The sequence below is a fragment of the Streptomyces sp. NPDC002276 genome, assembly GCF_053891435.1.
Genome location: NZ_JBSFCQ010000015.1, coordinates 55588 through 167808, shown reverse-complemented (window position 1 = coordinate 167808; position 112221 = coordinate 55588). Strand labels below are relative to the sequence as shown.

Here is a 112221-nt window from a genome sequence, read left to right as displayed (position 1 = left end):
GGGAGCCGGTCCCCCGCCCGAACTCGACGTTCGAGGTCAGCACCCGGAACTCGGCGATCGCGGGCCCGGTCGGCTCACCGCTCTTGCCGTACGGCTCGATGAACCAGGCCAGCAGTCCGAGCAGCGCCACTCCCCACACCAGTCCCAGTCGCCAGCGGGAGAGCAGGGAGAGGAGAAGTCCGAGGCCGACGGGGGCCAGCAACCACGGGAAGAAGGCGAGGAGTTGGGGGACGGGCGTGATCGCGTCGGTGTCGGCCGTACGGCAGCCGACGACCACGCTCACGGCGGTGAACAGCAGGCCCGCGCACCAGAACGTGAAGTGCCGGCCCCGGTGGCGTTCCGGTACGAAGTCGGCGGCGGTCCACTCGGAGGTCACGGTGCCCACGTGATGACCTTCCGCCGGTGGACGCAGATGCCGGATGCCCGAATCATCCCACGTGGGCCGGGAACTCCCCCGGGAATCAGGATTTCAGGAGTCAGGAGTCAGGAGTCAGGAGTCAGGAGTCAGGGATCAGGAGTCAGTGACTCCTGATCCCTGATCCCTGATCAGGCCTGGACCCGGGTCGGCTGCTGCGCCCCCTCCGCCGCGGGTGCTCGCCGGCGTCGTACGAACTCCCGTGCCGGGCGGGCGTATCGGGTGAGCCAGGCCGTCGCGGCGACCGTCAGGCCGAGGCCGAGGAGCAGCCAGGCGACTGTGCGCAGGGTCGAGGTGAGGGCGTCGTAGATCGCGCCGCCCGCGGCCTGGGAGACCTCGGCGGGGAGGTCGGAGACCGTGAGTTGGCGGCCGATCGCGAGGGCGAGGCCGAGCAGCGCGCCGCCGAGGGCCGTGCCGAGCGCGGTCGCGGTGATCGCGCGGCGGCGGCGCACGGCGACGGCGATGCCGGTGACCGCGAAGACGGCGGCGGTGACGGGGAGCCAGAAGCCGGCGACCTCAAGCACGTGGAACTCCCTTCGGAGCGGGCCCAGTTCACCGGCCGGGAGGACCGCGACCTCGGTGTGCTGGACGGGGATGCGGTCCGCCAACGGCACGTGTTCGTGGGTGAGTCGGTGCTTGACGTGGGCGGCGACCGGGGCGAGGTCGACGGTGACGGCGCCGCTGCCCTCCTCGTCGCGCAGGGCGTGCAGCACGGCGTCGTGGGTGGCCCGGTTGCTCTCGTCCCAGGCCAGCCGGAAGGCCTCGGTCTTGGTGAAGGAGCGCACCGCGTCGTGCACGAAGGGGGCCATCGTGCCGCGCATCCCGCCCACCGTGCCGCGCATCCCGTCCACATGGATCCCGCGCATGATGCCCGCGCCGACCGTGTCCGCGACGACATCCCGTACGGCCGGGTCGGCCGCGAGGGGCGCCATCGCGGTGACGTAGCGGCCGGAGTCCGTCAGCCCGTACGCCGCCCAGGCCGCCAGCGCGCCGAAGGGCGTCAGGAAGCAGGAGAGGGCGACGAGTACGGCCGACAGGGCGCTCCGGAGTCGTGGGGGCACCTCCCCAGGACACGGGCGGGGCGTGCGGGGCGCGAGCCGGGTGCCGGTAATTGCCTGCATTCGGGTGCGATGTCAAGCCGAACGGGTGCCCTGGCCTCGGAACCCTTGGCGGAACTGGCCGTTCCGCTCTCGGGTGGAGGGTTGACCCGAACGGGTGTTTCCTGGAACCGGGGAGAAGGAGGCCGAACATGCGCACCACTCCGGCCCTGCGGACTCTGGCCGCGGCCCTGCTCACCGGTGGCACCCTCGCCGTCGCGGCGGCGGGCACCACCGCGACGGCAGCACCGACCACGTACGCCGAAGGACATGGCGGTGGTGGCGGTGGCGGCAGTCCGATCTGGGGCACGATCGTCTCCCGCACGGATCTGAACGTGCGGCAGTCACCCACCACGCACTCACCCGCCGTCGACACGCTCTCACCGGGCAGCCAGGACCGCGTCCAATGCGTGGTCAGGGGACAGAACGTCAACGGGAACTCCGACTGGTACTGGCTCGTCGGCGCACAGGGCTGGGCCAGCGCCTCGTTCGTCGACACCGGCGGCCAGTGGGTGCCGTCCTGCTCGGACCCGTGTCCGGGCTGGAAGGACGGCAGCGACTCGAACGGGAACAACTCCAACTGGAACAACGACCCCAACTGGAGCGACAACTCCAACTCGTGGAGCACCTCGGCCTCCGGGTCGTGGAGCGTCTCGGGCTCGTGGAGCTGGAGCGCCTCCGGGTCGTCGAGCGGCGGCGGCATCTGGAACTGGGCGCCGTAGAACTCGTAGAAGTGGTGGGCCCCGGCGCCGAGTTGGTGCCGGGGCCCACTGCTGTGCGGGGTCAGCGGATGCGGTTGCCCTCTCCGTCCTCACGCGTGTAGTAGCGGTAGAAGAAGACCAGGAACACGCCCGCCGTGGTGGCGAGACCGATCGCCGCGGACCGCAGCACGCTCTCGCCGGTCTGGCTGTAGAGGAAGCCGAGCGCGGCGCCCGCGAAGCCGGACTTCACCAGCGAGTGCAGTTCGCGCTTGAGCAGCGGGGCGAACCGGGCCACCGCCAGGCACAGCACGATGAACGCCAGCGCCGTCACGAAGCCGAACAGGATGTTCCAGCCCGTGATGGGGCCGCCGCCGCGACGGTTGGCCGCCGCCCAGTAGCCGTAGACGAGTCCCAGGACGACCGGGATCGCGACCTTCGCCACGCGGTGGACGCGGGCGTCGAAGATGTCGGGCAGCCCGCTCGGGGCGGTGAATCCGCCGGAGCCGGGTGTGGGTGCCGCATGAGCCATGAGAGCACTCCTCTCTCTCGCCCCCGTCTACCAATGCACACCCCGGGGGAGGCGGTGGCAAGTCGGGGTGCGGGCACGGTTGCCCCATGTTTCGCTGGGGCGCATGAAGCTCGTACTCTTCGGCGCCACCGGCATGGTCGGCAGCCGGATCGCCACCGAGGCCTCGGCCCGCGGCCACCAGGTGCTGGCGGTCAGCCGTTCCGGCCAGTCGCCGGTCCCCGGGGTCACCGCGACGGCGGCCGACGCGGCGGACGCGGCGAAGGTCGCGGAACTGGCGCGCGGCGCCGACGCCGTCGCCTCGGCCTGTGTGCCGCCCCGGGACGGGAGCGACCCGCGCGGGCCGTTCCTCGCCCTCAACGAGGGGCTCGTCGCGGGTGTCCGCGCGGCCGGGGTCGGGCGGCTCCTCGTCGTCGGCGGCGCCGGCGGCCTGGAGGTCGCCCCCGGCCAGGCCCTCAGCGACCAGCCCGGCTTCCCCGAGGCCTACCTCCCCGAAGCCCACGCCCACCGCGCCGCGCTCGCCTACTACCGCACCCTCGACGACCCCGACTGGACCTACGTCTCCCCCGCCGCCGAGATCGCCCCCGGCAAACGCACCGGCCGGTTCCGCGTCGGCGGCGACGCGTTCATGACCGACGACCAGGGCCGCAGCTTCGTCAGCGCCGAGGACTACGCCGTCGCCTTCGTCGACGAACTCGAACAGCACGCCCACCCGCGTACCCGGATCTCGGTCGCGTACTGACGGCCGTGAGCGGCCGCGGACTCATACCGGTGCGCTCCGGCTCCGGTTCCGGCTCCGACGCTGGTTCCGGCTCCGATTCCGGCTCCGGTGACAGCGATGCCCTACGGCGGCAGCAGCTGCTGCGCGTACGCGGGCGCAGCGTCGCCTGGGTGCCGCCGCTGCTGGTACTGATCACCATCCTGCTGGTCGACTGGTACACGGGCGGCGAGTTCCGGACCGTCTCCTGGATCGTGCTCGTGCCCGGTATCGCCGCGGCGATCTGCGGGGTGTGGGGCACGGCCGTCTTCGCGCTCCTCGGCGTGGCCACCTACGCGCTCGCCGACCACGCCTGGCCGCGCCAGTACCAGACCGGCCTGCCCGACTTCATCCTCGTCGGCGTCGGCGGCGCCCTCGCCGTGCTCGCCTGCGTGGTCCGGGTCCGCGGCGAACGCCGCATGCTGCACATGCGGGACGTCGCCGAGACCACCCGCCGCACCCTGCTGCGCCCGCTGCCGCCCGGCTTCGGCGGCCTCGACCACGCGGCCGTCTACCTCGCCGCGGACGCCGTCGCCCGCGTCGGCGGCGACTTCTACGACATCCAGCCCGGCCTGCACGGCACCCGCGCCCTCGTCGGCGACGTCCAGGGCAAGGGCCTCGGCGCGGTGGAGGCGGCGGCCGCGCTGCTCGGCACGTTCCGCGAGGCCGGCTACCACGAGACGGACCTCGCGACCGTCGCCGCCCGCCTTGAGGTCCGGATGCTGCGCCACGGCCGGCACCTCGCCGCCCTCGGCCGCGAGGACGTCGACCGCTTCGCCACGGCCGTCCTGCTCAGCTTCCCCGCCGGCGACCCGGGCACGGTCGAGGTCGTCAACTTCGGGCACGAACCCCCGCTGGTGGTCGGCCCGTTCGGCGTACGGTCGCTGCCGCCCGGACACGGACTCCCGCTGGGTCTTGGCGAGTTGGCGGGCATGGAGGGCCCACCGCCGACCCTCCGCATCACCCTCGCCCCCGGCGAGACCCTCCTCATCGTCACCGACGGAGTCACCGAGGCACGCGACAGCGCGGGCGCGTTCTACCCCCTCAAGGACGACGTCACCGAGGGCGTCCACCTCGACCCGGGCACCGCCGACCCGCACCGCCTGGTCGCCCACGTCCGCGACGGCACCCTGCGCCACTGCGGCGGCCGGCTCGCCGACGACACCACGATCTTCGCGGTACGGCGGTCCTGAGAACGCCGGTTGTGACATCACCCTTTGCAGCAGCAGAGGTTGGGCAGGCTACGGTGCTGCGGTACGAAGTGATCGACGGTTCGGGGAGGGCACATGCCAGGAACGGTGCTGCTGCTCGCGGCCTCGCCGGTCGGCAAGGGGCGCCTGGTGGACGCGGCGTCCGTGCTCCCGGTGCTCGCGGCCGTCGCCCCGGCCGTGCTGTCCGGCACGGAGACGGCCAACGTCGTCGAACTCGCCGACCCGTTGGAGCCGCAGGCGGTACTCACCCGGCTCCGGGCCGCCGCGACCGCCCCCGGACCGCTGACGATGTTCATCACCGGGCAGCTCCAACTCGACCGCAAACAGCACCTTCCGCACCTGGCGCTGGCGCGTACGACTCCGTCGACGGTCCGCTATACGGCGCTCCCGTGGGCCTGGATCCGCGAGGAACTGCGCCTGCGCGCACCCGGCACGACAACCCTCCTCCTCGACCTCCACGCCGACGCGGAGACCTGGCAGTGGTTGCGCGCCCACCCGCTCGACTCGGGCCGCACGCACGCGGTTTACGGTCGCATCGCACCGCCGCCGCCCCGGCGGGGGGTGGCTGCGCCGACGTACATGAAGGCGGTGGCGACGGTGTTGCGGAGCGGGCACCGGCCGCCGGTGGAGGAGTTGCACCAGCTGGCGGTGGGTCGGCTGGGCGCGGAAGGCTATGCGGACGTGCTGCTTGCCTCACTGGGGGTTGCTGCTGGCGTCCCTGGGGGCTCCGCCCCCAGACCCCCGTCGGCCCTGAAGGGGCCTCGTCCTCAAACTCCCCCAGAGGGGGGACCCCCAGACGGGCTGGAAAATGAACGGAGTTGGGAGGGTGCCCGGCGTCACAAGAGTGATGCGGGCCCGAGCCAAGAAGAGGACGCAGCCCCAAGCCAGGACCAGGACAGCGACCCCCACACCGCCATCTCCTCCGCCGTCCAAGCCGGTCGTCACCCCGACGCCGACGCCCTCGCCGCCGAGCACGAGCAGGCCGCCGTACGGGCGCACGGGCGGGGGTCCGAGCAGGCCTTGCACTGGACGGAAGTGCGGGCCGATCTCGCGATGTTGGCCGGGGACCCGGTGGGCAGTTGCCGGGCCTGGCTCGCGGTGGCGTCCGCGCGGCTGGCGGTGGGACAGTCACCCGGTGTGCCCGCCGTCGAGGCGGCGGTCGACCGCGCCCATCACCAGTGGGGACAGATTCACGACCCCGCACTCGCCCGTGAACTCGGCCTCGCGCTGGCCGAGTTGAGAGGCCGGGTGCCGGGTCGCCGCGCGGGCGCCTTGGACCACGTACGGAAGCAGCTCCTCCAACTCCAGCCGTAGGGCTAGCCCTTGGCCAACTCCACCCGCAGAGCCGTCATTTGCATGTCCAGCGCGAACTCGAAGCGCTCGTCGAAGGTACCGGCGACGATGTGCGCGGAGGCTGCGCGCAGCGCCGGGAACGAGTCGTCGTCGAAGGCCAGGACCGGGTCGGCCGCGTCGGCGGACTGGGCCTGCTGCTCCTGTGTGATGCCCAGGATCAGATAGAACAGGGTCCAGTTGGCCCAGGCCGCCGTTCGGGGCGGGAAACCCGCGTCCAGGAGAGTCTGGATCATCGTGTCGGCCAGCCGGTACGTATTGGTCTCCGTGGTCGAGAGGCCTGAGAGCAGGCGTGCTCCGTCGCGATGGGCCAGGAGAGCTGCCCGGCACCAGCGGGCGAGGGCGCGGACGCGGTCGTCCCACCGCGGCGGGAGGGTGTCGACGTCCAGTCCCGCGAGGATGGCGTCGGACATGAGGACGAGCAGCCGTTGCTTGTTGTCCGCGTGCCATCGGACGGTGTTGTGCTGCACGCCCAGCCTGTCCGCGACGGCGCGCATGGTCACCTTGTCCAGGCCCTGCTCGTCGAGCACGTCGAGCGCCGCGTCGACGACCGCCGCACGGCTGATGCCCATAACGCCCATTCTCCGTGACTCCGTGAGCCCGTGAGCCCGTGAGTCCCTGACCTCTCTTGTCCGGTGGTCAATATACAAACGGACTCTCTTGTCCACTGGATAAGAGCGGGCTACTGTGCAGTGACCAAGAGATGAGGAGTGGGTTGTGTTCCTGGATCCCGAGTTTCTTCCGGTCTACGAGTCGCTGCCGGAGATGGACGTGTTCGCCGATGTGCGGGGCGCCCGCCTGGCCCTGGCCGCGGCCAGCGGTGACGGCAAGTCGGACGGCGAGGTGAACGTCGAGGACCGTGAGGTCCTCGTGGCGGGCCACGCGCTGAGCCTGCGGGTCTACACCCCCGCCGCCTCCAGGAGCGCCGCTCCGCTCCCCGTGGCGGTCTGGCTCCACGGCGGCGGATTCGTCCTCGGCGGGCCCAACGCGGAGGACGCCACCTGCCGACGGCTCACCGCGGAGCTGGGGATCGCCGTCGTCGCCCCGGACTACCGGCTCGCCCCCGAGCATCCCTACCCCGCCGCGTTCGACGACTGCTACGCCGCGCTGCGCTGGGTCGTCGACGAGGCGGACGCGCTGGGAGTCGACGTAGAGCGGGTCGCGCTGGGCGGGCACTCCGCGGGCGCCGCCCTGGTGGCGGCCGTGGCCCTCGCCGCCCGGGACCGGCAAGGGCCGCGTATCAGGTACCTCCACCTCGGCTACCCGGTCCTGGACGACCGCCTGGAGACCGAGTCGGCCCGGGCCGTCACCGATCCGAGGCTCTTCAACCGGCAAGGGGCGGCGGCAGGTTGGGAGCTCTACCTCCAGGGGAGCGATCCGGAGGCCGGTTACGCCGTGCCGGGCCGGGCGAAGGACCTGAGGGACCTGCCGCCTGCCTACATCCTGGTCGACGGGGTCGATCCGGTACGGGACGAGGCGCTGGAGTTCGCCGCCCGGCTGAGCGCGGCCGGAAACTCCGTCGAACTCCACCTCGTGCCGGGCGTACCGCACATGTTCGACGTCCTGGCCCCTGACATCCGCGCGAGCCGACGGGCCGTGGCGGCCTGGACGACCGCGTTCGCCCACGGCGTCGGAGCGACCAGTGACCATGACCAGTAACCAGCAGGTCGTCATCGCGGGAGCGGGCCCGGTCGGGCTCTGGCTGGCCGCGGAGCTGCGGCTCGCCGGTGTCACGGTCACCGTCCTGGAGCCGCGCCTGGAGCGCGATCCGAACTCCAAGGCGCTCACCGTCCACCCCCGTACCGTCGAGCTGCTGGCCTCCCGCGGTCTGGAGGACCCCTTCCTCGCAGAGGGCCTGCACATTCCCAGCGGGCACTTCGCGGTCCTCGACAGCAGGCTCGACTTCGGCCTGCTGGAGACCGACTTCCCCTTCACCCTGGCGCTGCTCCAGAGCCGTACCGAGGAATTGTTCGAGATCCAGGCCCGGGCGGCCGGTGCGGACATCCGGCGCGGTCACCGCGTCACCGGTCTGACCGAGAACCCCGACTCGGTCACCGTGCACATCGAGGGCCCCGACGGGTCGTACGACGAGGAAGCGCTGTACGTGGCCGGTTGCGACGGCACGCGCAGCACGGTCCGTACGAGCGCCCATATCCCTTACCCGGGCGAGGACTTCACCGTGCTGGGCTTCCTCGGCGACGTCGTCCTGGACGAGCCCCCGGCGGGCGTGGCGTTCAGTAAGACCGGCATCGACGGCCTCGTCATGATCGTCCAGCTGCCGGGCGGCCTGCACCGCGTCGTGGGCGGTGTGCCCGCGGACGTCCGCACCGACTGGCCCGGCGACCTCACCCTGGAGGAACTGCGGGCGAACGTCCGGCAGGTCACGGGCACCGACTTCGGCATGCACTCGCCGACCTGGCTCTCCCGCTACGGCAACACCAGCCGCCAGGCGGAGCGTTACGTCAAGGGCCGGGTGGTCCTCGCCGGTGACGCCGCCCACCAGCACATGCCCGCGGGCGGGGTGGGGCTCAACGTCGGCGTCCAGGACGCCACCAACCTCGGCTGGAAACTCGCCGCCACCATCCAGGGCCGGGCACCGGCCGGTCTGCTCGACACGTACCACGACGAGCGCCACCCGGTCGGCGCCGACCTGCTGGAGCACACCAGCGCCCAGACGGCCCTGATCTCCGCGTTCAGCACGGACGGCCAGCGCCTGCGTTCACTGCTCACCAAACTCGTCGACGAGCAGCCGTCGTTGAACCGGACCCTGGCCGAGCGCCTGTCCGGACTGCACGTCGCCTACGACGCCCCCACCGCCGACGCGCACCCGCTCACCGGCCGCCGAGCGCCCAACCTCGCCTTCACCGACGGCGGCGACACCGTGTTCGCCCTGCTCCGGACCGGCCACCACGTCCTGCTGGACCTGCGTGGCGGCCCGGGCGCGCCCCTCGCCACCGCCGAGGACGGCCACCTCGTCACCCGCACCGGCACGCTCACCGGGGAGCACGCTCCCTGGGCCGACGTCACCGCCGCGCTGATCCGCCCCGACGGACATGTGGCCTGGGCGACCGAGGAGGACGACCCCGCACAGCTCGCGACCGTCACCCGCGAGGCCCTCGACAGGGCCGCCCTCACCCACCCCTAGCGCCCCAACTCACCCTCTCCACAACGCCCTTGGGAGTACACATGTCCGCGGAAATGATCAACCCCCCGACCCTCGCCCCGCCCGTCATGAACCTCTACACGCAGGTCGTCGCCGCGACCGGCACCCGGTTCGTGGCCATCGCCGGGCAGGTCGCCATCGACAGCGAGGGGCGACTCGTCGGCCCCGGCGACTTCGAGGCCCAGGCCGAACAGGTCTTCCGCAACCTCCGGGCCGCGCTCGAAGCGGCCGGTGCCACCCCGGCGGACCTGGTCAAGATGACGATCCACGTCGTGGGCCACCGCCCCGAGATGATCGACACGGTCTTCACGGCAGGCAGCAGGGCCTTCGACGGCGAGTGGCCGCTGCCCGCCAGCACCTACCTCGGCGTCGAGGCACTCGGCCTGCCGGAATGGCTCATCGAGGTCGACGGCTACGCGGTCATCGCCTGAGACGGCACCTGACACGACATCTGACACGACATCTGACACGAGACCTGACGCGGCATCTGACACGGCACCCGACAAGGCATCTAACGCACCGTCAGAATCTCCAACGCCCCCGACACCAGCGTCCGTACACCCGGCACGACCGTCACCAGATCGGGCGCGAAGTTCGGGCTGTGGTTGCTGGGGACGGCGTGGAACTTCTCCATCAGGTCGGTGCCGGGGGCCGCGTCCCAGGTGGCCGCCGGGGTGCTCGTCACGAACCAGTAGGAGTACGGCACCCCGTCCGGGACGAGGTTGGGGAAGTCCTCGCTGCCCGTGGCCGGACCGGGGTCGAAGACCGTGCCCGCGCCGAGGACCTCGGTGTGCACGGCGGCGATGCGGCGGTCGGTGTCCGCGTCGTTGACCATCGTGGGGAGGCTGGTCCCGATGGTCACCTCGGGCTCGCGCGGGCAGCCCGCGGCGACGCACTCGCCGGACGCGATACGGCGGATCGCGGCGATCATCCGGTCCCGCACGTCGGCGGACTGGGTGCGCAGGTTGAGGGAGATCCGGGCGCTGGTCGGGATGATGTTGTGCCGGGTGCCCGCCTCGATGCGGCCCACGGTCAGGACGGCGGAGTCGCGGGCGGCGATCTCGCGGGACACGACCGTCTGGAGCCGGGTGACCAGGTAGGCGGCCGTGACGACCGGGTCGACCGTCGCCTCCGGGCGGGAGCCGTGGCCGCCGAGCCCGTGGATCTCGATGTCGATGTCCGTGGAGGCCGACATGATCAGGCCGGGCACGTGCGGGTAGAACCCGGCGGGACCCGGTGCCGCGTGCTGGGCGAGCGCGACGTCCGGACGCGGGACGCGCTCGTACAGGCCGTCGGCGACCATCGCCGCCGCGCCCCCGCCCGTCTCCTCGGCGGGCTGCCCCACCAGGACCAGCGTCCCCGACCAGGTGTCCCGCCCGGCGGCCAGCGCCTCGGCGGCGCCCGTCAGCCAGGTCACGTGCAGGTCGTGCCCGCAGGCGTGCATCACACCGTCCGCGGTGGAGGCGTACGGCAGTCCCGTCTCCTCCCGCACCGGCAGCGCGTCCATGTCGGCGCGCAGCAGCACGGTCGGTCCTTCGCCGTTGCGCAGCACCGCGGCGACGCCGGTGCCGCCGATGCCCTCGACGGTGTCGTAGCCCGCCTTGGTGAGGCGTTCGGTGAGCTTGGCGGCGGTGCGGTGCTCGCGGCCGGAGAGCTCCGGGTGGCGGTGCAGGTCCCGGTAGAAGTCCTCCAGGTCGGGGACCGGGAGGTCGGCGGTGAGGTCCAGTGCGGTGCGCGCGGCGGGGGAAGAGGTCACGGGGGCAGCGTATGCGGGTCGTATGTGCGTGCGGGAGCCCCGGCGGGACAGGGGGGATGTCCCGCCGGGGCGGCAATGGGCGGGCGTCGTCGGCTACTTGGTGCCCAGCTTGATCGCCGGGCTCCTGGTCGAACCGGTACCCACCGCGCCACCGGCTCCGGCCGGGTGCCCGTCGGCACGGTGACCGAGGCCGGCGCGTCCGCGCACGTCCTCGGGGCCACCGTCGGGGACCGCGCGCTGCGGCTGTGGAACACGGTCACCGGCCGTCAGGTCGCCGTCCTCCAGGACACCGGGACGCAGTCCGCGTCCTTCAGCCCGGACGGCGGCACGGTGTTCGCGGGCAGGGGCCGAGGTCTGCGCGAGGACGGGGAACCCGGAGCTGACGCGGGCGCAGTGGCGGACGTACGTGCCGGACGCGCCGTACCGCCGTATCTGCCGAAGTCACCCATACGGACCAGCCCACGCGGCCACGGTTCCTTCGCGCTGCTCCACTTGGTGGTGACAGGGGGCTGGTAGTACCCACCGAAGGAAGTGCCGCTCATGGCTGTCCCTGAATCCACCCTCGCGATCAACTTCACCCAGGGGCTGAACGACGCCTGGTCGAAGGTCGCGCAGTTCGTGCCGAAACTCGTCGGTTTCCTGGTCATCCTGGCCATCGGCTGGTTCGTGTCGAAGATGATCGCCCGTGTCCTGGACCGGGTGCTGCGGCGCGTCGGCTCGGAGAAGCTCTCCGAACGGGCCGGTACGGCACGGATGTTGCGGGACTCCAAGTACGACATGACCGGCATCGTCTGCAAGATCGTGTACTACGCGCTGATGCTGATCACCCTCCAGCTCGCGCTGGGCGTCTTCGGCTCCAACCCGGTCAGCACGATGATCAACGGCATCGTCGCCTGGCTGCCGCGCGGCATCGTCGCGGTGGTCCTGATCGTCGTGGCGATGGCCATCGCGAACGCGGTGCGCGGGATCGTCGGCAGCGCGCTGTCGTCGATGTCGTACGGCAGGATGCTCGCGACCATCGTGTGGGCCTGCATCGTGGCGCTGGGCGTGATCGCCGCGCTCGGCCAGGCGGGCATCGCGACGACGGTCACCCAGCCCGTGCTGTACGCGGCTCTCGGGACCGTCGCCGGAATCCTGATCGTCGGTGTCGGCGGCGGCATGATCGCCCCGATGCGGCAGCGCATGGAGCGCATGCTGATGGCGGCGGAGCGCGAGACGACCAACGCGAAGGGCAGCCTCACGGCGTACCAGGCGGGCCGCGCGGACGCGATGGGCAACCAGCCGGCGCGGGAACGCACGGACACGGGAATGGGGACGGACCCGCGCCAGGAAATGTGACGGTCGCCGGTGTTCGTGCAGGTGAGGTGGGTGATCCGGAGTTGATTCGCCCCTTGGGCGGGACTGTCGGATCAACTCCCCGGCGATGACGATCGGAGGCGTCGCCACCCGTGGCGGGTGGTGACGCCGACCGACGTATCGACGAGGAGAACGACCATGAAGGTGTTCCGGCGAGGCCGCCCCAGGCCGGCTCTGCCGGCGCCCGCTCCCGCCCTGGCGCTCATCCCCTTCTCCACGGGGACCGCCAGGTCGAGACCGGTGGTCTGCCGTTCTACCCGCGCACGGACGTGACGCTTGTGCCCGAGTGGGATGCCGGCAGGCGGTCCGCCGCCTTGGCCGGGCTTGCCGCTGCCGCGCCGATCAGGGCGGCTACGGCGATGACGGCGGCGCAGAATCCTCTGACGTAACGCGCGGACATACCAACCTCGCAACGACAGTGACGGCGACGGCAACAGCGAAGAGTTAAGCACGCTTAATGCGTGCCTAACTTAAGGGGTTGGAGTGCGCAACGGGAAGGGCTTCAGGGGGAGTTGAGCCAACGGAAACCTGTTTTCAGTCACCCCGGCGCTGCTCCGGAAGCAGCCCGTGCCGGTGTACCAGCCAGCTGATGGCCGTCAGCCTGCACACCGCGTAGTCGTGCCCGACCGGCTCCCGCCAGTCCAGCTCCGCGAGCGCGTCCAGAAAACCGAGCGCGTAGTCGGTGAGATCGGCGGAGTCCGGGGGCGGTGGTGTCAGACCGGGGCCGCCCGCCGACAGGCGTTCCCGCAGCTCGGCGACGTGCTGGTCCACCGCGGCCGTGAAGGCAGGCTCGAAGGCGAACTCCGCGAAGCGGGGCCCGTAAGCGCTGCTGATCTTGACCAAAGGGGACATTTCTCCACCGTACGGCAGGCGGGGCGGGCGGAGTTACGTGATTCCGGTCACCGGGTCGCGACGCAGTGGTTACGCTCGGCGACAGGCCGTAACTACTCGGAGGTGGCTGGCACATGGTCCACGTTCGTCAACTCGACCCGAGCGCATCCCCGTTGGACTACTTCGGCTACGAGGCGCGGCGCCTGCGCGAGGCGGCCGGCATGACGCTGGAGCAGCTCGGCAAGGTGATCTACTGCACGGGCTCCCTGATCGGCCAGGTCGAGACGGCGTCGAAGGTCCCGAGCCGGACCTTCGCGGAGGCCCTCGACGCGGCGTTCATGACGGACGGGTTCTTCAGCCGCCTGCTCAAACTGGTCCTGCGGAGCCAGTTGCCGAAGTGGTTCCAGCCGTACGCCGAGATGGAGGCGAAGGCGGCCTTCATCTCCACGTACCAGTGCCAGTTGGTGCACGGCCTCCTCCAGACACCGGAGTACGCGGCGGCGCTGATCACCGTCGACGAGCCGGACCGGGTCGAGGAGCTGGTCGCGGCGCGGATGGAACGGCAGCGCATCCTGGAGCGGAAGCGGCCCCCCGCGGTGTGGGTCGTCCTCGACGAGTCCGTGCTGCTCCGGATGGTCGGCGACCACGAGATCATGCACAGGCAGCTCGCCCGTCTGGTGAGCTACCGGCACAGCCCCTGGGTGAACATCCAGGTGCTGCCGCTCTCCGTGGGCGCGCACACCGGAATGATGGGTTCCTTCACGCTCCTGCGCTTCGACGACGACCCGGACATCTACTACTCCGAGGGCTACGACCAGGGACATATGACCGCCAGCCCGGACACCATCAGGGACCGTTCCGTCAAATACGCTCGCCTCCAGGCGGGGGCCCTCTCGGTGCAGGACTCCGCCGACCTGATCGCGCGCGTGATGGAGACGTTATGGAGACCGGGCGACGGACGACGTGGCGCAAGTCCAGTTACAGCGGCACCAATGGCGGTGAATGCGTGGAGGTCGCCGACCGCACCCGCCGCATCGCGATCCGTGACTCGAAGCACCCCGGCGGAGCCGTCCTGACCGTCTCCCGCCGCCGCTTCGAGGAGTTCGTCAACTCACTCTCCACGTAACTGAGTTACCGGCCAGTCTGTAACTCGGCTTACTGGCATGATTAATGCATGGTGAGACGGGACGACCCGGAAGTCATCGGGCGCAGGGTCCAGCAGTTGCGACACGAACGCGGGCTCACCCAGCGGCAGTTGGCCGAGCCCGCCTACACACCGGCATACATCTCCACCCTTGAGGCCGGCCGGGTCCGCCCCTCCGACGACGCGCTGCGCCACCTCGCGGAACGGCTCGGCGTCGCCTACGACGAACTGGCCACCGGCCGCCCCGCCCACCTCGCCACCGAGCTTCGCCTACGGCTGACCGGCGCCCAACGCACCCTGGCGACCGGGGAGTCGGAGGAGGCGGCGGAGCAGTACGCCGAACTCCTCGCGGAGGCGGAGTCGCACGGGCTGGTCGACGAGGAGGCCATCGCACTGCTCGGACTCGGCGAGTGCGGCCTCGACACCGGCGACCTGACCGCCGCCCGCATGTACTTCGAGCGAGCGGAGCAACGCCTCGCCGACGAACCCCTCCCGGCCCGCGTCCCCGCCCTCCGCGGCCGTGCCGTGGCGCACTACCTCACCGGTGAACTCCGTTACGCCGTCTACCTGTTGGAGTCCACGCTCGACGAGCTGAACCGCGGCGGCCTGCACGACCCCGACGCGCTCCTGCTGCTCTACGCGAGCGCGATAGGGCCGTACATGGACATGGGCGCGCACGCGAGGGCGGCCCAGGCGGCCGAGTTGGCGCTCGCGCTCGCCCCGCAGGTCGCGGACCCGGCGCTGCTGGCCCGCATGCACCGCTCGGTGGCGCGCACGCTGATCGCGGAGGGCAAGGTCGCGGAGGCTGACGCCTCGCTCGCGAAGGCCGCCGATCTGTACCGCCAGCTCCAGTTCCGGACCGAACTCGCCAACTGCCACTGGATGCGCGGCTACGTCTACGCCCAGGACGGCGAACTGGAGCGCGCCGAGGTCGAGTTGAGGCAGGCGCTGGCCATGCTGACTGCGAAGCGCGCGGCGCTGTACAGCAGTCAGGTCGCCGTCGAACTGGCGGACGTCCTGCACAAGCGCGGCAAGTCCGACGAGGCCGCCACCCTCCTCCACGACGTCCTCAGCGACCTCAGCTCCGAACGCGGCGCCCTGCACTCCGCCGCCGCCCACCGCCTCCTCGGTATCATCGCCGAGGACGCCCGCGACACGGAGGCGGCCGAGGAACACTACGTCCGCGCCCTCAGCCTCCTGGAGCGCGCGGGCGCGGCCGGCGACCTGGCCGACCTGTGCCGGATGCTCGGCGATCTGCTCCGCCGTACCGGCCGGGTGGAGGCGGCGCTCGACGCCTACCGCACGGGCCTCGGGCACCGTACGGCCCCCGGAACCACGACCCTCGGCCCGGCCCCCGCACAGCCTCCTCTTTGACAAATCGGGGATACCGCACAGCGCCGAGGGCTACCGTGCCCCGTACGAGTACGAGTCGTAATCGTGCGAAACGGGATGAGACAGGCGCGTGCAGAACGAACGGACCGTGGTCGACGGCCTGCGCCTGGCCGTACGCGCCATGGTCTACGCGGTACTCGGCGGCGCGGCACTGATCGCGATCGCCACGGTCGTGTCGGTCCTCGGCCCGATGCTGGCGATCGACCTCCACACCCCACCCGTGGCGGCCTGGTGGACGGTCTTCACGGCGGTAGCCGTCCAAGGCGTCCCCTTCTTGCTCCTGGGCACGGTGGTGTCGGCGGCGATCGGCGCGTTCGTACCGGAGCGGGTGTTCACCCGACTCCTCCCCCGCAACCAGGCGCTGGCCGTCCCGATCGCGGGCGCGGCAGGAGTCGTACTCCCGGGCTGCGAGTGCGCGTCGGTCCCGGTGGCGAGCAGCCTGATGAGACGGGGGGTAGCCCCCGCCGCGGCCCTGGCCTTCCTGCTGTCCGCTCCCGCGATCAACCCGGTTGTCCTGGTGGCCACTTCGATCGCGTTCCCGGGCCAGCCGAAGATGGTGCTGGGCCGCCTGGTCGCGTCCCTGGCGACGGCGGTGGTGATGGGCTGGCTGTGGGCGCGCTTCGGCAGGGAGGAGTGGCTACGACTCCCGAGCCGCACGCGGTCCGCCGAGCACTCGACGGTAGGCGTGAAGGCATTCATCGCGGGCCTCCAGCACGACTTCCTCCATGCCGGCGGCTTCCTGGTCCTGGGCGCGGCAGCGGCGGCGACCTTCAACATCGCCGTACCGCGCTCGATCCTGGACATCTTCACGGGCTCGTCCTGGCTGTCGCTGCTCCTGCTGGCCTTCCTGGCGGTGGTGCTGTGCGTGTGCAGCGAGGCGGACGCGTTCGTGGCGGCCTCGCTGAGCGGCTTCTCACCGGCGGCGAAGTTGGCGTTCATGGTGGTGGGCCCGATGGTCGACCTGAAGCTGATCGCGCTTCAGGCGGGCACGTTCGGCCGCTCCTTCGCCCTCCGCTTCTCCTCGACGACATGGCTGGTCGCCGTGACGAGCAGCACGCTGGTGGGCTGGTGGCTGCTGTGAGGCGCTACGGCTCGGCGGTCCTCCTCCTGCTGACGGGCGGGGCGGTGCTGCGGATCTCCCTCTTCAGCGACCTGTATCTGCGGTATGTGCAGGCGGCGTTGCGGCCGTATCTGGTGATCTCCGGTTCGCTGCTGATGGTGTTGGGGGCGGTGGCGGCGGTACGGGGGATGACCCACCGGGACCACGAGGAGGAACACGAGGAGGAAGCGGAGGACGGGCACTCCCACTCCCACGGCCCCCGCATCGCCTGGCTCCTCACCCTCCCCGCCCTGGCGCTGCTCCTCTTCCCGCCCCCCGCGCTGGGCTCGTACAGCGCGGGCCGCGAGCAGGCACAGCTGGCGGCACAGGGAGTGGGCACCTTCCCCGCGCTGCCCGCCGCGAAGGTGCTGGACATCTCGGTGGCCCAGTACAGCTCACGGGCGATCTACGACACCGGTCACTCCCTCAAGGGCCGCACGGTCCGTATGACGGGCTTCGTCACCCACGGTTCGAACGGCGCCTGGTACGTCACCCGCCTCGTCGTCACCTGCTGCGCGGCCGACGCGACGACCAGCAAGGTCGAGATCAGGGGCAGCGAGTCCGACGACGCGCCCCAGACCGACACCTGGGTCACGGTCACCGGCACCTGGCTCCCCAAGGGCAAACTCGGCACGGACGGGGCGTGGCCCCCGCTCCTCGACGCGACGACCGTCACGCAGGTGAAGGAGCCGGCGGATCCGTACGAGAAGCGTTGAGGCCGTTCCGGAGATACGGGTGATTGCGGAGCGTTAAGGTGCTGGTGATGCGCAGGGTGTGGGGCGTGTCACTCATCGCTACGAAACAGGGGTCGCGGGGGCAGCTCGCGCGGCCGTGCATCTGGGGGGCCTCATGCACGAGATGGTCAAGGGCGGGAACGTCGGTCTCGCGTCGCTGAGCGAGGACATCGGCTCGGTGCTGATGAGCCTGAGCTGGGGAAGTCCGACGGGAGAGGGCGACGCGGACGTATCCGTACTGCTGCTGACCGGGGACGGCAAGGTGCGCAGCGACGGGGACTTCTACTTCTACAACAACCCCGTCGCCGCCGACGGAAGTGTGCAGCTGCTCGGCAAGTCACCTACGGCGGACGGCAGCGAGGACCGGATCACGTTCGACCTGACCGCGATTCCGGCCGGCGTCGAGCAGATCGTGGTGGCGGCGAGCCGTTACGAGAGCGCCCGTTTCTCCGAACTCCAGGATCTGCGGCTGACGTTGGCCGACGGTTCCGGCGAGAGCCTGCTGCGCTTCACGATCGAGGATCCCGGCGAGGTCAGCGCGCTGCTCTTCGGCGAGTTCTACCGGCGGGGCGGCGACTGGAAGTTCCGTGCGATCGGACAGGGCTACGAGTCCGGACTCGCCGGTGTGGCAACGGACTTCGGCGTCGACATCGACGACGACGCGGAGGCGGACGCGGACGCGGAGAACCAGTCCGGCGGTGACACCGACACCGAGGTTCCTGCGGTGGAAGCCGTCGCCGCGATTCCCGCGCAGCCGCCGAGTCCCGCGGTCGAGTCGGTTCCCGAGAGCCCCGAGAGCCCCGAGGCCACTGCCGCGACCCGGCCCGCCCGTCCCCGTACCGCCAAGAAGAAGGTCACCCTGCCGAAGGTGGCCAAGAAGTCCCTCGCCGAGAACGACTCCTGGCGGGGTGCCCGGCTCTTCCCGGCCTCCGCGCTCAAGAGCGATCACGAGCGGGAGACCCGGGCGACCTCCGTGCTGCTGTCGGTGATGGCTCAAGTGCCCGAGTTCGGGCGGCGGTTGACGGCTGCCTTCGGTGCCCCGGTCGGCCGGATGGAGACGTTCACCGAGGTCACGCTGCCCAACGGCGAGTCCCCTCGGCGGCCCGACGGGGTGATCCGGGTCGAGCGGGCGGGCAAGCTGTGGACCGCGCTCGTCGAGACGAAGACGAACGGCAACCCCCTCAAGCCGGACCAGGTGCAGGCCTACGCGGACATAGCGGCCCGGCGCGGATACGAGGCCGTCATCACGCTCTCCAACGACGTCGAGCTGGAGGGCAGTCCCCTGGTGGAGGTCAAGCTCGACGGGCGGCGCAAGAACAAGGTGGCGCTCTGGCATCTGTCCTGGGCCGAAGTCGCCCACCAGGCACAGATGTTGATCCGGCACGAGGGCGTCGGCAACGCGGCGCACGCCTGGCTGCTCCAGGAACTGCTCCACTACCTCCAGCACGAGAACTCCGGCTGTCACGGCTTCCAGAACATGGGCCGTTCCTGGGTCCCGGTGCGCAACGCGATCGACGCCGAGACCCTGTGCCAGGGCGACCCGCGAGCGGTGGAGGTCGTGGAAAGCTGGGAACGGCTGGTGCGGCAGGTGTGCCTGCGGCTGGGCGGCGAACTCGGCGAGAAGGTGCTGCCCGTGCAGCGCGCCAGACGCGGCACCGATCCGGCCTCCCGGCGCGCCGCCCTCGCAGACCGCCTCTGCGTCGACGGCAGACTCGACGCCGAGCTTCGTATCGAGGGCACGCCCGGTGTCCTGGCCCTCTGCGCGGACCTGCGTACCGGCAAGCTGCGGACGTCCATCGAGATCGCCGCCCCCGACCAGGGCTACCCCCTCAGCTGGGCCAAGCGGCTGGTCCGCAGGCTCGCCGAGGCACCGGCCGATCTCCACGTCGAGGCCGTACTGGAGGGGCAGGCGGGTGGTCCGCGAGGCACGCTGGAACGCCTGCGACCCGAACCGGCCGACATCCTCCCCAAGAACGGCGCCCAGATCACCGGCTTCCGCCTGTCCCTCTTCAGAGGCATGGGCAACACCCGGGGCACCGCCGAATCGGGCTTCATCCGCAGCGTCGACGAGTCCGTGGACCGGTTCCACGCGAGTGTGGTGGTCCACCTGGACGGCGGCCGTCCGGCACGGTCGCGGAGGCCCGTCGAAGCCTGAAAGCCCCTCCGTCGCGCCCCGGTCGGTCGTATGGTGCGGGGATGGGTGACAGGTCGGCGAGTATCGAAGTCCCTGATGTGGTCGGGATGACGGGGCGGGAAGCGCACGTTCTCTGCCGTGATCTGGGGCTGTTCCTGGGCTACTACAACATGGATCAGCAGTTGCCTCTGAACATGGTGATCGCCTATCAAGAGCCCCCGTCCGGAACCATGGCCGCGCCTGCCGCGGCGGTCAGGATCTGGACGAGGTTGGATCCGTTGCCCGACGATCGGCGGTTGCGGTAGGCGGGAGCCGTGGGCTCCTAGATCTGCACCCGGCCCTGTCGCTGTACGTCCGTCAGCCGTTGCGCACCGATCTCCAGTGCTCGGCTCATCGCGTCCGGGGGTACGTTCGCCAGCCCGCCGTTCGTGAGGGTGATGGTGTCGTCGCCGATGCGGACGGCGGCGGTGTCCAGGGTGAGGGTGGACTGGTCGCCCTCCGGGGTGGTGCCGGTGAGGGTGACGTGGAGGCCCCCGCGGGCGTCGCCGACGTTCGGGAGGGTGGCCTCCGTGACGGTCACCGTCTGGGGGCCTGAGCGGGTGGTCGCCGCCGTGAACTGGGCGCACTTCTGCGGGAGTGTCTTCAGCCAGGCCAGGGTGCGGTCCACGTCGGCGGAGCGGAACGCGGCCACCTGGTAGTGGAGTTGGGCGTCGTCGTCGGTGTCGTCGAGGCCGATCGTCGCCTCGGCGGTGGCGGGGGTGCCGAGGAGTTCGTCGGCGTAGAGCGCGTCCAGGAGGCGCTGGCAGTCGGGGTCGGCGGTCTTCGCCTTGAGGAGGGTGTCGCGCCAGGTCGCCGTGCCCTGGGTCGGGGTCCAGGGGGCGCCCAGGTCCGTGTCCGCGATCAGTGCGGTCTGTGCCTGCGCCTGGGTGAGGACGGGGGCCGCCGCCGGGGACGCGTGCGCCGCGGGGGTTCGTACGGCCGAGGGGGAGGGCGCGCTCGTCACCTTGTGCAGGGCGGCCTCGTTCGCGCAGCCCGCGACCGTGAGCAGGGTGCCCGCCGACAGCGCCGAGGCGAGGAGGAGGACACGGGCCGGGGAACGGGTCATCGAGGGTCCCTCCTGGGGCGGACGCGTGACGCGGATGCGTGGCGCGATGCGTGCGCGGATACGTGGCGCGAGTGTCGGCGCGTGCTCCCACGGCACCATCGCCCGCGCCCGCCCACCAGCGCGCCGGGCCGTCCGGGTGACTGCCGGCCTCGTCGAGGGCCATCGGGAAACCAATACCGGCCATTCGGTTCCTCATTGGCCGCCCGTCCGCGCCCCGCCTACTGTCGAAGGCACCTCATCGACCACCACCCAGGAGACCCCCCATGTCGAAGATCCTCTTCGTGCTGACCGGCGCCGACCACCTCACCCTGGCCGACGGCACCCCGCACCCCACCGGCTACTGGGCCGAGGAGGCCGTCACCCCGTTCGAGGCGTTCAAGGCGGCCGGTCACGAGGTCGTCGTCGCGACGCCCGGCGGTGTCGTACCGCCCGTGGACCGGGGCAGCCTCGCCGCCGACTTCAACGGCGGCCAGGAGAACGCCGACCGCGTCGCCACCGTGCTCGCGTCGAGCCCCGAGTTCCAGCACCCGGTCAAACTGACCGAGGTCGACCTCGCCGACTACGCCGCCGTGTACTACCCCGGCGGCCACGGCCCGATGGAGGACCTCGCCGTCGACGCCGACTCCGGCCGGCTCCTCACCCTGGCCCTCGCCTCCGGCAAGCCGCTCGGCGTGGTCTGCCACGGCCCGGCCGCGCTCCTCCCGGCCGTCAAGGAGGACGGCACCAACGCCTTCGCCGGCCGCCGCCTCACCGGCTTCACCAACGCCGAGGAGACCCAGGGCGGCCTCGCCGACAAGGTGAAGTGGCTGCTCCAGGACCGCCTGGTGGAGCTCGGCGCGGACTTCCGGCAGGGCGAGCCGTGGGCGCCGTACGTCGTGGTCGACGGCAACCTCGTCACCGGCCAGAACCCGGCGTCCTCCGCACCGGTCGCGGACGAACTGCTCAAGCAGCTGGCGGGCTGAGACCGCCCGCCCCACCGCACGGGGGAACGGCCGAGCGAAGAGAACAGGCCAGCGGCACATGCCAGCCGCACTAAACAAATTCCGTGCATGCTCCATCCGAAGTGGTGAACACCCCAGCTCAGCGGGGTGATACGCCCCGGTCGTCCCCCATGCTGACGTCGTCTCCCCCGTCCCCTCACGAAGGAGCACGACCATGTCCGAGACGACCGAAGAACCCAACGTCGGCAACTTCACCCTCGGCGATCCGCTGTCCGTCGAACCCACCGCGCCCGTCGAGGTACCGGAGCACGAGGAATGGCTCCTGCCGGGCGGCTTCGCCTGGGTGTTCCTCGGCGAGCGCAACAGCGCTCTCACCCGGCCCGTCATCCTGGCCGACGGCTTCAACCTCGGCCGTAGCAGGCTCGATTGGCTCTACCAGGGGTTGGAGGGCGGCGAGTTCCCGTTCGTCTCCGAGCTGCGCCGGCGCGGCCGGGACGTGATCCTGCTCGGCTACGACGAGCGCAGCGCGTCCATCCTGGAGAACGCGCAGACGGCCATGGCCGCCATCATGCGGGCCTCCGCGGAGCAGCTCGGCAGCACCCGCCTGGCCGTCGGCGGCTTCAGCATGGGCGGCATCGTCACCCGTTACGCGCTCGCCAAGATGGAGACGCAGCGGATGGACCACCGCACCGGCCTGTACTTCTCCTACGACAGCCCCCACCGCGGCGCCTCCATCCCGGTCGGCGTGCAGGCGTTCTCGCACTTCATCCCGTTCCCGAACGACTTCGCGAAGCAGATGGACAGCCCGGCCGCGCGCCAGATGCTGTGGCGGCACTACGACAAGGAGACCGGCAAGATCGGGGTCGCCCCCGAACGCACGGAGTTCCTGGCCGAGTTGGAGCGGGTCGGCACATGGCCGTCCATCCCGAGGCTGATCGGTGTCGCCAACGGCCGTGCCGACGGCGTCGGTCTGCCCGACGTGCCGCCCGGCGAGGTCGCGCTGCGCATCGACCGCATCTACCCGGGCACCACCTTCTACACCCAGGCCCAGGGCGACGACGTCACCGCCGCCTACCTCAACCGGCGCTTCCCCAAAGCCGAGAAGACCATCACGACCAGCGGCTTCCCGGAACTGGACGGCGCGCCCGGCGGCACCCTGCACACGTACAAGATCCTCGCCGACGCGATGAAGAAGCTCGGCGGCAAGACCGACCTGCGGCACGAGCAGGTGTGCTTCGTGCCCTCGGTCAGCGCGGTCGCGGTCCGTGACATCGAGAAGCAGGACGACCTGTACGCGAACATCAACGAACTCGATCCGGATCAGGGCGAGTTGCACGAGTTCCTCTGCTCGTACGAGACCACCGCGCACACGGCCATCACCCCGGAGCTGTGCACCTGGCTGCTGGAGCGGCTCCCCGACTGACAAATCCCGTCGCGCGGGCCGTCCTACGGCTGCTACGGTCCGCCGCATGAAGCGCGCCCGTCTCTTTGTGACGACGACGCCGGAGAGTGTCCCGGCGCGCTGACTGCTGACCCAAGTCGAAGCCCCGGGGCGAGTGCCCCGGGGCTTTGTCGCGTGGTGCTCGCCTCCTGATGCGTATGGGGAGTTCACCATGTACGACCACCGACGTCTCGGCCGCGAGCTGGGCCTCTTCGACACCGACCCGCTGATGGGTGCGGGACTGCCGTACTGGCTGCCGGACGGTGCCGTCGTCCGGCATCAACTGGAGGAGTATGTGCGGGAGTTGGAGTGCGCAGCCGGGTATCGGCACGTGTACTCGCCCGTTCTCGGCAAGCGTGAGCTGTACGAGATCTCCGGGCACTGGTCCCACTACAGCGACGACATGTTCCCGCCGATGCGGCTGGGCGCCGAGGAGGTCGTGTTGCGGCCGAGTCTCTGTCCGCATCACGCGCTCATCTACCGTTCCCGTTCCCACAGCTACCGTGAACTGCCGCTCCGTATCGCCGAGTTGGGCGGCATGTACCGTTCCGAACTCTCCGGTGTCCTCGGCGGACTGACCCGCGTCCGCGCCATCCAGCTCAACGACGCGCATATCTTCTGCACCCTCGACCAGGCCGTCGAGGAGGCCCGCGCAGCCCTCGCCCTCATCGCCCGCGCCTACGCCGACCTCGGCATCCGAGCCTCCCGCCACCGGCTGTCGCTGCCCGGGGACGGCGTCTCCGGCGGGGGCGGCAAGTACGTTGCGGATCCGGCCCTTTGGCGCCGGGCGACCGCGATGCTGCGGGAAGTTCTCGAAGCATCCGGGGTGGCCTACGACTCCGCCGAGGGCGAGGCAGCCTTCTACGGCCCGAAGATCGACGTCCAGATCGAGGACGCGGCCGGCCGCGAGGCCACCCTCTCCACCGTCCAGATCGACTTCCACCAGCCCGCACGCTTCGACCTGCGCTACATCGGCGCCGACGGCGCGAAACACCGGCCGGTCATGGTGCACCGCAGTGTCATCGGGAGCGTGGAACGGGCGGTGGCGCAGCTGGTGGAGCAGCACGGCGGAGCGTTCCCGGCGTGGCTTGCGCCGGTGCAACTGGTCGTCCTCCCGGTGTCGGAGGCGCGGGAGCAGCAGGCGTACGACCTCGTGGAGCGGGCCCGCGCCCTCGGACTGCGTGCCGAGGTCGCCGCCGAGGGCAGCCTCGGTGCCCGGATCCGGGCGGCGCGGCTGGTCCCGTACCAGGCGGTGATCGGCGAACGGGAGGCCGCCGCGGGCCTGGTCGCCGTACGGCTGCGGGACGGCCGCCGGGTCGACCCGCTGCCCGCCGCCGACCTGCTGCACCGCGTCACCGCGCGGGTCGGGGCACGCGGCACCGAACTGTGGGCGGATGCGTAAGGTCGCAACCGAACAGCACCCTTGCGTCGAGAGGACCCTGTCGTGACCGGTCAGCCCATCCCCGTGATCATCGACTGCGACACGGGGGTCGACGACGCCCTGGCGCTGCTGTTCGCCGTCCGGCACCCGGGCCTGGACCTGCGCGCGGTGACCTGCGTGGCCGGGAACACGGACGTCGACCAGGTCGTACGGAACACCCTGATCGTCCTGGACCACGCCGGGGCCGGTGACATCCCGGTCGCGCGCGGCGCCGCCCGGCCGCTGATCGAACCGGCCCGGTCGGCCGCGCACGTCCACGGCCAGGACGGCATGGGCGACCTGGGGCTCCCGGCCTCGGCGCGCACGCCCGTCGACGTGGACGCGGTGACGCTGCTGCGCCGCGAGATCCTCGCGTCCCCGCGCCCGGTCACCCTCATCCCCACCGCCCCGCTGACGAACATCGCGCTGCTGCTGCGCACGTTCCCCGAGGTGACGGCCAACATCGAACGGATCGTGTTCATGGGCGGCGCGGTGGCGGTCGGGAACGCCACGCCCGTCGCGGAGTTCAACGTGTGGCACGACCCGGAGGCGGCGGCGATCCTGCTCACGGCCGGGGTGCCGATCACGATGTACGGCCTGGACGTGTTCGAGCGCGTCCAGGTCCCGGCCGCGGATGTCCAGCGCCTGCGCGAGAGCACGGAACCCCGCCTGAAGCTGGCGGGCGACCTGCTGGCCCACCGCGACCCGGCCGCCTCCGGCGACCCCACCCCCACCGGCGGCCTCGGCGACGCGGGCGCGGTCTGCGCGGTCGCCGACCCGGCCGGCCTCACCACCCGCCTCCTCCCGGTCGAGGTCTCCCTCGCCCCCGGCCCGTCCCGAGGCCAGACCATCGTCGACCGACGCCCACGCCACGGCGAGTCCGAAATCCACGACGGAGCCCGCGAACAGGCCCTGGTGGACGTGGGGTTGGACGTGGATGTGGAGCGGTACGTGAAGCTGTGGCTGGAGACGGTCGAGGGGTAGTGGGTGGGTTAGGGATATAGTCCTTAGGGGTGTATCCCTAACTCTTTGGCTTACTCCGGGCGCTCGTCGAGCAGTGCGGGGGCTTCTACCGCTTCCAGGTGGAGGAGAGCGGTATGCGGCTGCTCCTGTGCGGTTCGGCGATGTCCGTCATGGGAGGGCTGCTCGCCGGCACCGCGCAGCGGCGTCGGCTTCAGCGACGCCCTCCGCGCCGAGGCGGAAAGGGGTGGCGTGCTGCTGATCGGCCTCGACGAGTTGTACGGCCGCGCGATGCCGACGGCGCTACTGCCCTGAACGAACGATCCCCGCCGCTCACAACCCTGAGGCTGTCGTGAACGGCGGGGTGTCCGCAGAAATGGTCTCCGCAGAGATACGGCGATACGGCTACGAGTGCGAAGCCCGTCGACGTCGCGTCGCCACCACGATCGCCGCGCCGCCCGCCAGCAGGGCCGCCGCGCCGCCGACGATCGCGCCGGTGTTGCCGCCGCCACCGGTCTCGGCGAGGTCGCCGCCGCCACCGTTGGGCGAGGGTGCCGCAGGGGGAACGGTCGACTCGGACTCGGCCGGGGTCGGAGTGGAGGACTCCGGAGTCGACTCGGAGGCGCTCGGGGTCGGGGTCGGGGTCGAGGACTCCGAGGCGGGCGGGGTGGACTCCGGGGCCGACGGGGGGACCGAGGCCGGGGCCGAGGGGGACGGGGGCTGGGACTCGGTGCTCGTGCAGTCCTTGGTGCCGCCGTTCCAGGCCGCGATCAGCTTGTCCTTGATGACCGTGTGGTCGGGGCCCTTGGGCAGGTCGCCGTGGACGAAGCCGTCGCCGGCGGCGGGATTGCCGTCGAACTTGACCGCGCCGCGGTAGAGGTCGATCTGCGCGAAGCAGCCCTCGTCCGGCACCGCGATGTCGAGGGAGTCGGTCTGGCCCTTCTTCACGGTGACCGTGTCGAAGTCGACGAAGACCTGCTGGCCGGAGGTGGCGAAGGTCGGGCCGTGCGCGGTGTACGAGGCGAGCGAGGCGGTGCAAGTGGCGGCGTCGCCCGCGGTGCGGACCTTGATGTGGACCTTGCCGTCGTCGGTGGGCTTCAGGTTCTGGTCGTCGACCTTGACGGACGGGAAGAAGCTGGTGCCGTCCAGCGAGAACTGGCAGCCCTCGGTCTCGGTGACCGTGCCCGCGCCGGAACCGGGCTTGTAGTGGCCGCCCGACTCCCAGCCGTCACCGCCGCCGCCGTGCCCCCCGGTGGCCCAGGCGCCGGACGCGGCGGCTACGGAGGCCGCGGCGAGGGCGAGGGAGGCGGCGCCCGTCCCCAACAGGCGGCGCACGGTGACACGACTGGCTATGGACATACTGATCCCATCTGGCGTGTACAGGGTGTGGAGGGTGTGGATCAACGCGAGAAACACTGGGCTCATTGGTCACATGCGCCACAGCGTGTGCACATCGTGGGTCCACCGGAAGATGACTGTCAACTTGCCTTGGTGTAGAGGGAATTCATAAGGAGACCACGTGTCCGACCTGTCCTCCCGTGACCCGAACTGGTGGCGTCAGGCCGTTGTGTACCAGGTGTATCCGCGCAGTTTCGCCGATGCCGACGGTGACGGACTCGGGGACCTGAGGGGCATCACCGAGCGGCTCACCCACCTCGCCGCCCTGGGCGTCGACGCCCTCTGGCTCAGCCCCTTCTACCCGTCCGAACTCGCCGACGGCGGCTACGACGTCGCCGACTACCGCGACGTGGACCCGCGCCTCGGCACCCTCGACGACTTCGACGCGATGGTCACCGAGGCGCACCGGCTGGGCCTGAAGGTCATGGTCGACATCGTGCCCAACCACACCTCGCACCTGCACAGTTGGTTCCAGGAGGCGCTGGCGGCCGGTCCCGGTTCCGCCGCCCGCGACCGGTACGTGTTCCGGGACGGGCGAGGCGAGAACGGCCAACTCCCGCCCACCGACTGGCCGTCCGTCTTCGGTGGCAGCGCATGGCGCCAACTGCCGGACGGAAAGTGGTACTTGCACCTCTTCACCCCCGAACAGCCCGACCTCAACTGGGACAACGAGGAGGTGCGGGCCGACTTCCGCACCACGCTCCGCTTCTGGTCCGACCGGGGCGTCGACGGCTTCCGCGTCGATGTGGCCCACGCGCTGGTGAAGGACCTCGGCGAGCCGCTGCGGGACGTCGGCCCGGTCGCGGCGTCCGCCGAGAACGTCCTCGACTCCCTCCCGCCCGGCAGCCACCCCTACTACGACCGCGACGAGGTCCACGAGATCTACCGCGACTGGCGCCGCAGCGTCTTCGACACCTACACCCCGCCCCGCATGGCGGTCGCCGAGGCCTGGGTCCCGGCCGCCCGCCGCGCCCTCTACGCCCGCCCCGACGAACTCGGCCAGGCCTTCAACTTCGAGTACCTGGAGGCCGGTTGGGACGCGGACGAACTGCGCGAGGTGATCACCGGCTCGCTCGCCACGGCCCGCGCGGCAGGCGCGTCGGCCACCTGGGTGCTGTCCAACCACGACGTCGTACGCCACGCCTCGCGCCTGATGCTGCCGAGGGGCACCGACCCGAACACCTGGCTGCTCTCCGACGGCCGCACCCCGCGCGTCGATACGGCGGCAGGCCTGCGCCGCGCCCGCGCCGCGACCCTGCTGATGCTGGCGCTGCCCGGTTCGTCGTACGTCTACCAGGGCGAGGAACTCGGACTCCCCGAGGTCGCCGACCTGCCCGTCGAGGTCCTCCAGGACCCCATCTGGGAACAACAGGGCCACACCCACAAGGGCCGCGACGGCTGCCGGGTACCCCTCCCGTGGACCACGACCGGTCCGTCGTACGGCTTCGGGTCCGGACCCGCGTGGCTGCCGCAGCCGGCGAGCTTCGCGTCGTACGCCGTCGAGGCGCAGGACGGGAGCGAGGGCTCGACGCTGGAGCTCTACCGCAGGGCGTTGCGGCTGCGCCGCAAGCTGCTGGAGGGGGAGTCGCTGAGCTGGGCCCCGGACAGTCCGCCCGGAGTGCTGCACTTCACGCGCTCCTCGGGCTGGCGGTGTGTCACCAACCTGTCGGACGGGCCGGTCGCCCTGCCGCCGGGAGAGGTGCTGCTGAGCAGCGAACCGGCGGCAGGGGGCGGTGAGTTGGGTCCTGACACGACCGTGTGGCTGGGGGCGTAGCGCGCTCTGTGGTGCGCTCTGTGGCTGTGGTGCACTCACCCCACGGTCGGGGTCTGGCTGGTGCTGGGTGAGGCTTCGCCCGGCAGGAGCGGCGGCTGGGTGGTGCTGTTCACGGGCGGGGTGAGGACGACCTCCGGCGCGCCCGCGGCCGGGGGCGGCGGGGTCAGGTCCACGGCCGGCAGCTTCGGCGGGGTCGTCTCCTGGAAGAGGACCTGGCTGAAGTTGACCAGGCCGGTGTCCTCCATGACCGTGATGTGGTCCAGGACCGTCGCGTTGGCCTGGTTGGCCAGGATCCGCACCAGGGTGTTCTCGGTCGTCCCGCGGATCTTCGCGATGGTGGCGAAGATCGAACCGTGCGTGACCCGCAGGATGTTGGCGAAGTCCGTGTCGAACTGCTTGCCGCTGTCCGCGGTCAGGGTGTTGATGAACCCCTGCTGCTGCGGGCTGGGCAGGTTCGGGATCGTGATGTTGAGCATAGGGGCGATCTTGCGGACGCTGGAGTCCAGCGCTGCGTGCCCGTCGATGAGGTGCTTGCTCGCCGTGATGACCGCCGGGCTCGCCCCCTTCTTCAGTCCCATCTGGCCGACGGGGTACTCCCACAGCCCTGCCGCGCGCACCTTGACCACGAAGTCGCGGTCGGCCTCGGTCAGCGGCCCCCACTGCGTGTTGGCGATCACACGTGAGGGCGAGCTGGAGACCGTGGTCACGCCCAGCATTGCCGGATAGGCAAGGGCGACGAGAGTCAGGCTGAGGGCACCGCCCACCACCATGGTTCCCGTCGCGTTCCGCGAAAAGCGCACCGTACCTCCTGTGTCGTGGACCGCCCGTCGGCGGTACGGACAGTGGGGAGTACGGATCGGGGAAGCGTTCGAAGTCTTTGGTTTTGGTAAAGCCCGAGTGGGGCGCGTCACAAGTGGCGGGTGATGCCTCCGGTTCGGCGCCCCGATTTCGGGTGGGTTGGGGCTAGTTGAACTGACCGGGCTGGTAGTCGCCGGCCGGCATCGTGAGCATGACGTTCATGCGGTTGAAGCTGTTGATGAGGGCGATCAGGGAGACGAGGGCCATGAGCTGCTCGTCGTCGTAGTGCTTCGCGGCGTTCGCCCACACCTCGTCGCTCACCCCGCCGGCCGTGTCCGCGATCCGGGTGCCCTCCTCCGAGAGCTCCAGCGCGGCGCGCTCCGCGTCGGTGAACACGGTGGCCTCGCGCCACGCCGCGACGAGGTTCAGCCGTACCGAGGTCTCGCCGGCGGCCGCGGCGTCCTTGGTGTGCATGTCGGTGCAGAACCCGCACCCGTTGATCTGACTCGCCCGGATCTTCACCAGCTCCTGCGTGGCGGCGGGCAGCGGCGAGTCCTCAATGACCTTGCCCGCCGCGATGAAGTGCTTCAGGGCCTTGCCGGCGATCGGGCTGGTGAAGGCGTTGAGTCGGGCACCCATGGTGGGCTCCTCTGCGTTTCGTTGTATCGCTGCCGTTGCTTGTACAGGACTGACGAAACGGGCGGCGGGAATGTGACAACGCGCGAAGAAAAGCGGTGGAGCGGCGCCGCTGTCCGCCCCTACCGTGCTGCGGGACCGAGTCGTCTGGGCAAGGACGTGCCGTTGTACACCGTGTGAGACCTCCCGAGTGCTGAATCGTCGCGCGTCGCGCTGTTGCGCCGCGCTCCTTTTTGCTGCGGACTTCTCACTGGAAACGGTGTACTTCTGTGCTCGAAAACTGGGTGGTCATGCCCACCTGCCTGCCGCTCGTCCGCCGTCGCTGTCATGCGTGCGGGGGCGGACACTTCCGGGCGAGCGGCAAGTTCCGCGTCAACGCCCACCACAAGCTGCTGGATGTCTGGCTTCTGGTGCTCTGCACGGGATGCGGTGACACGGCGAAACTGACGGTGATGGAACGGGCGAACGTACGGTCCATACGCCCCGAACTGCTGGCCCGACTGCACGCCAACGATGCTGTTCTGGCGTCGGAGTTGCTCCAGGACCCGGTCGTGCAGCGCCGTAACCGCATCGCCCTCGACTGGTCCGGCGCGTGGCGTCTCGACACCGGCGCCGGATCGGAGCCCCTGAACCGCGAGGTGATCGACATAGCGGTCCGCTTCGCGGCCCGGATCCCGGTCCGACCGGTACGGCTGATAGCGGAGGGCTGCGCTTTGCGACGGGCCGAGGTCGAGGCCCTGATCACGGAGGGGAGGCTGGTGTCGACGGCCCGCCTGAACACGAGGCTCTCCGACAACTTCACCTTCACCCTGAAGCGCTGACGCGCCCGCGCGGGGTGAGGGTGTCTGCGTTGCGTATCGCTTGGAGGAGGTGAGAGACGGGGGTGGGGGTGGTGGTGAGGACGGTGGTGGGGGTGTCGCTCTCGCGGAGGTGGATTGTGGTGGGGGTTGCGGCGAGTTCGACGCAGTCGTTGCCTTCACCGCCGCCGGAGAAGGATGACTTCTGCCAGTTCAGGGCGTGATTCATGGTGTGCCTCGCAGCTCCTTCGTCAGGGGCATGGGGTGAGGGAGCCCGTGTGTATCGCTTGGAGGAGGTGGGAGACGGGGGCGGGGGTGGTGGTGAGTGTGGTGGTGGGGGTGTCGGATTCGCGGAGGTGGATGGTGGTGGGGGTTGCGGCGAGTTCGACGCACTCGTTGCCCTCGGCCCCTCCCGAGAAGGACGACTTCTGCCAGCCGACTTCCACGCAGTCGTCTCCGTCGCCGCCGCCCGAGAAGGATGACTTCTGCCAGATGATCTCGGTGGCCATAGGTCGGTTCACAGCTCCTTCGTCATACGGTGGATGTAGTCCCGTGTCTTGACCGGGTCCAGCGCTGCCGCCTCCACCTTACGAAAAAGCGTTCGGTACCGGATGAGTTGGGACTCGCCGTGCAGGAACGGGCCGCCCTGGGGCGCGTCCCGCTTGGCTGTGTCCAGTTGGGGCACGGGTCCTCCCGCGTACACCATCGAAGTGTTGGCCCCGGCAAAGCCGTCCACATCAAAGGGAATCACCCGGACTGTGATGTGCGGGCGCTCCGACTGCCGCAGGATCTCGTCCAGTTGGCCCCGCGCTGCGTGTCTGTCGGCAACCTTCGTGCGCAGCACCCATTCGTGGATGACAGCCTCGTACTCGACCGTGCTGTCGTCCTCGACGGCCACGCGCCTGCGCATACGGTGCTCGACCCGTGGTTCCAGCTCGCTCTGCGGCAATTCAGGGACCATGTACGAGAAGACGGCCCGGGCGTATTCCTCGGTCTGCAACAGACCAGGCACATGTGCCGTGGAGATCACCCGCAGATACTTCGCGTGATGCTCCAGTTCCGACAGGTCTAGGAAGCCGGGAGGCAGGACTCCGCGGTACTCCTCCCACCAGCCACGCGTACGGTCGGTCGCCATGGCCACGAGCGCGTCGATCAACTCCTCATCCGCACAGGCGTAGAGCGCCCCGAGCCGCCGCACCCGCTCCTCACTGACGCCTGAGAGCCCTGCCTCGATCTGACTCATCTGGGCCGAGGTCGACGTGAGCAGTCCCGCCGCCTCCCGGGCCGACATGCCCGCCAGGTCTCGCAACTTGCGCAGTTCGACCCCGAGCCGTACCTGACGAGCTGTCGGCTGGTTCCTCGGCGCCATCCCGATCGTCCCTTCAACGGCAGTGGTCGCAACCCCTGTTGGGGACCTCGTTCGGGTGTCAGCGTACGCGAACAGCTTGCGCTAGGAGAAATTTCTCCTCTACCGTCAGTGATGCGCCGCACACCCTGCGGAACCCCGGGGCACCGGAAGCGCACCGCTCCGTCCTGCCATGGCGGCTGCGGCTCTGCCACCGTCCCCGGACCTCAACTCCCCACCTCACGCACGGAGTTCACGCATGCCCGAAACCGAAGGTCCCGCTGCCTGGGAGTACTCCCTCCACATCCCCAACGACCCTCGCTCCGTGACGGTCTGCCGCCGTACTCTCCGCCTTGTCCTGACGATGCACGGGCTGATCGGTCTGGTCGACACCGCCGAGCTTCTGGCGACGGAACTGGTGGGCAACGCCGTACGGCATACGGACGGTCCCGCCGCGCTGCGTGTGTCCTGGGCTCCGGACATCCTCCGTATCGGGGCTTGGGACGCGAACCCCGAACCACCGCATCCCCCGCGTGAGTTGACCGCGATCGCCGATCTGGAGGACGGGCGCGGGCTCGCCCTTGTCGCCGCCTGCGCGAAGCAGTGGGGTTGGCAGCCGCTGTCCAGGGACGGGCGCCGGGGCAAGTACGTCTGGTGCGAACTGGGTGGTGCGGCCTGAACGTTCCTTCGCCCCTCGAAAGAGTGAACGTCTCTGAATCGGCCGGACAGTTCGGTCCTTGATCCATCTAGGTTGCGCACATGGTCACATCAGCTCACGAGGGCATGCACCGGATCTTCCAGGAGCGGCCTGAGATCCTCGCGCCCGTTTTCACGGTGCTGGGCATCGAGTTATCCGAGAAGGCGGCGGTGTACGCGATCACCACCGACGCGACGGAGACACGGCCGATGGCTCGCCACATCGATACGGCACTGCGGATCTGCCCGTCGGACGGCGAGGACTTCCTGCTCGCCGTCGAGGCGCAGGAACGGCGGGACGGCAGGAAGGAGCAGAGCTGGGCGTACTACGTCGCGTATCTCCAGTCGAAGTACAAGCTGCCCGTGCTGCTGCTCGTGGTCTGCCGCGACCGGGCCACGGCCAAGTGGGCGGCCGGTCCGTTCGACTGCGGTACGCGTGGCTGGACGGTCCAGCGCACGTGTCCGCTCGTCGTCGGGCCGGACAACCTCCCGATGATCAAGGACGTGCGGAGCGCGGCGAAGAATCCCGCGATGGCCGCGTTCTCCGCCCTGACACACGCCAACAACCCCGAATGCGACGCCATACTGGACGCACTGGACCACGCCCTCGGTGGCATGGACTCCGACGCCTCCGACTACATCTACCAATTTCTCGACGTCACTCTGGGGGACACCCCCGCCGGAGACAAATGGAGGAGCCTCATGGGTTTCGTCAACTACTTCCCTGGCCGTGGCCACCTCATGGAGAGGGCCTACCTCGAAGGTCAGGCCGAGGGCGAAGCCAAGGGGCAGGCCGAAGATCGCGCCGCATTGATCCTGCGTCTCCTGGAGAAGCGCGGAATCCTCGTCTCCCGGGACGTACAGGACCGCATCACGTCCTGCACCGACCTCGACACACTCACCCTTTGGTTCGACCGAGCCTTGACGGTCGAGCGTGCGGAGGAACTGTTCGACGAAGAGGCGGACGGCCAGGAGTAGGTCAACGGCCTCCCGTTGACGGAATGTTGACCGGTGGATGGCACAGCGTTGGTGAACCCCCGCTATACGTTCGGGCCCATGCCACCACTCCCCCCACACCCCCAGCGGGCCCGTCAGGCGCCCCTCCCCGTGCTGCCGTATCGCAAGCCCACCAAGGGCCGTGACTACTGGGTGCTGAACGACGTCCTTCCGGATGTCGACGCTGTACGGGAGCGGTGTCTCGCCAAGGACGACTGGGTGAAGGGGTATCCGTACACCTCGGAGACCTGGCCGGGGTTGCGCACCATGCCGGGGTTGGAGCCCTCCGAGTTGGGGCGGGTCGAGCGGCTGGTCAAACAGGCCACCGGGGCCAAGGAGTTGTGGGTGCAGAAGGCGCCCGGCGGCGGGACGCTCAACCACAACTGCATCCAGGTCGTGGGGGAGGGCGAGAGCGAACCCCGGCCCCACACCGACTCGCGGTCGCTGTGCCGGTATGCCGCCGTGCTGTATCTCAATCCCTCCGTGCCGAAGGACTGCGGCACCAGTTTCTTCCGGCAGCATCTGCCGGGTGGGCGGCTCGGCGGCAACGTCGTGCAGGCTCCGCACAACAACCTCGTCGAGGCGTTGGGTACGCGGTTCGTGGCGCCCGACGCCTTTGAAGAGGACGTACGCGTGCCGCACCGGTACAACAGTCTGCTGCTTTACCACGCCAACCTCGTGCACAGCGCGACCGGTTACCACGGCAGCACGCTGGAGGAGAAGCGGATGACCGCCGTCTTCTTCTGGATGGCCTGACCCGACCAACCCCCTCTCCCCCCGGCACCCTCTCCCAAAAAGTGTGACACCTCCACCAGAGGTGTCACACTTTTTCTGAGACCCACCCCCCAGCAGCCGTTCACCCGAACGGCGTGGCACTGCTCGCGGAACCGGGGCGTTGGGGATGCGCTGGCAGGGTGACGGAACTCGACCGACTGCGGGCGCGGGTTGCTGTGCTGGAGGCGGAGCGGGCGCGGGGGCCTCGGCACCGGGTGCGTTCGCTGGTCGCCGTTCTGCTCGTTGTCGTCGGGTGTGTGCTCGCTCCGCTCGGGGTCGTGGCCGCGTGGACGGCGGACACGGTGGGCGATACGGAGCGTTATGTGCGGACGGTGGCGCCGCTCGCCTCCCATCCGGACATCCAGGACGCCGTCGCGGACCGGGTGACGACCGCGGTCATGGGGCATCTCGACCTCACCACGCTGCTCTCCGGCGCCGCCCCGGCCGAACGCCCGCTGCTGGAAAAGGCGTTGGGGGCGCTCGGCGGTTCCCTGGAAGACGCGGTCCGCGCCTTCGTCCACGACAAGGCGCGGGCCGTCGCCGCCTCCGACGCCTTCGCCAGGATCTGGAAGGACGCGAACCGGCGTGTCCACAGCACTGTGGACAAAGCCCTGACCGGCAGCGGCGGCGGTGCCGTACGGCTCGACGGTGGCGCGGTGACGCTCGACGTCGGTCCGGTCGTGGATCAGGTGAAGCAACGGCTGGTCGACGACGGGATGACGGTCGCCGCGAAGATCCCCGAGCTCCACACCTCGATCACGCTCGTCAGGAACGACGACCTCGACTCCTACCGCAAGTACTTTCGGCTGCTCCAACTCGCCGGTACCTGGCTGCCGTTGGTGGCCCTGCTCCTGGTCGCGGCCGGTGTGCTGCTGGCGGGGCGGCGGCGCAGGGCGCTGGTCACCGGCGCGCTGGGCGTGGCCGCCGCGACCGCTCTCCTCGGCATCGCGCTGCGGATCGCCCGCGCCCTGTATCTGGACGCCCTCCCGGCCGGGGTGTCGCAGCCCGCCGCCGCGGCGGTGTACGACGCGCTGACCCGGTTCCTGAGCACGACGGTCCGGATGGTCGTGGCGGTGGGGGTGGTGGTCGCGCTCGGAGCCTGGCTGACGGGGCCCGGTCGGCGGGCGGGTCTCGTACGGCGGCTGTGGACGTCCGGGATCGGGGCGGTGCGGGCCACGGCCGACGGGGCGGGGTTGCGTACGGGGCCGGTGGGGCCGTTCGTCCGCCGGTACCGGTCGTGGATCGGCCGGCTCCTGGTGGGCGCGGCCCTGCTGGCCTATCTGCTCTGGTCGCACCCGACGGGGTGGGTGGTGGTGGGGCTGGCGTTCGCGCTGCTCTTCGCGCTGGCGGTGGTGGAGTTCCTGGCGGCGGACGACGATCCGGGGCCGAGGCCGGGGCTCACCCGGACGGCGTAACCCCCCTGGTGGAGGGCGTCCCTCGGCCGGATGGTCGAAGCACCACACACCACCACACCACAGAGAGGTGGGGCATCGCCATGACGCAGCAGCCGCACTCGACCCAGCAGCCGCACTCGACGTCCACCGGCGGCGAGGAGAAGCCCCCGGTCTGGAACGACGCCGGCCAGCAGACCGGTCAGGCCCCCGGCGCCCGCGGCTACGGCCCACCCCCCTCCGGCGGCGGGCTCGCGGTCGGAGGTGCCGTCTTCGCCGGTGTCCTGATGCTGATGAACGGCGTGATCGCCATCCTCCAGGGCATCTCCGCGCTCGCCAAGGACGACGTCTACACCCGCGTCGGCGACTACGTGTACAGCATCAACCTCACCGGCTGGGGCGTGATCCTCCTCTGTCTGGGCGCGGTGGGCGCGGTCACCGGCTGGGGCATCCTCAGGGGCATGAGCTGGGCCCGCGTCTGCGGCATCGTCCTCGCGAGCCTCAGCGCGATCCTCCAGTTCATGTTCCTGCCGTACGCCCCGATCTGGTCGGTCATCATGATCGCGGTCGATGTCTTCGTCATCTGGGCACTGGCCGTCTACGACCCGAAGGCTTCCGGGGCGCGCCAGTAAGGACGACGAACGGCGACGAACAGCGACTAACAGCTGGACCGGCGAGTGGGCGGGTCAGACGTGTCGGACGGGTCAGACGTGTCCGATGCCGCCCCCGCCGAAGGAACCGCTCCTTCCCGGCACCCAGCGCTGCCGGTTCTGGTCCTTTCCCGTTCTGCTTCCGGAGTGATGGAGCTGGTACGGCATCAGCCGTTCCTTCTCCTCCGAGGCGACGGGCATCTCGTCGGGTTCCCGCATCTCGCGCATCTCGTGGACGGCGCCGCCGACGGGTAGGTGGGGCTGCTCCTCGGGGAGCGGCCGCGGAAGTTCCTGGTCCCGGACCTTCATACCGAAATGTATGGCCCAGACCAGCGCGCCTGCGATCAGCAGGCCACCGAGAAAGGCTGCGGTCACGTCGAGGGTGTTGTGCGAAGACGCAGCCAGCAGTTCGTACGCTGCCGTGCTCATACTCCGAGTATCACTCTTTGGGAGTGAATGTGGCGATCCGCGTGAGATAAGCGGTGACCTCGGCGGGGTCCCTCGTGAGTAGCGCTATGTGGTTGTCGGGGCGGACCAGCACCAGCGCCGGATCCGTCACGCCGTACGCCCGCCGCGCATGCCCCTCGTGGTCGCGAACGTCGCGAACGTCGCGAACGTCGGTCGCCGAGTCGGAGGCTCCGCCGTCCACCGTGAACGCCTGTAGCAGACCCTCGTGCTCGACCGCCAACTTGCCCACCGCGTCCGCGACTTCGGCACCGAAACCGAGCAGCGTGAACCGCGGGTCCGCGTACACCTGGAAGAGCCGGACCGGATGCCCCGTCGCGTCCAGGCAGGGTGCGTCGGGCGCGCGGTCGCCCGGACGCAGGACGGCGGCGTCGCCCGGAGTGCGAGCGTCGGCCGGACCCGCGAGGGAACTCCACGGGTAGCCCGTGCCCATGGGCGGCGGAGCGGCGACCTCGATACCCGTGCCGGGTTCCTTGACCGCTTCGAGCACCCGGGCGTACAGGTCGGTGGAGACCCCCAGCGTCCACGCGGCCACCGGAAGACGCTCCTCCTCGTACGTGTCCAGGAGCCCGGGACCGGCCTGCCCGCTCGCCACGAGGGCCAGCTTCCAGCCCAGGTTGTAGGCGTCCTGGATACCGGTGTTCATACCGAGCCCGCCCGCGATCGGATGGACATGGGCCGCGTCCCCGGCGAGCAGGACCCGGCCGACCCGCATCCGGTCGACCATGCGGACATTGACCCGCCAGATGGACAGCCAGGTGGGGTTCGTCAGCGTCACGCCGGGCACGCGTGCGCACCGGTCGAAGATCCGCTGGAAGCTCTCCAGCGAGGGCGGCAACGGCTCGCCGTCCGCGTCGAGTTCGGGGCTCGCCTGGAGCTGGAAGGAGTCCGTACCGGGCATGGGGCACAGCGCCAGCCCGCCGCCGTCCGACGTGAACCACTGGTGCCACACGTCCCGGCCGATCCCCTCGGCCCGTACGTCCCCGACGACCATCGACTGCGTCTCCTCGGTCGTACCGTCGAAGCGCACCCCCAGTACCTTGCGCACCCGGCTGCGCCCACCGTCACAGCCCACCAGGTAGCCGGCACGGATGCGCTCCCCGTCGGCGAGGACGGCCGTGACACCGTCCGCGTCCTGCTCGAACTCGGCCACCTCCGTGCCGAGTTGGACGCCGACCCCGAACTCCGCGAGCCGGTCGCGCAGGATCTCCTCCACCTGCCACTGCCCTATGAGCACCCCCCGCTCGTACGGCGCGTCGGGCGTGGGGCGCGCGTCCGCGAACGGGTCGGTGTCGTTCACATGCTTGCCGTCGAAGTACTTGCGGAACGGCAGCCGCGTCGTCCCGGTGGCGAGCACGCGCTCGGTACCGCCCACGTCCTCCAGTACCTCCAGGGTGCGTGCCTGTAGGCCCTTGCCCCGGGACTCCCGGTGCGGGGCCGCCGCCGCGTCCACGATCCGCACCCCCGCACCGCGCCGGGCCAGCTCGATGGCGAGCGTGAGGCCGGTCGGCCCGGCGCCCACGATCAGAACGTCGTCGGTCATCGCGATCCCTCTCGTCGTCGTTGCGTCAAGGGAACACCGAACCAGCAGAAAATGCAACCAGGTCTCAGAAGATTCTCGACTTCACTCAATCTCCGGTCTCATTTGACTCTCGGTCTCATCGTCCGGTAGTGTGGCGCGCATGGACGAACTCCCCGGCCTCCGTGAGCGCAAGAAGGAACGCACCCGGAACCTCATCGCGCAGGAAGCCCTCCGTCTCTTCCGCGAGAAGGGGTTCGACGAGGTGTCGGTCGTCGAGGTCGCGGCGGCGGCCGAGGTCTCCAAGGCCACCCTGTTCCGGTACTTCCCGGCGAAGGAGGACCTGGTCCTGCACCGCTTCGCCGACCACCTCGGCGAAGCGGCCCGCGTCGTACGCGAACGCCCGCCCGCCCTGACCCCCGCGGCCGCCCTGCGCGCCCACTTCCTCGACCGCCTCGCCGCCCGCGACCCGATCACCGGCCTGAACGACCACCCCGACGTGCTCAGCTTCATGGACCTGCTCTACGGCACCCCGAGCCTCCAGACCGGCCTGGTCCAGCGCTACCGCAGCCAGGAGATCGACGCCCTCGCCGAAGCCCTGGCCCTCCCCGACCCCGACCCCGACACTGACCCCGACACCGGTGTCGCCGACGCCACCCCGCTCACCAGGCGCCTCGCCGCCACCCACCTGATCGTCGTCCAGCAGGAACTCGGCATGGCGAACTGGTGGACCATGGCCGCGGGCCGCACCGCCGACGAGGCCTACGACGACGCCGTCGCCGAGGCGGAGCGCGCGTACGGCCAGCTCATGACCGGCCTGGACACGGTGTTCCCGGCCTGAGCGGTCTGAGCGGCCGGGACCGTGGGCGCGCTCCACGGTGTAGTTGGCTACACCATGCATCCGGCACCCTGCTCTCCCGCGCCGGCCGCGCCCCGGTGCCAGCCTGGTGGACATGGGTATGACAGTGCGGCAGGCGATGCGATCGACGGTTCAACTGGCCAGAAGTGTGGCCATGACCCTCGGGACGTATCTCTTCGTCACCGCGTTGCTGATCGCGACCATGGGGACGCTGTTCGTCGTCGGCGCCTGGATGCTCCCGGAGGCGGTGCTGCTGGTGCGCCGGATCGCGGGCGCCAAGCGGCGCCAGGTCGCCGAGTGGAGCGGGCGCGACGGACGCGGCGGGCCTGGCATCCCCGAGGCCTACCTGCCGCTGGACGGGCGGCCGTTGCGGGAGCGGTTCGTCGTGGCGGTGCGCGATCCCGGTACGTTCCGGGACCTGCGGTGGATGTTCGCCCAGTACGCGTACGGGCTGCTCGGACTGCTCGCCGTCCCGCTGTGGATCGTGGGACTGCCCGTCGACGGCGTGTGGTGCGGGCTGTTGCGGCGCCGGGCGCTGGTCCTGCCGTTGCTCGGGCGGCTCGCGGATCTCGACGCGCGCTGGTCGACGGCCCTGCTGAAGCCGTCGCCGAAGGCGCTGCTCACCGAGCGGGTCGAGGAGCTGGCCCAGACCCGGGCCGGAGTGATCGCCGCGCACGAGGCCGAACTGCGGCGGATAGAAAGGGACTTGCACGACGGGACGCAGGCCCGGCTGGTGGCGCTGTCGATGCGGATCGGACTGGCGAAGCGGGCCTACGACCGGGAGGGCGGCGGTGATCCGGAGGCCGCCCGGCGGCTGCTCGCGCAGGCGCAGGACCAGGCGGAGGAGGCGCTGACGGAGTTGCGGCACGTCGTGCGCGGTATCCACCCGCCGATCCTCACCGACCGCGGGCTCGCCGGTGCCGTACAGGCGCTGGCCGCCGGCAGTGGGCTTCAAGTCGCCCTGGATGTCCAGGAGTTGGCGACCGGTCCGCGGGCCCCGGCGGCGGTCGAGGCCGCCGCGTACTTCCTGGTCGCGGAGGCGCTGACCAACGCGGTGAAGCACAGCGGCTCGGACCGTGCGGAGGTGCGGCTCGCCCGGGTGCCGCACGGGCTGACGGTGTGCGTGCGGGACGAGGGGAAGGGCGGTGCCGAGGAGGCCGGCGGCACCGGACTGCTCGGGCTGCGCCGCCGTATCGCCGCTCTCGACGGGACCGCATATGTGAGCAGCCCCGCCGGAGGACCCACGGTCGTCGCGGCGGAGCTGCCCTACACCTGGTGAACAGGCGTCGGAGAACGGTCAGTTGGAGAAGTAGAGGTACTTCCAGCCGCTGTACGTCGTCGAGTTGACGCTGTCACCGGACGAGCCGTTGATGTACGCGGCCCGGATGCGGGCCTTGATGCCGGACTGGCCGGGGGCGCCGAGGTTCACCGAGACCTTGCCGTTCGTGCCGAGGCCGAAGTACTCGGAGTCGGAGTCGTACCAGTGGCCCTCGTAGTAGACCTGAAGGTCGAGCCGCTCCTGGCGGTTCGTGTAGTAGGTCATCGTCGTGGTGACGATCGGCGCCGTGTTCTTGTGGAACCAGTAGTACGACGTCGAGCCGATCTTCGCCGTCTTGTAGTGCTTGGTGATGGCGGTGGAGATCTTGACCTTGGCGTAGGCGTTGACCTTCACCGTCTTGGACGCGTAGCGGGCGTCACCGGCGAAGACCGCGGAGACGGCGGTGTCGCGGGTCATGTCCACGGTCACGGTGAGGTTGCCGCTGGAGTTGACCTTGCCGGTCTTGATCAGCTTCTTCGGCTTGTCGGCGCCGAAGGGGTCCGCGTAGATCGCGACCGTGCGGTTCTTGTAGGTCTTGCCGAGGTGCGCGGTGAACTTCACGTCGGCGCCGTACGCGTACAGCTTGCCGTTGTTGTTGACGCTCAGGGTCGTGGCCGCGCGGGACACGGAGACCTTGTCGGAGGCGCTGACCGGTGAGTGCGTTCCGTCGCCCGCGTACGAGACCTTGTACGTGACGGTGCCGCCGGCCGGCGGGGCGTCGGTGAAGGAGTAGGTGCCGTCCGCCTTCACGGTGACGGCGGGCAGCGCCTTGCCGTTCGGGCTCTCCATGTCGGTGCGGGTGACCTGGAGTTGGACTCCGCTCGGCAGCGGGACGGTCGCGGTCAGCTTGCCCGTCACCGTCAGCTGCTTGGCCCGGGTGGCGCTCGACGGGGCGTTCACCGTCAGGGACGGGTTGTTCGTCGTCGTGTCGGTGAGGGCCTTGAGGCTGTACGAGCCCTCCGTCCCCACCAGGGCGAAGATCCGTGAGGAGTCCGGGGCCCACGCGACGGCGGCGGTCTGGGACGTGCCGGTCGAGTAGGTGCGCACCGGCAGGGTGGTGTCGGGCCGGTAGACCGAGATGCTGGCGCCGTTGACCTGCGCGACGAGTCCGTCGGCGGCGATGTCGGCCCGCTGGCCCGTGGGGTAGGCGCCGGCCGCCGTGAAGTCGCCGTTCGCGTACGTGTCCCGCTGGGTGCCGTTGAGCAGGACCTGCGCGGTGCCGGGGACCAGGTCGATGTCCCCGATGCCGCTGTTCAGCGTGTAGTCCATGAAGTGCCAGGCGAGCAGCGTCGGTTGGGCGCCGGTCACGTCGAAGACGGCCTGCGAGTCCGAGGAACTGCCGGTGTCCGCGGCGGCCAGCAGACCGGGCGCGGCCGGGTCGGCGTCGAGCAGCGCCGGGTTCCAGAGCCCGGGCCACTGATCCTTCGGGAACTGCGCGAGCGTCACCGGGTCGGTTCCGCTCGCCGGGTCCACCGCCGGGTCGACCGACCCGAGGTTGCCGTCCCACTGATCGCCGTAGCTGAACCAGACCTTGCCGCCGGCGAAGGCGACGTGCCCCGGACCCCTGTCGGTCGCGACGGCGTAACGTGCCTTGACGTCGAGCGTCGCCGCGTCGAGCGCCACGATCTCGTGACTGCCCTGCGCCGCCGCGTACAGCGTCGCGCCGTCGGCGGACAGTGCCAGATCGGAGACCCCGCTGATGCCGCTCGTCGACGCGACGGTGGCCCCGTTGTAGTCGGCGGCCACGACCAGCCCCGCCGAACGGTCCCCCACGAACACCCGGTTGAGAGCGCCGTCCACGACGAGGCCCCCGGGCGAGGCGACGTTGGCGGTGGCCGCCGAGGCCGTACCCGTCGCTACGACGCTGAGCGCCGCCGAGCCGAAAAGAACCGCGAGCGCTGTCGCGGTGGAGATGCTGCGCTTCCGCACGTGTTGTTCCCCCACATCGAAAACCGGTCAGGAGACCGGGAGTTGAGAGCGCCGCGCAACACCCGGACGTGACCGCGGATGAGAGTCGCGGTGACGCGCGGGGCGCGGCTGCTATGCGCAGCGTATGGCATGCCTGTGACAGGTGGGAAAGGGGTTATCGGGTTGCCGTGTACGCGGGGTGCTTGGGAGGCTCGCGGTCACCATGACGAGGGGGCGTTGATGAGTGATACGGCCGGACGGCGGCGGGTGTGGGTGTGGCTGGGGGTCGGTGCGCTTGTGCTCGTGGCGGTCGGTGGCGGCGGTGCCTGGCTGTACCGGGACGAGTTGTTCCATCCGTTCGGGGATCCGCGGGCCTGTGACGGGAGCGACCTGAAGCTGCCAAGGGTGATCACCGCTGGGGGCGCGACGATCCCCACCGGCGCGTCCGACGTCCACTACTACACACAGAACGGCAGCGCTGAGGTCACGTTCACGAGCGGGCTGACAAAGGACTACCTGTACCGCGCGGGCATCCTCCCGAAGGGGAAGGCCCTGTTCGACAAGAAGTACGGGACGCACGCGGACGCCGACCCCGAGATCGCGCTGCCGGCCGGGCTGTGCGGTTCGCCGCTGCGCGCCCCCGCCTGGGTGTACCACTCCACGGCTGCCGACGGCACGAGCGTCGACGTCACCGTCGAACAGTCCACGGTGTACGACGACGCGTTCCGCTTCCCGGCCAGGGCCGTGGTCAACTACACCACGCCCTGAGCCGGGCCTCCGCCGCCGGCGTACGTCAGTTCTGGTGGACGGAGTTGTGGCCCGGTCCGCCCGACAGGACGTCCGTGCCGGTGCCGCCCCACAGCGTGTCGTTGCCGGAGTTGCCGTAGAGGGTGTCCGCGCCGGCGTTGCCGTAGAGGACGTCGTTGCCCGCGCCGCCGTAGAGGTAGTCGTTCCCGGCGCCGCCGCTGATCCGGTCGTTGCCGGTGCCTCCGGTCAGGCTCTGGCCGCCCGCGCCGCCGGTGATCGTGTCGTTGCCCGCGCCGCCGTCGGCCGCTGCGCCCACGGTGGTGATCGTGTCGTTGCCGTTGCCGCCCTGGGCGATGGTGTCGACGCCGCCGTGGATGGTGTCGTTGCCGTTCTCGCCCCAGCCCACGGAGTACTTGCCGAGGGTGAGGGTGTCGTTGCCGGTGCCGCCCGAGACGTAGTTGCCGTCGACGCCGCCGTCCTCGGTGTACTTGTCGTTGCCGGCGCCCAGGTCGGTCGAGGCGAGGTAGTACGTCTGGGCCGTCTTGTTGTGGTACGTGAGGGTGTCGTTGCCGTCGCCGAGCGTCAACTGCACGGTGGGGTAAGGGTCCTGGCTGTCGAACGTGGTGACCGTGCAGGAGACCTTGGTGTGGTCCGAGGCGGTCGGGTAGGCGCAGCCGGTGCCGGGCTTGATGGTGACGACGTCGTCGATGACGTACGTGATCTTGTCGGTGCCGGTCGTGTGCGTCGCGGTGACGACCGCCTTGTTGGCCTGGCCGGCGGCGGCCGTGTACAGGACCTCGTTGCCGCCGTTGCCGAGCGCGGCGGTGGCCGGAGCGGTGGCCGCTCCCGCGGTCCCGGCGAGCAGCAGCGGGGCGGCCAGACCGGCGCCGAGGGCCAGGGTGACGAGGCGACCGAGAGAACGAGAGGGCATCGCACAACCTCCGTGAAACGTATGGGGAGTTGGCGGAATCCGAGGAGTTCGGGTTCCGCCACAGCGTCTGACGCCCGCCCTGGAGGCTTGGTTGTGCTTCCTCGCGTCCGGGTGCCGTCCCGGCGGGAAGTGTCAGCCGCCATTCAGCGCGAGTTCACGAACTGGCCCGCCCATCCACCACAACCATCGCTAGGGGAAGGCGAGTTCACCCGAAGCGGCCCGCCACGTAGTCCGCCGTCCGCTGGTCCTGCGGGGAGCCGAAGACGTCGTCGGTGGCGCCGGCCTCCACGATCCCGCCGGGGGTGCCCTGTTCGGCGAGGAAGAACGCGCACTGCTGGGAGACCCGGGCGGCCTGCTGCATGTTGTGCGTGACGATCACCACGGTGACCTGCCCGGCCAGTTCGTGGATCGTCTCCTCGACCCGGCGGGTGGAGGTCGGGTCGAGCGCCGAGCACGGCTCGTCCATGAGCAGCACCCGAGGACGTACGGCCAGGGCGCGGGCGATGCACAGCCGCTGCTGCTGGCCGCCGGACAGCGCGCCGCCGGGCTGGCGGAGCCGGTCGCGGACCTCCTTCCACAGCCCGGCCCGGGTCAGCGACTCCTCCACCAGCTCGTCCTTCTCGCGACGGTTCACCCGCGTCCCGGTCAGGCGCAGACCGGCCACCACGTTGTCGTAGATCGACATCGCGGGGAACGGGTTCGGCTTCTGGAAGACCATGCCGATACGGCGGCGGGCGTCCGTCAGCCGCCACGAGGCGTCGTAGATGTCCTCGCCCTCGAAGAGCACCTCGCCGCCGAAGGCCGCCGACGGGATCAGCTCGTGCATGCGGTTGAGGGTGCGCAGGAACGTCGACTTGCCGCAGCCGGACGGGCCGATGAGCGCGCTGACCTGGCCCGCGGGCATGGTCAACGACACCTGGCCGAGCACCTGGTGGGTACCGAACCAGGCGGAGACGGCGCGGGCTTCGAGGGTCGCGGGAGCGGCCGTCGGGTCGACGACGGGGAGGACGGCGGTGTCGGTCTCGGTCTCGGTGTCGGTCACGGTCATGTCTGGGTTCCCTCGCTTCACAGCAGGTTCGGCAGCAGTTCGGTGGTGCGCGTGGCGACCTGGAGACCCAGGACCGCGACGAGCGGGGCGAAGACGATCCACGTCTGGTGACGGCCCCAGCGGTGCCAGGCCCATACGGCCGCTACGGCGGCCAGCAGCAGCGCCTGCAACCACATCACCAGGGGCCACGGCACGCCGTCGGGACGGGCGAGGGGTTCCTCGGAGTCCGGCAGGGTGCCGGAGCGGATCACCGCGGCCGGGGTCTGGAAGGCGGTCGAGACCAGGTCGGCGTCCACGCGCAGGACGCCGGAGGGCATGAAATGCGGGCCGGTCGCGGTGACCAGGACCAGGCGGCCCTTGCCTGCGGCGAGGGCGACGGGCGACGGGTCGCCGGCCCGCCGGACGTCGGTGACCTGGTACCTCGCCGTGCCCTGACCGGTGGTCACGGTGAACGTGACCCCCTCGCGCAGCTCGGCCAGCCGCCCGAACGGGCCGCCGTAGGCCGCCGCACGGCCCATCAGCACGCTGGTGCCGGACTGTCCGGGCAGCGGGGTGTCACGGCGGTGGCCCGGGCCGTCGGTCAGGACGGTGGAGTCGGTGCCCTCCAGGACGACCTGGCTCAGACCCAGGGACGGGACGCGGATCAGGGCCACCGGGGTGCCGGGCGCGAGGAGCTTTCCCTGCTGGTCGGTCTGGGACACCGGGGCGGTGCCCAGGGCGAGTTGACCGCGCAGCTCGTCGAACGAGGCGTGCTGCGCGGAGTGTTCCTGGGCGCCGCTGAACACGAGCAGCTGCGCGGTGATCCCGAGCAGCAGGGCGGCGAGGCTCAACAGACCGCCGCGCGCGAGATGGCGGACGGCGGTGACGCTCCGCGCGCCGCGGACGCTCCGGACGAGGGCGTGCGGCACGGCCGGAGCGGGCCTGACGGGGGTGGCGACGGTCACGGCGGCCCGCCTCCTTTGCTGTCGTCGTCTGCTGTCGTCGTCGTAGGGGCCGCCGGGGAGACGGTGGAGTCTCCCCGGCCGCACGGTCAACTGGTCGTGGATCAGGTGGACTTGATGGTGAAGTTGGCGCCGGACTTGGTGTTCACCGTCGTCGAGCCCGCGTAGTAGGCGTGCAGGGTGTGCGTGCCCCGGCTCAGCCTCGGCAGGGTGATGGTCACCTTGCCGGCGCTCAGCGTGCCGGTCGCGATGATCCGGCTGCCCTCGTAGACACGGACGGTGCCGGTCGGCGTGGTGCCGGTCGCGGTGACCTTGACGGTGACCTTCGCGCGGGCCGTGTGACCGATCGAGGCGGGCGAGGTCTTGGAGACCGCCGCGTTCGCCTTGGTGACCTTCAGGGAGACGGTCGCCGAGGACGCGTTGAGCTTGGTGGCACCGGCGTAGGAGACGGTCAGGCTGTGCGTGGCGACCTTGAGGTGGTTCGACACGTTGACGGTGACCTTGCCGGAGCTGTTCAGCGTGCCGGTGCCGACGACCGTCGAGCCGTCCTTCACGGTGACCTTGCCGCTGGGGACGACACCGTGCGTGCCGGTGACGGTGACCGCGACCTTCGGGGTCGTGCCGTACGCGGTGGTGGTGGCGGCCGCCTTGGTGGTGCTCGCGTACTTGACGGCGCCGGTCCAAGTGGCCGCGGTGCCGGTGCCGTTGATGTTGTTGGCGGTGACGGTGGCGGTGTAGGTGCCGGTGGCGAGACCGGTGAAGGAGTACGACGTGGTGGAGGTCGCGACGTCCTTGCTGGCGACGACGGCGCCGTCCGCGTCGAAGAGCGTGATCCGGTAGTCGGTGACCGGCATGGCCGGGACGGTGCCGTTCGGGGTCCAGCTGAGCTTGAGGCTCGCGTCGCCGAGCGTGGACTTCAGGGCGGGCGCGTTCGGCGTGTGGATGTCGAAGGTGTCGCCCTCCTCCAGGCCGCCGAGCTTGGCGTGCTTGGTGAGGGAGATGGAGCCGTTGTAGGACTCGTTGACGAAGCCGAACTTGGCGATGACCGACTCGGCGGCGTCCGACGCCAGCTGCGCGGTGTGGCTGCCGCTGGTGACGAAGACGTCGTACAGGTCCTTGTCGTAGAAGATGCTGCTCGGGTCGATCGCCCGGCTCGGGACGACGTTGTAGACGTCACGGCCGAAGGTGGCGTTCTCGTAGTAGGCGTTGACCGGGGTCAGCTTGCCGTTCACCGTGGTGATCGGGCTGGTGGCGCCGTCGTCGTTGGGCAGCTGCACGGAGGCCAGGTGAGCGCCGGCCGCCGCCGCCGTCTTGCTGTAGTCGGGGGCGATGCCGTTGTTCTGGGCGATCCAGGAACCGACGGAGAACGGGACGAGCGCGCCGTCCTCGGTGAGGACCGAGTTGGCCTGGTTCTCCTGGACGATGGTGACGCTCGCGGCGACGTCGCCGGTGGCCACGCCGATCGCGTTCAGGAAGAACTTGCGGGTGCCGGAGCTCAGTTGCGGGATCTTCGGGTGCACGGTCTGGCCGTTCACCACGGTCAGCGCACCGGTGTAGATGTCGTGCAGCTGCTTCACGGTCAGGGTGTCCAGGGCCGAGCCCTTGACCGCGACGCCGACCGCGTCACGCGCCATCGGGATGTAGGTGAGAGCGGTGCCGGAGCTGGACGGACCGCCGGAGGAGCGGGCGAAGTCGACCTGGCCCTTGACCGAGGCACCGGAGGAGTCCAGGTCGCCGGTCAGCGACTGGCTCAGGGCGGTGCGGCCGGCGCCGGAGCCGTTCGGGCGCAGGAAGGTCGTGCCGCCGGTACGGGTGGTGATCTTCGTGCCGGTGGCGCCGGTGCCCGGCTCGATCGCGTCGTAGGACGCGATGCCCGCGCCGTTCGCCGACTTCACGCCGGTCGCGGAGTAGCTGGTGCCGTTGACGGTGTCACCGGCCAGGGCGTTGGTGACGTCCTGGGTGGTGTCGGAGCCGACGCCGACGAGCTGGCGGAAGGTCCCGGCGGGAGTGGGGTCGGCGGACGCCGGGCTCGCCAGAGCCAGCGTGCCGGACACCACGGCGGCGGCGACCATGGCCGCCGAGAGGCGCATTCTGCGCATTGCGGTTCTCCAGAAGGTGTGCGAGGTGACGTCGGGTGAAGCAGGTTGGAACTGGTGGATCTGAGAGGGTGGTGCGAGCCGTCCGCCCCGACTGCCTTTCGGGGCGGACGGCGGTTCATGGGGGAGTACTTGTGTCTCCGGGGACTGCGGTTTTTTTAGGGGCGCGGGGAACTGCGCGACCAGCCACGACGGGCCCGCAGCCGACGAACTACCGTCTGTACTGAGGCAATTGACAACCGCCCGCCGCCGGCGAAGGGCGCGCCCACCCCGGCCACAGCGCCGAGCGCCGCCCCAACAGGCACGGCATAGCGCAGCGGACTCGCGGGGTCGGCAGGCGTCGTCCCCGCCGCCGTGGTCGCGACGGCCTGGCCTCCGTCGTACGACGGCGACGCCGACGCCGACCCGCCCGGCGAGGCGCTCGCGTCGGCGCCACCGGCACCCGTACCGCCCCCGCCCGCAGCCCCACCGCTGTCCCCGGCGGAGCCAGGCGCCCCGCCACCCGAGGTGTCGGTGCCACCTCCGTCCGCGGAGCCACCCGTGGACTTCGGAGCGGTGTAGGCGATGAGCGCGTCGGCCGCCTTGCCGGCCTGGGCACGCAGCTTCACGGTGAGCGGGGCGTAGCCGTACGGCAGCTTGCCCGGATCGGCCCCCTGGGTCTGGCCCGCGCTGGAGGCGTACCGCAGCAGCGCCGCGTAGTCCTGGCGGGCGGCCTTGCTCACCTTGCCGGGCCGCACCGCCGCGTACACCAGCTCGGTCAGCGGATACGCGCCCTTCGCCGTGGCGTTCGCCGGGGTGACCTCGGGGACGCCGGAGCCGGTGGCGGTCGCTGCCGCCGCGGTCAGGGCGCCCGCGGTCGGGGCCACGTATTTGCCCGCGCTGTTCTTCAGCAGGGCGGTCTGGAGGCCGTAGCGGGCGGCGGAGGCCGCGTCCGTGATCGTGATGACGAAGCGCGAACCGACGATCTGCGGGCCGGAGTTCTTGTACGCCGGTGGGGTGGCCAGCGGGTCCCAGCTGGACTTCCACAGGGTGTCCGCGCGGCGCGCGTGTAGGGCGCCGGCGTGCATGTCCTCCACATAGGGGTGGAAGTCGATCATGCACTGCTTGTTCGTCGCGGGTGCGCCCGAGCCCGGCGGGATCGTGCACCACGGGTCGCTCTTCGGGTAGTCGTCGGTGTTCGACGGATCGAAGGCGGTGCCGATCGGGTTCAGGTCCGCGTTGGTGCTGTAGTACGGGTTGACCCGCATCCCGTCGTCGTCGGGGACACCGGCGAGGAACCGCCGGGCGTCCGGGTCGGCGAAGATCCACTGCCAGATCGCACGGGCGCTGTCGGAGTGGCCGAGCGAGGTCAGCAGGTCGGTGTCGGTGGCCGGGGTCTCGGCGACCGACAGGTAGGCGAACTCCGGGTTCAGCGCGATGAACTCCGGGTCCGTGGCGAGCCCGGACGGGTTCTTCCGCGCCCAGCCGTACCCCTTGACCGCCGTACCGCTGATGACCGAACCCCAGGTGGAGCTGCGGTAGGACTCGGTGAGCAGCTTGGCGACCAGGCGGGCGTTCAGCTTGATGGACTCGATCTTGGTGCCGTCGAGTCTCTCCTCGGACGGTGGTGCCGTGGACGAGGATCTGCGTTCGATCGTGAACCCGATGACGGCTCCGGAGAGGGCGACCGGCGCGTACGTCGTCGTGTCCGACGGCGCTGCCGAGCCCGTGTCGGCCCCGAGTCTTCGGGTGGTGAACGCGAGACCCGTCGAACCGTCCGCGATCAGCCGGGAGCGGGTGTCGGGTTCGCCGAACTCGGTGTAGCTGTACACCTTGCCGACCGAGCAGAGCTTCGCCTGCCAGCTGGTCATCGCGTCCGCCACCAACTCGCTGCCGGTGGTGGGGCGTTCGTCGGCGCCCAGGGCGCAGTTGGTGCCCACGCTGTTGAAGTCCAGCTTGATCGCGACGCGGTTCCGCCAGTTGGTGGAGGAGACCGGGGAGCCGGCGTTGACCTGGCTCTGGTCCGCGTACGGCTTGCCGTCCAGGTCCAGATGGCCCTGCGGGACGATCACCAGCCAGCAGGAACGGGGCCTGGTCACGCCGTTGGTGGTGACGGGCACGCCGCAGCCGAGGTGGGGCGCCTCGTTGGCCGTCTGGACCTCGAAGAACTCCTTGCCGGTGCCGTCGGCGCCGGTGCGCGCGAAGTCGACCTCGTTGGTGGTGTTGCGGCTGAAGAACTTGTTGTTCTGGGTGCCGGTGGTGATCGTCGTGCCGTCCACCGACTTGAAGGGGACCTCACCGGGGGCGTTCGGGTTGGCGGCGCCGTAGCGGTTGTCCTGGCCGTAGTTGGTGGGGTCGGCGCTGTAGAAGATCTGCCGGGTGTCGTCCTGGCCGTTGCCAGGCCAGCTGCTCCGGTCGGTGGTCGGGGAGGCGCCGTACTGGCACTGGGTGCGGGACGGGCCGGGGTTGGCGGGGACCGTGCCGTCGTCGTCGCCCCAGCACTGCATGATCTGTACGTAGTCGGTGTTGAAGAGGGTGCCCGCGAACATGGTGGGGGTGCCGCCCGTCCAACTCACCGTCACCGCCTGGCTGGTGAGGTGGGTCGTCTGGTCGACGGTGAACTTCATGTCCTTGAACTCGCCCCGGCCCGAGACGGTGACGCTCCCGGTGGCCGGCGCGGCTGTGGCGGGCGGGGCGGACTGTCCTACGGCGAGACCGACGAGGGCGCCGATGGCCGCGCCGGCGATGAGGCGGACCAGTAGCCTCGGCTTCGCCATCGCCTTCCGATTTCCCACCCGCACCGCCCGCGCGGCTTTCGTCGTCGGGTGCGGGTGGCCCCCGCGGGGCTCGTTCGCCGTCGGCGGGTGCGGGTGGTCCTGAGGTGTGCTCGTCATCGTGAACTCCCCTCGTCCTTGCGGTCGTTGGTGCGCGCCGTGATCAGGCGGGAGGCGATCGACGGGAGCAGCAGGAGGCCCAGGATCAGGACGGCCGTCAGCAGCATCAGGGTCTGGGTGGTGGTCCAGCCGTGCTGTGTGGAGACCGCGACCGGCTGGGCGAGGGCGATCGTGCCGTCCGCCGCCGCGGCTGCCGCCGTGCCGGTGCCGGTGCTTGTGCCGCCCGTGCCGGTTCCGCCGGAGGTCAGGGCCTGGCCGGTGTCGGGGTCGACGGAGGGTTGTGCGGAGCCTCCGGTGCCGCCGGTCGTGGTGGTGCCTGTGCCGCCCGTCGTGGTGCCGCCCGTGGTGCCGCCGGAGGTGGTGGTGCCGCCCGAACTTCCGCTGCCGTTCGACGACTTGGCTCCGCCGCTGCCCGTCGTGCAGGCCGTCGCGCCCTGCTTGTCGCAGGCCGAGGGGTAAGGGGCGGTCTCCGCCAGCTTGTTGCGGCCGTCGGTGGTGAAGGTCGGGTTGTTGCAGTTCTTGATGTTGATGTTCTGTGCCCGCACGCCCGGGATGCGTTTGATCTGGTCGAAGCCCGCCTTCACCAGGTTGATCGGGAGGGGCGAGTAGCCGAGTGAGGGCGCCTGTTGCTGGCCCTGGCACATGAAGTAGTAGGAGAAGGCGCCCAGCGTCTTGCCCTTCTCCTTCGTGAACGTGCCCTGCACCTTCAGCGGCAGGATCATGTACGAGTAGCTGGAGAGCGGGTAGTTGCGCCTGTCGGTGTCGTTGTAGACGCCGTTGAGCTGCTGGGTGAGGTAGTCGGCTGAGCTCTTGTTCGTGTTGATCTTCGCCTTGAGGAGCGAGACCGCTACGTTCTTCGGGGTCGGTTCGGTGTAGTAGCCCGCGTGGTTGAGGACCTTGGCGACCGGATAGTGCGCGTTGAGGGCGTAGGAGTAGTTGACGTAACCGATCGCGCCCTCGCCGTAGTTCTGGGCGATGTAGCCGGCCACGCCGAGGTCGCCGGACTGGGCGATCATGCCGGAGACGGTGGGGTAGTAGGAGGTCTGGCCGCAGGCGCCGGAGCGGCCGACCTTCGCGCAGTACGCGTTCCAGAGGGACTTGTGCTGGGCCGCCATCCACATCGTGAACTGGGCGGTGGAGCCGGAGCCGTCGGAGCGGACTACGGGGACGATGGTGCGGTGGGGGAGCGCGAGGCCTGGGTTGTCGGCCTTGATCACCGGGTCGTCCCAGGTCTTGACGGCCCCCGTGAAGATCTTGGTGACCACGGCGCCGGAGAGGCGGAGGTTCGTGACCCGCTTGCCGTTGACGGTCAGGTGGTACATGAACACGGTGCCGCCGGCCACGATCGGCATGTAGGCGTACGAGCCCGAGCCGGGGCGTTCCGCCGCGCTGCCGTCGGTGGGGTGGGTCTGGAACGGGATGTCCGACACCGCGAAGTCGACTGTGCCGCTGAGGAATTGGCGGCGGCCGTCGGAGGAACCGGTACCGGCGTAACTGATCCGCATGCCGTACTGGTTGACCGCGCGGCGCCATTCGTCCACGGCGTTCTCCGCCCAGGTGGAGCCGGCGCCGGCGATGGGGGTGTAGCTGTCGGCGGCGGCCGGCCCTGCGAGTGGCCCTGCCAGTAGAGCGGTGAGGGTGGTGAAGATCGCGGCGAGGACTCCCAGTGCCCGTGCGGGTCGGGGGAGGGTGGGATGGCTGGGCATCAGGTGGTCGTCTCTCCGGGCGCGGGCGGGTGGGTGGCGGCGTTTTCGTTCCCACCCGCACCACCCGTGACAGTTGCGTCGTCGGCTGCGGGTGGCCCCTGTGGGGCGGATCCGCCGTCGGCGGCCGCGGGTCGTTCGTCGTTTCCGCGCGGGCCCTCCGTGTCGGCTTCGCCGCCACTGCGTGCGGTGTGGGTGGCGGGTGCGTCGGCGGGTGCGGGTGGTGCTGGAGGGGTGGGGTCGCCGGTGGCGGCTGCGGGGGGTGCCTGTGGGGTGGGATCGCCGTCTGCGGCTGTGGGTGGTTCAGGTGTGGGGGTGGGGCTGGTTGTCGTTGATTCGGACGGCTTGTGGGGGTGGGGGTCGAACAACGACAGTCCTGGGACCCGGAGTTCGTCGAAGCGGGTCGCGTCCCGGCGGGAGGCTCGGGCTGTGCGGCGGGCCTGGCTGCGGGTTTGTTGGCCTGGGCCTCGGCCGCCGATTACTCGGGCGATTATGAACAGGACCAGGACCAGGGCCATCAGGACCGCCGCCGCTCCGAACCCTCGGGCGATCATCGCCGGTTCGGGGGAGCGTACGAAGCTGAAGACCGCGAGCGGCAGGGAGATCATCGGGCCGTGCAGCGGGTCGTAGTTCGTGGCGGCTGTGAAGCCCGCGGTGAGAAGGACCGGGGATGTCTCGCCGATGCCGCGTGCCGTGCCGAGGATGACCGCCGTTGCCAGGCCTGAGCGCGCCGTCGGCAGGACCACGTGCCAGACCGTTCGCCAGCGTGGTGCGCCGAGTGCCTCCGCCGCCTCGGTGAGCGTGCCGGGGACCAGGCGTAGGACCACGTCCGCCGCTCTGATCACGATCGGCAGCATCATCACGCTGATGGCGAAGCCCGCCGCAAGTCCCGACTTCTCCATGCCCAGTTGGAGGACCCAGACCGCGTAGACCATCAGGCCGGCCACGATGGACGGCAGTGCGGTCATCGCCTCGACGATGGTGCGGACGAAACGGGAGAACCGGCCGGGGATCTGGTTGAGGTACACCGCGCAGGCCAGTCCCAGCGGGACGGTGATCAGCAGCGCGATGGTGATCATCAGCAGCGTGCCGACCATCGCGTGGGCTATGCCGCCTACGCCGAGCGGGTCCAGCGGGCCCGCCGCCTGCATGTCCTGGTGGAAGAAGTTGAGGTACGTCAGCGCCTCGCGGCCCCGCCAGAGGGTGAAGCCGACGACCAGGGTGAGGGCGGAGAACAGCAGGCCCGCCGCTGTCCACAGCACCACCGTCATCACCCGGTCGCGTACCGCCTGGCCGTTCTCCTCCAGGCCGGTGAGTACGCCGTAGACGACGAGCGAGACCGCGTACCAGGTGACCGCGAAGCCCAACGTCCCTGAGAAGGGGGCCAGTTCGCCGAACAGGAGCACGCTCACGCACAGGCCGGACACCGCGGCGCCGGACAGTGCCAGTACCCCGGAGCGGGTGGGGCCGCCTATTCGGCGTGGTACGTCCGGGAGTTGGGTGGCAGGGGTCTCCAACTCCGGTGCCAGCACCGCTTCTTCTACGACCGTCATCTCATGCCTCGCTCTGCGCGCCGGACCGCGAGCGGGCCGCGATCGTGGAGGCGGTGAAGTTGACCGCCAGGGTGAGGAGGAACAGCGCCAGGCCCGCGGCCATCAGGGCCGACATGCCGAAGGAGGACGCGTCGCCGTAGTGCAGGGCGATGAGGGAGGAGACCGAGTTGGAGCCGGTCTGGAGGATGTGCGGCTGGATCACGAAGACCGGCGAGATGATCATGTAGACGGCGATCGTCTCGCCCATCGCCCGGCCGAGCCCCAGCATCGTGCCGCCGATCATGCCGCCCTTGCCGTAGGGCAGGACGACCGCGCGGATCATGCCCCAGCGGGTCGCGCCGAGCGCGTAGGCGCCCTCGCGTTCGCCGGCCGGTGCCTGGGCGAAGACCTCGCGCATCACCGAGCACTGGATGGGCGCCACCATCAGCGCGACGACGATCCCGGCGACGAACGCGGACGCGGTGTAGACGCTCGCGGAGGCGAGCGGGTCGCCCGGGTGGGTGCCGTCGACCTTGAACAGGGGGATCCAGCCGAACCAGTCGGACAGCCAGCGCGACAGGCCGATCACGTGCGCCTGGAGGAAGAAGAGGCCCCAGAGGCCGTAGACGACGGAGGGGACCGCTGCCATCAGGTCGACCAGGCTCACCAGGGTGCGGCGCAGGCCGCGCGGGGCCACGTCGGAGATGAAGAGGGCTGTTCCGACCGCCAGCGGTACGGAGATCGTGACCGCCACGGCCGCGATCAGCAGGGTGCCGGTGAGGACCGCCGCGATGCCGAACTTGTGGACGTCCGGCTGCCATTGGGCCGTCGTGAGGAATGACGGGCCGGTGGCGCGCAGTGCCTGCGTGGCGCGTAGGAGGAGGAACAGTCCTACGGCGGCCATGATGCCGAGGACGACGATCCCGGTGGCCGTCAACTGGTAACGGAAGATGCGGTCGCCGAGCCCGCGGGCGGCCTGTGGCCGTCTGGGCGGCGGATCGAGCACGGGTCTGTGGGGCTCCGTTCTGCCGGAGCCCTTCTGCGCGGACAGCACGTGTCCCCCACCTAGGAAACGAAACGAAACGAACGAGGCGCTTCGCGACTTCCCGGTGGATGCCGCGCGAAGTGAGTCAATGGCCGGATTCTTTCGGCGCAGAGCTTCGTATGTGGAGGATTGGTGAACGGGTCATGTCACTTTGGTGGGGCTGCCGTGGAGGGGGCGCCAACGAGAGCACTCCTGGGGCCATGACCGACGTCCACGAAGTGCGCTGCCGTGCGCGGTGCGTCCGGCACCGGTATGTCGCGAACGCCTGCGCTATGGCGGCGGGCGCGCTCGGCTCGGCCGAACGGGCCGTAGAAATGGGGGAGTTGGAGGGGGGAGTGTTCGTCTCCGCGCGACTCCTGGAGCGCGCCGACCGCAACCCGTACGGCTTCGGCGCGTCTATCGTCCTCGGTGGCGGGCAGCCCGCGGTGGCCCCGGGGTCGGGGTGGTCGGCTGCCCGCCGGATTGCGTCAGGCCTGCTTGGGGCCCGCCTGCTGGACCACCTCGAAGGTCCACAGTGTCGCGTCCGTCGCGGCGGGCTTGGGGCGCTCGGCCGGTGCGGCGCCCTCCTGGGGTGCGCCCCGGTGGGCGGCCTGGCCCATGCCGGACATCCAGTTCTGGAAGTCCTCCTCGGCGCGCCAGCGGGTGTAGACGAGGTAGGTGTCGGTGCCCTCGACGGGCCGGAGCAGCTCGAACCACTCGAAGCCGTCCGAGCCGTCCACCGTCCCGGCGCGGTTCGCGAACCGCTTCTCCAGCGTCTCGCGCTGCTCTTCGGGGACGGTGAGTACGTTGATCTTGACGATGCTCATGGGCCCATTGTCCCAGCGCCGTCACCCGACCCGGTGAACTGGCGTGTCCTCCGGGGCGGTTGTGTGCCGAACGGCGTCACCGGCCGCCCTCTTTCGGGTGATCCGTGGACGGCATAACGGGCGTAACGTTTCCTCACTTCGGCCGCTGAGCTGCGTTTTTGCTGGTGGGGAGGGCATTTTGGCTTGCGTGTTCGAGCCGTGTCACGTTCCCGGCCCGATCTTGATCCGATCTACAGTCGTGCTCGCTCGTCCAAGATCACTTACGAACGAGGCGTGTGTGACCCACCGACTGCCCAGCGCAGCCCCCCTCTTGACGCCGTCGCGGACGGCCGTGCTTGAGGGCATCGCCGGTTTCGTCCCCCCGGACGCGGTGGCGAACGACGCCCTGCCCGCCGCGTGGGGTGTCGACGACGCCTGGGTGCGCAGACGCACCGGCATCGGCGAACGGCGGCGCGCGGCACCGGGGGTGACCACCGGCGACCTCGCGCTGGAGGCGGCCGGCCGGGCACTCTCGGTCGCCGACCGGTCGCCGGCGGACGGTGGCCGATCACCGTCGGTCGCCGGCCGGCCACTGGTCGACGCCGTCATCGTCGCCACCTCCACCCCCGACCGGCCGATGCCGGCCATGGCCCCCCGACTGGCCACCCGACTCGGCCTCGGCGGAACCGCCGCCTGGGACGTGTCCGCCGCGTGCAGCGGATTCGTCTACGGCCTCGCCGCCGCCGTCGGCGCCCTGACCTCGGGGTGTGCCGACCGGGTCCTGCTGGTCGCGGCCGAGGTGTACTCGACGCTCCTCGATCCGCTGGACCGTTCCGCCGGAATCCTGTTCGGTGACGGCGCCGGGGCGGCCGTACTGCGGCGCGGCGCACCGGACGAGCCGGGCGCGGTGCTGGCCCTCGACCTCGGCAGCGACGGCTCGGGGGAAGGCCTCATCCAGGTGCCCGGTGGCGGCGCTCTGGAACGGTCCCGGCCGGGTGAATTCGGGCCGGACGACCGCTACTTCCGCATGCGGGGACACGATGTGTTCCAGCATGCGGTGACCCGTATGACGCAGTCCGCCCACACCGTGCTCAAGCGCGCGGACTGGGCGGCCGAGGACATCGACCGGTTCTGCGCCCACCAGGCCAACGCCCGGATCCTGTCCGCAGTCGGCGCCCGCATCCCCGTGCCCGACGACCGGCATGTCACCAACATCGCCCGGGTCGGCAACACCGGCGCCGCCTCCATCCCGCTGGCCCTCGCCGATGCCGCCGGGCGCGGTGAACTCCACGCCGGGCAAAGGGTGTTGCTCACCGCCTTCGGTGCCGGGCTCACCTGGGGCTCGGCGGCCCTGGTCTGGCCCGAGCTGCCGGCCCTGCCCGGGATCGACGGTGCCGACCCGGCCGTGCCGATGCCGGTCGCCTGAGACCTCGCCCGTCCGCGGGCGGCCCGCTGTCGCCCGTCCGCCGATGCCTGCTGTCCGCGTACCGCGAAATGGGCCAAGTGCCCTGATCGCGCTGCTCCGTTCACCCGCCGAAAGGAACGCCATGTCCCCCGTGCAGACCGCCGTGACCGCCGTACTCACCCAGAAGTTCGAGGTCAGCCCCGAGTACATCCGCCCGGAGGCCACCCTGGAGAGCCTCGATCTCGACTCGCTCGCGCTGGCCGAACTCGCCCTGGCGCTCCAGGAGGAGCTGGGGGTTCCGGTCGCGGAGGAGGAGGCCGCCCGGCACAGCACCGTGGGTGAGCTGGTCGCCACGCTGAACGCCAAGCGGGCATGATGAAAGCACCCTGCGCACCCGTCTCCGTCACCGGCCTGGGGCTCATCACCCCGGCCGGGGTCGGCCGCGCGGCCACCTGGGAGGGGGTCCTGAGCGGCCGTTCCACGGCGGCCACCGATCCCGAACTCAAGGGCTGCGCCGTCGACTTGTCCTGCCGCATCCCCCTCATGACCCCGGAACAGGCCCGGATCGGCGGCGGCAAGGCCTGGCGCATGGGCCGCTTCAGCCAACTGGCCGTGCTCGCCGCGCGGGAGGCGGTCGCCGACGCCGGGCTCGACCCCGCCGGGTGGGACGGCGCCCGGGTCGCCGTGGTGATCGGCTCCGGTCTTGCCGGGGCCGCCCATCTGGAGGACCAGACCCTCCGCCATCACCAGGGCGGCCCTGAGCTGGTGTCGCCCGCCCTCGTGCCCATGCTGATCTCCAACATGGCCGCCGGAGAAGTCCTGTTGGACCTCCGGGCTCATGGTCCCTCCCTGGCGACCGAGACCGCCTGCGCCTCCGGGGCCACCGCCCTGGCAACGGCACGCGCGCTGCTGCTCGCCGGGCTGTGCGACATCGCGGTGGCGGGCGGCGCGGAGGCGGCCGTCACCCCGGTGATCACCTCCGGCTTCCAGCGGATGGGCGCGCTGTCGTCCCGGGTCGGCGAACCCGGCGCCGCCTCACGGCCGTTCGCGGCGGACCGGGACGGGTTCGTGATCGCCGAGGGCGCCGCCGTCCTCGTCCTGGAACGGGAGGCGGACGCCCGCGCCCGGGGGCAGCGGCGCTACGCCCGGTTCGCGGGTGTCGGCCAGACATCTGACGCGTTCCATCCAACTGCCCCCGCACCGGGGGGAGTTCATGCAGAGGCCGCGCTGCGGGCCGCGCTCGCGGAGGCCGGGCTCGGGCCCGGAGACGTCGACCACGTCAACGCGCACGGCACCTCGACCCCGCTCAACGACCTGACCGAGGCCGAGTTGATCGAGCGGGTGCTGCCGCACCGGCCAAGTGTCACCGCCGCCAAGGGAGTTCTGGGACATGGTCTCGGCGCGTCCGGCGCGGTCGAGGCCGCGCTCACCGCCCTCACCGTGCACCGCTCCACCGTGCCGCCGATCGCCAACCTCACCCCGGACAACCTCCCCTACGACCTGGACTGCGTGACCGGCCTCCCCCGCCGCCAGCGCGTCCGGGCCGCCGTCAGCAACTCCTTCGGGTTCGGCGGGCACAACGTCGTGCTGCTCTTCACCGCCGAGCACTGACGTCCGAGGGCTGAGCACCGAGGGACTGAACGCAGGAAGGATCAATGACCGTTCACAGCACGATCGTTCACGCCACCGTCCACATCCCCGAGGGGCGGCAGAGCGTGGCCGCGGTGGAGGACCGCTTCCGGGCGGGCAGCCCCGCCGTGCCGCTGGCGCGCGGGGTGCTCCAGCGCATGTACGGGCTGGCCGAGCGCACCGTGGCCGACGACCTGGAGCAGCCCTCCGACCTGGCCGCGCACGCGGCCCGGCGCCTCTTCGACGACACCGGCACCGACCCGGCCGACATCGACCTGCTCCTCTACGCCGGCATCCTCGCCGACATGGAGGAGCCGGCCACCGCCCATGTCGTCGCCGACAAACTCGGCCTGGGCTGCCCGGTGTTCGACCTGAAGAACGCCTGCAACGGAGTCCTCAACGCCCTGGAGGTCGCCGACGCGTTCATCCGGGGCGGCCGGTACCGCCGGGTGCTGGTGACCACCGCCGAGGTCAGCACCCGGGAGAGCCGTTGGCAGGTGGACGACCCGGCCGACCTGCCGACCGCGCTGCCCAGCCTCAGCACCGGCGACATGGGCTCGGCGCTGCTGGTCGAGGCGGGCGAGCGGCCCGGCATCCTCGGCTCCCGGTTCTTCGCCAACTCCTGGGGCTGGCGGGCGGCCACCCTGCCCAACCCGTACGCCCAGCACCGCAGGCTCGGCCATCTCCGCATCGACTCCGCCCAGTTGGTGGGGTCGTTCGACGGGTTGCCCGACAAAGTACGGGGCGCGATGCGGGAGTTGGGCGTCGAGGGCGACGACCTCGACCTCGTCTGTGTGCACCAGCCGTCGGTGCCGTTCACCAAGGTCGTGTGCGAGTGGGTGGGTGTCGACCCGGGCCGCGTCCTGGCCACTTTCCCCACCCACGGCAACGTGGCGACCAACACCATCCCCCTCCAGCTGGCCGCCGCCCTCGACGCCGGACGGCTTCAACGCGGCGACCTGGTCGGCATGTTCGGCTTCGCGAGCGGGGCCAGCGCGGGAGTGGTCGTCGCCCGCTGGTGAACCACGCCGACGCCTTGTTCCTCGGCTCCATGTCTCCGTGTCTCCGTCGGAAGGTGAATCGGAAGGTGAAAGCACCATGACCACGACCCGCGTCCCCCGCATCCCTCCCCTCCCGCCCGCCGAATGGCCCCCGGTCCTGCGGTCGTTGCTCGCCGACTCGCACCGGGACGGTCCCGGCCGGGAGAACCTGTTCGGCACCCTCGCCCACCACCCCGTCCTGGCCCACGCCTGGCTCTCCCTCGCGCGCGTCCTCACCCACGAGGGCACCCTCGGCCACCGCCGACGCGAGCTGATCGTCCTGCGCGTCGCCCACCGGCTCGACGCGGCCTACGTCCACCGGCGGCACCGCACCCCGGCCGCGGACGCCGGACTGACGGCCGCGGAGATCGACGCGACGGCCGCCGACCTGGACGCGTATGCCTGGGCGGGCGAGGACCGGGCCCTGCTGGAGGCGGCCGACCTGCTCGCCGTCAACTCACCTGTTCCCGACGGACTTTGGGGCCGTCTTGCCCGAGTCCTCAGTCCCGGGCAACTCGTCGAGCTGCTGGTCCTGGCGGGCCAGACCGCCGCCATGTGCGCCACGCTCAACACCCTCCGCACCCCCTCCGACCAGCAGCCCACTCTCACCGTCCTCCTGGACCGCGAACGCTGTTGCAGCGCGGGGCAGTGCGTCGGCGCGGCGCCCGAGGTGTTCGAGCAGGACGAGGAGGAGGGGCGGGTCGCGCTGCTCGTCCCGGACCCGGACGCGCGGTTCGCGGACGAGGTGCGGTTCGCCGCCGACCTGTGCCCCAGTGGCGCCATCACCCTGGTCGACGACGAGGAGCCGGCTCTCCCATGACGACCGTCGCCTCCATCAACCTCCCCGCCCCCTACGGCAGTTGCCCCTTCTCCCCGCCGCCCGCCTACACCGCCGCCGCCCGCGAGGCCCCTGTCTCCAGGGCCGTGCTGCCGGACGGCACGGCGTGCTGGCTGGTCACCGGCTACGACGAGGTCCGGGCCGTACTGGCGGACGCCCGCTTCAGCGCCGACGCGTGCACACCGGGCTTCCCCTTCCTCTCCGCCGGGCAGCGTGAACTGGCCACCGCCAAGCCGAGTTTCATCCGCATGGACGACCCCGAGCACGCCCGGCTGCGCCGGATGGTCAGCAAGGACTTCCTGGTCAAGCGGATCGAGCAACTGCGCCCGGACATCCAGGACATCGTCGACCGGGCCGTGGACCGTATGACCGAGGGCCGCGGCTCGGCCGACCTGGTCGCGGACTTCGCGCTGCCGATCCCCTCGCTGGTCATCTGCCTGATGCTCGGGGTGCCGTACGAGGACCACGAGTTGTTCCAGTCGCTCAGCCGGACGCTGCTCGACAACCGCACCACCCGGCCGGAGGCGGAGCGGGCGCACGCCGAACTCATGGGCTATCTGGCGGAGTTGGCGGCTCGGAAGCGGAGTCGACCCGCCGACGACATCCTCAGTCGGCTCGCCGCCCGCGAGGACCTGACCGACCAGGAGACGGCGTCACTCGGCTTCCTCCTGCTGGTCACCGGGCATGAGTCCACGGCCAATATGACGGCCGTCAGTGTGCTCGCGTTGCTCCGACGCCCGGAGCAGCTGGGCCTGTTGCGGGCGGACCCGGGTCTGGTCCGAGGTGCCGTGGAGGAGCTGCTGCGCCATCTCACGATCATCCATCTGGGCCTGGGGCGCGCGGCGACCGAGACCGTGCGGGTAGGCGGGGTGACGGTCCCGGCCGGGGACGGCGTGATCTGCATGCTGTCCACGGCCAACCGGGAGCGTCAACTCTTCGGCCGGGCCGATGACTTGGATGTGACGCGGGACGCGCGCCGCCATGTCGCCTTCGGGTACGGCATCCACCAGTGCCTGGGACAGACCCTGGCCCGTGTGGAATTGCAGACCGTCCTCACGACCTTGTTCCGCCGTCTGCCCGGCCTGCGGCTCGCCGTTCCCGCCGACCGACTCGCCTACAACCAGGACAACATCGTGTACGGGCTGCGCGCGCTCCCGGTCACCTGGGCCGCCTAGAACACCCGCCCCAGGTCCTGCCGCACGATCGTCCGCATGCTGTGTTCGGCGAGCGCGGCGATCGTCATGGACGGGTTGCAGGCGCCGGTGGAGCCGGGGATGCGGGCGCCGTCCAGGACGTAGAGGCCCTGGTGGCCGAGGACACGGCCGGTGAGGTCGACGGCGTCGCCGAAGGGGACGCCTCCCAACGAGTGCCAGGTGGACGGCGCTTGGGCGTTGGTGTCGATCATGAAGCCGCCGCCCGCCGTGGCGATGTCCTGCATCTTGGCCGCGATCAGGGCCTGGAGTTCGGCGTCGGCGTCGGTCGGCCAGGTGAGGACGGCGTCGTCGGTGTCGGCGTCGTAGGCCCAGGTGCCCGCGCCGTCGACGATGCCGAAGCCGACGACGGTGAGGGCCGTCACGCCCGGCTGCTGGACGGGTGATCCGGCGTGCACGACGGTGAGCGGGATGCCGCTGTTCGGGTCGCGTCCGCCGACGCAGGCGGGGCCGCCCTGCTGGGTGCCCGCGTCACCGGACGGGTTGATCCAGGCCCAGATGCGGTCGCCGTTGTTGCCCCAGCCGGTGCCTATCGCGTCCGGCAGGTCCGGAATCAGGCCCTTGGCGCGGGACTTGACCAGGAGGCGGGTGGTGCCGGGCGAACCGGCGTTGAGGAACACGGCGTCCGCGGTGATCCGGATCTTCTCCTGGACCGCGCCCCCGGTGTCGATGCGGTCGACGGACAGCACCCACTTCTTGTTGGCGTCCAGCGCGAGGTCGCGGACGACGTGCAGCGGCGCCACCTGGACAAGGCCGGTGGACTCCGCCTGGGCGAGATAGGTGACGTCGATGGAGTGCTTGCCGCCGTTGTCGACTCCGAACGCGATGTCGCTGGTGGTGTACGTCGGGTCGTACAGCCCCGCCAACTCGCCCCGGACATAGGCCCAGTCGATGGGCAGCGGCACCTTGAAGGGGGTCAGGCCGGCTCTCGGTGCGATGTCCTGGAAGAGGCGGGAGGACTTGTAGGGGTCGGAGGCGAGGACGTCGTAGGGGACGGTGGAGATGCCCAGCATCCGCGAAACCGTGGGGTAGGCCCACAGGTTGAGGTCGTCGTAGAGGGCGGCGGCCTGTGGGATGGAGGTGGCGAAGTCCGCCTTCGTCGGCTGGAGGGTCATGCCGTGGTACATGATCGAGCCGCCGCCGACGGCCGCTCCGCACATGGCGGTCATGCCGTTTCCCACGACGGCTTCGAGCACGCCTGTGTACGGCGTCCAGGTCTTGTCGACGCCGCCGACGATGGCGTGGTCGGTGAGCCAGGCGGAGCGGTTGTCCATGTTCGCGAAGCGGCAGAACGTGGTCGAGTCCGGGCCCGTCTGCCAGCGCCGTCCGCGCTCCAGGACCAGGGTGGAGACCCCGGCCTGGGCCAGCCGTAACGCGGTGACACCGCCGCCGAAACCGGTGCCGACGACGACGGCCCGTTCGCGAAGTTCCGTGACGGCGGCGGGGGTTGAGGCCGCGGCGGCCCTGGTCTGTCCGGCGCCTGCCAGGGCGACCGCGCCGAGTGCGGTCGCGCCGAGCAGGCCGCGGCGGCTGAGGGTGGGGGTGGGGTGGGGGGAGGTGTGCTCGGGCATGGGGGGACTCCGGCAAGCCGTAGGGGAGTGCGGGTCGCGGGGAGCGTAGCGTGAATGAGCATGACACTGTCAACAGACGGAAATGTAATTCTCGTCTGGGGAAGTCGAGTTACCGCCGAAGGGTGTGGTGGTAGTGGGTGGGTCTCTCCGAAGTCCGGTGAATCCGATCACCGGCAAGTGCCCGCTCTGTACACTCCGTTACCCGTCAGGACTGTGCGTGAGGGGTGGGGCGGTGTCGGTGGTGCCAGCGGCCGGGGACAGGATCGACGGCCGGTATCTCCTGCGCGAGCCCATCGGCACGGGCGGGATGGGTGTCGTATGGCGGGCGTGGGACGAGCGGTTGCAGCGGTGGGTCGCGGTCAAGTGCGCGCGCCTGGACGACGATCGGGCCACCCGGCGGCTGATGGGCGAGGCCCGCAACGCCGGGCGGCTGCACCACCCGAACATCGTCGCCGTCTTCGACTACGTCGACGAGGGCACCGCCTGCTGGATCGTCATGGAGTACGTCCCCTCCCGCAGCCTCGCCCAACTCATGGCCGACCGTGGCCCGTTGGAGCCCGAGGAGGTCGGGTCGATCGGCTGCCAGATCGCGGACGCGCTGGTGAAGTCCCATGACGCGGGCGTGGTGCACGGCGATGTGACCCCGGAGAACATCCTCGTCACCGACGAGGGCGTGGCCAGGCTGACGGACTTCGGCATCTCGCGGGCGCTGGGCAGCGACGCCACGCAGGGCACGACCGGCACCGTGCGCGGCAAACCGCGTTATCTGGCACCGGAGTTGGCCAAGGGCGAGGCGGCAGGTGAGAAGGCGGACGTGTTCTCCCTCGGCGCCTCGCTGTTCGCGGCGGTCGAGGGGCAGTCGCCGTACGGCGAGGCCGAGCATCTGATGACGTACTTGGCGCGGGCTGTCGAAGGGCACATCGAGCCCACGCGCCGGGCCGGTCAACTGGCCGAGCCGCTCGCGGAGTTGCTGGCGGTGGAGCCCCGGGACCGGCCCGACGCGGCACGGGCCCGCAAGCTGCTGACGCGGGCCGCCCCGCCGCCCGCGCATGTCCAGGAGCGGCTGGACGACCGCCGTACCTTGTCCCTCGCGGCCTCGACGCTCCGGCTCGGCCGGCTCTCCCGCCGTACCCGGGACGTCCTCACCCTTCCGCTGCCGCGCCGGGTCCGCCGCCGCCCGCTGGCGATCACCGCGGTGGCGCTGACGGCGACGGGCGCGGTCGCGGCTGGACTCGTCCTCCTCGGCCCGTGGGGTGCAACGGGCGGGGACGGCAAGGGTGTTGGCGCCGCTGACGCGAAGGCCTCGGCCACCGCCGTGCGGGCGGGCACGCTCGGCGACGAACGGACGGCGGACCCCTGCGGTCTGCTCGACGCCGCCTCGCTCAGCCGCTTCGGGGCGACCGCCCTCGACCCCGACTACGGGGAGATCGACCGGTGCGACGTCCTGGTGCGCAACGCCGGCGGTGACGACACCGCGGACGTCCAGGTCAACCTCGACGCGGACCGGGACGACTTCGAGGGCGTCCGGTCGACCCGGCTGGTCGGCGGCCTCACGGTGGTGGCGCTCAAGCGGGACGGGGAGAGCTGCGAGCGTGCCGTGCTGCCCACGGACGGCACCCAGATCCGGGTCGTCGGGCAGCGGTTGAGCGCCTCGTCGCTGGACCCGTGTCAACTGGCCGACGCGGCCACCGATCACGTGGTCGGCGTACTGGCCGAGGGCCCGGTGCCCCGCCGTGCGGCGGCACCGGCGGCCGGGTCGCTGGCCCGGCTGGACGCCTGCACGCTCCTCGACGCCGCCGACCTCAAGCGGGTACCCGGGGTCCAAGTCACCAACCAGGACCGGGGGTTCGGTGCCTGGGACTGCGACTGGTCCAGCGACGACGGCAAGCGGGAGGTGGAGATCCAGTTCAGCCGGGACAACTCGCTGGACGCCGACGACGGACATCTCGTGAACGTCGCCGGCACCAGGAGCTACTACGTCGCCGACGAGGCCGAGGACGACAGCTGCACCGTACGGACCCCGCACCGCACCTACACGGACTCGGTCGGCGAGGACACCACCGAGCTGTTCCAGCTCACCGTGTACGCACCTGGGCCGGGCAGGCAACTGTGCGACACGGCGGCCGAGTTGGCGGGCGAGGTCGTACGGAACATCGCGAAGCGGCTGCCGGCGGGCTGAGGTCTCAGAGCTGTACGGGCATGGTCCAGCAGTTGGAGGTGGCCGGCCTGCCGGACAGGCGGTCGGTGAGCCAGGAGATCGCGTCGCCCTGGTCGGTGAGCAGGGGTGCGAAGTGGTTGAGGAGCGCGCTGCCGACACTCGGCAGGACGACGGCCTTGTACGTGACGTCGGCGCCCTTCGCGCACCAGCCGACGGCGAGTTGGCGGGCCTGGGCGTGCGGGACGAGGTTGTCGCTGACGCCGGTCGCGAGGCGGACGGGCCCCGACGGCTTCAGCGTGCCGATGCGCTGTTGGTCGACGAAGGCCTGGAACGCGGGAGTTGCCGCGATGATGCCGCTGAGGGACTGGCCGTCCGTGGTCCAACTGGTGCTCTTCGTATAGGCGTAGCCGAGCAGCGCGTCGCCCACGCACATGGTCGACAGGTCGGTGAGCGCGGCCTTTCCGGCGTCGTTGAGGTGTGCCTCGGCGAGGGGCTTCAGCTCCGGGTCGGACTGGAGGAACCCGTTGAGCGACCAGCCCAGCGCACCGGCGAGTTCGCTGCCGTCGATGGCCTTGGTGACCGAGGTCAGGTCGGCGGGCGGGGCTCCGGCGTAGGTTCCGGAGAGGGTGACGTCGGGGGCGTAGGAGGACTGGAGTTCGGCCGCTGCCGCGGTGGCTCCGCCGCCCTGGCTGTAGCCGTAGAGCCCGACCGGTGAGGCGGCGGTGACCGAGGTTCCGGCGAGCGAACGGGCGGCGCGTACGGCGTCCAGCACCGCGTGCGCCTCGTCGATCCGGTTGACGTAGGTGTGCAGCCGGTCCGTGGCGCCGAGTCCCACGTAGTCGGTGACGACGACGGCGACGCCCTCGGCGAGCAGGCGGTAGATGGAGAGATCCTCGTAACCGACCGAAACCGTCTGGCTGTTGAAGACGAGGGGGTGTTCCAGGCCCATGGACGCGGAGCACTGGTCGCCCTGTCCGACGGTGCCGGGGGCGACCGCGACGAGGGGGCGCGGGCCGCTGCCGGACCAGTCGGCGGACGGTTCGATGTAGGCGCCGGTGACGGCGACGGGCTGGCCGTTCGAGTCCGTGGACTTGTACATCAGCCGGGTCGCGGTGCCCGGGAGCGGGCCGTCGAGGCCGGGCAGGCTCAGGGCGAGGGGGAGGGGCTCGCTGCGGACGAGGGCGCCGTTCGCGGCGGGCAGGGTGGCGGGCGGGTTGTAGAACGCGGGGATCGTGACCCCTCTGGACACGACCTCGTCCGAGGCGGTGGCGGCGCTGGCCGTCGCGATGACGAGGGCCTGGGCCCCGAGGCAGGCGACGACGGTGAACGCGGCGCCGAGCAGGCGCCGTTGGCGTGCGGGCATGGCGAACCTCCTGTGGAGCGGCCGTCAGGAAGCGGCGGCGCGGTGGCGCACACACGCGTCCCACGTGTGTGCGCCGGTGCCGCCGGAAAGTGGTTCGCCTGGAACTTACCTGCGGGTAAGTTACTCGTGATACCTGTCGGTAGGTTACGTTTCGGTAATGTGACTGACTGTCAAGTCGCGGCGATCAGTTCGAGTCGGTCGGCGACGGCTTCCGGTTCGCTGACCATCAGGTCGTGGCCGGTGTCGATGTCCCACAACCGCCCGGCCGCACGCGCCGGTTCGAGGTCCGCGGGATCGCGGAAGGGCAGGGTGGACGTGCAGACGATCTGCGACTGCGGCAGCGCGCGCACCGCCGCCTCGTCGCGGAGCCGCAACGGCTGCTCGAAGCACTTCCACGGGTGGGGCGTGATCTTCGGCGCCAGCCAGGCGATGTCGTCCGGATCGGTCAACCCGTAGTGGGGCATGGGCCCTTCACCCGGGAAGTTCACCAGCTCCACCCCGTCGACGACCCTCCCCGTCGCCCGCGAGGCGGCCATCAACTCCGGTGCCACATCGGCGAGGGACTGCCCGTTCGCCGGGTTGGCCGCGTCCAGATAGACGAGATGACCGACCCGGTCGAGGGCGCGGTCGGCGGCACCGGTGATGACCATCCCGCCGTAGCTGTGCCCGACGAGAATGGCGTCGAACAGCCCCTCGTAGCGCAGGAGTTGGGTGACGTCGGTGATGTGAGTGTCGAGATCGACGCCGGGCCCGAGCAGATGCGCCCGCTCGCCGAGCCCGGTCAGTGTCGGGGCGTACACCTCATGACCGGCCGCGCGCAGGATCCGCGCGACGCGCTGATAGCACCATCCACCGTGACTGCCGCCGTGCACGAGAACGTACGTAGCCATGCGGGCCTCCCGCCCTACCCGACAACTGTCGGATAACCACCAGGTGTTGGAGAGAATACTGTTGCCGCATGCCAGCGCAACCCCCTGAACGCCACGGCCTCCCCGACCCCCGGGTCCTGCGCTCCCGCGCCGCCCTCGAAGCCGCCCTGCGCGAACTGGTCACCGAACGGGACCTGCGCCAGATATCCGTCGCCGACCTCACCAAACGCGCCGGCGTCAACCGCTCGACGTTCTACGAGCACTACGCCGACGTCCACGACCTGGCGGTGGCCGCGTGCACCGCGACGTACGACGAGTTGGTGGCCACGGAGCCGATCCCGCACAGCCAACTCGCCCCGGACGGCGGCCCGTTGCCCAACCCCCTGCCCGCTCTCTTCACCCATGTCGCCGCCCACGCCCCCCTCTACCGCGCCCTCCTCTGCGACGAGGGCAGCGCCCGCATGATCAACCACCTCCTCCACCGCATCACCCTCGCGGCCCGCACCAGCCGGGGCCTGCCCACGGAGCCCGACACCACGGACCCGGTCTCCGCGTTCCTCGCGGGCGCGATCCTGGGCACGGTCATGGACTGGCTGCGACGGGACTGCGCGGGGACGGCAGAGGAGGTCGGGGCGGCGGTCTGGCCTTGTGCGGTGGCTTGTGCGGAGGTGCTGCCGGGGGTGGCCGACCGTACGTGACCAACTCGTGGTCCTGATGGTGCGGTGGCGGAAGCCGGTCACATCGGGGCGGTGGAGGTGGCGAACTCGGCACGCACCTTCTCCCACGCCTCGTGTACGCGGAGTCCGCGCAGCGCGGCGGGCACGATCCGCCACTCGCCCGACCGGTGCTGGTACACGATGTGTTTCGCCGCGCTGCCGCCGCGGATGCTGCCGATGCTGTTGGTGCCGTATTCCATCAGGCGGCAGAACGAGTACGACGGATTCTTGTAGGCCGTCGGCCCCAGGGCGTACCGCTCCAGAGACAGGTCGGCCCAGATCTTCAGCGGGAACTGCTCCACCACCCGAAGCCGCTCCTCCTCGGCCCTGGCGGCGGCGTCGACGGCCGCCTCCCGGTCGAAGGCCGCCGCGCGATCCGCGAGACCGTCCCAGAACTCCCCCGTGTCAGCCATGCGCGCATTCTCGCGCATGCCCCGTCGGCCGGTTCCCGCATCTCCCGAACCCATGGACGGAGCCCGATGACCACGTTCGGGCCCTGTACATCAATCTGGTACATGACCTACTATTGGTACATGTCCATGAAGCGCACCAACGTCTATGCCGATCCAGAGGATCTGGCGATCATCAAGGAGGCCGCCGCGCGGCGCGGGGTGAGCGAGGCTGAGATCATCCGCCAGGGCATCCATCTTGCGGCCATGGCGAACCGGGTCTGGGACGAGCCGTTGTTCTCGCGCACCTTCGAAGGGCCGGGCCGTACGCTGCCCAAGGCGGAGGTCCGTGACACGGTCGCGGACGCGGTCCGCCGCGAGACGGACGCCGGAAGCGCCGCGTGATCATCGTCATCGCGGACACCTCCGGCCTGCTGGCGGCCCTCGACTCGACGCACCCGGAACACGGAGCGGCCAACGAGGCCATCATGGCCGCGGGCCTGCTGGTCATGTCCCCCCTTCTGCTCGCGGAACTCGACCATGTCGCCACGCGTGAACTCGGTCGCGAGGCAGCCCTCGGCGCGGTCGACGACATCCGTCGGTGGATGCGGCGCGGCCGGGTCGTCGTTCCGGAGATCACGGAGGACCATCTGGCCGCCGCGCACTCGGTCCGTCTCCGCTACCGCGCCTTGGACCTCGACCTCGCCGACGCGGTGAACGTGGCACTGGCCGCCGACTACGACACCGACGCGATCCTCACCCTCGACCGCCGCGACTTCCGTGCGGTCCGTCCGCTGGGCAGCCAGAAGGCGTTCCGCGTACTGCCGGACGACCTGCCGCTGTGACGCGGGGCTCCCGGCCGCGCCGTCCGGCGCGCGCTCATCCTCGCCGTCGACACCGCCCGTCGTGACGCCACCACGGAATACGTCCAGACCCAGATCGACGCGGGCAAGCTGCCCCACCTCGCGGACACGGGCTTCACCGAGCCGCTGTACAACGACGACCCCGAGGCGAGCGGGTGGTCGACCTACTCCGACAGCATCGGAACCCAGTGGTCCATGACCTCGCGCAGCCGTCGGCGATGGTCGGCGATCCAGTCGTCGGGCGGGACGATCGGGACCCGCACGGTGACCATGGACCCGGACTCGTCCTCCACGGCCACCTCCGGGCAGTCACGGTCGCCGGTGAGGTGGATCCAGATCGTCGGCCCGTTGTTCGTCCTCATCCACGCCACGTCCTCGCCGGCGTCGAGCCGGTCCAGCGCGGCGGCCCAGGACTCCAGCTTCGCCGCGTACAGGACCAGGTCGGTACGGCCGGACACGAAGGGCGTCCTGACGACGATCTCGGCGTCGAGCCCGGGTGTCCAACTGACGTCGTGTCTCAGCACGTTGACCGCGACGCTGTTCCCCTCGTCGTCGGCGAGGGAGATGAGTTCCCTCGGCGGGCTGTCGCCCATGGTCGCCCTTTCGTCGGCCGGTGGTCAGAGATGCCGCGTAACGCCACGTCTCAGGTCTCGGGAACCCATTCCACGGGAGGGGGCATGCGACTGTAGTGGGGTCCCCAGATGCCGTACTGGGCGAGGTGCAGGATCTCGCCGCCGACCGCGAGTTCCGCCGGTGGCGGGTTGGGGACGGAGATCCGCGGGTGGCGCCGGCCGTCGATGACGATCCTCTCCCGGTGGTCGTTCCGGATGTCCGCCCAGCTCTGGGCCCGCTCGCGGGTCCACGGGTCCCGCAGGGTCCGCGGGGCGGCCGGGTCGTGGCTGCGGCCGTTCAGGCTGCGGACGAGCCCTTCGCTGTAGACGCCCTTGACCCGGAAGTTCTCCAAGTCGTCAGCGTGCACGACCATGTTGACGTACCGGCGGCCGTTGCCCCTGTGCCGACCGACCGCGCGCCAGCGGCCCGGGCCGGGGTCCCAGATCGTGGGCGGGATCCACAGCAGGGCGCCCACCGGGAAGTGCTTCGTGCCGTACTGGATGTCGAGACCGTCCTCGCCGCGCGTGGTCTCCCGCTTCACGTTGGCCACCAGACACCAGCCCAGCAGCCCGTCCGGCGTCTCTTCCTCGATGGGTCCCGTGTCCGTCACACCGGGAATTCTCGGACACGGTACGGGACTTGAGCCAGCTGTTTTCAACGGCGCCTCCGCCGCTCACACCACCAGCCCGCACACCACCGAACCCACCCCCACCACAACCTCTGCCTCTCTCAGCGTCCCGTCCTCCCGCACCGGCAACACCGCGACCGTCCCGCTGTGTTGATTCGCCACCAGCAGTCGCCCGGGCGCCGAGGTCAGACCTCGGGGCCAGCTCCCCCCGCTGGGCACCTCGCCGAGGGGTTCGAGGGTCGTGCCCGCCAGCCGGAACGCCGCCACCGTGTCCGCGCCCCGGTTGGTGACCCAGACGTAGCGGCCACAGGGCGAAGTGACAATGCCGCCGGGCTGGTTGGGGATGTCCGCTACGGCCGTGGCCGGCACCCGGGACAGTTCGTGCAGGGTGCCGGTCTCGGCGTCGTAGCGGTGGCAGGTCACCGTGGAGGAGAGTTCGTCGGTGCTGAGGACCAGGTCGCCGCCATGGGTGAACGCGAGGTGGCGGGGGCCCGAGCCCGGGCGGAGTTGCGAGGCCGCCACCGGCTTCAACTGGCCGGTGACGAGATCCAGTTGATATGTGAACACCGTGTCCGCGCCCAGGTCCGTGGCCAGGACGTAGCGGCCCGCCGGGTCGACGAGGACCTGGTGGGCGTGGGTGCCCTCCTGGCGGCCGGCCACCGGGCCCGAACCCTTGTGCTCGACCACGTCCGTGAGGTCGGACAGTCGGCCGTCCGCGTCCAGGCGGTGTACGGCCACCGTGCCGGGCAGCGTGTCCGTGCCGTAGTTGGCGGTGAGGAGGAAGTCGCCGCCCGGGTGGCCCGTCAGGTGGCACGGGTTCGCGCCTCCGCTGGTCACGGGTGCCCCCAGTGGAGTCGGCGCCCCGCCCTCCCGCAGCGCGAACGCGCTCACCGCGCCCGGCGTCGACTCGTGTGTCGTGTAGACGACGGGGAAGGTCGGGTGCGCGGCCAGGAAGGACGCGCCGCTCGCCGCCACCGCGTCCACCACGCTCAGACCACCGTCCTGCGGGGTCAGCCGCAGCGCCGTCAGGCCGACGCCCTCACCACCCGTGTCCGGTGTGTACGAACCCGTCAGGACGTCAACGTGCCCTGCGATACCGGTATTTGTCATCGTGAGTTCAGTCCTCAGCGGAGTACGTCGTCGTGGTGGTCCAGCAGCGGGAGTTCGCCCCGGCGCGGCAGGCCCTCCCAGTCGCCCTCCGTGCCGACCGCGAACGCGCCGACCCGGGCGGCCGTGTCGAGCCGGACCGCCGCCGGTGCGCCGGCCAGCAGCTCGGCCAAGTAGCCCGCCACGAAAGCGTCCCCGGCGCCGACCGAGTCGTAGACCCGGGCGGGCAGCGCGAGTTGGCGGTGCGGGCGGCCGTCGAGGAGCGCGAAGGCTCCCTCCGCGCCCAGCTTGATCACGGCACCGGAGGGGCCCAACTCGCAGATGCCCTTGGCCAGTTCCTCGGGTTCGTGGCGGTCCGGCACCGCGAGCCGCGCCTCGTGCGGGCCCGCGAACACCAGGTCGCTGTCGTGGAGGAGGGGGAGGACCGCCTCCCGCGCCTCGTCCTCGTTCCACAGCAGGGAACGGAAGTTGATGTCGAGGGACACCGACACCCCTGCCTCGCGGGCGATGTCGACCGCCCGGCGGACCGCACGCGCCGGTCCCTCCCCCAACGCCGGTGTGATGCCGGTGATGTGGAGGACCGCCGCCCCCGCCACGACGTCCTCCGGGATGTCCTCGGGGGTCAGACGGACGCCCGCCGTCGCGGTGCGGTAGTAGCGCATCCGGTGGTGCGTGCTGGTGCGTCTCTCCTTGAGGAGCAGGGAAGTCGGGGCCGCGTCGCGTACGGCCACAGCGGTCACCCCTTCCGCCCGGAGTTCGCGCAGCACCAGCTCGCCCAGCTCGTCCTCGCTCACGCGGCCGATCCAAGTGGCCCTGCCGCCCAGGCGACTTACGCCGATCGCCACGTTGGACTCGGCGCCGGCGATGCCGAGGCGCAGGGTGGTGCCCAGGGTGAGCGGGCCGGGACCGGCGGCGGACAGGACGCCCAGGGTCTCGCCCACGGTGACGAGGTAGGGCTCGTCGTTCTCGACAACAGGCTTACGGGTGTTCATAGATGGTTCTTCTCCTCGGGCCCGGTGCCGGGCCTGACCGTCTCCAGCAGTGCGCGGGCCCGGGCCGTGAGGGCGTTCAGCGCCTCGGGGGTGGGGTCCCGGTCGGCGTCGCGCAGCAGCGGGGAGCCGACGCCGACGGCGAGTGCGCCCGCCGCCATGTACTGCCCGGCCGCTTCGAGGTCGACGCCGCCGACAGCCATGAGCGGTATGTGCGGTAGCGGGGCGCGGAGTTGGCGCAGATGGGTGGGGCCTCCGGTGCAGGCGGGGAAGAGTTTCACGGCCGCCGCGCCCGCTCGCCAGGCGGTGGTGACCTCGGTCGCCGTCCACGCTCCCGGGTAGAAGGGGACGTCCTGGTCGGCCGCGTCGTGGATGACGTCCGGTTCGACGTTCGGGGAGACCAGGAACTCGGCGCCCGCCGCGAGCGCGTCGCGGGTGTCGGCCGTGGTGAGGACCGTACCGGCGCCGACCGAGACCCCGGCGCCGAGTTCGTCCTTGATCCGGGCGATCGCGTCGAGCGCACCGGCGGTGGTGAGGGTGACCTCCAGGCAGGTGATCCCGCCGGCCGCGAGGGCACGGGCCGCGGCGGGCAGCGCGGAGGCGTCGGCCGACCTGAGGATGGCCATCACCCGGGTACTGACCAACTGAGGTGTGAGCAGGGGCCGTTCCGGAAACTGATGGTCCGTCATTTGACCGCTCCCGCCGACATGCCGGCGACCATCTGGCGCTGGAAGAAGATGAAGATGACCAGGAGGGGCAGCACACCCAGCAGCGCGGCCGGGAACAGGGTGGTCGGCTGGACGGTGTGCGGGTCGATGAAGGAGTACGCGTTCACCATGACCGTGCGCTTGCCCGGGTCCTGGAGGAAGACGAGGGGGACCAGCAGGTCGTTCCAGATCTGGAGCGCGATGAACGTCAACAAGGTGCTGGTGACCGGGCGGAGGAGAGGCAGGATGACGACGAAGAAGGTGCGCAGCGCGCCGCAGCCGTCGAGGGCCGCCGCCTCCTCCAGGTCGGCCGGGATCTGCCGGATGAAGCTGGTGTAGAAGAACACGGCGAGCGGCAGGTTGATCGCGGTGTAGATGAGGACGACGCCCGCGTAGGTGTCCAGCAGGTTCAGGTCGCGCATCAGCAGGTACAGCGGGGCGACCACGACGAACACGGGGATCGACGTGCCGAGGATGAACAGCCGGTACACCGCCGTCGACCAGCCCGCCGTGATGCGGGCCAGCGGGTAGCCCGCGAGCGCGCCGAGCACGGTGATGAGAACGCACGAAAGCCCGGTGATCAGAAGGGTGTTGAGGGTGCTGGTGCCGTAGTGGATCTGGCTGAAGGCGTTCGTGAAGTTCTTCAGGGTGAAGGAGTGCGGGATGCCCAGCGGGGAGCGCGCCACGTCCGCCGCCGTGCGCAGCGAGGTGACGATCGTGAAGACGAACGGCAGGACGAAGAGGACCGTGCCGAGGGTGAGTGCGGTGGTGCCGAGGCCGGTGGCGAGTCTGCGCGGGGTCCACGGGGCGGCGGCGCGGGGCCGGGGCGCGTCGGGCTTCCCGGCGGGGCGGCCGACTTCCGCCGCGGGGACCGCGGTTGAGGGGGGTGAGGTCATGGAGTGATCCGTCCGATTCCAACGATTCCAGCGGTGCCGACCGTTCCAGCGGTGTCGACGGTGAACTGTCGGGGGTGCGTGCGCACTTGAGGGCGTCCGTACGTCGTCACACGCGCCGTTCGCGCAGTCTGAGCAGGGAGTTGGTCGCGCTGGACAGGACGACCACGGTCACCAGGAGCAGTACGGCGATGGCGACGCCGTAGGCGAACTTCCCGCCGCCGAAGATGTTCCGGTACACGAGCAGGGTCAGGGTGTCGGTGGCGCCGGCCGGGCCGCCGTTGGTCAGGACGAGCGGGAACTCGAAGACCTTGAGCGAACCGATCAGGCTGAGCGTCACGTTGACGGTGAGCGCGGGCGCCAGCAGCGGCCACTCGATGCTGCGGAAGCGGCGCCAGCCGGACGCGCCGTCCAGGGCGGCGGCTTCGAGGAGTTCGGTCGGCATGCTCATATAGCTGGCGAGGAAGATCGCGCACGAGTAGCCGGTGAACATCCAGATGTTGACGGTCGCGACCGAGTACAGCGCGGTGGACGGGTCGCCGAGCCAGACGTGCTTGAGGCCGCCGAGACCGACCCCGTCGAGTAGGGCGTTGAGGCCGCCGTTCGGCGCGAAGAGGTACGACCAGATGAACGCGGCCATCAGCGGTGAGATCAGCGTCGGGGTCAACAGGACGACGCTCAGGGCCTTTCGGACCCGCTCGCGGCGGAACAGCATCGACGCGAAGAGCAGCCCGAGGCCGTTCTGCACGACGACGACCACGACGGCGTAGAGGACCGTGTGCCACAGGGCCGCGGATATCTGCGGGTCGTCCGCCATCGCCTTGTACTGGTCCGTGCCGACGAAGTGGGAGATCGGGCCGCCGACGCTGTCGGTCAGGCTCAAGTAGACGCCCTTGAACAGCGGATACAGGATGAAGAGCGCGTACACGGCGATCGCGGGCAGCAGGAAGGCGGCCATGGTGGCACGCCGTCGGTGGAACACGGGGGATCAACCTCCTTGGCCGTCAGGCCCCTTGGGGGAGTGGGTGGGACGGGAGCGGCTTGGGCGGGGGCGAGTGATGGGGATGGGTGGGCCGGCCGGCTCGATCACCCGGCCGGTGTTCGACTGGCCGGACGGCCCAACTACCCCACCGATACGGCTATTTGGCGGATGCCGCCGTCTGGATGTCCTTCAGCGTCTTCGCCTCGTCGGACTGGCCCAGCAGGAATGACTGGATCTTGGAGCCGGTGTCGGTCTCCGACTGGGAGCCGTACCAGGTGTTGGACGGCAGCACCCGGTAACGGCCCTCCGTGAAGGCGGTGTTGAAGATGGTCGTCTCCGTCGAGTCGGGCGTGGTGCCACCCGTGAACGGGGACTCGGCGTGCTCGGCGTCCAGGTACTTCGCCAGATTCGCGCTCTGCGACCAGAACTTGACGTACTCCTTCGCCGCATCCGCGTGCTGCGACTGGGAGTTGACGCCCCAGGCCGTGCCGGAGAACAGCATCGCGTTCGGCTTGGTACCGGCCGCGCCGCCCGGCCAGGGGGCGAACGACACCGGGAAACCGGCCTTCTTGATGTTGGAGACCTGCCAGGCACCCTGGTACCAGAAGGCGCTCTTGCCCGCGCTGAAGTCCTGCGGCCCCTGCGACCACTCGTCGACGCCGAGTTCGTTCTTCCAGTTCACGAAGCCCTTGTCACCAAGGGTCTTGAGCTGGTCGAGCGGCTCCTTCCAGTCCGAGGCGAAGGAGGTCTTCCCGGCCAGGAAGTCCGCGTCCCACTGCTTGTTCTTCTGGTAGACGGTCGTGGAACCGCTCGCCTGGAAGATCGAGCTGCCGGTCCAACCCGCCTTGTCCGGCAGGGAGATGGGCGTGACCCCGGCCTTCTTCAGCTTGGCGAGGTCGGCGAGGAACGTCGGCCAGTCGGCGGGGACCTCGGTGATCCCGGCCTTCTTCAGCAGGTCCATGTTGGCGTAGAGGCCGATGCCGATCAGCTCCATCGGCATGGCCAGCGTCTTGCCGTCGCTCTGCGTGAACGGCTTCGCGGCCGAGGATATGGAGCTGACCCACGACTCGTTCGACAGGTCCGCGAGGTAGCCGGAGGCGCCCCACTTCTTCATCTTGTCGGCGTCGATCATGATGACGTCCCCGGCCTTGCCGCCCAGCAGTTCCGGCTGGAGCTTCTGCGTGTAGGTCGGGTCCGCGGTGGTGTACTTGAAGTCGATCTTGATCTTCGGATGCGCCGCCTCGAACGCCTTGTTGATCTCGGCGATGTTCGCCGGCTCCGCGCCGCCGCCCTTCCACGCCTCCACGTGGAGCGTGACCGTCCCGTCCGCCGAGGTCGAGTCGGAGCCGCCGCCACAGGCGGCGAGCGACGTCGCCAGGGCGGCGACCGTGGTGGCGACCGCGAGCAGTCTCCCGGAGCGCTTCATTGCACACCTCACCCATCATCGGCACATGCCGATTTCATCGTGCTTGCAGGGGTTTACTACAGAGAGTCAGGAATCCTCGACGAGTACCGAGTCCCATCGGCTGTGCGAGGACCGTCTGATATGCCGGTCCTGAATGGATATATCACTGAAATCCATCTAGGGAAACCGGTTGACCAACGACTTCGGCGAACGCTAGGTTGCGGCGCCAGAAGGTGTCAAGAGGTCAAACGCAACACCGCATGCCGAACGCCACACCCCAGGCGAATCCGGCGGTCAAGGATGATTCGGTCGGCAGTCAGGGAGGATTCGCGTGGCTGAACAGCCCGTACGGGCAAGGCTGGTGGACGTCGCACAGGAGGCGGGAGTCTCCAAGGCGACGGTGTCCAAGGTGCTCAACGGACGGCAGGACCTGTCCGTCCGGCCCGAGACCCGACAGCGCATCCACGAGGTCGCCGCCGCCCTGGGCTACCGCCCGCACTCCGGTGCCCGCGCCCTGGCCGGGGCCAGCACCCACGCCCTGGCCCTCCTGGTACCGGCCCTCAACAACCCGACGTACGTGACGATTTCGCGCGGCGCCTACCAGCGCGCCCGTGAACTGGGCTATCTCTCCCTGCTCGCCGAGGACTTCGACGGCCAGGAGGCCGACGACACCTTCAACGACCTGGTCAAGGAGGGCCGCGTCGACGGCCTCCTGATCGCCTCCGCCCGCCCCCACCACCCCCTACTGGAGACCCTGAGCCGCAACCCGGTTCCGCACGTCTTCCTCAACCGCGCCGTCAAGGGCTCGGGCCGCAACGTCACGATGGACGTGGCGCGTTCGAGCGTCACCGCCCTCGACCATCTCCACGGACTCGGTCACCGGGTGATCGGCCACATCGCCGGCCCCTCCGGGATCACCCCCAGTGAGGACCGCAGGGACGCGTTCCTCCGGCACTCCGCCGCACTGGGACTGCTCGCGGCACCGGTCGCCTCCGGCGACTTCACCGAGGAGGGCGGCGCGGCGGCCGCCTGTGAACTCCTCACCCCCGTCGAGGACCGGCCCCCGGTCACCGCGCTGTACACCAGCTCGCTGGCCCAGGCCATCGGGGCGATGCGGGCCATCCACGAACGCGGCCTGCGCATACCCGAGGACATCTCCCTGGTCGGCAACGACGACCTCCCCGTCGCCGGCTACCTCACCCCACCCCTCACCACGGTCGCGATGCCCCTGCACGAGCTGGGGACGGCGGCGGTGGACGCGCTGGTCGCGGAGATCCGGGGGGAGTCGCCGGGGGACGTGGTGGTGCCGACCGAGCCGCGGTTGGTGCTGCGGGGGTCCACGGCGGGGCCGAGTACTACGGGCTGACCAGTAGGGGTTCCCGTTCCCTTACGGGTTCCCGTCCCCTCGGACGACCGAGCCGCCGGTCGGACGGAGGGGCGCAGGACGAGTACCGCAGATCGCAGACCGTACCGAGGACCGCAGGACGAGTACCGAGGACCGCAGGACAGTACCGATTGACGGATGACCGGACGGGCCGGTCACGCCGAGAGGAACACCATGAGCCGCACCACCCCCGAGCATCACCCCGAGCACCACCCCGACCGTCACGCCTCTCGTTTCACCGGCCGCACGGCCCTCCTCACCGCCGCCGCGTCCGGCATCGGCGCCGCCACCGCGCGACGCCTCGCCGAGGAAGGCGCGTCCGTACTGGTCACCGACGTGGACGCGGCCGGGGCCGGGCGAGTGGCCGAGGAGATCCGCGCCAAGGGCGGGGAGGCACGCCACCTCGGGCTGGACGTCACGTCCCCTACGGCATGGCCGACGGCGATCGGCGCGGTCGAGGAGTGGACGGGCCGCCTCGACCTGCTGCACCTCAACGCCGGCCGCAACCTCCCCGGCGCGATCCACGAACTCGACGACGACTCCTGGCACGACCACCTCCGCCTCGCCCTCGACTCCGTCTTCTACGGCGTCCGGGCCGCCGTCCCGCTGCTCTCGGCGGCCCGTGGCGCGGTGGTCGTCACGGGCTCCGTGCACGCGGTCCTCGGCTTCAGCGGCTTCCCCGCGTACGCGGCGGCCAAGGGCGGAGTCAGCGCGCTGGTACGGCAGTTGGCGGTCGAGTACGCGGGCCGGATCAGGTTCAACGCGGTCGTGCCGGGTGCGGTGGACACCGGACTGTGGACCGACGCGCCGGACGAGTACCGGGCCCAGACGGCCGCCCGCACCCCGGTGGGCCGGATCGGCGAACCCGAGGACATCGCCGCCGCCGTCGCCTTCCTCGGCTCCGACGACGCGTCGTTCATCACCGGCCAGAACCTGGTCGTGGACGGCGGGCGCAGCATCAGCTCGCAGGAGTAGGACCTCTCCGTTCCCCGTAAAAACCGCTCCCCGTACCCGTAGTCGTCATACCCGTAGGACCCGGAGGTCCGCAGCATGAAAATCACCGGATACGAGCTGTTCCTCGTCGAACCGCGCTGGCTCTTCCTGCGCGTCGACACCGACGAGGGCATATCCGGCTGGGGCGAGCCCATCGTGGAGGGCAAGGCCCACACCACGGCCAAGGCGGTCGAGGAGATGTTCGACTACCTGACCGGCCAGGACCCCGCCCGTATCGAGGAACACTGGCAGATGCTCGCCAAGGGCGGCTTCTACCGCGGCGGCCCGGTCCTCAGCAGCGCACTCGCCGGCATCGACCAGGCCCTGTGGGACATCGCGGGCAAGACCCACGGCGTCCCCGTGCACCAACTCCTCGGCGGCCACGTCCGCGACCGCGTCCGCATCTACGGCTGGCTCTACGGCGAGACCCCCGAGGAACTCGCCGAGTCGGCGGCGGGCCAGGTCGCCAAGGGCCTGACGGCCGTGAAGATGAACCCCTGCGCGCAGCTCGAACCGCTCGCCACCCCCGCGGCGATCGACGCGATCGTGGCCCGGGTGGCCGCCGTACGCGAAGCCATCGGCCCGGACCGTGACGTGGCACTCGACTTCCACGGCCGCTTCAGCGGAGCCATGTCCCGTCGCGTACTGCCGTACCTGGAACCGCTGTTGCCGATGTTCGTGGAGGAACCGGTCCTCCCGGAGTTCACCCGCGACCTCGGCGACGTCGTCCGCGCCACGTCCATCCCCATCGCGACCGGTGAACGCCTCTTCTCCCGCTGGGACTTCAGGGAGGTGCTCGGCGCGGGCATCGCGGTGGCCCAGCCCGACATCAGCCACGCGGGCGGCATCTCGGAGACCCGCCGTATCGCGGCGATGGCCGAGGCCTACGACGTACTGGTCGCCCCGCACTGCCCACTGGGCCCCATCGCCCTCGCCGCGAGCCTCCAACTCGACTTCGCCGTACCGAACTTCCTCATCCAGGAACAGTCCCTGGGCATCGGCTACGGCGACAGCAGCGGCCTGCTCGGCTACCTCGCGGACGCGTCCCCGTTCGAGGTCCAGGACGGCTACATCCACCGCCTGACGGCCCCCGGTCTCGGCATCACGGTCGACGAGGACAAGGTCCGCGCCGCCGCCGAACGCGGCCACCGCTGGCGCAACCCGGTCTGGCGCAACGCGGACGGCTCACTGGCGTCCTGGTAGCCCAAGCCCGAAGGCCCAAGGCTCAAGGCCCAAGTTCCGTAACCGGCAGGGCTGTTGGCTCCGTGCTGCCCCGACGCCGTCCAATCCGGCGTCGGGACAGCACCACACGCTCCAGGCGCACCGGCGGCAACCGGTCATCGCGCCTGGTGAAGAGGGGAATCTCGCCGCACGCAGCGGCAAGGGACACATCCACCCATCCAAGGAGCGCGCAATGAAGCGTCGCAGATTCGGTTCTCCCGACAGACCAGTTTCCGCCACCCGCCGAAAGCCGGGAATCCTCGCCCTGCTCGCCGCGCTGGCGGGCGCCCTGCTCGTCCCCGTCACGGCCACCAACGCGGCGGCGGCGGGCACGAGTTACTACGTCGACTGCTCGGCCTCCAGCAACGGCACCGGCACCAGCGCCAGCCCCTGGAACGCGGTCGGCAGCGTCAACAGCACGACCTTCGCGGCCGGGGACAGCATCCTCTTCAAGGCGGGCACGACCTGCACGGGCCAGCTCGCCCCCGGCGGTTCGGGCGCCTCCGGCAGCAACATCTCGATGGCGTCGTACGGTTCGGGCGCGAAGCCGATCATCGACGCGGCGGGCGCGACCGGCGCGGTCATCCACCTCCTCAACCAGCAGTACTGGGACATCGGCGGCCTGGAGCTGATCGACAACGCCTCGTCGCCCGCGTACCGTTCGGGCGTCCTGGCCGAGAACAGCTCCGGCGGAGTCCTGAACCACATCCGCGTCCACGACATGTACATCCACAACATCGCGGGCTACGGCGGCGGTTGGTACGCGACGAACGCGGGCGTGGGCGTCCAGACCGACCACACCACCCCCGTCTCCACGTGGAACGACGTGGTCGTGGAGAACAACACCTTCGACCACGTGGACCGCATAGCGGTGGCGGTGACCCCGGACGCGGACGGCCAGGGCACCGGCCTCACCACAGGCACGGTCATCCGCAACAACACGATGACGTACGACGGCGCGGACGACATCCTCGTCGTCAAGAACGACGGCGCCCTGATCGACGGCAACAAGGCGGGCTACGGCGGCGCCAAGTCGACCTGCCCGCCCTCCGGTCAGTACTGCAACGGCGCCTCGGCGGGCATCTGGATGTCCGGCAGCTCCAACACCGTCGTCCAGAACAACGAGGTCTACTGCCACGTCAACGGCGCCGACGGCACCGGCTTCGACGTGGACTGGGGCAACCACAACACCACGTTCCAGTACAACTACAGCCACCAGAACCTCGGCGGCTTCCTCCTGGTGATGCCCCCCTTCACCATCGCCAACGAGCCCACGTCGACCGTCCCCAGCGACGGCACGGTGGTCCGCTACAACATCAGCGAGAACGACGGCAGCAACTCCGGCTGCCCCACGTCAGGCACCCAAACACACGGCGGCGGAGTCCTGCACTTCGTGGGCGGAGTCCCCAACCAGAGCGGCAGTTCCTCCGCCGTCCCCCTCTTCTACAACAACACGTTCTCGGTGCGTGACGGCCTGAGCACCCCGATCCTCTACTCCCGCTCGGGCACCTCGATCAGCGGAGCCCTCTCCTTCCAGAACAACGCCGTCTTCAACTACGGCTCCGGCAACTACTTCACCACCACCGGCACTTCGACCTACTCCAACAACCTCTTCTACGGCAATCACCCGTCCCGCGAGCCCGCGGACGCGGCCAAGGTGACGTCGGACCCGGAGTTCCGCAACGCGGGCAACGCGAACACGTCCTCGTCGTACACGGGCAAGAACGCGTACCAGGTCCACCCGTCGTCCCCGGTGATCAGGGCAGGCGCGGTCATCGCGTCCAACGGCGGCTTCGACGCCTACGGCAACGCGGTGTCGGCCACCGCGGCTCCCAACATCGGCGCGTACAACGGCACCGGCGGCAACCTCCTCTCCAACGCGGGCTTCGAGACGGGCAGTCTGTCCCCGTGGACGCAGGCGAGCGGTACGGCGTCCTCGGTGACGGCGGCCAACTCCCGTACGGGAGCTGACGCGTTGACGACGGCGGCGAGCGGCAGCGGCGCGAACCAGTCCCTCACGGGCCTGACCCCGTCGACGACGTACTTGCTGACGGGCTGGGGCAAGGTGGCGACGGCGGGCGAGACGCTGGCGATAGGCGTCAAGAACTTCGGCGGCACGGAGACGTACACGAACGTCGCGTCGACGTCGTACTCGCAGGCGGCGATCCTCTTCACCACGGGTGCGTCGACGACGACGGCCACGGTGTACTGCTGGAAGAACGCCGGTGGAACGGGGGCGGGTTACTGCGACGACCTCGCGGTGGAACCGCTGACGTCCTCCACCAACACGGTCACGAACCCGAGCTTCGAGACGGGCGCGCTGACCCCGTGGACCCAGAGCACGGGCACGGCGTCGAGCGTGGCGGCGTCCAACGCCCGTACGGGAACGTACTCGTTGCAGACCGGGGTGAGCGCGAGCGGCGCGATCCAGACGGTCACCGGCCTTACGTCCGGCGGCAGTTACCTGCTGGCGGCCTGGGCGAAGGTGGGCACCGCCGGTGAGGAAGTGGCCGTAGGAGTGAAGAGCTTCGGCGGCACGGAGACGTACCTGCGGGCGTCGACGACGACGTACGCCCAGGAACCGATCTTCTTCACGACGGGCGTCTCCAACACGGCGGCGTCGGTGTACTGCTACAAGAACTCCGGTTCGGCGGCGGGGTATTGCGATGACTACTCGGTGGTGAAGCTGCCGTAGTAGGGCTGAGCGACGCGCATCCCCCGGGTCACGGACCCGGGGGATGTCACTCCCCCCTCGACACGCGGCCGAATGACGCCTTGTCCGAGCGGTCCGGGGCTGGTCATTGTCGGTGGCATGTTCACACGGTGACTACCTCGTCCGGAGACCGCTATGTTGCGGGTGCACTTCACTGCCGGGGACATCGCGCGGCTGCGTGTCGCGGCCACCCCCGATCCTCTGTGGGAGATCTCCAACAGTTTCCAGATGCTGATCGACAGGGACAGCCTGCTGGTGTTCGGTCAGTGGCGCAGGCGGGTCCGGCCGCGGCTGATCCGGGACGGTGCCGCGCTGCTCGCCGCGCTGCTGCCGTCCCGCGGCTACACCCCCGACTTCCTCACCCCGGACCTGGGCGGTTACCCGGATCTGGAGAGCGCCGTCGACACCGTGCTCCGTACCCCGAAGGCCACCCTGCGGGGCGACTTGACCAGGCTCGTCGCCTCGCCCGTGAGACCGAGTCCGCCGCCGTCGACGACCGGTCTGCGGGCCCTGGCGGGCGGGGAGCCCGAAGCGCTGCACGACCTGGGCACCGCCCTGCACGGCTACTACCGGCGGGCGCTCGACGAGTTCTGGCCGCACATCTGCGCACAGGTCGCAGCCGACGGCGCGCTGCGTGCCAGGGCGGTGCTCACGGGCGGTGCCGAGGGACTGCTGGCGAGTTTCGAGCCGGTCATGCGATGGCGGCCGCCCGTGCTGGAGGTCGACTACCCGGTCGACCGCGAACTGCGCCTGGAAGACCGGGGGTTGTTGTTGCAACCGTCCTTCTACTGCGTCCGCAGACCGGTCATGCTCGCCGCGCCCTCGCCCGGCCGGACGCCGGTCCTCGTCCACCCGATCCAGCACGTCCTGGGCTGGGCCCAGGGACCCGACGCCGCCTCCGCCGGTGCGAGCCTGGGCAACCTGATGGGCCGTACCCGCGCCGCCATCCTGGAGGACGTCGTGACCGGCCGCACCACCGGTGAACTCGCGGAACGGTTCGGCATCTCCGGTTCGGCCGTGAGCCAGCACACCGCCGTCCTGCGCCGGGTCGGACTGCTGCTGAGCATGCGCCGCGGCAAGTACATGCTGCATACGACCACTCCTGCGGGGCTCGCTCTCCTGAACGGCGCGTTCCGCGCACCGGCCCACGACCACTGGACGGACTCCGTTTAAGGCAGGGCTTCAACGTGTGGCGCCGGTGGTGTCGGCTGTCCCAACCTGGAGCGGCGAAGGGCTGGGACGGTCGCGGGGGAGCCAGCACCCGCCCCGCGGCCCTCAGACCCTGACCAGGTCCGTGACCAACGACCGCACATGAATCGGGGAAACTCATGCTGATCCGCAAGATCACAGGCGCAGTCGCAGCCTGTACCGCCGTCGCCGCGCTCGCCCTGACCGGTGCCGGCGCCGCGTCCGCCGCGCCGGCCTCCGTGGCGGGCGGCCGGGCCGTCGCCCCCACCGGCACTCCTCCCACGACCAGTGGGCTCACCTCCACCGCCTCCACCGCCTCCGCTCTCGCGTCCGGCTGCTGGTACAGCGGCTCCCACTGGTGGTGCAACAACGTCTCCGGCGCCCCCGTCTACGCGAGCGGCACCACGACCGTCGTCGGGTACATGTACTCCAACCCGTCCTGGTTCGTCTGCCGTTCCGACAACGGCGGCTACGTCGGCGGCCCGCACCCCTACCGGTGGGAGTGGACCCAGGCCGACAACGGGGCCTGGGGCTGGATGAAGGACACCGCCATCTACAGCGAGACGGACCCGCTGCCCGTCTGCTGACCGGGCACGACCGACCGTCGGCGCCCCGCCCGGCGAACGCCCCGCTCCGCGCGGGGCGTTCGTCCGTGTTCCCCGTGTTCCCCGGGCCGCTCTCAGTCCGTCGACCCCGGCTTGACCACCGTGTCCACGAAGTCGCCGATCGCTCCGAGGGTGGCGCCCAACTGCTCGATCTGCGGGAAGTGGGCCGCGTCCGCGATCGGTACGAAGCGGCTGTTGGGGAAGGAATCCGCGTAACCGCGGCCGTACTTGAGGGGGGCTATGCCGTCCTCCTCGCCCCAGACGACCAGGACCGGGACGGTCACCCGGTGCAGGCGGGCGCGGAGCTTCGGGTCGTAGGTGAAGTGTTCGCCGCCGTACACGGCCAGGGTCTTCTGGTTGGCGCCGGCGGCCGCGCGCTGCTCGTCGGTGAAGGAGGCGAAGTCGGGTCGGAACTCAGGCTTGGCGAAGGAGAGTTGGCTGATGTCGGCCGGGGCCATGGCGCGGGGGTCGACGACGCGGTTCTCGACCATGTGGGCGTGGATGCCGACCGCGTTGAGGAGGGTCAGGGCGCCGATGCGGCCCTGGTTGTCGCGCAGGGCCATCTCCGCGGCGATCCAGCCGCCGACGGAGTTGCCGATCACCATGACGCCCTTGAGGTCCAGCGTGTCGAGCAGGTCCAGGTAGGCGATGGCCAGGTCGGCGACGGTGTCGAAGCGTTCCGGGCGGGGGGTGCCGTCGAAGCCGGGGTGGGTCGGGGTGACGACGTAGACGTGTTCGGAGAGGGCGTTCGAGATGCCGGCGACCGTGCGGGGGCCGGCGCCGCCGTGCAGTACCAGGACGCCGGTGCCCTCGGTGTTCTCGCCGAACTCCTGGACGGTGACGGTGAGTCCGCTGGGGAGGGCGATGGTGCGGGTGGGGGCGGGGGAGGTGGCGGAGGTGGGCATGGTGGGGTCCTTTTCGCTTGGCTCGCTCGGGCTGTGCTGTGCCCGCTCGGGCTTGCTGCTTGCTGAGAGCTGGCTCTCATGAAGATAGGGGGTGGACTCTCTTTATGCAAGTCCACTCTCACGACGAGAGTTGAGTGTGCCCGGGTAGCCTGCCGCGCTGCTGTGGTTACAAGGTGGTCAGCAAGTCGTTGAGGGGCGCGGGGACGCGGTCGGGGGTGAGGGCCTCGACCAGGACTCGGCCGTAGTGGATCTTGCGGCCCGACGTCGTGCCGAAGAAGCGTCTCAACTGCTGCTGGACGGTGCGGCCTTGCTGGGCGGGCTGGTTCAGGAAGGTGCGCAGGGGGCGCAAGTCGCCCTCCGCGTCGATGAGTTCGGTGACGCGGGCCGGGCCCAGTGCGCGGATCAGTTCGTCCTCCAGGTCCGCCGCGCAGACGAAGACGGCCTGGTGCGGTGCGCCCACGCTGTCGAAAGCCCGGGCGTAGTAGGGGCGTTCACGTTCGTCGCAGAGGCCGGTCAGGCGCAGGCCCAGACCCGGGTCGGATGGTGATGGGCCCAGGAGGCGGGCGTAGCGGCCCACGTTCATCGCGCCGCCCATCGACAGGACGCAGACTCCCTCGGCGGACAGGTCCCGGCCACGGGCGGTCGCGAGTGCGTCCACGGCCGCGACGTCACTGGGGCCTTCGAGCAGTACGGCGACCCGGACGCCGAGTTCCGCGGCCAGCTCGCGCACCGGTTCACCGGGGTCACCGGCCGCCGCCGCCCACTCCGCGACCGCCTCCCGGAACCGGTCCATTTCGCCCGTGCTCACCATGTCGACCATGAGACGAGTCTCCGCCCCGGCCCCGCCGAGCCGGTAAGGATTTTCCGGGAGGGCCGGTCACACCGCGTCCGGCAGTGACTCCGTGAGGTGTTCCCAGGCCGTGTGCACGTCCTCGCCGACGATTCCGAACTGGGTGATCACGGCCACGCAGCGGCCGTTCTCGTCGTCGAGTTCCAGTGCCGAGGTCGGGCCGTGCGCCGCCGTCGAGCGGACCAGGTGGCAGGCGCGGACGGCGGCCAGGTCCAGCTCCAGCGAGCTGTCCGCCACCGCCGCGAACACCCTTCCCCCCACGGTCCGGTCCGTGACGTGGACCCGGCCCGCGCACGCCTGCATGGCCATGGCCGACGGGGCGAACACCGCGACACCGATGGGGAGTCCGACCGAGCAGACGTGGTCCAGCACCGAGGCCACGACGTCGACCTCGATCGGGCGGTACGCGCCGCCGCGGTAGCGGTGGAACGCCGACCGTCGCGCGACCCCGCCCCCGTCCATCAACACCGCGTCCAGCTGGGCGAGTTGGTCGCCGCACTCCCAGGCGGCGGCCGGGGCCTCGGGAGCCATGGACGGCGGCCCGCCGACCGACGCTCCCGCCCGCACCGTGGGCGCCAGCCCGGCCAGCAGACGGTCGCCCTCCGACAGCAACTGCCCCTGGTGCACGGTCCGTCCGGCCGGGTCGAGGAGTCGTAGGGCTACGGCGTCCTCGTCGCGCGCTATCACCGCCGCGGCGATTCCGGCCGGGTCGACGCGGAGGGTGATCGATCCGGGCCGGATCGCGAACGCCTCGCCGCGCAGGCTCGGTTCCGCGTAGCCGCCGGCCTGGTCGATGCGGGCGACCGGGCCGCCGGTGACCGCGTGGACGTACTGGAAGAGCGTCAGGCACCGGGCCAGTTCCGGCATGCGCGCGTCGATCAGCCGTGCGCTGCCGCCGCGCCGACCGCAGCAACCCTCGTACCCACAGCCCTGGTTGTCGGTCATCCTCGGTACACGTCCATCCTCAGTACACGTCCCGTACGTAGCGCTTCGCCCGGCGCAGGTCCGCGAGGTACTCCGCCGCGTCGTCGTCCCCGCGTCCGCGCTGTTCCGCGACGACCGCCAGCAGCGCCGCCTCCACGTCCTTCGCCATCCGGGAGGCGTCGCCGCAGACGTAGACGTGGGCGCCGTCCTCCAGCCAGGCGTACAGCTCGCGCGACCGTTCCCGCATCCGGGTCTGCACGTACACCTTCTCGGCCTGGTCGCGGGAGAACGCCAGATCGAGTTCGGTGAGCACCCCGCGCTCGCGCAACTCGCCCAGCTCGTCCTCGTACACGAAGTCCGTCTCGCGGTGGCGGTCGCCGAAGAACAGCCAGTTGCGGCCGGTGGCGCCGCGCGCGGCCCGTTCGTGCAGGAAGCCGCGGAACGGGGCGATGCCCGTGCCGGGCCCGATCATGACCATCGGGACGTCGTCGCCCGCCGGGACACCGAACGTCGCGTTGGGCTGGAGGTAGATGCCAACTCCCCCGTCCCCGTTGCCCGTTCGGTCCGCCAGGTACGTCGACGCGACACCCCGGTGTCTGCCGTAGCGGACGGACGCGACGGTGAGATGGATGCGGCCGGGGTGGGCCAGCGGGCTCGACGAGATCGAGTACTGGCGGGCCTGCAACGGCCGCAGGAGTGAGAGGAGTTCGGTGAGATCCGGCGCCGACCGGCCCGCGTCGCGGAGGAGGTCGAGGACGTCCCGGCCCCAGAGCCAGGAGTCCAGGTCCGAGCGGTCGCCGTGGGCGACGACCGCCGCTAGTTCGCCGGACGGGGCCCGTTCGGCCAGGTCCGCGATCAACTCCTTCGAGGGGGTGCGGATTTCGCGTTCCGTACGGAGCAGGCGGGCCGACTCCTCGTCCGTGCTCGCGCCCAGGTGGTCCAGGAGCGCGCCGACCAACGCCTCGTCGTTCAGGGGGACCACGGCCAGTGCGTCACCGGCCTCGTAGGTGATGCCGCTGTCGCCGAGGTCGAACTCGTAGTGGCGGATCTCCTTCTCGCTCCGGGGGGAGGAGAGGAGCCGGTTCACCGCGAGCCGGGACGGGTAGGGGGTGCGCTTGTTCCAGGGGGAGCGCGTGCGGGGCGCAACAACAGTCCCTGTACTTCCGCCCGTTGTGCCCGTCTCGGCCGCCACGCGCTCCAGGACCGCCGCCGTCCACTCGGCCGCCGGTTCCTCGAAGTCCACGTCGCAGTCGACACGTTCGTGGAGGCGGGTCGCGCCGAGCTGTTCCAGTCGGGTGTCGATGAGCTTGGCGGCCTGGCAGAAGTCGTCGTAGCCCGTGTCGCCGAGGCCGAGGACCGCGTACCGGACGCCCTCAAGGCGCGGTGCCGTGTCGGACTGGAGGGCCTCCCAGAACAGGCCCGCGTTGTCGGGGAGTTCGCCCTCGCCGTAGGTGGAGGTCACCACCAACACGTGGGACATGGTGGCCAATTGGGCGGGTGTGATGGCGTCCAGCGCGCTTGCCGATCCCGCGAGGCCGCGTGCTCGGGCGCCCGCCGCCAACTCCTCGGCCAGCAACTCCGCGTTGCCGGTCTGGGTGCCGAACAGGACGTTGATCGTGGCGGTGGGTGCGGCACCGGACACGGCCTCCCGGCGTCCGGCGGCCGCGATGCCGGCGATGAACCCGGCCAGCCAGGACTCCTGTTGGGCGGAGAACGGTGCGTCGGCCGGGATGAGGGAACCGGTCGGGGGCAGGAGCGTCACGTGGTCACCGTCTCGGTCGGGGCCTGCGGGGCGCGGCGCGTGGCGATGTCGTCCAGGGCGGCCGTGGCGAGCAACTCGTCGAAGCGGGCGGCCCGGACGAGGCCGGCGTTCTTGGTGTGCTGGTGGACGATCCAGCCGTAGGTGCCGGGGGCGTCCACGCTGAGGTTGTTGCGCTGGCGCAGTGCCCGCTTGTAGTCGTCCAGGCGCTTGCTCGCGATGAGGGTGGCCAACTCCTCGTCGTGGAAGCGTTCCAGGGTGCCGCGCAGGTACTTCACCACCCGCTGCTTGACGAAGAAGTCCTCGGTGAGGACGAGGTTGCGGACCGCCTCGGCGACCCGGGGGTCGTCCGCTCCGGTCGCGCCCGGCACGCGTCGCAGGGCAAGGTCCTGCGCGACCGCGAGCACGGTGTACGAGGACAGCAGCGAGAACATGTCGTCGCTGCCCTGGTCGCCGAACTCCGGTGCCCTGCCGCCGAGTACGGTGCGGCGGTCGCGGTAGTCGACCTTGAACGCGCGGAGTTTGTCCGTGGCGACGGAGGTCGCGAGTTCGTCCAGCAGCTCCGCCCGGGTCGCGGCGGCGAGGATCTCCGCCGAGTCCTGGTAGAGGAGCAGTGCGCGGGGCATTCCGCAGTACACATGCCGCCGTGCCGCGTCCCAGTCGTGCAGCAGCCGGGCCGCCAACTCCGAGCCGGTGGCCTCCAGATGCCAGGTCAGCAGCAGGCGTACGGCCTCCTCGTGGAAGGCGCCGTGCGCGGTGTCGGTCACCGGGAAGACGAGGAGGGAGTCGGCGCTCACGCGGTCGGCCAGTTCGCCCAACGGGTCGTACTGGTAGAGGAATCCGCCGCTCATGCCGTTGCCGAGGCCCTTGCCGAAGCCGCCGAGGTTGAGGACCGTGCCGCCGGTCATGTACTCGCAGCCGAAGTCGCCGATGCCCTCGACGACCGCGGTCGCCCCGGAGTTGCGCACCGCGAACCGGTCGCCCGCCTCGCCCTGTACGAATGTCCGGCCGCCGGTCGCGCCGAACAGCGCGAAGTTTCCGACCAGGACGTTTCCGCCGCGTTCGGTACTGCCTCCGCCGGGGGCGCGGACCACGATCCGGCCGCCGCTCTGGCTCTTGCCGACACCGTCGTTCGCGGTGCCGGTGTGTTCGAGGGTGATGCCGTCGTTGCAGAAGACGCCGTACGACTGGCCCGCCGAGCCGGTGGTACGGACGCGGACCGCGTCGTCGGCCAGGCGACGGCGGCCTCGGTCGTCGGTCGTGAACGCCGGTGCCGTAGCGGGCAGTTGGTGGTTGAGGAGGCGCTCGATGTCGATCGACAGCTGGCCGCCCACCGACTTGTCGCTGTTGCGGAGGTGGATGCCGTCGATGAGGACGGCTGTCTCGCGGCGGTCCACGAGTGCGGTACGGACGTGGTCGAGGAGGGTGTCGTCGGTCGTGAAGTCCTTCTCCAGGTACTCCGGTTCGGCCACGACCTTCTCCGGCACGCGGGCGAGCAGTCGGCGGACGTCGAGGCGGCCGACGCTCGCCGGGTGGTCGAGGAGCTGGAGCAGGTCCGTGCGGCCCCGGGCCTCGCGCAGGGAGCGCAGGCCGAGGCGGGCGAGGATCTGCCGTACGTCGTGCGCGATGTTGAGCAGGTACTGCGCCAGAGCGCGCGGATCGCCCTCGAACGCCTCGGAGTTGGTGGTCAGTCCGGCCGGGCACTTCACATTGCAGTTCTTCGCCATCACGCAGCCGAGCATCATCAACGCCGTCGTACCGAACTCGAAGCTGTCGCCGCCCAGCAGCGCCGAGGTCACGACGTCGCCGCCGGTCTGGTGCGCGCCCGAGCAGCGCAGGATCACCTTCTGCCGCAACCCGTTGGCCACCAGGGCCTGGTGGACCTCGGCGACACCGATCTCGGCCGAACGGCCCGCGTATTTGAGGCTGGTGACCGCCGCCGCGCCCGTACCGCCGGTGTTTCCGGCCACGTTGATGACGTCCGCGCCCGCCTTCGCGACACCGACCGCGATGGTGCCGATGCCCTCGGAGGACACGAGCTTCACCACGACCCGCACCCGTGCGGCCTTGCAGTCGTGGATGAGCTGGGCCAAGTCCTCGATGGAGTACGTGTCGTGGTGTGGGGGCGGAGAGATCAGCTCGATGCCGGGGGTGCCGCCGCGCGCCGCCGCGATGTCCACGGTGACCTTCGGCGCGGGCAACTGGCCACCCTCGCCCGGCTTCGCGCCCTGCCCGATCTTGATCTCCAGTTCCTCCAGCATCGGGTCCGCGAGATAGCCCGCCCAGATGCCGAAGCGGCCCGACGCGAACTGCTTGATCCGGGAGCCCCGGATGGTGCCGTAGCGGGAGCGGTGTTCGCCGCCCTCGCCGCTGTTGGACATCGCGCCGACCATGTTGGTGCCGTGCGCGACGGCCTCGTGCGCGGTCGCCACCAGCGCGCCGTGGCTCATCGCGCCGGAGGCGAGGGCGCGGGTGATCTCGTGGGCCGGTTGTACGTCGGTGAGTTGGAGGCTTTCGGGGGCGGGACGGAGGAGGGCGAGGAGGCGGGCGGCGGTGCCTGTCGCGGTGACGGTGACGCCTTCGGGACGTACGGCGATCGTCTCCACCGCGCCCGGGTGCGCGAGGGCGAGCCCCTCGGCGAGGGCGGTGTGGCGGTCGGCGTCCCCGGCCAGGGCGAGCTGGAAGGTCTGGGCGTCCAGGGCCGATACGACGACTCCCCGCACCGTCACGCTCGCGTTGCCCGCGGTGGAGAACCGGCCGAGCTCGCGGGCGAAGTCCTCCGCCGTGCGCAGGCCGGTGACGTCGGCGGGCAGGGCGAGGACGTCGCGCAGTGCGGACGGGCGGCGGGAGCGTTCCTCGTGGGTGGTCCGGAGGAAGGCCCGGTAGCCGGGGGTGATCCGGAACACGTCGATCTCGGCGTCGCTGAGCGCGTCGTAGCCCGTGTTCCGGTAGGCGGTGTCGCTGATGCCGAAGGCGTCGTCGAGCTGGCCGAGGGTGAGGAGACGGAGGGCGTCCGGGTCGGCCTCGCGCCCGAACTCCGGGCGTTCCTCGGCCATGTCGCCGAATCCGCGCACCGCCGAGACGCCGAAGGAGTGTCCGGCGCCGTCCGACCGTTCCTTGAACAGGCCCAGCAGCGGCACCTGTTGCTCGGTCTCCACGGCACGGGCCCGCTCGTGCCACTCGGTCGCGGCCTGCGCGATCCGCGCGAAGCCGACCCCGCCGACCGGGGCCTCCATGTGCGGGAAGACGCGGGCGAAGACGTCGTCGCGGGTGTCGAGGTAGTTCGGTTCGAAGAACGCGCCGCCGATGTAGCTCTCGGCGGTACACAGGCCGACCCGGCCCATGGTCTTCGCGAGGGCCTTCTCCGCCGCCTTGCGGAAACGCGCCAACGCCCGGTCGGTTTCCGTGACTTCACCCGCCGGGGCCGGTGCGCTCGGGTGCTTCTCCTCGGCGCGCAGCCGGGCGCTGAGGCTGTAGACGGCGGAGGCGCCGAAGCCGAGCGCGGTCGCGACATGGTGCGAGGACGGCAACTGTCCGCTCTCCGCCACGATCGAGACGCGCAGGCGCAGACCCGTCTCGATGAGCCGCTGGTTCACGGCGGCCACGGCGAGAATCACCGGCAGGGGAGCGCGGGTCGAGGAAATCGCCCGGTCGGTGAGGACCGCGATGCCGCCGCCCCGGGACGCGAACACCTCCACGTCGTCGCAGAGTTGGTCCAGCGCGGCCCGCAACGAGTCGGCGTTCGCCGTCTCGTCCCCGGCCACCGGGTCGTAGAGCATCGCGAACCGTTCCAGCGGCACGATCCGCTGGTCGCGCAGCCGCACCATGTCGAGGTGTCCCAACACGGGCGAGGAGACGACCAGTTGACGTCCGCCCGCGCTGCCCGTGCCGTCCGGCTTGGGGCCGAGGGCGACCCGCATGCTCATGCCGTCGGCCTCGCGGATGCTGTCCAGCGGCGGGTTGGTGACCTGGGCGAAGCGCTGCGAGAAGTACTTCGCCATGCCGCCCTCGGTGTCGCTGAGCGCGTTGATGGCGTTGCCGTAGCCCATCGCGGAGATGCGTTCCGAGCCGTTGGTGAGCATCGGGTCGAGCAGGAAGCGGAAGCTCTCCTGGTTCAGCGAGTACGCCACATACCGTCCGGCGAGGGCGAGATCACCGTCGTAGCCGAGTGTCGTGGTGCCCCGGTAGTAGTCGGGGGCGGGCAGGTCGTCTAGGTTCACCCGGGCCGCGTCGAGGAGTTGGGAGTACGGGCGGCGGGTGGCCAGGGTGTCGAGGATCTCGCGGGTGCGCAGTCGGCGTCCGGTGCGGTGGTCGACTACCAGCATGCCGCCCGCCTCGATCCGGCCCCGGTGCACGACTTCGCTGTCCGGGAAGGCGACTTGACCGGCCTCCGAGGCCACCATCAGGTACTCGGCGGTCTCCACGGTACGCAGCGGACGCAGCCCGAGGCGGTCGAGGCGGGCGCCGATGACGTCGCCGTCGCTGAAGATCACGGCGGCGGGACCGTCGTTCTTCTCCTCGTAGAGGGAGAAGTATTCGAGCATGTCCCGTACGGCGGCGGGCAGTGTGCGGTCGTTCTCCCAGGCGGGCGGCATCAGCGACACGACCGCCTCGACCAGGTCGAGCCCGTCGTCGAACACCCGGCTCTGGAGGGTCTGGTCGAGTCGGCTGGAGTCGGACTGACCCGGGGGCCGCACGATGCTCCGGGTGCGGGCGCGCGCCAACGCCTCGTCGCTGAGCCGGTTCTTGCGGTCGGTGTTCAGCTCCCCGTTGTGCGCCATGAGCCGGAACGGCTGCGCCATGGTGGGGTGCGGCTCGGTGTTCGTGGAGAAACGGGTGTGGAAGTAGAGCGAGCGGACCGAGTGCCGGGGGTCGTTCAGGTCCTTGAAGTACCCGATGACCTCACCGGAGTTGAGGCGTCCCTTGAGTACCTGGGTGCGTGCGCTGAGCGACAGGGGATACAGGCCGGCGTAGGTGTCGTCGGCGTAGGCGACGGCCTCGATCGCGAGCAGGGCGCGGTGGGCGGCGGCGTCCACGGCGGGCCGCGCCCAGTCCTGCGGGGCGCGGAACACCCACTGCACGAGGGGGAGTTGGTGTGGTTCGGCGGCGGGGCGGGGCACGCTGTGGTCGACGGGTACGTCACGTACGAGCAGCGGCTCGAAGCCCTGCTCGGCGATGCTGCGGCCGACCAGGGCGACGGCCGCGGCACGACGCGAAGTGTCCTTCGGAACGAAGCAGTTGGCGACGCCGAAGTGGCCGGTGCGCAGCGGCTCCCCGGTCAGCGCGCCGAAGAACTCCACCGACAGGTCGACGCTGACGCCCGCGCCGTCGCCGACACCCTCGGCGGACTTGCCGCCGCGGTGCGGGATGGCGCGGAGCGCCTCGTCGCCCCTGCGGATCACGTCGTGACTCGGCGTCCCGTCGAGACGGGTCAGGAAACCGACACCGCAGTCACTGTGGTCGCGGGCAGGGTCGTACAGACCGAAGGTCGAGTGATTCACGTGCCCGTCCTGTGAGCGGATTGCGGCTGCGGACGGCCAGGCTGCGTCGGTGAAGCGCTCGCCGCGGGCGGACCGCGGTGCGGCCGGGACCCTTAGTGGTGCGAAAGGGAACGGTAAGGGTTACCTAACTTCCACCGCAAGTGTGTCCGCTGGTCGGACGGGCGCGTTGGGCGTGCGGGGTCAGCTGATGTGGTCCGTCCAGCCGACCTTGAGGTAGGTCGTGCGGACGTCCGGGTTGGGGCCGGGGGCGCCCTGCTCCAGGATGCGGCTCGTCTTCGGGTCGATAACGTAGTGGTTGTAGTAGTCGATGGCGATGGGCTTGGTGTTCGGCGGGGAATTGGGCTTGTGGACCTTGGAGGGCTGCTCGATGTAATGGATGTGGAGCATGATCTCGGTGCCCGGACGGCCGTGGCTGTCCTTGACCCCGGGCTTCATGGTCACGTCCGGGCTCTTCGCGACGATCTGGTAGAGCGCGGCGCGCAGGGCGGGGCTCGCGGGCGACTCCGCCAGCAGTGTCATGATCTGCTCGATCCGTTCCTCGGGATTCTTCGGGAAGTAGGCCTTCAACTTCTCCGGGTCGGTGGGCAGTTGGCCGAACTGGGTCCAGGGGATGCGCCGCTTGCCCACGTTCCAGCTGTCGATGGTGTGGCCGGACCAGACCAGCTTGCCGTTCGCCGCTCGGGTCCAGGTGAAACGGGACCCGTCGTTGTACACGGTGAAGAGCGCCGTGTGCCGGCCGTCCTTCGCCCAGATATTGACCATCCAGTACTTTCCATGGGTCACCGGTGTCTCCTTCGAGACCTCGGCCATGTCGTTGAGGAACCGCGACCCGGCCGAGGCCGTCGCCGCGGGCTTTCCGCCCATGTCCACCACCGGGTACACCGTCGCCCCCGCGGCGATGGCGGCCACCGCCGCGACCGCGACCAGGACGCGCCGCCCGCGACGGGAGAGGCGGCGCCGCCGCGTCACCGGCTCCGGCTCACCCGGGGGTGCGAGCGCCGCCGTGGGCCCGTCGCGGCGGGCCGCGCCGAGCGGTGTCGTGTTGTCGTGCGCCACGGCGGCGAGTGCCTGCTCGTTCTCGCGGTCCGCGATCAGCGCCAGCATCTCGCGTACGGCCATGATCTTGTCGTCCGTGGGCGGGGCCACCGTTCCGGCCGCGACGAGTTCGTCGGCGCCGGGGAAGTCGAGGAAGTCGTCGCGTTCGGTCAGATCGGTCACGTCGGTCATGTGCGTTCTCCGGTCAGGTCGAGGGGGGCGCCCGAGCGCATCCGGTTCCGGGCGCGGTGCAGACGGGTACGGGCCGTGGCGGCCGGTATGCCGACCACGGCGGCGGCCTCGCTGGGCGTCAACTGCTCCCAGGCGACCAGCAGTAACAACTCCCGCTCGGACTTGGGCAGTTGGGCGAGGAGGGTGCGTAGCCTCGGAGCCACCGCCGCCGCGTCGAGGCGGCTGTCCACGGCCTCCCAGGGATCGTCGTCCCCGGTAGCGCCCGGGAGGTCCGGGCGGGCCCTCGCGATCCGGCGCCAGTGGGTGGAGAGCACGTTCCTGGCCACACCGAACAGCCAGGCCCGTACCGACCCGCGCTCCGGGTCGAAGCCGTGGCGCGTCGCATACGCCTGGAGCCACAGCTCGGCGAGCAGATCGTCGGCGGCGGTCGGCGCGCGGCGCGCGAAGTAGCCGTGCAGGGCTCTCGAATGGCGTTGCACGAGCGGTTCGAAGGAGGCTGGGTCGCGAGCCGTACGGCTCAGCAGCTCCTCGTCGTCCGGGCCCGCTGTCATGGGACCTCCGTCTCCGGACCGCCGAACGGCGGTCTCTCACCCCCTACTTGGCGGAAGCCACCGACAGCGTTCGCGGGTCGGCCCCGGGCCGGTCACCGGTCATCGGTCCCGGCCCCGGTCACCCGTCACCTGCCACCCGGCCTCAGACGAGTCGTCGTAGATCCTCCAAGTACCGCAGCACGGCCGCGACTCGGCGGTCCACCTGGTCCGTGGGGGACAGGTCGAGCTTGGCGAAGATGCTGCGGATGTGTTTGTGCACGGCGCCGTCGGTGACGACGAGTTTCCCGGCGATGGCGGAGTTGCCCAACCCCTCGGCCATCAGGGCGAGTACGTCGCGTTCGCGGGGGCTGAGCCGTTCCAGGCGGGTGTCCTGGCGGGAGCGGGTGAAGAGCTGGGCGACGACCTCGGGGTCGATGGCGGTGCCCCCGGCGGCGACCCGGTGCAGCGCGTCGAGGAACTCCTCGACCCGGCCCACCCGTTCCTTGAGGAGATAGCCGAGCCCGTTCACGCCGCCGCCGAGCAGCTCGGTGGCGAAGCTCTGCTCGACGTAGGCCGACAGGACGAGCACCGCCAGGTCGGGGCGGCGGCGCCGGGCCTCGACCGCGGCGACGATGCCCTCGTCGGTGTGCGTCGGCGGCATCCGTACGTCGAGGATGGCGACGTCCGGCTTGTGTACGTCGATGGCGTCGAGCGCCTCGTCGGGGGTGCCCGCGGTGGCCACCACGTCCAGCCCCTCGGCGCGCAGCAGCAGGGCGAGCCCCTCGCGCAGCAACGGGTCGTCCTCGGCGATCACGATCCGCATGACACGTTCCCTCTCATGTACGTCAGGAGCCACTGGGCAGATCCACGGTCAGGACGGTCGGGCCGCCGGGTGGGCTGGTCAGGGCCAGGGTGCCGTCGTGGGCGGCGATACGGCGACGGATTCCGGTGAGCCCGGAGCCGCCCTCCTCTCCCCCAGAGCCGAAAGCCTGGGAGGTGCCCCCAGCACCGCCCCGGCCGTCGTCCTCGATGGTCAGCAGGAGTCGGCCGCCGCTCCCCCGTGCCGTGACCGTCGCGTGCCGTGCGCCGCTGTGCTTGGCGATGTTGGTGAGGGCCTCGGCGACGACGAAGTACGCGGTCGCCTCGACCGACGCGGCGCAGCGCGTGGGCACGTCGACGTCGATCCTGCACGGCACCGCGCAGTCCGCGGCGAGGCCGGAGAGCGCGCCCGCGAGGCCCCGGTCGGCCAGTACCGGGGGCAGGATGCCGCGTGCGACCGTGCGCAGTTCGGCCAGGGCCTGTTCGGCGGCGGACTGGGCGCGTTCGAGGAGTTCGTCGGCACCGGCCGGGTCGCGGGCCACCATGCGGCGGGACGCCCCGATCAACACGGCGACGGAGACAAGGCGGTTCTGCGCGCCGTCGTGCAACGAGCGCTCGATGCGCCGGAGTTCGGTGGCGTGCGCGTCGAGGGCGGCGGCGCGGGTGGCGGTCAACTCCGCGACGCGCAGGGAGAGATCGACGTCGGGACCGGCCGCCAGGAGCCGCCGCCCGGGGTCGGACTGGAGCCGGGCCATGCCGGGCGTCAGCCCCAGGACGATGGCGATCCAGCCGACGCCCAGCAGCGCCACGGCGAGGGCGTCCGGCCAGGTGTGCGCGTTGCCGACGCCCAGGGAGGTAGCTGTCGTGTTCGCGGGCATGAACGTCCAGTACAGCGGGAAAGCGGTGTCCCGCACGGCGAGGACCGGCAGCAGGGCGCCGAGCAGCCCGAGCAGCAGGCCCAGCGTGGAGTGCCGTACCAGCCAGCGCAGTTCGCGGCGGGTGGTGGCGTCGACGAGGGCGAGCCGCAGCCGGGTGGGCGGCGGCTCCGGGGCGACGACCTCGGGGCCCCGGCGGGCGAGCCGCGCGCGCTCCCGGCCCGCCAGGGAGTGCAGGGCGCGCAGCGGCGCGGGCGCCATGAGCAGCCCGACTCCTACGACACTCGTCGCGGCGGTGACGGCCAGCCACAGCACCAACAGCACAGCGAGTACAGCCGTGTTGAGCCCGGAGACGAGCTGCGCGAGGGCCTGGCCCGCGCTGCCCAGGGTCCGTAGCGCGAGGTGCCGGACGCTCTCGCGCGGGACGGCCGCCCCGACACCGACTGCCCCACCGCCGGCCTCGCTCGTGCTGCTGGCTGTCATGCGAACGACCCTATGCCGTACGGCGGTTCCGCGCGGGCGCGAAACCGCGGGAGTACAGCCTGCTGTACCCCGCATCCGGTGGGCTGCGGGATCGGCCGCGAGGGGTGCCGGTCCATAGCGTCGACGACGACAGCGGAAGCCGTACGAAACCCCAGGAGCAGCCCCGATGCAGCACACGACGACCCCTGATCCCGCTGATCCCGCCGACCGGATCGGGGCCGGGGACATCGCCCGCGCGCTGCTCTGGACCGCGGTGGTGGCCAGCGCGCTCGCCAACATGGCGGCCTCCTACGGCGGCGCCGACACCTGGGTGCACCTGCTGTGCGGCGCGGTCACCGTGCTGTGCGCGGGCGCCCTCGTCGTACGGAACCTGCGGGGCCGTCGATGAACACATCGAAGAGGACCTCGAAGAGCACCTCGATGAACACCACGGTCACCACCGCGGCCATCGCCCTGGAGGGCGTCAGCAAGGCCTATCCGGGAGGTGTACGGGCCCTGGACGACGTGTCGTTGACCGTGGAGCGCGGCACCTTCCTCGCCGTGATGGGACCCTCGGGCTCCGGCAAGAGCACGCTGATGCACTGTGCGGCCGGGCTCGACTCCCCGACGTCGGGCAGCGTGCGTATCGACGGCCATGAGATCGCCGGGCTGAACGAGACCAAGCGCACTCAACTCCGCCGCGAACGCGTCGGGTTCGTGTTCCAGGCCTACAACCTGATCCCCTCCCTCTCCATCGAGGACAACATCACGCTCCCGCTGCGACTGGCGGGCCGCCGCGCCGACCGCGACTGGCTGCGCACCCTGGTGGAGCGGGTCGGGCTGGCCGACCGGCTGTCCCACCGCCCGGCCGAGCTGTCCGGCGGACAGCAGCAACGGGCCGCTGTGGTACGGGCGTTGGTGGCGCGGCCCGCCGTCGTGTTCGCCGACGAACCGACCGGCGCCCTCGACCTGCGCAGCGCCCACGAGGTCCTCGACCTGCTGCGCGACCTCGTGAACGACCTGCGCCAGACGGTCGTGATGGTCACCCACGACCCGGCCGCCGCCGCCCGCGCCCACCACGTGCTGGTGATGGCGGACGGCCGGGTCGTCGAGGCCCTCAAGGCGCCGACCGCCCCCGAACTGGCCAGCCGTCTCGTCGAGTTGGGGAGGGCCTGAACCATGTTCCGTCTCGCGCTACAGATGGTCGGACACCGGATCACCGCACTGATCGCCGTGGCCTGCGCGGTCCTCGGCGGTGCCGCGCTGCTCACCGCCACCGGTGTCCTGGCCGAGTCCGGCCTCCGCTCCCACCTGCCCGCCGGCCGGCTCGCGGGCGCGTCGGTCGTGGTCGCCGCCGATCAGGAGTACCACCCGCCCGGTGATCTCGCGCTCGCCCTCCCGGAGCGGCGCCGGGTGCCCGCACAACTGGTCGGCGAACTGGCCGAGTTGCCGGGCGTCACCGGGGCGGTCGGTGACATGAGCTTCCCCGCCGCACTCGTCGACGCCCACGGGAGGGTCGTACCGGCGAAGGACCCGCGGGTGGCGGGGCACGGCTGGTCCTCGACCGAGCTGCTGGCCGGTGCGCCGCACATCAACGGCAGCGCGCCGAACGCCTCCGGCGAGATCGCCGTGGACAGTGCCACCGCGGCTGCGGCGGGCGTCGAGGCGGGCGACACGGTCCAGGTCGTCGTCAACGCCCGCCCCGCCAGGGGATATCGGGTCTCGGCGGTGGTGGACGCGCCGGGTGCGGGCGTCTACTTCGCCGACAAGTCGGCCGTAGGCCTGTGCGGTTGCTCCGGCCGGGTGGACCTGGTGGGGCTGCGTACCGCGCCCGGTGCCGAGTCGCGGGTGGCCGCCGAGGTGCGTACGAAGCTGAAGGGCACCGGGGTGCTGGCCGTCACCGGGGCCGGGCGGGGCGACACGGCGGCGCCCGGGGCCGGGGCGTCCCGGTCGCTGCTGGTGCTGCTGGCCGGTTCGCTGTCCGGGATCGTCGTGCTGATCACCGGGTTCGTGATGGCGAGCGCGCTGGCCGTGTCGATCGGCGGGCAGCGCCGTGACCTGGCGCTGATGCGGGCCGTGGGGGCGAGCCCGAAGCAGATCCGGCGACTGGCCGCCGCGCAGTCCACCGTCGTGGCGGCGGTGGCGGTGGGACCGGGTGTCGGACTCGGTTATCTGCTGGCCGGACAGTTCCGTCGGCTGCTCGCCGACCGGGGTGTCGTACCGTCCGAACTGCCGCTCACCTACAGCCCGTTGCCCGCGCTCGCGGCGGTCGTGCTGCTGCTCCTGGCCGTGCAGATGTCGGCCCGCTGCTCGGCCTGGCGGACCTCGCGGATGCCGGCCACCGAGGCGGTCGCCGAGTCCCGCAGCGAACCGCGCGAGCCGTCGCGGACCCGGACGCGGATCGGACTCGCCGTCATCGTCGTGGCGCTGGTGATGTCGGCGCTGCCGCTGTTCTCCCGCACGGTCATCGGGGCCACGGCCACCTCGATCGCCGGGATCGTCGGGGCGATCGGCCTGGCCATGGTGGGCCCGGCGCTGGTGCGGGGCATCGGCGGTGCGGCGGTCCGGGCGACACGGCACGGCGGTTCGGCGTCGACCTGGCTGGCGATGGCCAACCTGCGCGCCTACGCCCTGCGCAACGCGGGCATCGTCTCCACGCTGGCCATGGCGGTCGTGTTCGTGCTGACGTACACCTTCACCCAGACCACCGTGCTGGCCGCCACCGCGCACGACACCAGCACCGGAACACTGGCCCAACTGCGGCTCGGCGCACCGGGGTTGGGGGGTCTCCCCGCCGACACGCTCGCCGCCGTAAGGAAGACGGCCGGAGTGCGGGCCGCCGCGCCCGTCACCACGACGACCGTGGTGTGGGAGTACGAGCAGTTCGGCGACAAGGCGGCCGAGTCGGGTGCCGCGACGGTCCTCACCCCGGACGCGGCGGGCGTCCTCGACCTCGACGTGCGGGACGGCGGCCTGGACCGGCTCACCGGCGCGACCGTCGCCGTCGGCAGCGATGTCGCCCGCACCCGTTCCGCGACGGTGGGCCGCACCGTGAGCCTGGTCCTCGGCGACGGCACCCGTGTGAAGGCGAAGGTCGTCGCCGTGTACGGGCGTGGCCTGGGCTTCGGGTCGGTGGTGCTCTCGCACGACCTCGCCGCCGGACACACCACGACGGCACTCGACCAGTCGCTCCTCATCCGCACCGACGGCACGGCCGGGGCCCGGCAGCACCTGACCGCCCTCGCCGCCGCCCGCCCGGGACTTGTCCTCGCGCCCGCCGACTCCCCTTCCACCAGCGGCCTTTCGGACGCCCCGCCCGAGGTGTGGATCAACCTCGCCATCATCGTCGTCCTGCTCGTCTACCTGCTGCTGAGCATCGCCAACAAGCTGGTCGCGGCCACCGCGCAGCGCCGGGTCGAACTCGGCGCCCTCCGCCTCAACGGCACCACCCCACGGCAGATCCGCGCCATGATGCGCCGCGAGGCCGCGGTCACCGCCGCCACCGCGCTCACCACCGCCCTGCTGCTCTCCGCGGTTCCCCTCGCCCTCCTGGGCCAGGGCTTCCTGGACCGCCCCTGGCCCGCGGGCCCGGTCTGGCTGCTGCCCGCGCTCGCCCTCACGGTCACGGTCACGGCCTTCCTCACCATCGAACTCCCCACCCGCCAGGCCCTGCGGACCCCGCCGGCCGACGCGATCCGCGCCCAGTGAGCGGACACGGCGGCCCGAGTTCGGGGATGATCCGACCCGGCGGTGAAAGGAACCGGCGCGGGCCGGACAGGACAGGTCGTGGAATCCATGACGGAACAGGAGACGCGCCGGATGCGGCGGGCGCGTTTCGAAGGACTGGCCCAGGTGGTGGTGGAACCGCTGCACCGGTATCTGCTGCGGCGCACGAGCACCGAGACGGCCGAGGACGTCCTGTCGGAGACGATGCTGGTGCTGTGGCGGCGCCTCGACGACGTCCCCGGCCTCGGCGACGATTCCGCGTCCCCTCCCGACCCCGACGACGTACTGCCCTGGTGCTACGGGGTGGCTCGGGGCTGCCTGGCGAACGCCCGCCGCGCCGACGGGCGCAGACTCCGGCTGGTCGAGCGGTTGATCAGGACCCAGCAGCGGGCTCCGCAGGAGGCCGCCGAGCACGGTGAACTGCATGCCGCGCTCGATTCCCTGGGGGCGGCGGACCGGGAGGTGGTGCGGCTGTGGGCGTGGGAGGGGCTGGCGCCGCGGCAGATCGCCGAGGTGACCGGGTCGACTCCCAACGCGGTGAGCATCCGGCTCCATCGCGCGAAGGCGAGACTCGCCGACCGGCTGGGGCGAAAGAATGACGGACGGCCCGGACACAAGAGCGATGAAGGAAGGAGCGGTCAGTGAACGACGACGAGTTGCTGGCCCGGCTGAAGGCCGCGGACCCGGCACTGACCCACGATGCTCCGCCGCCCGACATCGACCAGCTTGTGGAGGACACCTTGAACACCACCACGTCCACGGACGCGCTCCGGCCCGCGAAGCCCGCCACGGTACGGCCGCGCCGTCACCTCCTCGGACTCGCGGCGGCCGTCGGCCTCCTCGTCCTCGGCGGCGGCATCGGGATCGGCGTCATGGCGAACGGCGGCGATGGCGCCGGCGGCGGTGGTACGGCGAACACGGGCGGCAACCAGGCGAAGCACAGCGGGAGTTCGGCCGCCGCCGGGGCCCTGAGGCTCACCGCCGAGGGCGGCTCCGCGAAGTGCGTGGCGCCCAACCCCGACACCCTGCGCGGATACCCGACGCTCTTCATCGGAACGGTCACGTCCATCAAGGACACCGTGGTCACCTTCCGCGTCGACCACTGGCTGAAGGGCGGCACCGCCCGCACGGTCGTCCTCGACAGCGACACCAGCCGCCCGGAGGCGCTCACGTTCATCGACGGCGACCGCTACGTCGTGGCCGCCGAGAAGGGCGTGGTCCCCGTGTGCGGCGCGAACGGCATCGCGGACGACGAGATCCCCAAGTTCCTCAAGGCGTACGGGAAGTGACCACCCACCCCGGCTACCGCAGGGCGCTCGCGCGCCGGTGGCCGGGGATGTCCAGCCACCAGGCCGCGGCCGTACGCGCCACCGGAAGGAAGTCGGCCCCGGTCAGGATCGCGGTGAGCAGATCGTCGCGCGAGGCCATCCCGAGCGCGTAGACCAGGCTTTCCAGCGTGGCCGCGGTCACCGGGTCCCGGTTGCCCAGCCACACGGCGTGGTGGTGGGCGACGGCGGTCCGCAGGAAGTCCCCGGTGGCCCGGTCGGCCGCCACATGGCCCAGGCCGCGCACGGCGGCGTACGCGGTGGGCCGCGGCACGCTCGGCAGCACCGCGAGCCGCTGGAGCAGCCCGCGGTGGCGGTGGTCGCCGACCACGCGCAGCGCCTCCAGCAGCACCACCGCGAGCCGCTCGTGCCGCACGGCCGGCGGGCGGACCAGCTCCGCCGCGAGCGCGTCCGCCAGCACCGGGCGGTACGGGGTGGCCGCGAGCAGGAAGGCGGCGTAGAGGCGGACGTCGAAGAGCGGACTGGCCAGCGTCTCGGCGACCAGCGTGGCCGGGACCGCGGGATCGCCCACCCGGTCGGGTTCTACGGTGCCCAGCCGCGCCGTCACCCTGCCGACCGCCGCCGCCACCAGCGCACGGGCGTCCGGATCGGACCCGTTCCCGTCCCTGCTCCCGTGCCTGTCGTGTTCGTACGGCCCGGTCGAGGCGCGGCGGCCCAGTACCGCGCGGGCGTACTCGGGGTGCAGCGCGGACAGATGCCCGCGCAGCGGCTCGACCTGGTCGCCGGTCGGGCCGCCTCCGGAGGAGTCCCGCACCGCCCGGACGAGCGTGCGCAGCTGGCCGTCGTCGAAGTGTCGGTAGCGCACCTTGCGGAAACACGCCATCACCGCGCCCCGATGCGCCAACGGCCCGCTGGGCCGGGCGAGTTCGCTCAGCACCAGGTCGGCCGCGTCGGGGTGCCCGCAGTTGTCCAGCGCGCAGACGATCTCGGTCGCCGTCAGCCGGGCCCGCCCGGCGGCCATCGCGCCGCACACGGCGATGACGGTACGGCCGCCCCGCCGGTGGTTCAGCAGCCGGTTGAGGGACTCGAAGCGGAGCATCCACGGCAGGTCGTCGGCGATCACCATCTCCTCGACGAGCCGTTCGGCCAGCGCGGACCAGGTGCCCGAGGGCATCAGCACCACGTCGGGACGCGCGCACAGGCCGTCCACCAGCTGGTCCCAGTCGTCACCGGTCATCACGTCACCGGACACCGCCTGCTCCAGCAGGTCTTCGAGAGGCCTCACGGCGGGGCCGGCCGGGTCGACGTCCAGGACGGGACCGGGTGCCCAGTAGCGCCACACGGTGCGCGCGGTGGCGGTGAGCGTGTTGCGGGGGAGTGCGAGCAGTTCCTCGTAGCGGCGAACCGCCCGCCAGGGAACGGGAGTTCGGCTCGTCTCCCAGCGCGACACGGTGCTGACGCTCACCTCGCGGTCGTACACCCCGCCGTGAAAGGCGGCCGCGAAGGCCGGCAGCGATCTCAGCGAACTGTCCTCGGCCAGCAGGCGGTTGACCCGTAACAGCCAGGCGACGCGGGCCCGTCGGCCAAGTGCGGAACCCGCGGCGACCGCCGCGTGACCATCCATCCGGCAAGTCTGGCAGCAGCCGGGCAGCACCATGGCAAGGACGACAAATGTCATCGCCATACGCCATTTCCCACCGCCCGGCGACCGCCGTTGCACCGCCCGGCGAACCGTGCAACGCGCCCGGAACCGGCCCCACCGACGCGGTACCAACAGGGAACCGGCCCGTGCGGAACGGCACTTGGGCACGACTGGGGGGAGAAACCGATGGGGACGACGCTCGCGCTCGCGCATGTGCTCGGGGTGGCGATCGCGCTGTGGACCTTCAACGGGCGGGCGGGCGGCTCGTTCTGGCACGGAGTTCCGCCGGGGCTGATCCTGATCAGCCCCGAGTGGTTCCTGTTCAGCATGGTCAAGGCGCTCGGCTGGGAGATCACGCTCGTGACGTGGTTGCTGAGAGGGCAGCCGTCCTCGCCGTGGGGCGTACGGCCCGGCAGCCGCTCGGGCCGGATCAGCCGGCTCACCCAGGCCGAACGCGCCGCCCGCGACCGGAAGTTGCGGGCCGATGCGCGCAGCCGGGTCCCCGGGGCCTGAGCCGGACCCTGACCCGGAACCAATCTACGAACAGGGGAGTCGATGGAGATTCTGCACAGACTGCTGGGGCCGAGGCGGCTGCCGCCCAGCAGGGACGGCTACCAGGCGCCCGCCGGCGCCCTGGCCCGGGGCTGGGAGTGCGACGACCCGGACTGCGGCGGGAGCGGCTACTTCAGCGCTCCCCGCCCCGGCATCCCGCGCCGCTGCGACGAGTGCGGCAGCGGTACGTATCCCCGCCACGCCTGGCCGTGGGAGCACGGCGCGGAACAGGCCCGGCTCGACGCCCTGCTGTCCCGGGCGGAACGGGAGGGCGACGAGCAGCTCGCCGTACTCGTCCGGTTCCACCTGCTGGGCTGGGCGTTCGAGGACCACCTGATGAAGGGGCGGCGGCGGGACGCGCTCGTGACCCTCGCGGACACCGACGCCCGGCTGCGCGCGACGATGCGCGAGGACCCGTACTTCACCGAGGGCGCCCACCGGCTCGGCATGGTCTTCGGCGCGCTGCGCAGCGGCGACCCGGACATCGCCCTGCGGGTGCTCGAACCCTGGGTCACACTGGCCCGCGAGCAGGGCCCGGGCTACGGCACGGACCTGGAGTCCGACAACGCGAGCCGCACCAACTACCGCTGCCTGGTGGGCGCCTGCCTCGACTGGCTCCGGGACGCACGCACCCGGGCGCATCCCCGCCGGGCCACGGTCGTGTCCTGGACCCTGGACACGGCCTGCCTTCCCCACGTACGGGACTACCTGACCGCCGAGCAGGACACAGGCGTGACCCGACTCGACCCCGGGTGGCGGACCCGGTCTTGAGGGGCGTGTGAGCGGGGCCGGGGCGTGGACCGGTCCTGAGGGCGGGTCCGGCAGGGGGGTCCGGACCCGCCCGTCGGTATCGGCGTCGGCGTCGGTGTCGGTGTCGGTGTCGGTGTATGTGTCGGCCACGGCGGGCGGGTGCCCCCGGTGTGACGAACGTCCGTCCGATCGAGTGGACTCGCGGGGACGCGCAGTGCGGGAGGACCTGCCGCCGGACTCCGGATGGTGGCGTGGCCACCTCAACCCCCAACCGGAAGAAGCGCCCCGGCATGCGACGTACTCCTTCCCGACGCCTGGTGGCAGCCGCGCTGCTGGCGGCGTCCGTACTGCTCCCGACGGCAACCACATCCGCCACGGCCACGACGACTGCCGCAACCGTCTCCTTCCCGGGCGGCGACCGGGACGACTGCCCGGCGGGCCCGGCGGGCGGTCTCGGCCGTACGACCACGGCCCGGCTGGACAAGGCCGTCGCCGACGTCCGCCGCCAGGCCGGCATCCCCGGTGTCGTCGTCGGGCTGTGGATGCCCGGCAAGGGGTGCTACGTCCGCGCGACCGGCGTCGCCGACACCGTCACCCACCGCCCGATGACCACCGGCCTGTACGCGCGCATCGGCAGCGAGACCAAGACCTTCACGGTCACCGCGCTGCTCAGGCTCGTCGACGACGGGCGGATCCGGCTGGACGACCCGATCTCCCGCTACGTCCGCGGCGTGCCGAACGGCCGGCACATCACGCTGCGCCACCTCGCCGAGATGCGCAGCGGACTGTTCCCCTACACCGCCGACCCCGGCTTCGTGCACGACCTGCTGAGCGACACCAGCCGCTCGTTCACCCCGCGCGAGGTGCTCGCGTATGGCTTCAAGCACGACAACACGTTCGCGCCGGGCACGCGGTTCGAGTACTCCAACACCAATCTGGTGCTGCTCGGCCTGGTGATCGAGAAGGTCAGCGGGCAGCGCGCCGCCGACTTCATCGACCGGCGCGTGCTGCGCCCCGCGCACCTCGGCCACACGCTGCTCCCCGGCGGCCCCGAGTTCCCCGACCCGCACGCACGCGGCTACACCAGCCAGACGCTGAGCGGCGCGGTCGCCGACGCCACGGACTGGAACCCCAGCTGGGCCTGGACGGCCGGGGCGATGATCTCCGACCTGCACGATCTGCGCGGCTGGGCCAGGACCGTCGCCACCGGCACGCTCCTCAGCCCGGAGACCCAGCGGCAGCGGCTCAGGCTGCTGCCGACCGGCTTCCCCGGCCTCAGCTACGGCCTGGGCATCTTCGAGAGCGGCGGCTGGATCGGCCACAACGGCTCCATCCCCGGCTACGAGACCGTCACCGTCTACCTCCCCTCGCAGAAGGCCACCCTGGTCGTCATCCTCAACACCGACATCACCTACGGCGGCCAGGAACCGTCCTCACTCGTCGCCCGCGCGGTCACCGAGATCGTCACCCCGGACCACGTCTACGACCGGCCGGTCCCGTCGAACCCGGAGTCCCTCCGCTAGCGGTCCCCCGCCGTTCCAGCTTCTGACGCCAGGCTCGGTCATGTGACGGGAAAGTCGAAATAGGTGTCCGGATAGGGTTCGGATTTCAGGGTGTAATGCCACCACTCGCAGGCGTACGAGTTGAAGCCCGCGGTGTCCATGATGGAGTGGAGATGCCGGCGGTTCGCCGCTTCGGTATGCGTGATTGCCCGTATTCCGTGGTGCGAGACGGAATCCATCAGGTCATGGCCACCGCCCATGGCGGCGAGTTCGCCGGTGTCGAGGTGGTACAGCGTCAGGTCGACGGTGCTGCCCCGACTGTGGCCGGACCTGGCGGCCACATATCCTCTCTCGAACATCTCGGCCCGGTCGATGTTCGGATAGTGTCGCGGCTTCGTCCGGCCGTCCTCCGGCTGTTGTGACCAATGGAGAAAGCGGTTCACGGCGCGTTGGGGGCGGTAGCCGTCCCAGAGGAGCAGGCCGAAGCCGAGGGACGCCGCCTCCTCCCGCGCGCTTTTCAGGGCGATGCACAGAGCTGTTGTGCCGACGATGCGATTCGCCAGGTAACCGTCCACCGGTTTGCCGGTGAAGTTGTCCCAGGTGGCGTACTTGGCGTCCCAGCGTATTCCGGATACGAGCTCGTCCACGAAGGCGAAGTCGTCCTTCATTTGCTTTTCTCCGGGAACGGCACGGACAGAGCCAGTGAAACCAGCCGGTCGATCACCTCGGAGAGCGGAAGTTCCGCGGCTGCCATCATCCTCGGGTATCGGCTGTATGACGTCATGCCGGGGAGTGTGTTGACCTCGTTGAGGATTACCCGACCGTCGTCCGTGAGGAACATGTCCACCCGTGCCAGACCTCTGCATCCCAGGGCGCGGTACACGGCCTTCGCGGTTTCCTGGACCAGTGCTCTTGACGCTGCCGGAATGTCGGCGGGGACGATCGCCGTCGAGTTTTCGGAACCGCTCTCGGGCTCTTTCTCCTGATGGATTCTGAAGAATCCGTGCGAGAGGGATATTCGGTCCACCTCGCCCACGATCAGATCCGGGTCGTTGCCCAGGACGGCGCATCCGATTTCCCGGCCGACGACGGCTTCTTCGATCAGCACCTTCGAGTCGTACCGCCTCGCGATGTCCACCGCGTTCGGCAGTTCCTCTTTTCGGGACACCTTGCTGACGCCGAAGGACGATCCCGAACGGGCCGGCTTCACGAAGACGGGATAGGGGAGCCGGTCGGGGTCGATGCTGTCGGTGCGATCGAGGGTCCAGAAGTTCGGCGTGGATATTCCCGCGTTTCCGGCCACGAGGTAGGCAAGGGATTTGTCCATGCAGAGGGCGGAACTCTGGACGTCGCAGCCCGCGTAGGGGATGCCGGAGAGTTCCAGCAGGCCCTGTATCGAGCCGTCCTCGCCGAGCCTGCCGTGCAGGACGGGCAGGACGACGTCCAGGCGGATCGTGCCGTATCGGCCCTGCTCCAGCACGAGCAGTCCGTGTGCGTCTCGGTCCGGCGAGAGGACGACCGGACGGTTGGCGGAGTGCTCCCAGTCCGGGCCGGGGGCGTCGCAGAGTTTCCAGGCGCCGTTCGTCGTGATTCCGATGTAGAACGGTTCGTATTTCTCGGTGTCGAGGTTCCGTGCGATCTCCTGGGCGGACTTGACGGAGACGGGGTGTTCCTCGGAGCTGCCGCCGAATATGATTCCGATCTTCAGCTCAGCCATGTTGATTCCTGTTCTCGAATTTCAGGCAGTTGACGATGGAGTTCTCGATCGTGTCGCTCAGGGCGTGGTCCGTGTAGTAGGCGGTGTGCGGACTGATGACCACGTTCGGCAGTTCATGCAGTCGCAACAGCGTTTTGCTGTCGACCGGGTCGATCGGTCTGTCCCTGCGGTCGGTGTAGAAGATGCCTTCCTCCCCTTCGAGGACATCCAGCGCCGCACCGCCCAATCTGCCGCTTTCCAGCGCCGGAACCAGGGCCTCGGTGTCCAGCAGCGGACCGCGGCCGGTATTGATGACGAAGGCGCCGTGTTTCATCCGCTCGATGCGATGGCGGTCGAGGAGGTGATGGGTTTGGGAGGTGAGCGGTGCGTGGAGCGTGACGATGTCGCTCGACCGCAGCAGATCATCGAGAGGAACGTAGTCCGTGGCGAGACCGGGAGACCGGTGGTGATTGTCGTGGGCCAGTATTCGGCAGCCGAACCCCTGTAGCCGTTTCACGACCGCGCCGCCGATGCGTCCCGTTCCGATCACTCCTACGGTCAGGTCGCGCAGTTCTTTCCCGCGCACTTCGTTCAGTCGGTAGTCGTGGGCGTCCGTGCGGCGGAGAGTGGATTTCGCGTTCCGTATCGCCATCAGCATGAGCATCAGCGTGTAGTCGGCCACGCTGTCGGGCGAGTAGGCGACATTTTCGACGGAGATGCCTACACGCGCCGCGCATTCCAGGTCGATGTGGTTGTAGCCGATGCTTCTCGTGGAGATGTAGGTGACGCCGGCTCGGGCGAGGGCGAGGAGAGTGGAGCGCGTGATTCTGGTCTTGTGGCTCACGCTGATGCAGCGGTTTCCCGAGATCAGTTCGATGGTGGCTTCGGATACCGGAGCGTGTGTAATGGTCGGTGACACGTCGAAGCGAGGTGCCAGCTCGCGGAATTGAGCGGCCTCGTCCTGTCCGCATCCATAAGCGGTGATTCCTGTCGGCTCGCTGTCCGTCATACCGCCAGTGAAGTCGGTGCGGTGTTGCGGCCGTGTATGCGGTTTTTGATATGCCGGCGATATGTGGTGGTGCGCAGGTTTTATTCGGCCGGGCGGAGCACGCCGACGTACGGGTGCTCGACCTCGTGCTGGACCGGCTCGGGCGGCCGTCCTTCACGCTGCGAAGTGT

The 112221-nt window shown here is 70.7% G+C and carries 103 protein-coding genes and 1 pseudogene (1 of these 104 only partly in view); 54 read left to right on the top strand and 50 right to left on the bottom strand.

Annotated elements, in window-relative coordinates; all coding sequences use genetic code 11:
• A protein-coding gene (locus ACWIHT_RS33050) for an endonuclease/exonuclease/phosphatase family protein (protein ID WP_456171969.1) crosses the window boundary here: on the bottom strand, positions 1–385 show its 5' end (the start). 614 nt of this gene lie to the left of the window's left edge; the window shows 385 of its 999 coding nt (coding positions 1–385); the start codon lies at positions 383–385; its stop codon lies beyond the left edge, outside the window.
• A gap of 161 nt (positions 386–546) precedes the next feature.
• A complete protein-coding gene (locus ACWIHT_RS33045) occupies positions 547–1476 on the bottom strand; it encodes a hypothetical protein (protein ID WP_456171968.1) in 930 nt (309 codons plus the stop codon).
• A 188-nt stretch (positions 1477–1664) separates the two neighbouring features.
• On the opposite strand from ACWIHT_RS33045, the gene ACWIHT_RS33040 reads away from it, so the two are divergent.
• Positions 1665–2234 (top strand): SH3 domain-containing protein, encoded by a 570-nt coding sequence (locus ACWIHT_RS33040; RefSeq protein WP_456171967.1) that lies wholly within the window; start codon positions 1665–1667, stop codon positions 2232–2234.
• A gap of 61 nt (positions 2235–2295) precedes the next feature.
• On the opposite strand, the gene ACWIHT_RS33035 is transcribed toward ACWIHT_RS33040, so the two are convergent.
• Positions 2296–2742 carry a hypothetical protein gene (locus tag ACWIHT_RS33035; RefSeq protein WP_456171966.1) on the bottom strand — a complete coding sequence of 149 codons (447 nt, stop codon included), beginning with the start codon at positions 2740–2742 and terminating at the stop codon, positions 2296–2298.
• 103 nt (positions 2743–2845) lie between these two features.
• Here ACWIHT_RS33035 and ACWIHT_RS33030 point away from each other — a divergent pair, with 103 nt between their 5' ends.
• The 3 genes from ACWIHT_RS33030 (at position 2846) to ACWIHT_RS33020 (ending at position 6021) form a co-directional block, all read left to right on the top strand.
• On the top strand, positions 2846–3481 hold the full coding sequence (locus tag ACWIHT_RS33030; RefSeq protein ID WP_456171965.1) for an NAD(P)-dependent oxidoreductase: 636 nt from the start codon (positions 2846–2848) through the stop codon (positions 3479–3481).
• 5 nt (positions 3482–3486) lie between these two features.
• Positions 3487–4689 (top strand): PP2C family protein-serine/threonine phosphatase, encoded by a 1203-nt coding sequence (locus ACWIHT_RS33025; RefSeq protein ID WP_456171964.1) that lies wholly within the window; start codon positions 3487–3489, stop codon positions 4687–4689.
• A gap of 93 nt (positions 4690–4782) precedes the next feature.
• A complete protein-coding gene (locus ACWIHT_RS33020) occupies positions 4783–6021 on the top strand; it encodes a hypothetical protein (protein WP_456171963.1) in 1239 nt (412 codons plus the stop codon).
• 2 nt (positions 6022–6023) lie between these two features.
• Here ACWIHT_RS33020 and ACWIHT_RS33015 read toward each other — a convergent pair whose 3' ends face one another.
• Complete coding sequence (locus tag ACWIHT_RS33015) at positions 6024–6629, bottom strand: TetR/AcrR family transcriptional regulator C-terminal domain-containing protein (RefSeq protein WP_456171962.1); 606 nt, start codon at positions 6627–6629, stop codon at positions 6024–6026.
• A 145-nt stretch (positions 6630–6774) separates the two neighbouring features.
• Between ACWIHT_RS33015 and ACWIHT_RS33010 the strand changes: the two genes are divergently transcribed.
• The 3 genes from ACWIHT_RS33010 to ACWIHT_RS33000 are packed head-to-tail and all read left to right on the top strand — an operon-like array spanning position 6775 to position 9651.
• On the top strand, positions 6775–7716 hold the full coding sequence (locus ACWIHT_RS33010; protein WP_456171961.1) for an alpha/beta hydrolase: 942 nt from the start codon (positions 6775–6777) through the stop codon (positions 7714–7716).
• Positions 7706–9202 (top strand): FAD-dependent monooxygenase, encoded by a 1497-nt coding sequence (locus ACWIHT_RS33005; RefSeq protein WP_456172076.1) that lies wholly within the window; start codon positions 7706–7708, stop codon positions 9200–9202. Before ACWIHT_RS33010 ends, ACWIHT_RS33005 begins: the two co-directional genes overlap by 11 nt.
• A gap of 41 nt (positions 9203–9243) precedes the next feature.
• A complete protein-coding gene (locus ACWIHT_RS33000; RefSeq protein ID WP_456171959.1) occupies positions 9244–9651 on the top strand; it encodes a RidA family protein in 408 nt (135 codons plus the stop codon).
• A gap of 80 nt (positions 9652–9731) precedes the next feature.
• Here the strand turns inward: ACWIHT_RS33000 and ACWIHT_RS32995 are convergent, their stop codons facing one another.
• Positions 9732–10976 (bottom strand): amidohydrolase, encoded by a 1245-nt coding sequence (locus ACWIHT_RS32995; RefSeq protein WP_456171958.1) that lies wholly within the window; start codon positions 10974–10976, stop codon positions 9732–9734.
• A gap of 180 nt (positions 10977–11156) precedes the next feature.
• On the opposite strand from ACWIHT_RS32995, the gene ACWIHT_RS32990 reads away from it, so the two are divergent.
• On the top strand, positions 11157–11492 hold the full coding sequence (locus ACWIHT_RS32990) for a hypothetical protein (RefSeq protein ID WP_456171957.1): 336 nt from the start codon (positions 11157–11159) through the stop codon (positions 11490–11492).
• A 24-nt stretch (positions 11493–11516) separates the two neighbouring features.
• Complete coding sequence (locus ACWIHT_RS32985; protein ID WP_456171955.1) at positions 11517–12314, top strand: membrane protein; 798 nt, start codon at positions 11517–11519, stop codon at positions 12312–12314.
• Positions 12315–12866: 552 nt separating this feature from the next.
• Here the strand turns inward: ACWIHT_RS32985 and ACWIHT_RS32980 are convergent.
• Entirely contained in the window at positions 12867–13184 is a 318-nt protein-coding gene (locus ACWIHT_RS32980) for a DUF6401 family natural product biosynthesis protein (protein ID WP_456171954.1), read from the bottom strand.
• Positions 13185–13297: 113 nt separating this feature from the next.
• Between ACWIHT_RS32980 and ACWIHT_RS32975 the strand changes: the two are divergent.
• The 7 genes and pseudogenes from ACWIHT_RS32975 to ACWIHT_RS32945 all read left to right on the top strand — a co-directional run bounded on the left by ACWIHT_RS32975 (position 13298) and on the right by ACWIHT_RS32945 (position 19971).
• A pseudogene (locus ACWIHT_RS32975) lies at positions 13298–14165 on the top strand (helix-turn-helix domain-containing protein).
• Positions 14104–14289 carry a DUF397 domain-containing protein gene (locus ACWIHT_RS32970; RefSeq protein ID WP_456171953.1) on the top strand — a complete coding sequence of 62 codons (186 nt, stop codon included), beginning with the start codon at positions 14104–14106 and terminating at the stop codon, positions 14287–14289. Before ACWIHT_RS32975 ends, ACWIHT_RS32970 begins: the two are co-directional and overlap by 62 nt.
• Positions 14290–14337: 48 nt before the next feature.
• Positions 14338–15681, top strand: coding sequence for a tetratricopeptide repeat protein (locus ACWIHT_RS32965; protein ID WP_456171952.1), 1344 nt, complete (start codon positions 14338–14340; stop codon positions 15679–15681).
• A 139-nt stretch (positions 15682–15820) separates the two neighbouring features.
• Positions 15821–16780 (top strand): permease, encoded by a 960-nt coding sequence (locus ACWIHT_RS32960; RefSeq protein WP_456172075.1) that lies wholly within the window; start codon positions 15821–15823, stop codon positions 16778–16780.
• Complete coding sequence (locus tag ACWIHT_RS32955) at positions 16777–17514, top strand: TIGR03943 family putative permease subunit (RefSeq protein WP_456172074.1); 738 nt, start codon at positions 16777–16779, stop codon at positions 17512–17514. Before ACWIHT_RS32960 ends, ACWIHT_RS32955 begins: the two co-directional genes overlap by 4 nt.
• A gap of 133 nt (positions 17515–17647) precedes the next feature.
• Positions 17648–19687: a TerD family protein gene (locus ACWIHT_RS32950; RefSeq protein ID WP_456171951.1), complete on the top strand. Its 2040-nt coding sequence runs from the start codon at positions 17648–17650 to the stop codon at positions 19685–19687.
• Positions 19688–19728: 41 nt separating this feature from the next.
• Positions 19729–19971: a hypothetical protein gene (locus ACWIHT_RS32945; protein ID WP_456171950.1), complete on the top strand. Its 243-nt coding sequence runs from the start codon at positions 19729–19731 to the stop codon at positions 19969–19971.
• Positions 19972–19988: 17 nt separating this feature from the next.
• Here the strand turns inward: ACWIHT_RS32945 and ACWIHT_RS32940 are convergent, their stop codons facing one another.
• A complete protein-coding gene (locus ACWIHT_RS32940; RefSeq protein ID WP_456171949.1) occupies positions 19989–20771 on the bottom strand; it encodes a hypothetical protein in 783 nt (260 codons plus the stop codon).
• Positions 20772–21034: 263 nt separating this feature from the next.
• Here ACWIHT_RS32940 and ACWIHT_RS32935 point away from each other — a divergent pair, with 263 nt between their 5' ends.
• From ACWIHT_RS32935 to ACWIHT_RS32920, 4 genes are all read left to right on the top strand, one after another.
• The gene (locus tag ACWIHT_RS32935; protein WP_456171948.1) at positions 21035–21733 is read left to right on the top strand and encodes a type 1 glutamine amidotransferase domain-containing protein; all 699 of its coding nucleotides are present in this window, start codon (positions 21035–21037) and stop codon (positions 21731–21733) included.
• 193 nt (positions 21734–21926) lie between these two features.
• Entirely contained in the window at positions 21927–23135 is a 1209-nt protein-coding gene (locus ACWIHT_RS32930) for an esterase/lipase family protein (RefSeq protein ID WP_456171947.1), read from the top strand.
• Between the two features lie 190 nt (positions 23136–23325).
• A complete protein-coding gene (gene thrS, locus ACWIHT_RS32925) occupies positions 23326–24555 on the top strand; it encodes a threonine--tRNA ligase (RefSeq protein WP_456171946.1) in 1230 nt (409 codons plus the stop codon).
• Positions 24556–24597: 42 nt separating this feature from the next.
• Positions 24598–25557, top strand: a complete 960-nt coding sequence (locus ACWIHT_RS32920) for a nucleoside hydrolase (RefSeq protein WP_456171945.1) — start codon at positions 24598–24600, stop codon at positions 25555–25557.
• A gap of 381 nt (positions 25558–25938) precedes the next feature.
• On the opposite strand, the gene ACWIHT_RS32915 is transcribed toward ACWIHT_RS32920, so the two are convergent.
• Entirely contained in the window at positions 25939–26892 is a 954-nt protein-coding gene (locus tag ACWIHT_RS32915) for an LAETG motif-containing sortase-dependent surface protein (protein WP_456171944.1), read from the bottom strand.
• 160 nt (positions 26893–27052) lie between these two features.
• Here ACWIHT_RS32915 and ACWIHT_RS32910 point away from each other — a divergent pair, with 160 nt between their 5' ends.
• Positions 27053–28705: a glycoside hydrolase family 13 protein gene (locus tag ACWIHT_RS32910; RefSeq protein ID WP_456171943.1), complete on the top strand. Its 1653-nt coding sequence runs from the start codon at positions 27053–27055 to the stop codon at positions 28703–28705.
• 35 nt (positions 28706–28740) lie between these two features.
• On the opposite strand, the gene ACWIHT_RS32905 is transcribed toward ACWIHT_RS32910, so the two are convergent.
• Both ACWIHT_RS32905 and ACWIHT_RS32900 read right to left on the bottom strand, forming a co-directional pair.
• A complete protein-coding gene (locus ACWIHT_RS32905) occupies positions 28741–29469 on the bottom strand; it encodes a DUF4142 domain-containing protein (protein WP_456172073.1) in 729 nt (242 codons plus the stop codon).
• 199 nt (positions 29470–29668) lie between these two features.
• On the bottom strand, positions 29669–30142 hold the full coding sequence (locus tag ACWIHT_RS32900) for a carboxymuconolactone decarboxylase family protein (protein ID WP_456171942.1): 474 nt from the start codon (positions 30140–30142) through the stop codon (positions 29669–29671).
• A gap of 287 nt (positions 30143–30429) precedes the next feature.
• On the opposite strand from ACWIHT_RS32900, the gene ACWIHT_RS32895 reads away from it, so the two are divergent.
• Entirely contained in the window at positions 30430–30960 is a 531-nt protein-coding gene (locus ACWIHT_RS32895) for a DUF1062 domain-containing protein (RefSeq protein ID WP_456171941.1), read from the top strand.
• Here the strand turns inward: ACWIHT_RS32895 and ACWIHT_RS32890 are convergent.
• From ACWIHT_RS32890 to ACWIHT_RS32880, 3 genes are read right to left on the bottom strand one after another with little or no spacing between them, the layout of a single operon-like run.
• A complete protein-coding gene (locus ACWIHT_RS32890) occupies positions 30944–31165 on the bottom strand; it encodes a DUF397 domain-containing protein (protein ID WP_456171940.1) in 222 nt (73 codons plus the stop codon). The genes ACWIHT_RS32895 and ACWIHT_RS32890 overlap by 17 nt on opposite strands.
• Positions 31166–31187: 22 nt before the next feature.
• On the bottom strand, positions 31188–31445 hold the full coding sequence (locus ACWIHT_RS32885) for a DUF397 domain-containing protein (protein ID WP_456171939.1): 258 nt from the start codon (positions 31443–31445) through the stop codon (positions 31188–31190).
• Between the two features lie 8 nt (positions 31446–31453).
• Entirely contained in the window at positions 31454–32305 is an 852-nt protein-coding gene (locus tag ACWIHT_RS32880; protein WP_456171938.1) for a helix-turn-helix domain-containing protein, read from the bottom strand.
• A gap of 235 nt (positions 32306–32540) precedes the next feature.
• Here ACWIHT_RS32880 and ACWIHT_RS32875 point away from each other — a divergent pair, with 235 nt between their 5' ends.
• The 5 genes from ACWIHT_RS32875 (at position 32541) to ACWIHT_RS32855 (ending at position 36770) form a co-directional block, all read left to right on the top strand.
• Positions 32541–32960: an ATP-binding protein gene (locus ACWIHT_RS32875; protein WP_456171937.1), complete on the top strand. Its 420-nt coding sequence runs from the start codon at positions 32541–32543 to the stop codon at positions 32958–32960.
• An 80-nt stretch (positions 32961–33040) separates the two neighbouring features.
• Positions 33041–33955: a hypothetical protein gene (locus ACWIHT_RS32870; protein ID WP_456171936.1), complete on the top strand. Its 915-nt coding sequence runs from the start codon at positions 33041–33043 to the stop codon at positions 33953–33955.
• Positions 33956–34033: 78 nt separating this feature from the next.
• A complete protein-coding gene (locus tag ACWIHT_RS32865; RefSeq protein ID WP_456171935.1) occupies positions 34034–34729 on the top strand; it encodes a DUF6445 family protein in 696 nt (231 codons plus the stop codon).
• A 158-nt stretch (positions 34730–34887) separates the two neighbouring features.
• The gene (locus ACWIHT_RS32860) at positions 34888–36162 is read left to right on the top strand and encodes a hypothetical protein (RefSeq protein ID WP_456171934.1); all 1275 of its coding nucleotides are present in this window, start codon (positions 34888–34890) and stop codon (positions 36160–36162) included.
• Positions 36163–36242: 80 nt separating this feature from the next.
• Complete coding sequence (locus ACWIHT_RS32855) at positions 36243–36770, top strand: DUF7144 family membrane protein (protein ID WP_456171933.1); 528 nt, start codon at positions 36243–36245, stop codon at positions 36768–36770.
• A 72-nt stretch (positions 36771–36842) separates the two neighbouring features.
• Here the strand turns inward: ACWIHT_RS32855 and ACWIHT_RS32850 are convergent, their stop codons facing one another.
• Together ACWIHT_RS32850 and ACWIHT_RS32845 are read right to left on the bottom strand one after the other, a co-directional pair.
• Entirely contained in the window at positions 36843–37217 is a 375-nt protein-coding gene (locus tag ACWIHT_RS32850; protein ID WP_456171932.1) for a DUF6479 family protein, read from the bottom strand.
• 10 nt (positions 37218–37227) lie between these two features.
• On the bottom strand, positions 37228–38796 hold the full coding sequence (locus tag ACWIHT_RS32845; RefSeq protein ID WP_456171931.1) for an FAD-dependent monooxygenase: 1569 nt from the start codon (positions 38794–38796) through the stop codon (positions 37228–37230).
• Between the two features lie 139 nt (positions 38797–38935).
• On the opposite strand from ACWIHT_RS32845, the gene ACWIHT_RS32840 reads away from it, so the two are divergent.
• Both ACWIHT_RS32840 and ACWIHT_RS32835 read left to right on the top strand, forming a co-directional pair.
• On the top strand, positions 38936–39613 hold the full coding sequence (locus ACWIHT_RS32840; protein ID WP_456171930.1) for a TetR family transcriptional regulator: 678 nt from the start codon (positions 38936–38938) through the stop codon (positions 39611–39613).
• Positions 39614–39725: 112 nt separating this feature from the next.
• Positions 39726–40910, top strand: a complete 1185-nt coding sequence (locus ACWIHT_RS32835) for a histidine kinase (RefSeq protein WP_456171929.1) — start codon at positions 39726–39728, stop codon at positions 40908–40910.
• 18 nt (positions 40911–40928) lie between these two features.
• Here ACWIHT_RS32835 and ACWIHT_RS32830 read toward each other — a convergent pair whose 3' ends face one another.
• Positions 40929–42878: a YncE family protein gene (locus tag ACWIHT_RS32830; RefSeq protein WP_456171928.1), complete on the bottom strand. Its 1950-nt coding sequence runs from the start codon at positions 42876–42878 to the stop codon at positions 40929–40931.
• Between the two features lie 219 nt (positions 42879–43097).
• Here ACWIHT_RS32830 and ACWIHT_RS32825 point away from each other — a divergent pair, with 219 nt between their 5' ends.
• On the top strand, positions 43098–43625 hold the full coding sequence (locus tag ACWIHT_RS32825) for a hypothetical protein (protein ID WP_456171927.1): 528 nt from the start codon (positions 43098–43100) through the stop codon (positions 43623–43625).
• A gap of 25 nt (positions 43626–43650) precedes the next feature.
• On the opposite strand, the gene ACWIHT_RS32820 is transcribed toward ACWIHT_RS32825, so the two are convergent.
• From ACWIHT_RS32820 to ACWIHT_RS32780, 9 genes are all read right to left on the bottom strand, one after another.
• Complete coding sequence (locus ACWIHT_RS32820) at positions 43651–44535, bottom strand: calcium-binding protein (protein WP_456171926.1); 885 nt, start codon at positions 44533–44535, stop codon at positions 43651–43653.
• A gap of 205 nt (positions 44536–44740) precedes the next feature.
• Positions 44741–45583 carry a phosphate ABC transporter ATP-binding protein gene (locus ACWIHT_RS32815; RefSeq protein ID WP_456171925.1) on the bottom strand — a complete coding sequence of 281 codons (843 nt, stop codon included), beginning with the start codon at positions 45581–45583 and terminating at the stop codon, positions 44741–44743.
• A gap of 17 nt (positions 45584–45600) precedes the next feature.
• On the bottom strand, positions 45601–46527 hold the full coding sequence (locus ACWIHT_RS32810; protein WP_456171924.1) for a sortase: 927 nt from the start codon (positions 46525–46527) through the stop codon (positions 45601–45603).
• 101 nt (positions 46528–46628) lie between these two features.
• Complete coding sequence (locus tag ACWIHT_RS32805; RefSeq protein WP_456171922.1) at positions 46629–48623, bottom strand: Ig-like domain repeat protein; 1995 nt, start codon at positions 48621–48623, stop codon at positions 46629–46631.
• Between the two features lie 155 nt (positions 48624–48778).
• Positions 48779–51493, bottom strand: coding sequence for a hypothetical protein (locus tag ACWIHT_RS32800; RefSeq protein ID WP_456171921.1), 2715 nt, complete (start codon positions 51491–51493; stop codon positions 48779–48781).
• The gene (locus ACWIHT_RS32795; protein WP_456171919.1) at positions 51490–53199 is read right to left on the bottom strand and encodes a substrate-binding domain-containing protein; all 1710 of its coding nucleotides are present in this window, start codon (positions 53197–53199) and stop codon (positions 51490–51492) included. The genes ACWIHT_RS32800 and ACWIHT_RS32795 overlap by 4 nt, the downstream gene beginning before the upstream one ends.
• A complete protein-coding gene (pstA, locus tag ACWIHT_RS32790; RefSeq protein WP_456171918.1) occupies positions 53199–54749 on the bottom strand; it encodes a phosphate ABC transporter permease PstA in 1551 nt (516 codons plus the stop codon). The genes ACWIHT_RS32795 and pstA overlap by 1 nt, the downstream gene beginning before the upstream one ends.
• Before the next feature lies 1 nt (position 54750).
• Entirely contained in the window at positions 54751–55734 is a 984-nt protein-coding gene (gene pstC / locus ACWIHT_RS32785; RefSeq protein WP_456171917.1) for a phosphate ABC transporter permease subunit PstC, read from the bottom strand.
• Positions 55735–56240: 506 nt separating this feature from the next.
• On the bottom strand, positions 56241–56579 hold the full coding sequence (locus ACWIHT_RS32780; protein WP_456171916.1) for an antibiotic biosynthesis monooxygenase family protein: 339 nt from the start codon (positions 56577–56579) through the stop codon (positions 56241–56243).
• A 277-nt stretch (positions 56580–56856) separates the two neighbouring features.
• Here ACWIHT_RS32780 and ACWIHT_RS32775 point away from each other — a divergent pair, with 277 nt between their 5' ends.
• The 6 genes from ACWIHT_RS32775 to ACWIHT_RS32750 all read left to right on the top strand — a co-directional run bounded on the left by ACWIHT_RS32775 (position 56857) and on the right by ACWIHT_RS32750 (position 62645).
• Positions 56857–57984, top strand: a complete 1128-nt coding sequence (locus ACWIHT_RS32775) for a beta-ketoacyl-ACP synthase III (RefSeq protein ID WP_456171915.1) — start codon at positions 56857–56859, stop codon at positions 57982–57984.
• Positions 57985–58105: 121 nt separating this feature from the next.
• On the top strand, positions 58106–58339 hold the full coding sequence (locus ACWIHT_RS32770; protein ID WP_456171914.1) for a phosphopantetheine-binding protein: 234 nt from the start codon (positions 58106–58108) through the stop codon (positions 58337–58339).
• Complete coding sequence (locus ACWIHT_RS32765; RefSeq protein ID WP_456172072.1) at positions 58339–59574, top strand: beta-ketoacyl-[acyl-carrier-protein] synthase family protein; 1236 nt, start codon at positions 58339–58341, stop codon at positions 59572–59574. Before ACWIHT_RS32770 ends, ACWIHT_RS32765 begins: the two co-directional genes overlap by 1 nt.
• Before the next feature lie 44 nt (positions 59575–59618).
• The gene (locus tag ACWIHT_RS32760) at positions 59619–60614 is read left to right on the top strand and encodes a 3-oxoacyl-ACP synthase III family protein (RefSeq protein ID WP_456171913.1); all 996 of its coding nucleotides are present in this window, start codon (positions 59619–59621) and stop codon (positions 60612–60614) included.
• 76 nt (positions 60615–60690) lie between these two features.
• Positions 60691–61452, top strand: a complete 762-nt coding sequence (locus ACWIHT_RS32755) for a ferredoxin (RefSeq protein WP_456171912.1) — start codon at positions 60691–60693, stop codon at positions 61450–61452.
• Positions 61449–62645 (top strand): cytochrome P450, encoded by a 1197-nt coding sequence (locus tag ACWIHT_RS32750; protein ID WP_456171911.1) that lies wholly within the window; start codon positions 61449–61451, stop codon positions 62643–62645. Before ACWIHT_RS32755 ends, ACWIHT_RS32750 begins: the two co-directional genes overlap by 4 nt.
• Here ACWIHT_RS32750 and ACWIHT_RS32745 read toward each other — a convergent pair.
• Entirely contained in the window at positions 62642–64252 is a 1611-nt protein-coding gene (locus tag ACWIHT_RS32745) for a GMC oxidoreductase (protein ID WP_456171910.1), read from the bottom strand. The genes ACWIHT_RS32750 and ACWIHT_RS32745 overlap by 4 nt on opposite strands.
• Positions 64253–64484: 232 nt before the next feature.
• Between ACWIHT_RS32745 and ACWIHT_RS32740 the strand changes: the two genes are divergently transcribed.
• Positions 64485–66431 carry a serine/threonine-protein kinase gene (locus ACWIHT_RS32740; RefSeq protein ID WP_456171909.1) on the top strand — a complete coding sequence of 649 codons (1947 nt, stop codon included), beginning with the start codon at positions 64485–64487 and terminating at the stop codon, positions 66429–66431.
• A gap of 4 nt (positions 66432–66435) precedes the next feature.
• Here ACWIHT_RS32740 and ACWIHT_RS32735 read toward each other — a convergent pair whose 3' ends face one another.
• Together ACWIHT_RS32735 and ACWIHT_RS32730 are read right to left on the bottom strand one after the other, a co-directional pair.
• Positions 66436–67773: a lipase family protein gene (locus tag ACWIHT_RS32735; RefSeq protein WP_456171907.1), complete on the bottom strand. Its 1338-nt coding sequence runs from the start codon at positions 67771–67773 to the stop codon at positions 66436–66438.
• Positions 67774–67943: 170 nt separating this feature from the next.
• The gene (locus ACWIHT_RS32730) at positions 67944–68663 is read right to left on the bottom strand and encodes an alpha/beta fold hydrolase (protein ID WP_456171906.1); all 720 of its coding nucleotides are present in this window, start codon (positions 68661–68663) and stop codon (positions 67944–67946) included.
• Positions 68664–68731: 68 nt separating this feature from the next.
• On the opposite strand from ACWIHT_RS32730, the gene ACWIHT_RS32725 reads away from it, so the two are divergent.
• On the top strand, positions 68732–69340 hold the full coding sequence (locus ACWIHT_RS32725; protein WP_456171905.1) for a TetR/AcrR family transcriptional regulator: 609 nt from the start codon (positions 68732–68734) through the stop codon (positions 69338–69340).
• 38 nt (positions 69341–69378) lie between these two features.
• Here the strand turns inward: ACWIHT_RS32725 and ACWIHT_RS32720 are convergent, their stop codons facing one another.
• Positions 69379–69771: a hypothetical protein gene (locus ACWIHT_RS32720; protein ID WP_456171904.1), complete on the bottom strand. Its 393-nt coding sequence runs from the start codon at positions 69769–69771 to the stop codon at positions 69379–69381.
• Positions 69772–69891: 120 nt separating this feature from the next.
• Here ACWIHT_RS32720 and ACWIHT_RS32715 point away from each other — a divergent pair, with 120 nt between their 5' ends.
• Positions 69892–70152, top strand: coding sequence for a ribbon-helix-helix domain-containing protein (locus tag ACWIHT_RS32715; protein WP_456171903.1), 261 nt, complete (start codon positions 69892–69894; stop codon positions 70150–70152).
• Positions 70149–70592 (top strand): PIN domain-containing protein, encoded by a 444-nt coding sequence (locus ACWIHT_RS32710; RefSeq protein WP_456171902.1) that lies wholly within the window; start codon positions 70149–70151, stop codon positions 70590–70592. Before ACWIHT_RS32715 ends, ACWIHT_RS32710 begins: the two co-directional genes overlap by 4 nt.
• 182 nt (positions 70593–70774) lie before the next feature.
• Here the strand turns inward: ACWIHT_RS32710 and ACWIHT_RS32705 are convergent, their stop codons facing one another.
• The 8 genes from ACWIHT_RS32705 to ACWIHT_RS32670 all read right to left on the bottom strand — a co-directional run bounded on the left by ACWIHT_RS32705 (position 70775) and on the right by ACWIHT_RS32670 (position 77954).
• Positions 70775–71203, bottom strand: a complete 429-nt coding sequence (locus ACWIHT_RS32705; protein ID WP_456171901.1) for a DUF5959 family protein — start codon at positions 71201–71203, stop codon at positions 70775–70777.
• A gap of 50 nt (positions 71204–71253) precedes the next feature.
• The gene (locus tag ACWIHT_RS32700) at positions 71254–71832 is read right to left on the bottom strand and encodes a hypothetical protein (RefSeq protein WP_456171900.1); all 579 of its coding nucleotides are present in this window, start codon (positions 71830–71832) and stop codon (positions 71254–71256) included.
• Between the two features lie 63 nt (positions 71833–71895).
• The gene (locus tag ACWIHT_RS32695; RefSeq protein WP_456171899.1) at positions 71896–72960 is read right to left on the bottom strand and encodes a lactonase family protein; all 1065 of its coding nucleotides are present in this window, start codon (positions 72958–72960) and stop codon (positions 71896–71898) included.
• Positions 72961–72974: 14 nt separating this feature from the next.
• Entirely contained in the window at positions 72975–73949 is a 975-nt protein-coding gene (locus ACWIHT_RS32690; RefSeq protein WP_456171898.1) for a sugar kinase, read from the bottom strand.
• On the bottom strand, positions 73946–74635 hold the full coding sequence (locus tag ACWIHT_RS32685) for a bifunctional 4-hydroxy-2-oxoglutarate aldolase/2-dehydro-3-deoxy-phosphogluconate aldolase (RefSeq protein WP_456171897.1): 690 nt from the start codon (positions 74633–74635) through the stop codon (positions 73946–73948). The genes ACWIHT_RS32690 and ACWIHT_RS32685 overlap by 4 nt, the downstream gene beginning before the upstream one ends.
• Positions 74632–75549 (bottom strand): carbohydrate ABC transporter permease, encoded by a 918-nt coding sequence (locus tag ACWIHT_RS32680; protein WP_456171896.1) that lies wholly within the window; start codon positions 75547–75549, stop codon positions 74632–74634. Before ACWIHT_RS32680 ends, ACWIHT_RS32685 begins: the two co-directional genes overlap by 4 nt.
• 106 nt (positions 75550–75655) lie before the next feature.
• On the bottom strand, positions 75656–76528 hold the full coding sequence (locus tag ACWIHT_RS32675) for a carbohydrate ABC transporter permease (RefSeq protein ID WP_456171895.1): 873 nt from the start codon (positions 76526–76528) through the stop codon (positions 75656–75658).
• Between the two features lie 157 nt (positions 76529–76685).
• Positions 76686–77954 (bottom strand): ABC transporter substrate-binding protein, encoded by a 1269-nt coding sequence (locus ACWIHT_RS32670; RefSeq protein WP_456171894.1) that lies wholly within the window; start codon positions 77952–77954, stop codon positions 76686–76688.
• Between the two features lie 310 nt (positions 77955–78264).
• Between ACWIHT_RS32670 and ACWIHT_RS32665 the strand changes: the two genes are divergently transcribed.
• From ACWIHT_RS32665 to ACWIHT_RS32640, 6 genes are all read left to right on the top strand, one after another.
• A complete protein-coding gene (locus ACWIHT_RS32665; protein WP_456171893.1) occupies positions 78265–79299 on the top strand; it encodes a LacI family DNA-binding transcriptional regulator in 1035 nt (344 codons plus the stop codon).
• Between the two features lie 192 nt (positions 79300–79491).
• On the top strand, positions 79492–80292 hold the full coding sequence (locus ACWIHT_RS32660; protein ID WP_456171892.1) for an SDR family NAD(P)-dependent oxidoreductase: 801 nt from the start codon (positions 79492–79494) through the stop codon (positions 80290–80292).
• Between the two features lie 75 nt (positions 80293–80367).
• Positions 80368–81513: a galactonate dehydratase gene (dgoD, locus tag ACWIHT_RS32655; RefSeq protein ID WP_200715731.1), complete on the top strand. Its 1146-nt coding sequence runs from the start codon at positions 80368–80370 to the stop codon at positions 81511–81513.
• A 211-nt stretch (positions 81514–81724) separates the two neighbouring features.
• On the top strand, positions 81725–84226 hold the full coding sequence (locus tag ACWIHT_RS32650; protein WP_456171891.1) for a right-handed parallel beta-helix repeat-containing protein: 2502 nt from the start codon (positions 81725–81727) through the stop codon (positions 84224–84226).
• A gap of 153 nt (positions 84227–84379) precedes the next feature.
• Positions 84380–85417, top strand: coding sequence for an ArsR/SmtB family transcription factor (locus ACWIHT_RS32645; RefSeq protein WP_456171890.1), 1038 nt, complete (start codon positions 84380–84382; stop codon positions 85415–85417).
• Positions 85418–85572: 155 nt separating this feature from the next.
• On the top strand, positions 85573–86019 hold the full coding sequence (locus tag ACWIHT_RS32640) for a hypothetical protein (protein WP_456171889.1): 447 nt from the start codon (positions 85573–85575) through the stop codon (positions 86017–86019).
• 92 nt (positions 86020–86111) lie between these two features.
• Here the strand turns inward: ACWIHT_RS32640 and ACWIHT_RS32635 are convergent, their stop codons facing one another.
• The 9 genes from ACWIHT_RS32635 to ACWIHT_RS32595 form a co-directional block, all read right to left on the bottom strand.
• Positions 86112–86942: an alpha/beta fold hydrolase gene (locus ACWIHT_RS32635; RefSeq protein WP_456171888.1), complete on the bottom strand. Its 831-nt coding sequence runs from the start codon at positions 86940–86942 to the stop codon at positions 86112–86114.
• Positions 86943–87108: 166 nt separating this feature from the next.
• Positions 87109–87762, bottom strand: coding sequence for a TOPRIM nucleotidyl transferase/hydrolase domain-containing protein (locus ACWIHT_RS32630; protein ID WP_456171887.1), 654 nt, complete (start codon positions 87760–87762; stop codon positions 87109–87111).
• 57 nt (positions 87763–87819) lie between these two features.
• Complete coding sequence (locus tag ACWIHT_RS32625; protein ID WP_456171886.1) at positions 87820–88737, bottom strand: hypothetical protein; 918 nt, start codon at positions 88735–88737, stop codon at positions 87820–87822.
• Positions 88738–88756: 19 nt separating this feature from the next.
• Complete coding sequence (locus ACWIHT_RS32620) at positions 88757–90478, bottom strand: diflavin oxidoreductase (RefSeq protein ID WP_456171885.1); 1722 nt, start codon at positions 90476–90478, stop codon at positions 88757–88759.
• The gene (locus ACWIHT_RS32615) at positions 90475–95976 is read right to left on the bottom strand and encodes a glutamate synthase-related protein (protein WP_456171884.1); all 5502 of its coding nucleotides are present in this window, start codon (positions 95974–95976) and stop codon (positions 90475–90477) included. Before ACWIHT_RS32615 ends, ACWIHT_RS32620 begins: the two co-directional genes overlap by 4 nt.
• Before the next feature lie 180 nt (positions 95977–96156).
• A complete protein-coding gene (locus tag ACWIHT_RS32610; RefSeq protein ID WP_456171883.1) occupies positions 96157–97203 on the bottom strand; it encodes a hypothetical protein in 1047 nt (348 codons plus the stop codon).
• Complete coding sequence (locus tag ACWIHT_RS32605; protein WP_456171882.1) at positions 97200–97754, bottom strand: RNA polymerase sigma factor; 555 nt, start codon at positions 97752–97754, stop codon at positions 97200–97202. Before ACWIHT_RS32605 ends, ACWIHT_RS32610 begins: the two co-directional genes overlap by 4 nt.
• A 142-nt stretch (positions 97755–97896) precedes the next feature.
• The gene (locus ACWIHT_RS32600) at positions 97897–98556 is read right to left on the bottom strand and encodes a response regulator transcription factor (protein ID WP_456171881.1); all 660 of its coding nucleotides are present in this window, start codon (positions 98554–98556) and stop codon (positions 97897–97899) included.
• 22 nt (positions 98557–98578) lie between these two features.
• Positions 98579–99910 carry a sensor histidine kinase gene (locus ACWIHT_RS32595; RefSeq protein WP_456171880.1) on the bottom strand — a complete coding sequence of 444 codons (1332 nt, stop codon included), beginning with the start codon at positions 99908–99910 and terminating at the stop codon, positions 98579–98581.
• Positions 99911–100076: 166 nt separating this feature from the next.
• On the opposite strand from ACWIHT_RS32595, the gene ACWIHT_RS32590 reads away from it, so the two are divergent.
• The 5 genes from ACWIHT_RS32590 to ACWIHT_RS32570 all read left to right on the top strand — a co-directional run bounded on the left by ACWIHT_RS32590 (position 100077) and on the right by ACWIHT_RS32570 (position 104904).
• Positions 100077–100298, top strand: coding sequence for a hypothetical protein (locus ACWIHT_RS32590; protein WP_456171879.1), 222 nt, complete (start codon positions 100077–100079; stop codon positions 100296–100298).
• 32 nt (positions 100299–100330) lie between these two features.
• Positions 100331–101065: an ABC transporter ATP-binding protein gene (locus ACWIHT_RS32585; protein ID WP_456172071.1), complete on the top strand. Its 735-nt coding sequence runs from the start codon at positions 100331–100333 to the stop codon at positions 101063–101065.
• Positions 101066–101068: 3 nt separating this feature from the next.
• Positions 101069–103597, top strand: a complete 2529-nt coding sequence (locus ACWIHT_RS32580) for an FtsX-like permease family protein (protein WP_456171878.1) — start codon at positions 101069–101071, stop codon at positions 103595–103597.
• A gap of 87 nt (positions 103598–103684) precedes the next feature.
• Positions 103685–104260 carry an RNA polymerase sigma factor gene (locus tag ACWIHT_RS32575; protein WP_456172070.1) on the top strand — a complete coding sequence of 192 codons (576 nt, stop codon included), beginning with the start codon at positions 103685–103687 and terminating at the stop codon, positions 104258–104260.
• A complete protein-coding gene (locus ACWIHT_RS32570) occupies positions 104257–104904 on the top strand; it encodes a hypothetical protein (RefSeq protein ID WP_456171877.1) in 648 nt (215 codons plus the stop codon). Before ACWIHT_RS32575 ends, ACWIHT_RS32570 begins: the two co-directional genes overlap by 4 nt.
• A gap of 13 nt (positions 104905–104917) precedes the next feature.
• Here the strand turns inward: ACWIHT_RS32570 and ACWIHT_RS32565 are convergent, their stop codons facing one another.
• Positions 104918–106525 carry an XRE family transcriptional regulator gene (locus ACWIHT_RS32565; protein WP_456171876.1) on the bottom strand — a complete coding sequence of 536 codons (1608 nt, stop codon included), beginning with the start codon at positions 106523–106525 and terminating at the stop codon, positions 104918–104920.
• 204 nt (positions 106526–106729) lie between these two features.
• Between ACWIHT_RS32565 and ACWIHT_RS32560 the strand changes: the two genes are divergently transcribed.
• The 3 genes from ACWIHT_RS32560 (at position 106730) to ACWIHT_RS32550 (ending at position 109368) form a co-directional block, all read left to right on the top strand.
• A complete protein-coding gene (locus ACWIHT_RS32560; protein WP_456171875.1) occupies positions 106730–107056 on the top strand; it encodes a hypothetical protein in 327 nt (108 codons plus the stop codon).
• Between the two features lie 42 nt (positions 107057–107098).
• The gene (locus tag ACWIHT_RS32555) at positions 107099–107866 is read left to right on the top strand and encodes a hypothetical protein (protein ID WP_456171874.1); all 768 of its coding nucleotides are present in this window, start codon (positions 107099–107101) and stop codon (positions 107864–107866) included.
• 269 nt (positions 107867–108135) lie between these two features.
• A complete protein-coding gene (locus ACWIHT_RS32550; protein ID WP_456171872.1) occupies positions 108136–109368 on the top strand; it encodes a serine hydrolase domain-containing protein in 1233 nt (410 codons plus the stop codon).
• A 38-nt stretch (positions 109369–109406) separates the two neighbouring features.
• Here the strand turns inward: ACWIHT_RS32550 and vanX are convergent, their stop codons facing one another.
• Genes vanX through ACWIHT_RS32535 form a run of 3 tightly spaced genes read right to left on the bottom strand, consistent with a single transcriptional unit; the run spans position 109407 to position 112052 of the window.
• Positions 109407–110015 carry a D-Ala-D-Ala dipeptidase VanX gene (gene vanX, locus ACWIHT_RS32545; RefSeq protein WP_456171871.1) on the bottom strand — a complete coding sequence of 203 codons (609 nt, stop codon included), beginning with the start codon at positions 110013–110015 and terminating at the stop codon, positions 109407–109409.
• Entirely contained in the window at positions 110012–111064 is a 1053-nt protein-coding gene (vanA, locus tag ACWIHT_RS32540) for a D-alanine--(R)-lactate ligase (RefSeq protein ID WP_456171870.1), read from the bottom strand. The genes vanX and vanA overlap by 4 nt, the downstream gene beginning before the upstream one ends.
• On the bottom strand, positions 111057–112052 hold the full coding sequence (locus ACWIHT_RS32535; protein ID WP_456171869.1) for a D-isomer specific 2-hydroxyacid dehydrogenase family protein: 996 nt from the start codon (positions 112050–112052) through the stop codon (positions 111057–111059). Before ACWIHT_RS32535 ends, vanA begins: the two co-directional genes overlap by 8 nt.
• Between the last annotated feature and the right edge of the window lie 169 nt (positions 112053–112221).

What these genes read in the sequence shown, in the direction of transcription:
- ACWIHT_RS32850 (WP_456171932.1), bottom strand. Translation starts at nt 37,217, where the DNA reads ATGAGCACGGCAGCGTACGAACTGCTGGCTGCGTCTTCGCACAACACC.
- ACWIHT_RS32820 (WP_456171926.1), bottom strand. Translation starts at nt 44,535, where the DNA reads ATGCCCTCTCGTTCTCTCGGTCGCCTCGTCACCCTGGCCCTCGGCGCC.
- ACWIHT_RS32715 (WP_456171903.1), top strand. Translation starts at nt 69,892, where the DNA reads ATGTCCATGAAGCGCACCAACGTCTATGCCGATCCAGAGGATCTGGCG.
- ACWIHT_RS32880 (WP_456171938.1), bottom strand. Translation starts at nt 32,305, where the DNA reads ATGGCGCCGAGGAACCAGCCGACAGCTCGTCAGGTACGGCTCGGGGTC.
- ACWIHT_RS32800 (WP_456171921.1), bottom strand. Translation starts at nt 51,493, where the DNA reads ATGACGAGCACACCTCAGGACCACCCGCACCCGCCGACGGCGAACGAG.
- ACWIHT_RS32645 (WP_456171890.1), top strand. Translation starts at nt 84,380, where the DNA reads ATGTTGCGGGTGCACTTCACTGCCGGGGACATCGCGCGGCTGCGTGTC.
- ACWIHT_RS32690 (WP_456171898.1), bottom strand. Translation starts at nt 73,949, where the DNA reads ATGAACACCCGTAAGCCTGTTGTCGAGAACGACGAGCCCTACCTCGTC.
- ACWIHT_RS32610 (WP_456171883.1), bottom strand. Translation starts at nt 97,203, where the DNA reads ATGACCGACGTGACCGATCTGACCGAACGCGACGACTTCCTCGACTTC.
- ACWIHT_RS32750 (WP_456171911.1), top strand. Translation starts at nt 61,449, where the DNA reads ATGACGACCGTCGCCTCCATCAACCTCCCCGCCCCCTACGGCAGTTGC.
- ACWIHT_RS32835 (WP_456171929.1), top strand. Translation starts at nt 39,726, where the DNA reads ATGGGTATGACAGTGCGGCAGGCGATGCGATCGACGGTTCAACTGGCC.
- ACWIHT_RS32885 (WP_456171939.1), bottom strand. Translation starts at nt 31,445, where the DNA reads ATGGCCACCGAGATCATCTGGCAGAAGTCATCCTTCTCGGGCGGCGGC.
- ACWIHT_RS32695 (WP_456171899.1), bottom strand. Translation starts at nt 72,960, where the DNA reads ATGACAAATACCGGTATCGCAGGGCACGTTGACGTCCTGACGGGTTCG.
- ACWIHT_RS32590 (WP_456171879.1), top strand. Translation starts at nt 100,077, where the DNA reads ATGCAGCACACGACGACCCCTGATCCCGCTGATCCCGCCGACCGGATC.
- vanA (WP_456171870.1), bottom strand. Translation starts at nt 111,064, where the DNA reads ATGGCTGAGCTGAAGATCGGAATCATATTCGGCGGCAGCTCCGAGGAA.
- ACWIHT_RS32725 (WP_456171905.1), top strand. Translation starts at nt 68,732, where the DNA reads ATGCCAGCGCAACCCCCTGAACGCCACGGCCTCCCCGACCCCCGGGTC.
- ACWIHT_RS32985 (WP_456171955.1), top strand. Translation starts at nt 11,517, where the DNA reads ATGGCTGTCCCTGAATCCACCCTCGCGATCAACTTCACCCAGGGGCTG.
- ACWIHT_RS32765 (WP_456172072.1), top strand. Translation starts at nt 58,339, where the DNA reads ATGAAAGCACCCTGCGCACCCGTCTCCGTCACCGGCCTGGGGCTCATC.
- dgoD (WP_200715731.1), top strand. Translation starts at nt 80,368, where the DNA reads ATGAAAATCACCGGATACGAGCTGTTCCTCGTCGAACCGCGCTGGCTC.
- ACWIHT_RS32680 (WP_456171896.1), bottom strand. Translation starts at nt 75,549, where the DNA reads ATGACCTCACCCCCCTCAACCGCGGTCCCCGCGGCGGAAGTCGGCCGC.
- ACWIHT_RS32900 (WP_456171942.1), bottom strand. Translation starts at nt 30,142, where the DNA reads ATGGGTGCCCGACTCAACGCCTTCACCAGCCCGATCGCCGGCAAGGCC.
- ACWIHT_RS32630 (WP_456171887.1), bottom strand. Translation starts at nt 87,762, where the DNA reads ATGGTCGACATGGTGAGCACGGGCGAAATGGACCGGTTCCGGGAGGCG.
- ACWIHT_RS32730 (WP_456171906.1), bottom strand. Translation starts at nt 68,663, where the DNA reads ATGGCTACGTACGTTCTCGTGCACGGCGGCAGTCACGGTGGATGGTGC.
- ACWIHT_RS32965 (WP_456171952.1), top strand. Translation starts at nt 14,338, where the DNA reads ATGGTGAGACGGGACGACCCGGAAGTCATCGGGCGCAGGGTCCAGCAG.
- pstA (WP_456171918.1), bottom strand. Translation starts at nt 54,749, where the DNA reads ATGACGGTCGTAGAAGAAGCGGTGCTGGCACCGGAGTTGGAGACCCCT.
- ACWIHT_RS32890 (WP_456171940.1), bottom strand. Translation starts at nt 31,165, where the DNA reads ATGAATCACGCCCTGAACTGGCAGAAGTCATCCTTCTCCGGCGGCGGT.
- ACWIHT_RS32805 (WP_456171922.1), bottom strand. Translation starts at nt 48,623, where the DNA reads ATGCGCAGAATGCGCCTCTCGGCGGCCATGGTCGCCGCCGCCGTGGTG.
- ACWIHT_RS32565 (WP_456171876.1), bottom strand. Translation starts at nt 106,525, where the DNA reads ATGGATGGTCACGCGGCGGTCGCCGCGGGTTCCGCACTTGGCCGACGG.
- ACWIHT_RS32600 (WP_456171881.1), bottom strand. Translation starts at nt 98,556, where the DNA reads ATGCGGATCGTGATCGCCGAGGACGACCCGTTGCTGCGCGAGGGGCTC.
- ACWIHT_RS33035 (WP_456171966.1), bottom strand. Translation starts at nt 2,742, where the DNA reads ATGGCTCATGCGGCACCCACACCCGGCTCCGGCGGATTCACCGCCCCG.
- ACWIHT_RS33040 (WP_456171967.1), top strand. Translation starts at nt 1,665, where the DNA reads ATGCGCACCACTCCGGCCCTGCGGACTCTGGCCGCGGCCCTGCTCACC.
- ACWIHT_RS32625 (WP_456171886.1), bottom strand. Translation starts at nt 88,737, where the DNA reads ATGACCGACAACCAGGGCTGTGGGTACGAGGGTTGCTGCGGTCGGCGC.
- ACWIHT_RS32855 (WP_456171933.1), top strand. Translation starts at nt 36,243, where the DNA reads ATGACGCAGCAGCCGCACTCGACCCAGCAGCCGCACTCGACGTCCACC.
- ACWIHT_RS32915 (WP_456171944.1), bottom strand. Translation starts at nt 26,892, where the DNA reads ATGTCCATAGCCAGTCGTGTCACCGTGCGCCGCCTGTTGGGGACGGGC.
- ACWIHT_RS32865 (WP_456171935.1), top strand. Translation starts at nt 34,034, where the DNA reads ATGCCACCACTCCCCCCACACCCCCAGCGGGCCCGTCAGGCGCCCCTC.
- ACWIHT_RS32605 (WP_456171882.1), bottom strand. Translation starts at nt 97,754, where the DNA reads ATGACAGCGGGCCCGGACGACGAGGAGCTGCTGAGCCGTACGGCTCGC.
- ACWIHT_RS32840 (WP_456171930.1), top strand. Translation starts at nt 38,936, where the DNA reads ATGGACGAACTCCCCGGCCTCCGTGAGCGCAAGAAGGAACGCACCCGG.
- ACWIHT_RS33015 (WP_456171962.1), bottom strand. Translation starts at nt 6,629, where the DNA reads ATGGGCATCAGCCGTGCGGCGGTCGTCGACGCGGCGCTCGACGTGCTC.
- ACWIHT_RS32685 (WP_456171897.1), bottom strand. Translation starts at nt 74,635, where the DNA reads ATGACGGACCATCAGTTTCCGGAACGGCCCCTGCTCACACCTCAGTTG.
- ACWIHT_RS32560 (WP_456171875.1), top strand. Translation starts at nt 106,730, where the DNA reads ATGGGGACGACGCTCGCGCTCGCGCATGTGCTCGGGGTGGCGATCGCG.
- ACWIHT_RS32945 (WP_456171950.1), top strand. Translation starts at nt 19,729, where the DNA reads ATGGGTGACAGGTCGGCGAGTATCGAAGTCCCTGATGTGGTCGGGATG.
- ACWIHT_RS33020 (WP_456171963.1), top strand. Translation starts at nt 4,783, where the DNA reads ATGCCAGGAACGGTGCTGCTGCTCGCGGCCTCGCCGGTCGGCAAGGGG.
- ACWIHT_RS32935 (WP_456171948.1), top strand. Translation starts at nt 21,035, where the DNA reads ATGTCGAAGATCCTCTTCGTGCTGACCGGCGCCGACCACCTCACCCTG.
- ACWIHT_RS32575 (WP_456172070.1), top strand. Translation starts at nt 103,685, where the DNA reads ATGACGGAACAGGAGACGCGCCGGATGCGGCGGGCGCGTTTCGAAGGA.
- ACWIHT_RS32845 (WP_456171931.1), bottom strand. Translation starts at nt 38,796, where the DNA reads ATGACCGACGACGTTCTGATCGTGGGCGCCGGGCCGACCGGCCTCACG.
- ACWIHT_RS32940 (WP_456171949.1), bottom strand. Translation starts at nt 20,771, where the DNA reads ATGACCCGTTCCCCGGCCCGTGTCCTCCTCCTCGCCTCGGCGCTGTCG.
- ACWIHT_RS32770 (WP_456171914.1), top strand. Translation starts at nt 58,106, where the DNA reads ATGTCCCCCGTGCAGACCGCCGTGACCGCCGTACTCACCCAGAAGTTC.
- ACWIHT_RS32760 (WP_456171913.1), top strand. Translation starts at nt 59,619, where the DNA reads ATGACCGTTCACAGCACGATCGTTCACGCCACCGTCCACATCCCCGAG.
- ACWIHT_RS32980 (WP_456171954.1), bottom strand. Translation starts at nt 13,184, where the DNA reads ATGTCCCCTTTGGTCAAGATCAGCAGCGCTTACGGGCCCCGCTTCGCG.
- ACWIHT_RS32635 (WP_456171888.1), bottom strand. Translation starts at nt 86,942, where the DNA reads ATGCCCACCTCCGCCACCTCCCCCGCCCCCACCCGCACCATCGCCCTC.
- ACWIHT_RS32970 (WP_456171953.1), top strand. Translation starts at nt 14,104, where the DNA reads ATGGAGACCGGGCGACGGACGACGTGGCGCAAGTCCAGTTACAGCGGC.
- ACWIHT_RS32720 (WP_456171904.1), bottom strand. Translation starts at nt 69,771, where the DNA reads ATGGCTGACACGGGGGAGTTCTGGGACGGTCTCGCGGATCGCGCGGCG.
- ACWIHT_RS32660 (WP_456171892.1), top strand. Translation starts at nt 79,492, where the DNA reads ATGAGCCGCACCACCCCCGAGCATCACCCCGAGCACCACCCCGACCGT.
- ACWIHT_RS32535 (WP_456171869.1), bottom strand. Translation starts at nt 112,052, where the DNA reads ATGACGGACAGCGAGCCGACAGGAATCACCGCTTATGGATGCGGACAG.
- ACWIHT_RS33030 (WP_456171965.1), top strand. Translation starts at nt 2,846, where the DNA reads ATGAAGCTCGTACTCTTCGGCGCCACCGGCATGGTCGGCAGCCGGATC.
- ACWIHT_RS32875 (WP_456171937.1), top strand. Translation starts at nt 32,541, where the DNA reads ATGCCCGAAACCGAAGGTCCCGCTGCCTGGGAGTACTCCCTCCACATC.
- ACWIHT_RS32870 (WP_456171936.1), top strand. Translation starts at nt 33,041, where the DNA reads ATGGTCACATCAGCTCACGAGGGCATGCACCGGATCTTCCAGGAGCGG.
- ACWIHT_RS32825 (WP_456171927.1), top strand. Translation starts at nt 43,098, where the DNA reads ATGAGTGATACGGCCGGACGGCGGCGGGTGTGGGTGTGGCTGGGGGTC.
- thrS (WP_456171946.1), top strand. Translation starts at nt 23,326, where the DNA reads ATGTACGACCACCGACGTCTCGGCCGCGAGCTGGGCCTCTTCGACACC.
- ACWIHT_RS32960 (WP_456172075.1), top strand. Translation starts at nt 15,821, where the DNA reads ATGGTCTACGCGGTACTCGGCGGCGCGGCACTGATCGCGATCGCCACG.
- ACWIHT_RS32735 (WP_456171907.1), bottom strand. Translation starts at nt 67,773, where the DNA reads ATGCCCGCACGCCAACGGCGCCTGCTCGGCGCCGCGTTCACCGTCGTC.
- ACWIHT_RS33000 (WP_456171959.1), top strand. Translation starts at nt 9,244, where the DNA reads ATGTCCGCGGAAATGATCAACCCCCCGACCCTCGCCCCGCCCGTCATG.
- ACWIHT_RS32595 (WP_456171880.1), bottom strand. Translation starts at nt 99,910, where the DNA reads ATGACAGCCAGCAGCACGAGCGAGGCCGGCGGTGGGGCAGTCGGTGTC.
- ACWIHT_RS32950 (WP_456171951.1), top strand. Translation starts at nt 17,648, where the DNA reads ATGCACGAGATGGTCAAGGGCGGGAACGTCGGTCTCGCGTCGCTGAGC.
- ACWIHT_RS32780 (WP_456171916.1), bottom strand. Translation starts at nt 56,579, where the DNA reads ATGAGCATCGTCAAGATCAACGTACTCACCGTCCCCGAAGAGCAGCGC.
- ACWIHT_RS32640 (WP_456171889.1), top strand. Translation starts at nt 85,573, where the DNA reads ATGCTGATCCGCAAGATCACAGGCGCAGTCGCAGCCTGTACCGCCGTC.
- ACWIHT_RS32550 (WP_456171872.1), top strand. Translation starts at nt 108,136, where the DNA reads ATGCGACGTACTCCTTCCCGACGCCTGGTGGCAGCCGCGCTGCTGGCG.
- ACWIHT_RS32670 (WP_456171894.1), bottom strand. Translation starts at nt 77,954, where the DNA reads ATGAAGCGCTCCGGGAGACTGCTCGCGGTCGCCACCACGGTCGCCGCC.
- ACWIHT_RS32650 (WP_456171891.1), top strand. Translation starts at nt 81,725, where the DNA reads ATGAAGCGTCGCAGATTCGGTTCTCCCGACAGACCAGTTTCCGCCACC.
- ACWIHT_RS33005 (WP_456172076.1), top strand. Translation starts at nt 7,706, where the DNA reads ATGACCAGTAACCAGCAGGTCGTCATCGCGGGAGCGGGCCCGGTCGGG.
- vanX (WP_456171871.1), bottom strand. Translation starts at nt 110,015, where the DNA reads ATGAAGGACGACTTCGCCTTCGTGGACGAGCTCGTATCCGGAATACGC.
- ACWIHT_RS32755 (WP_456171912.1), top strand. Translation starts at nt 60,691, where the DNA reads ATGACCACGACCCGCGTCCCCCGCATCCCTCCCCTCCCGCCCGCCGAA.
- ACWIHT_RS32815 (WP_456171925.1), bottom strand. Translation starts at nt 45,583, where the DNA reads ATGACCGTGACCGACACCGAGACCGAGACCGACACCGCCGTCCTCCCC.
- ACWIHT_RS32795 (WP_456171919.1), bottom strand. Translation starts at nt 53,199, where the DNA reads ATGCCCAGCCATCCCACCCTCCCCCGACCCGCACGGGCACTGGGAGTC.
- ACWIHT_RS32555 (WP_456171874.1), top strand. Translation starts at nt 107,099, where the DNA reads ATGGAGATTCTGCACAGACTGCTGGGGCCGAGGCGGCTGCCGCCCAGC.
- ACWIHT_RS32585 (WP_456172071.1), top strand. Translation starts at nt 100,331, where the DNA reads ATGAACACCACGGTCACCACCGCGGCCATCGCCCTGGAGGGCGTCAGC.
- ACWIHT_RS32705 (WP_456171901.1), bottom strand. Translation starts at nt 71,203, where the DNA reads ATGGGCGACAGCCCGCCGAGGGAACTCATCTCCCTCGCCGACGACGAG.
- ACWIHT_RS32745 (WP_456171910.1), bottom strand. Translation starts at nt 64,252, where the DNA reads ATGCCCGAGCACACCTCCCCCCACCCCACCCCCACCCTCAGCCGCCGC.
- ACWIHT_RS32895 (WP_456171941.1), top strand. Translation starts at nt 30,430, where the DNA reads ATGCCCACCTGCCTGCCGCTCGTCCGCCGTCGCTGTCATGCGTGCGGG.
- ACWIHT_RS32930 (WP_456171947.1), top strand. Translation starts at nt 21,927, where the DNA reads ATGTCCGAGACGACCGAAGAACCCAACGTCGGCAACTTCACCCTCGGC.
- ACWIHT_RS32580 (WP_456171878.1), top strand. Translation starts at nt 101,069, where the DNA reads ATGTTCCGTCTCGCGCTACAGATGGTCGGACACCGGATCACCGCACTG.